The 114,924-nt window shown below is 53.4% G+C and carries 111 protein-coding genes, 2 tRNA genes, 1 other RNA gene and 1 pseudogene (1 of these 115 only partly in view); 60 read left to right on the forward strand and 55 right to left on the reverse strand.

Annotated elements, in window-relative coordinates; translation table 11 throughout:
- From KP80_RS22405 to KP80_RS10670, 7 genes and pseudogenes are all read right to left on the reverse strand, one after another.
- Positions 1-197, reverse strand: a pseudogene (locus KP80_RS22405) (RNA polymerase factor sigma-54); the annotation flags it as partial.
- Between the two features lie 56 nt (positions 198-253).
- Positions 254-979, reverse strand: a complete 726-nt coding sequence (gene lptB / locus KP80_RS10645) for an LPS export ABC transporter ATP-binding protein (protein ID WP_035891167.1) — start codon at positions 977-979, stop codon at positions 254-256.
- 6 nt (positions 980-985) lie between these two features.
- Complete coding sequence (gene lptA, locus KP80_RS10650; protein WP_052283623.1) at positions 986-1,540, reverse strand: lipopolysaccharide ABC transporter substrate-binding protein LptA; 555 nt, start codon at positions 1,538-1,540, stop codon at positions 986-988.
- Complete coding sequence (lptC, locus tag KP80_RS10655) at positions 1,509-2,084, reverse strand: LPS export ABC transporter periplasmic protein LptC (protein WP_052283624.1); 576 nt, start codon at positions 2,082-2,084, stop codon at positions 1,509-1,511. Before lptC ends, lptA begins: the two co-directional genes overlap by 32 nt.
- A complete protein-coding gene (kdsC, locus tag KP80_RS10660; protein ID WP_052283625.1) occupies positions 2,081-2,647 on the reverse strand; it encodes a 3-deoxy-manno-octulosonate-8-phosphatase KdsC in 567 nt (188 codons plus the stop codon). Before kdsC ends, lptC begins: the two co-directional genes overlap by 4 nt.
- A 15-nt stretch (positions 2,648-2,662) precedes the next feature.
- Positions 2,663-3,649, reverse strand: a complete 987-nt coding sequence (kdsD, locus tag KP80_RS10665; RefSeq protein ID WP_052283626.1) for an arabinose-5-phosphate isomerase KdsD — start codon at positions 3,647-3,649, stop codon at positions 2,663-2,665.
- Positions 3,650-3,663: 14 nt separating this feature from the next.
- Complete coding sequence (locus KP80_RS10670) at positions 3,664-4,638, reverse strand: calcium/sodium antiporter (RefSeq protein WP_052283627.1); 975 nt, start codon at positions 4,636-4,638, stop codon at positions 3,664-3,666.
- A gap of 188 nt (positions 4,639-4,826) precedes the next feature.
- Between KP80_RS10670 and mlaF the strand changes: the two genes are divergently transcribed.
- The 7 genes from mlaF (at position 4,827) to murA (ending at position 9,649) form a co-directional block, all read left to right on the forward strand.
- Complete coding sequence (gene mlaF, locus KP80_RS10675; RefSeq protein WP_052283628.1) at positions 4,827-5,639, forward strand: phospholipid ABC transporter ATP-binding protein MlaF; 813 nt, start codon at positions 4,827-4,829, stop codon at positions 5,637-5,639.
- 7 nt (positions 5,640-5,646) lie between these two features.
- On the forward strand, positions 5,647-6,429 hold the full coding sequence (gene mlaE, locus KP80_RS10680; RefSeq protein ID WP_052283629.1) for a lipid asymmetry maintenance ABC transporter permease subunit MlaE: 783 nt from the start codon (positions 5,647-5,649) through the stop codon (positions 6,427-6,429).
- Between the two features lie 4 nt (positions 6,430-6,433).
- The gene (gene mlaD / locus KP80_RS10685; RefSeq protein ID WP_052283630.1) at positions 6,434-6,988 is read left to right on the forward strand and encodes an outer membrane lipid asymmetry maintenance protein MlaD; all 555 of its coding nucleotides are present in this window, start codon (positions 6,434-6,436) and stop codon (positions 6,986-6,988) included.
- 18 nt (positions 6,989-7,006) lie between these two features.
- Positions 7,007-7,642, forward strand: coding sequence for a phospholipid-binding protein MlaC (gene mlaC, locus KP80_RS10690; protein WP_052283631.1), 636 nt, complete (start codon positions 7,007-7,009; stop codon positions 7,640-7,642).
- The gene (mlaB, locus tag KP80_RS10695; RefSeq protein ID WP_052283632.1) at positions 7,642-7,932 is read left to right on the forward strand and encodes a lipid asymmetry maintenance protein MlaB; all 291 of its coding nucleotides are present in this window, start codon (positions 7,642-7,644) and stop codon (positions 7,930-7,932) included. The genes mlaC and mlaB overlap by 1 nt, the downstream gene beginning before the upstream one ends.
- A 137-nt stretch (positions 7,933-8,069) precedes the next feature.
- Positions 8,070-8,324, forward strand: a complete 255-nt coding sequence (ibaG, locus tag KP80_RS10700; RefSeq protein WP_052283633.1) for a BolA family iron metabolism protein IbaG — start codon at positions 8,070-8,072, stop codon at positions 8,322-8,324.
- Between the two features lie 65 nt (positions 8,325-8,389).
- Entirely contained in the window at positions 8,390-9,649 is a 1,260-nt protein-coding gene (gene murA, locus KP80_RS10705; protein ID WP_052283634.1) for a UDP-N-acetylglucosamine 1-carboxyvinyltransferase, read from the forward strand.
- Positions 9,650-9,691: 42 nt separating this feature from the next.
- On the opposite strand, the gene sfsB is transcribed toward murA, so the two are convergent.
- Together sfsB and ispB are read right to left on the reverse strand one after the other, a co-directional pair.
- Positions 9,692-9,964: a DNA-binding transcriptional regulator SfsB gene (sfsB, locus tag KP80_RS10710; RefSeq protein WP_052283635.1), complete on the reverse strand. Its 273-nt coding sequence runs from the start codon at positions 9,962-9,964 to the stop codon at positions 9,692-9,694.
- A gap of 187 nt (positions 9,965-10,151) precedes the next feature.
- Positions 10,152-11,123, reverse strand: a complete 972-nt coding sequence (gene ispB, locus KP80_RS10715) for an octaprenyl diphosphate synthase (protein WP_052283636.1) — start codon at positions 11,121-11,123, stop codon at positions 10,152-10,154.
- A gap of 256 nt (positions 11,124-11,379) precedes the next feature.
- On the opposite strand from ispB, the gene rplU reads away from it, so the two are divergent.
- The 4 genes from rplU (at position 11,380) to cgtA (ending at position 14,225) form a co-directional block, all read left to right on the forward strand.
- Entirely contained in the window at positions 11,380-11,691 is a 312-nt protein-coding gene (gene rplU / locus KP80_RS10720) for a 50S ribosomal protein L21 (protein ID WP_003025032.1), read from the forward strand.
- Positions 11,692-11,710: 19 nt separating this feature from the next.
- Entirely contained in the window at positions 11,711-11,968 is a 258-nt protein-coding gene (gene rpmA, locus KP80_RS10725) for a 50S ribosomal protein L27 (RefSeq protein WP_052283637.1), read from the forward strand.
- Positions 11,969-12,062: 94 nt separating this feature from the next.
- The gene (locus KP80_RS10730; protein ID WP_052283638.1) at positions 12,063-13,028 is read left to right on the forward strand and encodes a DMT family transporter; all 966 of its coding nucleotides are present in this window, start codon (positions 12,063-12,065) and stop codon (positions 13,026-13,028) included.
- Between the two features lie 15 nt (positions 13,029-13,043).
- On the forward strand, positions 13,044-14,225 hold the full coding sequence (gene cgtA / locus KP80_RS10735; RefSeq protein ID WP_052283639.1) for an Obg family GTPase CgtA: 1,182 nt from the start codon (positions 13,044-13,046) through the stop codon (positions 14,223-14,225).
- 128 nt (positions 14,226-14,353) lie between these two features.
- On the opposite strand, the gene dacB is transcribed toward cgtA, so the two are convergent.
- Entirely contained in the window at positions 14,354-15,787 is a 1,434-nt protein-coding gene (gene dacB / locus KP80_RS10740; protein ID WP_052283640.1) for a serine-type D-Ala-D-Ala carboxypeptidase, read from the reverse strand.
- Positions 15,788-16,033: 246 nt separating this feature from the next.
- On the opposite strand from dacB, the gene greA reads away from it, so the two are divergent.
- The gene (greA, locus tag KP80_RS10745; RefSeq protein ID WP_052283641.1) at positions 16,034-16,510 is read left to right on the forward strand and encodes a transcription elongation factor GreA; all 477 of its coding nucleotides are present in this window, start codon (positions 16,034-16,036) and stop codon (positions 16,508-16,510) included.
- 154 nt (positions 16,511-16,664) lie between these two features.
- Here the strand turns inward: greA and yhbY are convergent, their stop codons facing one another.
- The gene (yhbY, locus tag KP80_RS10750; protein ID WP_041686369.1) at positions 16,665-16,958 is read right to left on the reverse strand and encodes a ribosome assembly RNA-binding protein YhbY; all 294 of its coding nucleotides are present in this window, start codon (positions 16,956-16,958) and stop codon (positions 16,665-16,667) included.
- Positions 16,959-17,083: 125 nt separating this feature from the next.
- Between yhbY and rlmE the strand changes: the two genes are divergently transcribed.
- The 6 genes from rlmE to KP80_RS10780 all read left to right on the forward strand — a co-directional run bounded on the left by rlmE (position 17,084) and on the right by KP80_RS10780 (position 22,714).
- Entirely contained in the window at positions 17,084-17,713 is a 630-nt protein-coding gene (rlmE, locus tag KP80_RS10755) for a 23S rRNA (uridine(2552)-2'-O)-methyltransferase RlmE (protein ID WP_052283642.1), read from the forward strand.
- A gap of 98 nt (positions 17,714-17,811) precedes the next feature.
- On the forward strand, positions 17,812-19,746 hold the full coding sequence (gene ftsH, locus KP80_RS10760; protein ID WP_052283643.1) for an ATP-dependent zinc metalloprotease FtsH: 1,935 nt from the start codon (positions 17,812-17,814) through the stop codon (positions 19,744-19,746).
- A gap of 131 nt (positions 19,747-19,877) precedes the next feature.
- Positions 19,878-20,726 (forward strand): dihydropteroate synthase, encoded by an 849-nt coding sequence (gene folP, locus KP80_RS10765; RefSeq protein WP_052283644.1) that lies wholly within the window; start codon positions 19,878-19,880, stop codon positions 20,724-20,726.
- Positions 20,719-22,056: a phosphoglucosamine mutase gene (glmM, locus tag KP80_RS10770; RefSeq protein ID WP_052283645.1), complete on the forward strand. Its 1,338-nt coding sequence runs from the start codon at positions 20,719-20,721 to the stop codon at positions 22,054-22,056. Before folP ends, glmM begins: the two co-directional genes overlap by 8 nt.
- A gap of 225 nt (positions 22,057-22,281) precedes the next feature.
- A complete protein-coding gene (secG, locus tag KP80_RS10775) occupies positions 22,282-22,614 on the forward strand; it encodes a preprotein translocase subunit SecG (RefSeq protein ID WP_052283646.1) in 333 nt (110 codons plus the stop codon).
- 13 nt (positions 22,615-22,627) lie between these two features.
- A tRNA-Leu gene (locus KP80_RS10780) sits at positions 22,628-22,714 on the forward strand.
- A gap of 120 nt (positions 22,715-22,834) precedes the next feature.
- Here the strand turns inward: KP80_RS10780 and KP80_RS10785 are convergent.
- Entirely contained in the window at positions 22,835-23,371 is a 537-nt protein-coding gene (locus KP80_RS10785) for a carboxymuconolactone decarboxylase family protein (RefSeq protein WP_052283647.1), read from the reverse strand.
- 116 nt (positions 23,372-23,487) lie between these two features.
- Here KP80_RS10785 and KP80_RS10790 point away from each other — a divergent pair, with 116 nt between their 5' ends.
- Entirely contained in the window at positions 23,488-24,393 is a 906-nt protein-coding gene (locus KP80_RS10790) for an AraC family transcriptional regulator (protein WP_052283648.1), read from the forward strand.
- A 60-nt stretch (positions 24,394-24,453) separates the two neighbouring features.
- Here KP80_RS10790 and argG read toward each other — a convergent pair whose 3' ends face one another.
- Positions 24,454-25,797: an argininosuccinate synthase gene (gene argG, locus KP80_RS10795; RefSeq protein WP_052283649.1), complete on the reverse strand. Its 1,344-nt coding sequence runs from the start codon at positions 25,795-25,797 to the stop codon at positions 24,454-24,456.
- Positions 25,798-26,132: 335 nt separating this feature from the next.
- Here argG and KP80_RS10800 point away from each other — a divergent pair.
- The 12 genes from KP80_RS10800 (at position 26,133) to mtr (ending at position 40,003) form a co-directional block, all read left to right on the forward strand.
- Positions 26,133-26,209 (forward strand) — tRNA-Met (locus tag KP80_RS10800).
- 208 nt (positions 26,210-26,417) lie between these two features.
- Positions 26,418-26,870, forward strand: a complete 453-nt coding sequence (gene rimP, locus KP80_RS10805; RefSeq protein WP_052283650.1) for a ribosome maturation factor RimP — start codon at positions 26,418-26,420, stop codon at positions 26,868-26,870.
- Between the two features lie 28 nt (positions 26,871-26,898).
- Positions 26,899-28,386: a transcription termination factor NusA gene (nusA, locus tag KP80_RS10810; RefSeq protein WP_052283651.1), complete on the forward strand. Its 1,488-nt coding sequence runs from the start codon at positions 26,899-26,901 to the stop codon at positions 28,384-28,386.
- 24 nt (positions 28,387-28,410) lie between these two features.
- Complete coding sequence (gene infB, locus KP80_RS10815; protein WP_052283652.1) at positions 28,411-31,101, forward strand: translation initiation factor IF-2; 2,691 nt, start codon at positions 28,411-28,413, stop codon at positions 31,099-31,101.
- Between the two features lie 139 nt (positions 31,102-31,240).
- Positions 31,241-31,642: a 30S ribosome-binding factor RbfA gene (rbfA, locus tag KP80_RS10820; RefSeq protein ID WP_052283653.1), complete on the forward strand. Its 402-nt coding sequence runs from the start codon at positions 31,241-31,243 to the stop codon at positions 31,640-31,642.
- Positions 31,642-32,586, forward strand: a complete 945-nt coding sequence (gene truB / locus KP80_RS10825) for a tRNA pseudouridine(55) synthase TruB (protein WP_052283654.1) — start codon at positions 31,642-31,644, stop codon at positions 32,584-32,586. Before rbfA ends, truB begins: the two co-directional genes overlap by 1 nt.
- Before the next feature lie 152 nt (positions 32,587-32,738).
- Entirely contained in the window at positions 32,739-33,008 is a 270-nt protein-coding gene (gene rpsO / locus KP80_RS10830; protein WP_035891092.1) for a 30S ribosomal protein S15, read from the forward strand.
- A 348-nt stretch (positions 33,009-33,356) separates the two neighbouring features.
- Positions 33,357-35,486, forward strand: coding sequence for a polyribonucleotide nucleotidyltransferase (gene pnp, locus KP80_RS10835; RefSeq protein WP_052283655.1), 2,130 nt, complete (start codon positions 33,357-33,359; stop codon positions 35,484-35,486).
- Positions 35,487-35,597: 111 nt separating this feature from the next.
- Positions 35,598-36,482, forward strand: a complete 885-nt coding sequence (gene nlpI, locus KP80_RS10840; RefSeq protein WP_052283656.1) for a lipoprotein NlpI — start codon at positions 35,598-35,600, stop codon at positions 36,480-36,482.
- Between the two features lie 105 nt (positions 36,483-36,587).
- Entirely contained in the window at positions 36,588-36,668 is an 81-nt protein-coding gene (yrbN, locus tag KP80_RS23090; protein WP_085954934.1) for a protein YrbN, read from the forward strand.
- Entirely contained in the window at positions 36,661-38,613 is a 1,953-nt protein-coding gene (locus KP80_RS10845; protein WP_052283657.1) for a DEAD/DEAH family ATP-dependent RNA helicase, read from the forward strand. Before yrbN ends, KP80_RS10845 begins: the two co-directional genes overlap by 8 nt.
- Positions 38,614-38,758: 145 nt before the next feature.
- Positions 38,759-40,003 (forward strand): tryptophan permease, encoded by a 1,245-nt coding sequence (gene mtr, locus KP80_RS10850; RefSeq protein ID WP_052283658.1) that lies wholly within the window; start codon positions 38,759-38,761, stop codon positions 40,001-40,003.
- A gap of 61 nt (positions 40,004-40,064) precedes the next feature.
- Here mtr and KP80_RS10855 read toward each other — a convergent pair whose 3' ends face one another.
- From KP80_RS10855 to ubiU, 3 genes are all read right to left on the reverse strand, one after another.
- Positions 40,065-41,072: a luciferase-like monooxygenase gene (locus KP80_RS10855; protein ID WP_052283659.1), complete on the reverse strand. Its 1,008-nt coding sequence runs from the start codon at positions 41,070-41,072 to the stop codon at positions 40,065-40,067.
- Between the two features lie 198 nt (positions 41,073-41,270).
- A complete protein-coding gene (locus KP80_RS10860) occupies positions 41,271-42,149 on the reverse strand; it encodes a U32 family peptidase (protein WP_052283660.1) in 879 nt (292 codons plus the stop codon).
- An 8-nt stretch (positions 42,150-42,157) separates the two neighbouring features.
- Entirely contained in the window at positions 42,158-43,153 is a 996-nt protein-coding gene (gene ubiU / locus KP80_RS10865; protein WP_052283661.1) for a ubiquinone anaerobic biosynthesis protein UbiU, read from the reverse strand.
- Positions 43,154-43,373: 220 nt separating this feature from the next.
- On the opposite strand from ubiU, the gene ubiT reads away from it, so the two are divergent.
- Together ubiT and KP80_RS10875 are read left to right on the forward strand one after the other, a co-directional pair.
- A complete protein-coding gene (gene ubiT / locus KP80_RS10870) occupies positions 43,374-43,898 on the forward strand; it encodes a ubiquinone anaerobic biosynthesis accessory factor UbiT (protein ID WP_052283662.1) in 525 nt (174 codons plus the stop codon).
- Positions 43,892-44,395, forward strand: coding sequence for a GNAT family N-acetyltransferase (locus KP80_RS10875; protein ID WP_052283663.1), 504 nt, complete (start codon positions 43,892-43,894; stop codon positions 44,393-44,395). The genes ubiT and KP80_RS10875 overlap by 7 nt, the downstream gene beginning before the upstream one ends.
- Here the strand turns inward: KP80_RS10875 and KP80_RS10880 are convergent.
- On the reverse strand, positions 44,382-44,666 hold the full coding sequence (locus tag KP80_RS10880) for a GIY-YIG nuclease family protein (RefSeq protein WP_052283664.1): 285 nt from the start codon (positions 44,664-44,666) through the stop codon (positions 44,382-44,384). The genes KP80_RS10875 and KP80_RS10880 overlap by 14 nt on opposite strands.
- A gap of 54 nt (positions 44,667-44,720) precedes the next feature.
- Between KP80_RS10880 and KP80_RS10885 the strand changes: the two genes are divergently transcribed.
- Positions 44,721-45,146: a YhbP family protein gene (locus KP80_RS10885; RefSeq protein ID WP_052283665.1), complete on the forward strand. Its 426-nt coding sequence runs from the start codon at positions 44,721-44,723 to the stop codon at positions 45,144-45,146.
- Here the strand turns inward: KP80_RS10885 and KP80_RS10890 are convergent.
- From KP80_RS10890 to KP80_RS10900, 3 genes are all read right to left on the reverse strand, one after another.
- Positions 45,143-46,588, reverse strand: a complete 1,446-nt coding sequence (locus KP80_RS10890) for a Cu(+)/Ag(+) sensor histidine kinase (protein ID WP_052283666.1) — start codon at positions 46,586-46,588, stop codon at positions 45,143-45,145. The genes KP80_RS10885 and KP80_RS10890 overlap by 4 nt on opposite strands.
- Complete coding sequence (locus KP80_RS10895; protein WP_052283667.1) at positions 46,578-47,261, reverse strand: copper/silver response regulator transcription factor; 684 nt, start codon at positions 47,259-47,261, stop codon at positions 46,578-46,580. Before KP80_RS10895 ends, KP80_RS10890 begins: the two co-directional genes overlap by 11 nt.
- 103 nt (positions 47,262-47,364) lie before the next feature.
- Positions 47,365-48,651 carry an ABC transporter substrate-binding protein gene (locus KP80_RS10900; RefSeq protein ID WP_052283668.1) on the reverse strand — a complete coding sequence of 429 codons (1,287 nt, stop codon included), beginning with the start codon at positions 48,649-48,651 and terminating at the stop codon, positions 47,365-47,367.
- A 514-nt stretch (positions 48,652-49,165) separates the two neighbouring features.
- On the opposite strand from KP80_RS10900, the gene KP80_RS10905 reads away from it, so the two are divergent.
- The 5 genes from KP80_RS10905 (at position 49,166) to KP80_RS10925 (ending at position 56,132) form a co-directional block, all read left to right on the forward strand.
- Positions 49,166-50,551 (forward strand): Cu(I)/Ag(I) efflux RND transporter outer membrane protein, encoded by a 1,386-nt coding sequence (locus KP80_RS10905; protein ID WP_052283669.1) that lies wholly within the window; start codon positions 49,166-49,168, stop codon positions 50,549-50,551.
- Between the two features lie 24 nt (positions 50,552-50,575).
- A complete protein-coding gene (locus tag KP80_RS10910; RefSeq protein WP_052283670.1) occupies positions 50,576-50,920 on the forward strand; it encodes a copper-binding protein in 345 nt (114 codons plus the stop codon).
- 5 nt (positions 50,921-50,925) lie between these two features.
- The gene (locus KP80_RS10915) at positions 50,926-52,167 is read left to right on the forward strand and encodes an efflux RND transporter periplasmic adaptor subunit (RefSeq protein WP_052283671.1); all 1,242 of its coding nucleotides are present in this window, start codon (positions 50,926-50,928) and stop codon (positions 52,165-52,167) included.
- 10 nt (positions 52,168-52,177) lie between these two features.
- Positions 52,178-55,321: a CusA/CzcA family heavy metal efflux RND transporter gene (locus KP80_RS10920; RefSeq protein WP_052283672.1), complete on the forward strand. Its 3,144-nt coding sequence runs from the start codon at positions 52,178-52,180 to the stop codon at positions 55,319-55,321.
- Between the two features lie 172 nt (positions 55,322-55,493).
- Complete coding sequence (locus tag KP80_RS10925) at positions 55,494-56,132, forward strand: NAD-dependent epimerase/dehydratase family protein (protein WP_052283673.1); 639 nt, start codon at positions 55,494-55,496, stop codon at positions 56,130-56,132.
- Positions 56,133-56,150: 18 nt separating this feature from the next.
- Here the strand turns inward: KP80_RS10925 and dolP are convergent, their stop codons facing one another.
- Genes dolP through KP80_RS10945 form a run of 4 tightly spaced genes read right to left on the reverse strand, consistent with a single transcriptional unit; the run spans position 56,151 to position 59,777 of the window.
- The gene (dolP, locus tag KP80_RS10930; protein ID WP_052283674.1) at positions 56,151-56,726 is read right to left on the reverse strand and encodes a division/outer membrane stress-associated lipid-binding lipoprotein; all 576 of its coding nucleotides are present in this window, start codon (positions 56,724-56,726) and stop codon (positions 56,151-56,153) included.
- 9 nt (positions 56,727-56,735) lie between these two features.
- A complete protein-coding gene (gene diaA, locus KP80_RS10935; protein WP_052283675.1) occupies positions 56,736-57,326 on the reverse strand; it encodes a DnaA initiator-associating protein DiaA in 591 nt (196 codons plus the stop codon).
- A gap of 19 nt (positions 57,327-57,345) precedes the next feature.
- Positions 57,346-57,732, reverse strand: coding sequence for a YraN family protein (locus KP80_RS10940; RefSeq protein WP_052283676.1), 387 nt, complete (start codon positions 57,730-57,732; stop codon positions 57,346-57,348).
- The gene (locus KP80_RS10945; RefSeq protein ID WP_052283677.1) at positions 57,690-59,777 is read right to left on the reverse strand and encodes a penicillin-binding protein activator; all 2,088 of its coding nucleotides are present in this window, start codon (positions 59,775-59,777) and stop codon (positions 57,690-57,692) included. The genes KP80_RS10940 and KP80_RS10945 overlap by 43 nt, the downstream gene beginning before the upstream one ends.
- A 62-nt stretch (positions 59,778-59,839) precedes the next feature.
- On the opposite strand from KP80_RS10945, the gene rsmI reads away from it, so the two are divergent.
- Positions 59,840-60,694, forward strand: a complete 855-nt coding sequence (gene rsmI / locus KP80_RS10950) for a 16S rRNA (cytidine(1402)-2'-O)-methyltransferase (RefSeq protein WP_052283678.1) — start codon at positions 59,840-59,842, stop codon at positions 60,692-60,694.
- A gap of 112 nt (positions 60,695-60,806) precedes the next feature.
- On the opposite strand, the gene KP80_RS10955 is transcribed toward rsmI, so the two are convergent.
- From KP80_RS10955 to kbaZ, 10 genes are all read right to left on the reverse strand, one after another.
- Positions 60,807-61,979 carry a MalY/PatB family protein gene (locus tag KP80_RS10955; RefSeq protein ID WP_052283679.1) on the reverse strand — a complete coding sequence of 391 codons (1,173 nt, stop codon included), beginning with the start codon at positions 61,977-61,979 and terminating at the stop codon, positions 60,807-60,809.
- Positions 61,980-61,992: 13 nt separating this feature from the next.
- A complete protein-coding gene (gene malX / locus KP80_RS10960) occupies positions 61,993-63,564 on the reverse strand; it encodes a maltose/glucose-specific PTS transporter subunit IIBC (protein ID WP_052283680.1) in 1,572 nt (523 codons plus the stop codon).
- 122 nt (positions 63,565-63,686) lie between these two features.
- Positions 63,687-64,559, reverse strand: coding sequence for a tagatose-bisphosphate aldolase subunit KbaY (kbaY, locus tag KP80_RS10965; RefSeq protein WP_052283681.1), 873 nt, complete (start codon positions 64,557-64,559; stop codon positions 63,687-63,689).
- A gap of 12 nt (positions 64,560-64,571) precedes the next feature.
- Positions 64,572-65,726 carry an AgaS family sugar isomerase gene (locus tag KP80_RS10970; RefSeq protein ID WP_052283682.1) on the reverse strand — a complete coding sequence of 385 codons (1,155 nt, stop codon included), beginning with the start codon at positions 65,724-65,726 and terminating at the stop codon, positions 64,572-64,574.
- Positions 65,727-66,025: 299 nt separating this feature from the next.
- Positions 66,026-67,159: an N-acetylglucosamine-6-phosphate deacetylase gene (gene nagA, locus KP80_RS10975; RefSeq protein ID WP_052283683.1), complete on the reverse strand. Its 1,134-nt coding sequence runs from the start codon at positions 67,157-67,159 to the stop codon at positions 66,026-66,028.
- Positions 67,156-67,590 carry a PTS galactosamine/N-acetylgalactosamine transporter subunit IIA gene (gene agaF / locus KP80_RS10980; RefSeq protein ID WP_052283684.1) on the reverse strand — a complete coding sequence of 145 codons (435 nt, stop codon included), beginning with the start codon at positions 67,588-67,590 and terminating at the stop codon, positions 67,156-67,158. The genes nagA and agaF overlap by 4 nt, the downstream gene beginning before the upstream one ends.
- Before the next feature lie 17 nt (positions 67,591-67,607).
- Complete coding sequence (agaE, locus tag KP80_RS10985) at positions 67,608-68,486, reverse strand: PTS N-acetylgalactosamine transporter subunit IID (protein ID WP_052283685.1); 879 nt, start codon at positions 68,484-68,486, stop codon at positions 67,608-67,610.
- Positions 68,476-69,255 (reverse strand): PTS N-acetylgalactosamine transporter subunit IIC, encoded by a 780-nt coding sequence (gene agaW / locus KP80_RS10990; RefSeq protein ID WP_052283686.1) that lies wholly within the window; start codon positions 69,253-69,255, stop codon positions 68,476-68,478. Before agaW ends, agaE begins: the two co-directional genes overlap by 11 nt.
- Positions 69,256-69,265: 10 nt before the next feature.
- Positions 69,266-69,739: a PTS N-acetylgalactosamine transporter subunit IIB gene (gene agaV, locus KP80_RS10995; protein ID WP_052283687.1), complete on the reverse strand. Its 474-nt coding sequence runs from the start codon at positions 69,737-69,739 to the stop codon at positions 69,266-69,268.
- Positions 69,740-69,759: 20 nt separating this feature from the next.
- Entirely contained in the window at positions 69,760-71,055 is a 1,296-nt protein-coding gene (kbaZ, locus tag KP80_RS11000) for a tagatose-bisphosphate aldolase subunit KbaZ (protein WP_052283688.1), read from the reverse strand.
- 249 nt (positions 71,056-71,304) lie between these two features.
- On the opposite strand from kbaZ, the gene KP80_RS11005 reads away from it, so the two are divergent.
- A complete protein-coding gene (locus tag KP80_RS11005) occupies positions 71,305-72,120 on the forward strand; it encodes a DeoR family transcriptional regulator (RefSeq protein WP_052283689.1) in 816 nt (271 codons plus the stop codon).
- 48 nt (positions 72,121-72,168) lie between these two features.
- Here the strand turns inward: KP80_RS11005 and garD are convergent, their stop codons facing one another.
- Positions 72,169-73,740 carry a galactarate dehydratase gene (garD, locus tag KP80_RS11010; protein WP_052283690.1) on the reverse strand — a complete coding sequence of 524 codons (1,572 nt, stop codon included), beginning with the start codon at positions 73,738-73,740 and terminating at the stop codon, positions 72,169-72,171.
- A gap of 414 nt (positions 73,741-74,154) precedes the next feature.
- Here garD and KP80_RS11015 point away from each other — a divergent pair, with 414 nt between their 5' ends.
- The 14 genes from KP80_RS11015 (at position 74,155) to KP80_RS11075 (ending at position 91,692) form a co-directional block, all read left to right on the forward strand.
- Positions 74,155-75,495, forward strand: a complete 1,341-nt coding sequence (locus KP80_RS11015) for an MFS transporter (RefSeq protein ID WP_052283691.1) — start codon at positions 74,155-74,157, stop codon at positions 75,493-75,495.
- A gap of 26 nt (positions 75,496-75,521) precedes the next feature.
- Positions 75,522-76,292 carry a 2-dehydro-3-deoxyglucarate aldolase gene (gene garL, locus KP80_RS11020; protein WP_052283692.1) on the forward strand — a complete coding sequence of 257 codons (771 nt, stop codon included), beginning with the start codon at positions 75,522-75,524 and terminating at the stop codon, positions 76,290-76,292.
- A gap of 29 nt (positions 76,293-76,321) precedes the next feature.
- The gene (gene garR / locus KP80_RS11025; RefSeq protein ID WP_052283693.1) at positions 76,322-77,212 is read left to right on the forward strand and encodes a 2-hydroxy-3-oxopropionate reductase; all 891 of its coding nucleotides are present in this window, start codon (positions 76,322-76,324) and stop codon (positions 77,210-77,212) included.
- A 95-nt stretch (positions 77,213-77,307) separates the two neighbouring features.
- Positions 77,308-78,459 carry a glycerate 2-kinase gene (gene garK / locus KP80_RS11030; protein ID WP_052283694.1) on the forward strand — a complete coding sequence of 384 codons (1,152 nt, stop codon included), beginning with the start codon at positions 77,308-77,310 and terminating at the stop codon, positions 78,457-78,459.
- A gap of 32 nt (positions 78,460-78,491) precedes the next feature.
- An RNA gene (gene rnpB / locus KP80_RS11330) (RNase P RNA component class A) lies at positions 78,492-78,873 on the forward strand.
- 712 nt (positions 78,874-79,585) lie between these two features.
- On the forward strand, positions 79,586-80,509 hold the full coding sequence (gene tdcA / locus KP80_RS11035) for a transcriptional regulator TdcA (protein WP_052283695.1): 924 nt from the start codon (positions 79,586-79,588) through the stop codon (positions 80,507-80,509).
- A 113-nt stretch (positions 80,510-80,622) separates the two neighbouring features.
- Positions 80,623-81,612 carry a bifunctional threonine ammonia-lyase/L-serine ammonia-lyase TdcB gene (gene tdcB, locus KP80_RS11040; protein WP_052283696.1) on the forward strand — a complete coding sequence of 330 codons (990 nt, stop codon included), beginning with the start codon at positions 80,623-80,625 and terminating at the stop codon, positions 81,610-81,612.
- 92 nt (positions 81,613-81,704) lie between these two features.
- Complete coding sequence (gene tdcC, locus KP80_RS11045; RefSeq protein WP_052283697.1) at positions 81,705-83,036, forward strand: threonine/serine transporter TdcC; 1,332 nt, start codon at positions 81,705-81,707, stop codon at positions 83,034-83,036.
- 31 nt (positions 83,037-83,067) lie between these two features.
- Positions 83,068-84,276 carry a propionate kinase gene (tdcD, locus tag KP80_RS11050; protein WP_052283698.1) on the forward strand — a complete coding sequence of 403 codons (1,209 nt, stop codon included), beginning with the start codon at positions 83,068-83,070 and terminating at the stop codon, positions 84,274-84,276.
- A gap of 34 nt (positions 84,277-84,310) precedes the next feature.
- Positions 84,311-86,605: a formate C-acetyltransferase gene (gene pflB, locus KP80_RS11055; protein ID WP_052283699.1), complete on the forward strand. Its 2,295-nt coding sequence runs from the start codon at positions 84,311-84,313 to the stop codon at positions 86,603-86,605.
- Positions 86,606-86,619: 14 nt separating this feature from the next.
- Entirely contained in the window at positions 86,620-87,015 is a 396-nt protein-coding gene (locus tag KP80_RS11060) for an enamine/imine deaminase (RefSeq protein WP_052283700.1), read from the forward strand.
- A 67-nt stretch (positions 87,016-87,082) separates the two neighbouring features.
- Positions 87,083-88,447 carry an L-serine ammonia-lyase gene (locus tag KP80_RS11065; RefSeq protein ID WP_052283701.1) on the forward strand — a complete coding sequence of 455 codons (1,365 nt, stop codon included), beginning with the start codon at positions 87,083-87,085 and terminating at the stop codon, positions 88,445-88,447.
- Between the two features lie 598 nt (positions 88,448-89,045).
- Entirely contained in the window at positions 89,046-90,371 is a 1,326-nt protein-coding gene (locus KP80_RS11070; RefSeq protein WP_052283702.1) for an amino acid permease, read from the forward strand.
- A gap of 16 nt (positions 90,372-90,387) precedes the next feature.
- Positions 90,388-91,692, forward strand: a complete 1,305-nt coding sequence (locus KP80_RS11075) for a serine dehydratase subunit alpha family protein (RefSeq protein ID WP_052283703.1) — start codon at positions 90,388-90,390, stop codon at positions 91,690-91,692.
- A gap of 33 nt (positions 91,693-91,725) precedes the next feature.
- On the opposite strand, the gene KP80_RS23220 is transcribed toward KP80_RS11075, so the two are convergent.
- Positions 91,726-91,890, reverse strand: a complete 165-nt coding sequence (locus KP80_RS23220) for a hypothetical protein (RefSeq protein WP_197276155.1) — start codon at positions 91,888-91,890, stop codon at positions 91,726-91,728.
- A 22-nt stretch (positions 91,891-91,912) separates the two neighbouring features.
- Positions 91,913-92,614 carry a pirin family protein gene (locus KP80_RS11080; protein ID WP_052283704.1) on the reverse strand — a complete coding sequence of 234 codons (702 nt, stop codon included), beginning with the start codon at positions 92,612-92,614 and terminating at the stop codon, positions 91,913-91,915.
- Between the two features lie 104 nt (positions 92,615-92,718).
- Between KP80_RS11080 and KP80_RS11085 the strand changes: the two genes are divergently transcribed.
- Positions 92,719-93,615 carry a LysR family transcriptional regulator gene (locus tag KP80_RS11085; protein ID WP_052283705.1) on the forward strand — a complete coding sequence of 299 codons (897 nt, stop codon included), beginning with the start codon at positions 92,719-92,721 and terminating at the stop codon, positions 93,613-93,615.
- A 99-nt stretch (positions 93,616-93,714) separates the two neighbouring features.
- On the opposite strand, the gene KP80_RS11090 is transcribed toward KP80_RS11085, so the two are convergent.
- The 11 genes from KP80_RS11090 to KP80_RS11140 form a co-directional block, all read right to left on the reverse strand.
- Positions 93,715-94,080, reverse strand: a complete 366-nt coding sequence (locus KP80_RS11090; protein WP_052283706.1) for a DUF805 domain-containing protein — start codon at positions 94,078-94,080, stop codon at positions 93,715-93,717.
- Positions 94,081-94,207: 127 nt separating this feature from the next.
- Positions 94,208-95,194, reverse strand: a complete 987-nt coding sequence (locus KP80_RS11095) for a glutathione S-transferase family protein (protein ID WP_052283707.1) — start codon at positions 95,192-95,194, stop codon at positions 94,208-94,210.
- A 106-nt stretch (positions 95,195-95,300) separates the two neighbouring features.
- Positions 95,301-95,693 (reverse strand): DoxX family protein, encoded by a 393-nt coding sequence (locus KP80_RS11100; protein WP_052283708.1) that lies wholly within the window; start codon positions 95,691-95,693, stop codon positions 95,301-95,303.
- Between the two features lie 346 nt (positions 95,694-96,039).
- Positions 96,040-96,321 carry a YqjK-like family protein gene (locus KP80_RS11105; RefSeq protein ID WP_052283709.1) on the reverse strand — a complete coding sequence of 94 codons (282 nt, stop codon included), beginning with the start codon at positions 96,319-96,321 and terminating at the stop codon, positions 96,040-96,042.
- Positions 96,318-96,716 carry a phage holin family protein gene (locus KP80_RS11110; protein ID WP_052283710.1) on the reverse strand — a complete coding sequence of 133 codons (399 nt, stop codon included), beginning with the start codon at positions 96,714-96,716 and terminating at the stop codon, positions 96,318-96,320. The genes KP80_RS11105 and KP80_RS11110 overlap by 4 nt, the downstream gene beginning before the upstream one ends.
- 2 nt (positions 96,717-96,718) lie before the next feature.
- Positions 96,719-97,024 carry a DUF883 family protein gene (locus KP80_RS11115; RefSeq protein ID WP_052283711.1) on the reverse strand — a complete coding sequence of 102 codons (306 nt, stop codon included), beginning with the start codon at positions 97,022-97,024 and terminating at the stop codon, positions 96,719-96,721.
- 26 nt (positions 97,025-97,050) lie between these two features.
- Positions 97,051-97,419 carry a DUF1090 domain-containing protein gene (locus tag KP80_RS11120; protein ID WP_052283712.1) on the reverse strand — a complete coding sequence of 123 codons (369 nt, stop codon included), beginning with the start codon at positions 97,417-97,419 and terminating at the stop codon, positions 97,051-97,053.
- 154 nt (positions 97,420-97,573) lie between these two features.
- The gene (gene mzrA, locus KP80_RS11125; RefSeq protein WP_052283713.1) at positions 97,574-97,954 is read right to left on the reverse strand and encodes an EnvZ/OmpR regulon moderator MzrA; all 381 of its coding nucleotides are present in this window, start codon (positions 97,952-97,954) and stop codon (positions 97,574-97,576) included.
- A 2-nt stretch (positions 97,955-97,956) separates the two neighbouring features.
- On the reverse strand, positions 97,957-98,619 hold the full coding sequence (gene yqjA / locus KP80_RS11130) for a DedA family general envelope maintenance protein YqjA (protein WP_052283714.1): 663 nt from the start codon (positions 98,617-98,619) through the stop codon (positions 97,957-97,959).
- Positions 98,620-98,934: 315 nt separating this feature from the next.
- A complete protein-coding gene (gene exuR, locus KP80_RS11135; protein WP_052283715.1) occupies positions 98,935-99,711 on the reverse strand; it encodes a transcriptional regulator ExuR in 777 nt (258 codons plus the stop codon).
- A 128-nt stretch (positions 99,712-99,839) separates the two neighbouring features.
- A complete protein-coding gene (locus KP80_RS11140; RefSeq protein ID WP_052283750.1) occupies positions 99,840-101,144 on the reverse strand; it encodes an MFS transporter in 1,305 nt (434 codons plus the stop codon).
- Positions 101,145-101,615: 471 nt separating this feature from the next.
- Between KP80_RS11140 and uxaC the strand changes: the two genes are divergently transcribed.
- From uxaC to KP80_RS11155, 3 genes are all read left to right on the forward strand, one after another.
- On the forward strand, positions 101,616-103,028 hold the full coding sequence (gene uxaC, locus KP80_RS11145) for a glucuronate isomerase (RefSeq protein ID WP_052283716.1): 1,413 nt from the start codon (positions 101,616-101,618) through the stop codon (positions 103,026-103,028).
- A gap of 14 nt (positions 103,029-103,042) precedes the next feature.
- Positions 103,043-104,530: a UxaA family hydrolase gene (locus tag KP80_RS11150; RefSeq protein ID WP_052283717.1), complete on the forward strand. Its 1,488-nt coding sequence runs from the start codon at positions 103,043-103,045 to the stop codon at positions 104,528-104,530.
- Positions 104,531-104,614: 84 nt separating this feature from the next.
- A complete protein-coding gene (locus KP80_RS11155) occupies positions 104,615-105,166 on the forward strand; it encodes a YgjV family protein (RefSeq protein ID WP_052283718.1) in 552 nt (183 codons plus the stop codon).
- A gap of 19 nt (positions 105,167-105,185) precedes the next feature.
- Here KP80_RS11155 and sstT read toward each other — a convergent pair whose 3' ends face one another.
- The 4 genes from sstT to KP80_RS11175 form a co-directional block, all read right to left on the reverse strand.
- Entirely contained in the window at positions 105,186-106,436 is a 1,251-nt protein-coding gene (gene sstT, locus KP80_RS11160) for a serine/threonine transporter SstT (RefSeq protein WP_052283719.1), read from the reverse strand.
- Positions 106,437-106,802: 366 nt separating this feature from the next.
- Positions 106,803-107,771: a TerC family protein gene (locus tag KP80_RS11165; protein ID WP_052283720.1), complete on the reverse strand. Its 969-nt coding sequence runs from the start codon at positions 107,769-107,771 to the stop codon at positions 106,803-106,805.
- Between the two features lie 272 nt (positions 107,772-108,043).
- The gene (locus tag KP80_RS11170) at positions 108,044-109,030 is read right to left on the reverse strand and encodes a Gfo/Idh/MocA family protein (protein ID WP_052283721.1); all 987 of its coding nucleotides are present in this window, start codon (positions 109,028-109,030) and stop codon (positions 108,044-108,046) included.
- A gap of 72 nt (positions 109,031-109,102) precedes the next feature.
- Entirely contained in the window at positions 109,103-109,603 is a 501-nt protein-coding gene (locus KP80_RS11175; protein WP_052283722.1) for a YgjP-like metallopeptidase domain-containing protein, read from the reverse strand.
- An 83-nt stretch (positions 109,604-109,686) separates the two neighbouring features.
- Between KP80_RS11175 and rlmG the strand changes: the two genes are divergently transcribed.
- Entirely contained in the window at positions 109,687-110,823 is a 1,137-nt protein-coding gene (gene rlmG / locus KP80_RS11180) for a 23S rRNA (guanine(1835)-N(2))-methyltransferase RlmG (protein ID WP_052283723.1), read from the forward strand.
- Positions 110,824-110,896: 73 nt separating this feature from the next.
- Here rlmG and KP80_RS11185 read toward each other — a convergent pair whose 3' ends face one another.
- From KP80_RS11185 to KP80_RS11195, 3 genes are all read right to left on the reverse strand, one after another.
- Positions 110,897-112,915: an NADPH-dependent 2,4-dienoyl-CoA reductase gene (locus KP80_RS11185; protein ID WP_052283724.1), complete on the reverse strand. Its 2,019-nt coding sequence runs from the start codon at positions 112,913-112,915 to the stop codon at positions 110,897-110,899.
- A 136-nt stretch (positions 112,916-113,051) separates the two neighbouring features.
- On the reverse strand, positions 113,052-114,134 hold the full coding sequence (locus tag KP80_RS11190; protein WP_052283725.1) for an ABC transporter ATP-binding protein: 1,083 nt from the start codon (positions 114,132-114,134) through the stop codon (positions 113,052-113,054).
- Positions 114,131-114,924, reverse strand: partial view of a phosphomannomutase/phosphoglucomutase gene (locus KP80_RS11195; RefSeq protein ID WP_052283726.1) — the 3' portion only. Its footprint extends 583 nt past the window's final position; 794 of the gene's 1,377 nt are visible here — the last part of the coding sequence; its start codon lies off the right edge, out of view; it ends in the stop codon at positions 114,131-114,133. Before KP80_RS11195 ends, KP80_RS11190 begins: the two co-directional genes overlap by 4 nt.

Below are 114,924 nucleotides of genomic sequence, written 5' to 3' on the forward strand. Positions count from 1 at the left end.
GACAGGTCCAGCGTTTCGGTATCGGCGGTTTCCTGGGTTTCAACTTCCTCATGAAGATCGGTTTGCTCAAGCAGGGGGTTACTTTCCAGCGCCTGCTGGAGTTCCTGCTGGAGTTCTAGCGTCGACAGTTGCAGCAAGCGGATCGCCTGCTGTAATTGCGGCGTCATGGCAAGCTGTTGGCTGAGCCTTAATTGCAAACCTTGCTTCATATTCAGAACGAATCTCTCCCGCTAACGTCGTTATCCATACCCTATCAGAGTCTGAAGTCTTCCCCAAGATACACGCGTTTAACATGTTCGTCTTGTAGGATCTCCTGAGGGGTTCCATGGGCAATCAGATGCCCCTGGCTGACGATATAAGCGCGCTCGCACACGGCAAGCGTTTCACGGACGTTGTGGTCGGTGATAAGCACGCCAAGACCGCTGTCGCGCAGGTGTTCGATAATGCGCTTGATATCGATAACAGAGATAGGGTCAACACCAGCAAAGGGTTCATCCAGAAGGATAAATTTCGGATTTGCTGCCAGCGCGCGAGCGATTTCTACGCGGCGGCGTTCACCACCGGAGAGCGCCTGGCCTAAGCTGTCGCGCAGATGCTCAATGTGAAACTCTTCCATCAGCTCTTTCGCACGGTCTTCACGCTGCTCGTTGCTGAGATCGTCACGGATTTGCAGCACCGCCATCAGGTTGTCATAGACGCTCAGGCGACGGAAAATCGAGGCTTCCTGCGGCAGGTAGCCGATTCCGCGGCGGGCACGGGCATGCAGTGGCAGCAGGCTGATGTCTTCGTCATCAATGATGATGTTGCCGGCATCGCGCGGAACGATGCCGACGACCATGTAGAAGGTCGTGGTTTTACCCGCGCCGTTTGGCCCGAGCAGACCCACAATCTCACCGGAATTCACGGTCAGACTGACATCTTCCACGACGCGACGGCCTTTGTAGGCCTTCGCCAGGTTTTTTGCAGTTAATGTCGCCATAACGAATTAGTTACTCTTCTTCTCGGCCGGGGCCTGGCTTTTGGATTTATCCTGAATCTGCGAAGGAACCAGAACGGTGGTCACGCGCTTGCCTTTGTCGCTAAACGCCTGCATTTTCTGCTCTTTCACCAGATAGGTAATCTTGTCGCCTTTAATATTGCTATCAAGCTGCTCAAGATAAGCGTTGCCGGTCAGCACCACGAAATCGTTTTGCAGTTCATAGTGCATTTTAGACGCATGGCCTTTCACCGGTTTGCCATTGTCTTGCATCTGGTAGAAGGTCGCTGGATTACCGTAACCGTCGATCACTTCTTTGCCTTTCTGATCCGCCGGACGGGTGACCACGACTTTATCGGCATTAATTTTGATTGTGCCTTGTGTCACTACCACGTTACCGGTGAAGGTGACGATGTTGCCCTGCATATCCAGCGACTGCTGATCGGATTCGATATGGATAGGCTTATCGGTATCCCCGGTAAGCGCCAGTGCCGGCAGGCTAGCCGCCAGCAATGAACCCGCGAGCGCCAGCTTAAGGCTGAGTTTGTTTGTTCTGAATTTCATAAGAGGTTCTAACCTTTTCAATCAGCTCGGCGGTTTTGCTGCGTAAATTGCCGCGCATTTTCAGGCCGCTGGAATTAAATGATGTTCCGTATAACGTCACGAGGTCGTCAGAGGCAACGTCCTGAGTAATCAGGTTTACCTGGGCATTATCCGTCGTAATCTTACGCAGTTGTGCATCTTCTGTCAGCGCGTTGATCTCAACGTGCCCATAAAGGTACAGCATGCGGTCACTGGTCAGTTTGGCTTTATCCGCTTTTATCGACCAGGTTGGTACTTTATTGGTGTCAAAGGTGGTCAGCACCGGACGGGTAAACCACGACAGCCCCTGATCGGAGAAATACTCCACGTGCTCGGCGATTAACCGGTAGCTGAGCGCGCCTTCCGGGCTGTACACCACGGTATCGGTATGTTCGCTTTGATAGGTCGGGTCATTGGCATTCGCCACATACTGGCTGGTATCATCTTTGTCGGCAAGATTCAGGCCGATGAGGACCAGTGCCGCCAGCGCGAGCAGAATAATAACCCAACGTCTGGTTTTGCTCATATCGATTGCCCTTTGGCTTCATCCAGCTTGCCCTGTGCTAGCAGCAGCAGGTCGCATACTTCACGGACGGCACCGCGCCCGCCCGCAATCCGCGTGACGTAATCTGTGCGAGGCAACAGCAGCGGGTGCGCATCGGCAACTGCCACGCTTAAGCCAATTTCCGCCATCACCGGCCAGTCAATCAAATCGTCGCCAACGTAGGCAACTTCATTCGGCTGTACGTTCAGCTTCGCCAACAGCTCGCGGTAGGCAATCAGTTTATCCGATTGCCCTTGGTACAGATGGGTGATACCAAGCGTCGCGCAGCGGTCTTCTAACAGTTTAGCTTTTCGCCCGGTAATAATCGCCACATCAATACCAGAGGTGAGGGCGCAGCGAATACCGTAGCCATCGCGCACGTTGAAGGCTTTGAGTTCCTCACCGTTGTTGCCCATGTAGATAAGGCCGTCCGAGAGCACCCCATCAACATCGAGGATCAGCAGGCGAATCTTTTCCGCCTGCGCAATAAATTGTGGGCTCACCGGGCCGTAACAGGTGGCGACGGGGGCAACAGCATGACTCATTCTTTATATCCTTGATTACACTACGCCAGCGCGCAGTAGATCGTGCATATGTATCACACCTAGCAGATGGTCGCCATCGGCAACCAATACGCAGGTGATATGGCGTGACTGCATGAGGTTCAGGGCGTCTACCGCCAGCATCTCTGGGCGAATGCGGATCCCGCCTGGCGTCATGACGTCAGCAATACCGAGAGTACGAACGTCAACACCGTTATCGAAGATGCGTCGCAGGTCACCATCGGTGAAAATCCCTTTAATCTGCATGTTGTCATCGCAGATGGCGGTCATCCCTAGATTTTTGCGGGTAATTTCCAGCAGCGCATCGCGCAGGGAAGCGTCGATGCTGACATGCGGAATTTCATCACCCGAGTGCATGATATCGTTAACGCGCAGCAGCAGTTTGCGACCGAGTGCGCCGCCGGGATGTGACAGCGCGAAATCTTCTGCCGTAAAACCACGTGCTTTCAATAATGCAACGGCGAGCGCATCCCCCATCACCAGCGCCGCCGTGGTGCTGGAGGTCGGCGCCAGCCCTAATGGACAGGCTTCGCGTGGCACTTTTACGCACAGATGAATATCGGCCGCACGTCCCATGCTGCTGTCAGGTTTACTGGTCATGCAAATAAGCGGAACGCGTTGGCGTTTTAGTACCGGGATCAGCGCCAGAATTTCATTGGATTCGCCTGAGTTGGACAGGGCGATAACCACGTCCTGCGGTGTTACCATGCCTAAATCGCCGTGGGCGGCTTCGCCGGGGTGGACGAAGAATGAGGAGGTTCCGGTACTGGCAAAAGTGGCCGCCATCTTACGGCCAATATGCCCGGATTTGCCCATTCCCATCACCACGACTTTGCCGCTGCAGTAGAAAATCTTCTCGCAGGCGTCGATGAAATCCTGATTAATGTATTGATCGAGCTGTTCCAGCCCTTCCCGTTCAATCTCCAGAACTTCTTTTCCTGCTCGCAGGAAATCGAAATTTGGCTGCAAATCTATTTGCGACATAGTGTTATCCCGATTCATTCGATGAAAAGCGGCGTGCCCCAGTAAAGCAGCGCCAGCCATACCACAAACCCGCTGATTAACAGTAAGCCTGCGCCGCGTCCTATCTGACGGCGGCGCCAGCACAGTAGGGCGAAAACAACGCTGACTAATAACATCACGCCATAGTCGCGGCTAAACGCGAGCGGGTTAAACGACCCTGGAGCGATAAGGGCAGGGATCCCCAATACAATGGCGATATTAAAGAAATTGGAGCCGATGATATTGCCAACCGCAATGTCATTTTCGCCTTTACGTACCCCGGCTATCGCGGTGGCCAGTTCCGGCAAGCTAGTGCCCAGTGCGATGATCGTCAGGCCAATCGTCAGCTCGCTCATGGCGAAATAGTTCGCAATCACCGTGGCATTATCGATAACCATTCGGGTGGCCATTGGCATGATGATTAAGGCCACACCGAGCCATAAGCAGGCGACCGGAAGCGAACCGTCGCGCGGCAATTCAGCCAACTGCTCCTGCGTAAATTTATCATTCCCCTGACGTTCGGCCAGTCGGGCTATTTTAATGATAAACAACAGCCATAAAACGGTGAGAATGATTAAAAAAATGCCGTCGAGGCGAGACAGCTCGCCATCATACAACACATACCCTGCCAGTAGGCTCACTACCAACATTAGCGGTATTTCGCGGCGCAGGATATCAGAATGCACGGTAAACGGGTGGAACAGCGCGGTGAGCCCGAGGATAAGAAGGATGTTGACGATATTCGATCCGATGCCGGTACCGATGGCCACATCGACCTGTCCGTGCAGCGAGGCGGCGGCAGAGACAATAATTTCCGGTAGTGAAGTGCCTATACTGACAATAGTCATGCCAATAATCAGCGGCGGGATCCCTAGAGAACGGCAAAGAATTGACGCGGAATACACCAGGCGGTCAGCGCTGTATACCACCAGAAGTAAACCAATAATTAACAGAGCCGTAGCTAAGAGCATCTAAAATCCTTTATTCGGGTATAATCGTCGGTCCGCACCTCTGGACGTAACGAATTCCTAATTTTGACTTTATGCGCAGGAAAAGTAAAACAAATGCCAGATTTCGTTAACCAGAGCGGTTAGGATTCTGTAAGAATGCGGGGGCAAGCAGGAGTTTGCCCTACTTAAGGACCTGGAAAGGTAAGCCTATGAGCCAAAATCTAGCGAATCTGGTCGATATGCGTGACGTCACGTTTTCGCGTGGCAATCGCGTTATTTTTGACAACATATCGCTTTCGGTACCCCGCGGAAAAATCACTGCGATTATGGGGCCGTCGGGGATTGGCAAGACCACGCTGCTGCGCCTGATTGGCGGGCAGATCCCCCCGGATAGCGGAGAGATCCTCTTTGACGGCGAGAATGTGCCGCAAATGTCGCGCTCCCGCCTTTATACCGTGCGTAAGCGTATGAGTATGCTGTTTCAATCGGGCGCGTTGTTCACCGACCTCAACGTGTTTGACAACGTTGCCTACCCGATTCGAGAGCACACCCATCTGCCTGCGCCGCTGCTGAAAAGTACGGTGATGATGAAGCTGGAAGCCGTGGGCCTGCGAGGCGCGGCGAAGCTAATGCCGTCCGAATTGTCCGGCGGGATGGCGCGCCGCGCCGCGCTGGCGAGAGCCATCGCGCTGGAGCCAGACCTCATCATGTTTGATGAACCGTTTGTTGGTCAGGACCCTATCACCATGGGCGTTCTGGTGAAGCTGATTTCGGAACTCAATAGTGCGCTGGGTGTCACCTGTATCGTGGTTTCTCACGATGTGCCGGAAGTGCTGAGTATTGCCGATTTCGCCTACATCATGGCTGACCAGAAAATCATCGCTCACGGTAGTGCATCTTCGTTGCAGGAAAATGCCGATCCTCGGGTGCGGCAGTTCCTCGACGGTATCGCCGATGGCCCGGTGCCATTCCGTTTTCCTGCGGGCGATTATCGCCGCGACCTTATCGGTACAGGGAGCTAAACGACTTATGCTGTTAAATGCACTGGCAGCGCTTGGGCATCGCGGAATTAAGACCATCGCGACGTTCGGGCGGGCTGGGTTAATGTTATTCAATGCCGTTGTCGGCAAGCCGGAGTTTCGCAAGCATGCGCCGCTGCTGGTTCGCCAACTGTACAACGTCGGCGTACTTTCTTTGGTCATCATTATCGTGTCGGGCGTGTTTATCGGCATGGTGCTGGGGCTACAAGGGTATCTGGTACTGACAACCTATAGCGCTGAGACCAGTCTCGGCATGCTGGTGGCCTTGTCACTGCTCCGTGAACTGGGGCCGGTTGTTGCCGCGCTGCTTTTCGCCGGGCGCGCCGGGTCGGCGCTGACGGCCGAAATTGGCCTGATGCGCGCTACCGAGCAGCTCTCCAGTATGGAGATGATGGCGGTGGATCCACTGCGTCGTGTTATCTCTCCTCGCTTCTGGGCTGGCGTCATCTCCCTGCCACTGCTGACGATTATCTTCGTTGCCGTGGGGATCTGGGGCGGTTCGCTGGTGGGTGTAAGCTGGAAAGGGATTGACGCCGGGTTCTTCTGGTCAGCGATGCAAAATGCGGTGGACTGGCGTCTTGATCTGGTGAACTGCCTGATTAAGAGCGTTGTTTTCGCCATTACGGTGACATGGATTGCGTTATTTAACGGTTACGATGCGATCCCCACTTCTGCCGGAATTAGCCGAGCGACCACCCGTACCGTGGTGCATGCGTCGTTGGCGGTTCTTGGGCTGGACTTTGTGCTGACGGCACTGATGTTTGGGAATTGAGTGAATGCAAACGAAAAAGAGTGAAATCTGGGTCGGTATTTTTCTGTTGGTTGCCCTGCTAGCGGCACTGTTTGTGTGCCTGAAGGCTGCAGATGTGTCCTCGATAAAGTCAGAGCCAACCTACCGCGTGTATGCCACCTTCGATAACATCGGTGGTTTGAAAAGCCGCTCACCCGTCCGTATTGGTGGCGTAGTGATTGGGCGCGTGGCGGATATTAGCCTCGATCCGAAAACCTACTTACCGCGCGTGGCTATCGATATTGAAGATACCTACAACCATATTCCGGATACCAGTTCGCTGGCTATTCGGACTTCCGGTTTGCTGGGTGAGCAGTACCTGGCGCTGAACGTTGGCTTTGAAGATCCGGAGCTGGGAACGTCTATCCTTAAAGATGGCAGCATTATCCAGGACACTAAGTCGGCGATGGTGCTCGAAGACCTGATCGGTCAGTTCCTTTACAACAGCAAAGGCAGTGACAATCAGAATTCAGGCGATGCGAAGACGTCAACCGATGGACATACTGATACGGCGGCGCCTGCTACTGGCTCGACGAATTAATCTCAGGAGATACTCGACATGTTTAAACGTTTATTGATGGTTGCCATGCTGGTGATTGCCCCATTAACGGCAGCCACGGCGGCAGACCAAACCAATCCTTACAAACTGATGAACGAAGCGGCGCAGAAAACATTCGATCGCCTGAAGAATGAGCAACCGAAGATTCGTTCTAATCCCAACTATCTGCGTGATGTGGTGGATCAGGAACTGCTGCCGTATGTCCAGGTGAAATACGCCGGTGCGCTGGTGCTGGGCCGCTACTATAAAGATGCCACTCCGGCACAGCGTGAGGCCTACTTCACTGCTTTCCGCGAATATCTGAAACAGGCTTACGGCCAGGCGCTGGCTATGTATCACGGCCAGACCTATCAGGTCGCTCCTGAACAGTCCCTGGGTGATGCCACTATCATTCCTATCCGTGTCACCATTATCGATCCGAACGGCCGTCCACCAGTACGCCTTGATTTCCAGTGGCGTAAAAATACCCAGACCGGTAACTGGCAGGCTTATGACATGATTGCTGAAGGGGTGAGCATGATCACCACTAAGCAAAATGAGTGGAGCGATCTGCTGCGTACCAAGGGCATCGATGGCCTGACCGCACAGCTGAAATCTATCTCCGCGCAGCCAATTACCCTGGAACAGAAAAAATAATGGCTGAACAGTTAAGCTGGAAGCGTGACGGTGAATGCCTGTCGCTGCACGGTGAACTGGATCAGGACTTTCTGGTGCCCCTTTGGGACGCCAGGATGGACGCCACGCAGGGGGTATCGGTCATCGATCTTAGCGGTCTCAGTCGCGTTGATACGGCGGGTCTGGCGCTGCTGGTGCATCTGGTTGACCTGATTCGCTCCCAGGGACGTACGGCGAGCCTCGCAGGCGTCAGCGAAAAAGTGGCTACGTTGAAAGGGCTGTATAATCTGCCGGAAGATATGATCCCTTAAAAATTTCAGTGCGTTATTGCTTCTAATATTCTTAAAGCCCCATCGATCTCAACGATGGGGCTTTTTGCTTGTTTAAGACTGCGTCACTTTCCTCTAAGATGTGGGGCTGTTTTCACTCTCAAATGAAATGCGAACCTATGGAAAATAATGAAATTCAGACCGTGCTGATGAATGCACTCTCCCTTCAGGAAGTTCTCGTTTCTGGTGATGGCAGTCACTTCCAGGTGATTGTTGTGGGTGAGATGTTTGATGGCATGAGCCGGGTTAAGAAGCAGCAGACTGTCTATGCCCCGCTGATGGAGTACATTGCGGACAACCGCATTCATGCCCTGTCGATCAAAGCGTATACCCCACAGGAGTGGGCACGCGATCGCAAACTCAACGGTTTTTGAGCCAGGGGAAAAGTGGCATCACTTTTCCGGTGGCGAACGTGAATACTTAACAGAGATTAGATTTGATGGATAAATTTCGTGTGCAGGGGCCGACCCGCCTTCAGGGTGAGGTGACCATTAGCGGTGCTAAGAATGCTGCCCTGCCGATTCTTTTCGCCGCTTTGCTGGCAGAAGACCCGGTTGAGATTCAGAACGTACCAAAATTGAAAGACGTTGATACTTCCATGAAGCTGCTGACTCAGCTGGGTGCGAAGGTTGAGCGTAACGGTTCGGTATGGATTGATGCAGGTCCGGTAAACGTATTCTGTGCGCCATATGAGCTGGTGAAAACCATGCGTGCCTCCATTTGGGCGCTCGGTCCACTGGTTGCGCGTTTTGGTCAGGGCCAGGTGTCTCTGCCTGGTGGTTGTACAATCGGCGCTCGTCCGGTTGACCTGCACATCTCTGGCCTTGAGCAGTTAGGCGCAGAAATTAAGCTGGAAGAAGGTTACGTCAAAGCCTCCGTTAATGGCCGCCTGAAAGGTGCGCACATTGTGATGGATATGGTGAGCGTTGGCGCCACCGTCACTATCATGTCTGCTGCAACGCTGGCGGAAGGTACCACCATCATTGAAAACGCCGCGCGTGAGCCGGAAATCGTCGATACGGCGAACTTCCTTAACGCAATGGGCGCGAAAGTGACGGGGCAGGGTACCGATCGCATCACCATCGAAGGCGTAAAACGCTTGGGTGGCGGCGTATACCGCGTACTGCCAGACCGTATCGAAACCGGCACCTTCCTGGTGGCGGCGGCGATTTCCGGCGGCAAAATTGTTTGTCGTAACGCCCAGCCGGATACCCTGGACGCTGTGCTGGCGAAGCTGCGTGAAGCCGGCGCTGATGTTGAAGTGGGCGAAGATTGGATTAGCCTCGACATGCACGGTAAACGCCCTAAAGCGGTCAACGTGCGCACTGCACCACACCCGGCGTTCCCAACTGATATGCAGGCGCAGTTCACGCTGCTTAACATGGTTGCTGAAGGTACCGGCGTTATCACCGAAACGGTATTTGAAAACCGCTTCATGCACATTCCTGAGCTCATTCGTATGGGGGCTCGCGCAGAAATCGAAAGCAACACCGCGATTTGTCACGGTGTAGAGCAGCTTTCTGGTGCGCAGGTGATGGCGACTGACCTGCGTGCTTCCGCAAGTCTTGTCCTGGCTGGCTGTATTGCGCAGGGTACCACGATCGTTGACCGTATTTATCACATCGACCGTGGTTATGAGCGCATTGAAGACAAGCTGAGCGCGTTAGGCGCCAATATCGAGCGTATCAAAGGCGAGTAATCGCATCCGCTGATAAACGCCCTCAGGCTTGTCTTGAGGGCGTTATTTCCCCTGTTTTACCTGACGCATCATCTGCGTTCTGTCGATAAACTCATGAGTGACCGGGTCGTGGTAGCGCGATGGCCAAATTATCCACGGTTCAGTGTCCAGTGCCTTTGCAATAATCACTTCACCTTTCGGCCATGGACGTGAAAGCACATTCGCTAACGTCGATGAACTGAGGCCATTTTTACGTGATTCTGCAGCCATTGAAGTCCCTTTTTTGCGCAATCCCGCGATGATATCTGCTGGATGCCAGTCGGTAAACGTATCCATACTTCCTCCATGAGAGCGGTGGTTAAATCGCCATGTTGAACGAAGTCTGTACTGTATCGCGCTTTTCGATGGGATTCTAAAAAGTTCTTATAAGTGGCGTTAAATTCAGAAAAAATTAATTTTTGGCGTGAAATTAAGACGGTTTAAGACGTTATGAGAGCTTTCCCGCGCAAAGCGCGGGAAGAGATTAACGATCGCGTTGAACGGCGATGTGGGCGAGTGCAATGAGCGCGTCACGCCATTGGCTTTCAGGCAGCGGAGCCAGGGCGGCAATCGCTTTATCGGCTTCTTCTTCAGCACGCTGGCGCGTCCACTCCAAAGAGCCACAGGCAGCCATCGCTTCGAGTACGGGCTCAAGCAGATGTCGACCGTTACCTTGTTCAATAGCGCCACGAATCAACAACGCTTGTTCTGGCGTACCGTTACGCATCGCATGCAGCAGGGGTAGCGTTGGTTTGCCTTCGTTGAGATCGTCACCGACATTTTTACCCAGCGTTTCACCATCGGCGCTATAGTCGAGTAAATCGTCAATCAGCTGGAAAGCAGTGCCCAGGAAGCGGCCATAGTCCTGCAGCCCTTTTTCCTGTTCTGGCGTACAATCGGCCAGCAGGCCAGAGCATTGCGCAGCCGCCTCAAACAGACGCGCCGTTTTGCTGTAAATTACGCGCATATAGTTTTCTTCGGTAATATCTGGATCGTTGACGTTCATCAACTGAAGGACTTCACCTTCGGCAATCACGTTGACCGCTTCAGACATCACTTCCAGCACTTTCAGCGAGCCGAGGCTGGTCATCATCTGGAATGCGCGAGTATAGATAAAGTCGCCAACCAGAACGCTTGCCGCATTACCGAACGCCGCGTTGGCGGTCGCTTTGCCACGACGCATGTCGGATTCGTCGACGACATCATCGTGCAGCAGGGTTGCGGTGTGAATAAATTCGATCAGCGCGGCAATATTGACGTGGGCATTTCCCTGATAGCCAACGGCGCGAGCGGCCAGCACAGCGATCATCGGACGAATTCGTTTTCCGCCGCCGCTGACGATGTAATAACCTAGCTGATTGATTAACTGGACGTCCGAGTTGAGCTGCTCAAGAATCGTCGCATTAACACCCGCCATATCCTGCGCGGTTAACTCATTGATTTGTTGTAAATTCATCGCAAAAGCCGGGCTTGATGTCCTGTTTACCACTTATCCATACGGGATAACGAAGGTTTTACGTTAGCGTTGTACCTACGATTGTACTGAAAAAACGCCTCAGATAAACGTTATCGTGCCTGTTGTCTTTTTTTTCTGCATCTATTGATGGTAGCACTTGTCAAAGGCTCACGTTTTGCGTAATATTCGCGCCCTATTGTGAATATTTATAGCGCACTCTGAATCACACAAAGTTGTGCGCGGAAGCGGAGTTTATATGTACGCGGTTTTCCAAAGTGGTGGTAAACAACACCGAGTTAGCGAAGGTCAGACCGTTCGCCTGGAAAAGCTGGACATCGCAACTGGCGAATCTGTTGAATTCGCTGAAGTTCTGATGATCGCAAACGGTGAAGAAGTCAAAATCGGCGTTCCTTTCGTTGATGGCGGCGTAATCAAAGCTGAAGTTGTTGCTCACGGTCGTGGCGAGAAAGTTAAAATCGTTAAGTTTCGTCGTCGTAAACACTATCGTAAGCAGCAAGGCCATCGTCAGTGGTTCACTGATGTGAAAATCACTGGCATCAGCGCTTAAGTTAAGGGGAGCAGATTAAATGGCACATAAAAAGGCTGGTGGCTCGACTCGTAACGGTCGCGACTCAGAAGCTAAACGTCTGGGCGTAAAACGCTTCGGCGGCGAATCCGTTCTGGCTGGTAGCATCATCGTTCGTCAACGTGGTACTCAGTTCCACGCTGGTTCTAACGTAGGCTGCGGCAAAGACCACACTCTGTTTGCTAAGGCAGACGGTAAAGTGAAATTCGAAGTGAAAGGCCCGAAAAACCGTCGTTTCATCAGCATCGTTGCTGAATAAGTTTTTCGCGTCCCGGTAACGGATGAAAGCCCCGCAACGTGTTGCGGGGCTTTTTACATTCGACGCCAGGAAAAATCGGTAAAGGGAATCCGGTATGAAGCAGCAGGCGGGTATTGGCATTCTTTTAGCGCTCACGACGGCAATTTGCTGGGGAGCCTTACCGATTGCCATGAAACAGGTTCTGGAAGTCATGGAACCGCCTACCGTTGTGTTCTATCGCTTTCTAATGGCAAGTTGCGGCCTGGGCCTCATTTTGACATGGAAGCGTAAACTTCCTTCCCTGCGGCTCTTCCGCAATCCGCGCTGGCTGGTGCTGCTGTTGATCGCCACCGGGGGATTGTTCGGTAACTTCGTGCTGTTTAGCTCGTCTTTGCAGTATGTGAGCCCAACGGCGTCGCAGGTGATTGGCCAGCTTTCGCCGGTCGGCATGATGGTTGCCAGCGTCTTTATCCTCAAAGAGAAGATGCGCGGCACGCAGATTATCGGCGCAACAATGCTGATCTGCGGCCTGCTGATGTTTTTCAACACCAGCCTTATCGAAATCTTTACCCGTCTAACCGACTATACCTGGGGTGTTATCTTCGGGGTTGGGGCGGCGATGGTCTGGGTGAGCTACGGCGTCGCGCAAAAGGTGTTATTGCGGCGGATGGCCTCACAGCAGATCCTCTTTTTATTGTACACTTTATGTACGATTGCACTGCTGCCGTTAGCAAAGCCTGAGGTTATCGGGCAATTAAGCGACTGGCAGCTAGCCTGCCTGATCTTTTGTGGTCTGAACACATTGGTTGGTTATGGGGCGTTGGCGGAAGCCATGGCACGCTGGCAGGCGGCACAGGTAAGCGCATTAGTGACGCTTACTCCCTTGTTTACACTGTTATTTTCAGATCTTTTATCAATGGCCTGGCCCGATTTCTTCGCCCGACCGATGTTGAACCTTTTAGGTTACCTCGGTGCGTTTATCGTGGTTGCGGGCGCGATGTATTCCGCCATTGGCCATCGTCTTTGGGGACGGTGGCGTAAGCGTGAAGCGGTTGTTCCGTTACCCCGCGCAGGCGAATGATTTACGGAGAGTAAAATGAAGTTTGTTGATGAAGCAACGATCCTGGTCGTAGCAGGTGATGGCGGTAATGGTTGCGTTAGCTTCCGCCGTGAAAAATATATTCCACGCGGTGGTCCGGATGGTGGTGATGGTGGTGATGGCGGCGATGTATGGATGGAAGCCGACGAGAACCTGAACACCCTGATTGACTACCGATTCGAAAAATCTTTCCGCGCTGAGCGTGGCCAGAACGGTGCAAGCCGCGACTGTACCGGCAAACGTGGTAAAGACGTCACCATCAAGGTGCCGGTCGGTACGCGCGTTATCGATCAGGGCACTGGCGAAACCATGGGCGATATGACCAAACACGGTCAGCGTCTGATGGTGGCTAAGGGGGGCTGGCACGGTCTGGGTAACACCCGCTTTAAATCCTCCGTAAACCGTACTCCGCGTCAGAAGACGATGGGTACACCGGGTGATAAGCGTGACCTTCAGCTTGAGCTGATGCTGTTGGCTGACGTTGGGATGTTAGGGATGCCGAACGCCGGTAAATCCACCTTTATCCGTTCCGTCTCCGCAGCGAAACCAAAAGTGGCGGACTATCCGTTTACGACACTGGTTCCAAGCCTTGGCGTGGTGCGTGTCGATAACGAGAAGAGCTTCGTGGTTGCTGATATCCCGGGCCTGATTGAAGGCGCATCCGAAGGCGCTGGCCTTGGTATTCGCTTCCTGAAGCACCTTGAGCGCTGCCGCGTGCTGCTGCACATCATCGATATTGACCCAATTGACGGTTCCGATCCGGCTGACAATGCCCGTATCATCATCGGTGAGCTGGAAAAATACAGCGAGAAGCTGGCCAGCAAACCACGTTGGCTGGTCTTCAACAAAATCGACCTGATGGATAAAGCCGAAGCGGAAGCCAAGGCACAGGCGATTGCAGACGCAATGGGTTGGGAAGGTAAACACTACCTGATCTCTGCGGCAAGCCAGATTGGCGTTAAAGACCTGTGCTGGGATGTGATGAACTTCATCATTGAAAACCCAATCGTGCAGGCTGAAGAAGCGAAACAGCCAGAGAAAGTTGAATTCATGTGGGATGACTACCACCGTCAGCAGCTTGATGAAGTGGCCGCCGAAGCTGAATCCGATGACGAAGACTGGGATGACGATTGGGATGAAGATGACGAAGAAGGTGTTGAGTTCATCTACAAACGTTAACCTGAGAGCCGGAGGGTGTTTCCACTTTTCCGGCTAACAAAATTCAACGGGCCGCATTTGCGGCCCGTTTTTTATGTCAGTGGCCTGCCGGTTAAGACGCGCTGCGCGATTACCCGGCAAGAATAGACTCAGTTGTTCTGATAGATGTCTTTGTACAACCGGCTCTCAAAGCGAACTAACGGAATGCGTCGGTTACGCTGATCGGCCGGTGAAACCGCATAGCCTGACAGATACTGCACAAAGGCCATTCGCTGCCCGCTGGCGGTGGTAATGAAGCCCGCGAGGTTGTAGACACCCTGCAGCGAACCGGTTTTCGCCGATACTTTGCCATCGACGCCCGCCTGATGAAGACCTGCACGGTATTGCAGAGAACCATCGTGTCCGGCAAGTGGCAGCATGGAGATGAAATCCAGCTCGTTATCATGCTGAGCGATGTATTGCAGCGCCTGCATCATGGTCGCTGGGGCAATCAGGTTATGGCGTGATAAACCTGAGCCATCGGCGATAATCGTGTTGCCTAAGTCTACGCCAGCCTGCTGACGCAGAATCTGCCGTACCGCATCAGAGCCTGCGCGCCAGGTGCCCGGTACGCCGAAGCGTGCATGACCAATCATGCGGAACACGGTGTCAGCAATCATGTTGTCCGATTTTTTCAGCATGATCTTCAGTAAATCATGCAGCTGCGCAGACTGCTTGCTGGCAATCACCGTGCCCGGTTCATTCACCAGCGTCTGGCGGAGCAGGGTGCCGGAATAGGTGATCCCGGCTTGCTTTAGCTCATCTTTGATTATTGCCCCGGCGTAGCTGGCACCATCCTGAATGGCGAATGCCAGCGGCAACGGCTCGGCACGCTGTGGCAGGCAGCCGGTCAGCGTAAAGCGATTGAGATCGCCTGGCACGACGTCTAGCTCACAGTACTGCGCATCCGGAGAGCCTTTTGCCAGCGTACGCACCTGGCTGAACATGGTCACAGGGTAGTAGGACGCAATGCGAATAAAGGCCATATCATTGGCTTTTTGCGCACTGTATAGCGAAATCGAGAAGCAGTTGCGGTCGATGATGGCTGCGGCCGGTGGCGCGCTAAAGCACTGCGTCATATCGTTCCACGGCCAGCCGGGTGCTTTATCATGGCTGGCAAAAATGGACGTATCGATAAGGATGTTTCCCTCGATATTTTGCACACCAGATTTTTTCAGTGTGGCCACCATATTGCGAATATCCTGACGTTTTAGCGTCGGATCGCCGCCAAATCGCGCAATAAGGTCACCTTTCAGTGTGCCATTATCAACACTGCCTTTGGTCTCAAGCGTGGTGGTAAAACGGAAATCCGGGCCGAGCTGTAGCAGCGCAGCTAGTGCGGTAAGCACTTTCTGCGTACTGGCAGGAAGCGCCATTTGCTGCCCGTGATAATCAATGAGCGGCGCGGGTGCGCCCACTTTCTGTACCAAAAGCGCGAGGTTGGCCCCGGCGGGAAGCTGATTGATATATTCATCAACATTCGCAGCCTGAACGCTAAACGCTATACTGGTAGTCAATCCGATGATAAATCTGGAAAATCGCATAATCTCGCGCTAACAACCTGGAAACAAGCCGTCATACTACGGCGCAACGCCCTGTAAAGTAAACGATGACCCGTAGTGAACTTCAGGGTAAAATGCGTATCAAATTAAAAATTACTGCTGACCTGGGGCTTTGCACCCGGGTCGGTTTTCTTTTGCTTCTGGCCTGGCGTTAATAGCGATACAGGCGGGCTTAACAGCCGGGGCGGTGTGAGTCGCTCCCTACAGGAATGTTTAAGAGGTATAACGATGCAAGCTATTCCGATGACCCTTCGTGGCGCAGAAAAACTGCGTGAAGAACTGGATTTCCTCAAATCCGTACGTCGCCCGGAAATCATCGCGTCCATCGCTGAAGCGCGCGAGCACGGGGACCTGAAAGAAAACGCCGAGTACCATGCTGCCCGTGAGCAGCAGGGCTTCTGCGAAGGCCGTATCAAGGATATCGAAGCCAAGCTGTCTAACGCGCAGGTTATCGATATCACCAAGATGCCTAACAACGGCCGTGTGATCTTTGGTGCCACCGTGAAGGTGCTGAACCTGGATAACGACGAAGAACAAACCTACCGTATTGTGGGTGACGACGAAGCAGACTTTAAACAGAACCTGATTTCGGTGAACTCCCCAATTGCTCGCGGCCTTATCGGTAAAGAGCAGGATGACGTTGTTGTTATCCGTACACCGGGCGGTGAAGTTGAGTTTGAAATCCTCAATGTGGATTATCTGTAAGTTTTGTTCGACACTCAAAATGTTGACTGAGTGTAAAGATAAGAAAAAGGCCGCATAGCGGCCTTTTATCAAGCTTGAGAGCGTGGCATGTTGCTAGCCCTCGTGAAGAAAATCCCTCATTTAACACAATGTTGTGTCAGAAATTAGGATATTCTTAACGTGGCAACGAGATTTTGCGTTCTTTACTAGGGCGATAAAGCACGAGCATTTTACCGATGACCTGTACGTTACAGGCGCCGGTTTCGCGCACGATAGCGTCCACGATCAAGGTTTTGGTTTCGCGATCTTCCGAGGCGACTTTCACCTTGATAAGTTCATGGTGCTCTAACGCTTGTTCAATCTCGGCCAGTACCCCTTCGGTCAAACCATTATTGCCAAGCATAACTACAGGCTTGAGCGGATGTGCGAGACCTTTCAGGTGCTGTTTTTGTTTAGTACTCAGATTCATCGTATATTTTTGCTTACGTTGGGATTGAAAACGGGTCATTCTACCGCCATCTCCCTTATATCGCCAAATGATGCGTAGAAATTTACGCCATAGGCTACGATGAACTGTCCCGATGGGAATGTTAAATGACAGGTAAAAAGCGTTCTGCCAGCTCAAGCCGCTGGCTACAGGAACACTTTAGCGATAAATATGTTCAAGAGGCACAGAAAAAGGGGTTACGTTCCCGTGCCTGGTTTAAACTTGATGAAATACAGCAAAGTGACAAACTTTTTAAACCGGGGATGACGGTCGTTGACCTCGGTGCTGCGCCAGGAGGCTGGTCACAGTATGTGGTCACGCAGATTGGTGGCAAAGGCCGCATCATTGCTTGCGATCTTTTACCTATGGATCCAATTGTTGGTGTGGACTTCCTTCAGGGCGATTTTCGTGATGAACTCGTGGTGAAGGCATTACTGGAACGTGTTGGTGACAGTAAAGTACAAGTTGTCATGTCAGATATGGCACCAAACATGAGCGGAACGCCGGCGGTTGACATCCCCCGGGCCATGTATCTGGTGGAACTGGCGCTTGAAATGGCTCGTGATGTGTTAGCGCCGGGCGGAAATTTTGTAGTGAAAGTGTTCCAGGGCGAAGGTTTCGATGAGTATCTAAGGGAAATTCGCTCCCTGTTTACGAAGGTTAAAGTTCGTAAGCCGGACTCTTCTCGTGCGCGTTCACGTGAAGTGTACATTGTAGCGACCGGGCGAAAACCATAACCGGCAATTTCAGATGAAAGTTTGAAAGAAACCGGATATAGCGTATCCTGACGCTGTTTTTAACACAGTTGTAATAAGAGGTTAATCCCTTGAGTGACATGGCGAAAAACCTAATACTCTGGCTGGTCATTGCCGTCGTGCTGATGTCAGTATTCCAGAGCTTTGGGCCCAGCGAATCGAACAGCCACAAGGTGGATTATTCTACCTTCCTGCAAGAGGTCAATAACGATCAGGTTCGCGAAGCGCGTATCAACGGACGTGAGATCAACGTTACCAAGAAAGATAGTAACCGTTACACGACCTATATTCCGGTTAACGATCCGAAGCTGCTTGATAACCTGCTGACGAAAAACGTCAAAGTGGTTGGCGAACCGCCTGAAGAGCCAAGCCTGCTGGCTTCTATCTTCATTTCCTGGTTCCCAATGCTGCTGCTGATCGGTGTCTGGATCTTCTTCATGCGTCAGATGCAGGGCGGCGGTGGCAAAGGCGCCATGTCGTTCGGTAAGAGCAAGGCGCGTATGCTGACGGAAGACCAGATTAAAACCACCTTTGCTGATGTCGCAGGTTGTGACGAAGCAAAAGAAGAGGTGGCTGAACTGGTTGAATACCTGCGTGAACCGAGCCGTTTCCAGAAGCTGGGCGGTAAAATTCCGAAAGGCGTTCTGATGGTCGGCCCTCCTGGTACCGGTAAAACCCTGCTGGCAAAAGCAATCGCAGGCGAAGCGAAGGTTCCGTTCTTCACCATTTCCGGTTCTGACTTCGTGGAAATGTTCGTTGGTGTCGGGGCATCTCGTGTGCGTGACATGTTCGAACAAGCCAAGAAAGCGGCACCGTGCATCATCTTCATCGATGAGATCGACGCCGTAGGCCGCCAGCGTGGTGCGGGTCTGGGTGGTGGTCACGATGAACGTGAACAGACACTGAACCAGATGCTGGTTGAGATGGATGGCTTCGAAGGTAACGAAGGTATCATCGTTATCGCAGCGACTAACCGTCCAGACGTACTTGACCCTGCGCTGCTGCGTCCAGGTCGTTTTGACCGTCAGGTAGTCGTTGGTCTGCCAGATGTTCGCGGTCGTGAACAGATTCTGAAAGTGCATATGCGTCGCGTACCGCTGTCTCCAGACATCGATGCGGCAATTATTGCTCGCGGTACTCCAGGCTTCTCCGGTGCCGATCTGGCGAACCTGGTGAACGAAGCTGCACTGTTTGCTGCTCGCGGTAACAAACGTGTGGTATCGATGGTTGAATTCGAGAAAGCGAAAGACAAAATCATGATGGGTGCGGAACGTCGCTCCATGGTGATGACGGAAGCGCAGAAAGAATCTACCGCGTATCACGAAGCGGGCCACGCGATTATCGGTCGCCTGGTGCCGGAACACGATCCGGTGCATAAAGTGACCATCATTCCGCGCGGTCGTGCACTGGGTGTGACCTTCTTCCTGCCTGAAGGTGATGCGATTAGCGCTAGCCGTCAGAAACTGGAAAGCCAGATCTCAACCCTGTACGGCGGTCGTCTGGCGGAAGAAATTATTTATGGCGTAGAACATGTTTCTACCGGTGCGTCGAATGACATTAAAGTCGCGACAAACCTGGCGCGTAACATGGTGACCCAATGGGGCTTCTCCGACAAACTCGGTCCGCTGCTGTATGCGGAAGAAGAGGGTGAAGTATTCCTGGGCCGTTCTGTTGCCAAAGCGAAGCATATGTCCGATGAAACGGCTCGTATCATCGACCAGGAAGTGAAAGCGCTGATTGAACGTAACTACAATCGTGCGCGCCAGCTTCTGAACGACAACATGGATATCCTGCATTCGATGAAAGATGCGCTCATGAAATATGAGACTATCGATGCACCGCAGATCGACGATCTGATGGCTCGCCGCGATGTGCGTCCGCCAGCCGGTTGGGAAGAACCTGGTTCTTCATCCAACAGCTCCGGCAGCAACGGTACACCGACTGCGCCACGTCCGGTTGATGAACCACGTGCGCCGGACTCTGGCACCATGTCAGAGCAGTTGGGCGACAAGTAAGTTCTCCCTCGTGGATGACTGTGCTTCACCTAAAACCCTGGGGCTTGCCCCGGGGTTTTTTATACGTGTCATACAGCCGCTTGCATGACTTCGCGTATTTATTCTGCAATCAATAACTCAAAGGACTCACTATGAAACTCACCGCCCAGGGCTCTATCCTGGATCTCTCCCATCCACACGTTATGGGGATCCTCAACGTTACGCCGGACTCGTTCTCCGACGGCGGAACGCATAACACGCTGGTTGAGGCGGTGAAGCATGCCAATTTGATGATTAATGCCGGTGCTACGATCATTGATGTCGGCGGTGAGTCTACCCGGCCTGGCGCGCTGGATGTTAGCGTTGACGAAGAGCTGGAGCGAGTCATTCCCGTGGTTGAAGCGATTGCCCAGCGTTTTGAAGTATGGATTTCCGTTGATACCTCAAAACCGGAGGTGATCCGCGAATCTGCGCGCGTTGGTGCGCATATTATCAATGATATCCGTTCTCTGAGCGAACCCGGCGCGTTGGAAGCCGCTGCAGAAACCGGTTTACCGGTCTCTTTGATGCACATGCAAGGTGACCCGAAAACAATGCAGGACGCACCGAAGTATCAAGATGTCTTCGCTGAAGTTAACCAGTATTTTGTCGAGCAAATCGCCCGCTGCGAACGGGCGGGAATCTCAAAAGATAAATTGTTGCTCGACCCAGGGTTCGGTTTCGGTAAAAATCTCTCTCATAACTATGCATTACTGGCACGCTTATCAGAATTCCATCATTTTGGACTACCGCTGTTTGTCGGGATGTCGCGTAAGTCGATGATTGGTCAACTGCTGAATGTAGGTCCGTCGGAACGTTTGAGCGGTAGCCTGGCGTGTGCGGTGATTGCTGCCATGCAGGGCGCGCATATTGTTCGCGTCCACGACGTAAAAGAAACTGTAGAAGCGATGCGTGTGGTTGAGGCCACCCTGTCTGCGAAGGGAAATAAACGTTATGAGTAATCGCAAATATTTTGGTACCGATGGGATCCGTGGTCGCGTAGGCGATGCGCCAATTACCCCTGATTTTGTGTTAAAGCTGGGCTGGGCGGCTGGTAAAGTGTTAGCGAGCCATGGCTCGCGTAAGATCATCATTGGTAAAGATACTCGCATCTCTGGCTATATGTTGGAATCAGCCCTGGAGGCAGGACTAGCTGCAGCAGGGTTATCGGCGTCATTTACTGGCCCAATGCCAACGCCTGCTGTTGCCTATCTGACGCGGACTTTCCGTGCGGAAGCCGGCATCGTCATCTCCGCATCGCATAACCCGTTCTATGATAACGGCATCAAATTTTTCTCCATCGATGGCACTAAGCTGCCGGATGAAGTGGAAGAAGCGATTGAAGCCGAGATGGAAAAAGAGATCACCTGCGTTGACTCCGCTGAGCTGGGTAAAGCCAGCCGTATTGTTGACGCCGCGGGCCGTTATATCGAGTTTTGCAAAGGCACCTTCCCGAACGAGCTTAATCTTAACGAACTGAAAATAGTGGTCGACTGCGCGAATGGTGCCACCTACCACATCGCACCGAACGTGCTGCGCGAGCTGGGTGCCAACGTTATCGCGATTGGCTGTGAGCCTAATGGCGTTAACATCAACGAAGAAGTCGGCGCCACCGACGTTCGCGCACTGCAGGCTCGTGTCCTGGCTGAAAAAGCAGATCTCGGGATCGCACTGGATGGCGACGGTGACCGCGTGATCATGGTTGACCACGAAGGTAATAAAGTCGATGGCGACCAGATTATGTATATCATCGCACGCGAAGCACTGCGCCAGGGGCAACTGCGCGGTGGTGCAGTAGGTACACTGATGAGTAACATGGGCCTGGAAGTCGCGCTGAAACAGTTGGGCATTCCATTTACCCGTGCAAAAGTGGGCGACCGCTACGTTCTGGAAAAAATGCAGGAGAAAGGCTGGCGCATCGGTGCGGAGAACTCCGGCCACGTGATCCTGCTCGATAAAACCACGACCGGGGACGGTATTGTTGCTGGCCTGCAGGTTGTCGCGGCGATGGTGCGTAACCATATGAGTCTGCATGATCTGTGCAGTGGAATGAAAATGTTCCCACAGGTATTGGTCAATATTCGCTATACCGACGGAAAAACCAATCCACTGGAAAATGAGTCGGTGAAAGCAGCCACGGCGGAAGTCGAAGCAGCCCTGGGGAATCGTGGTCGCGTGCTGTTGCGTAAATCGGGTACTGAACCGCTGATCCGCGTGATGGTGGAAGGGGAAGACGAAGCGCAGGTTAACGCTTTCGCGCATCGTATTGCCGACGCGGTAAAAGTAGTTTAAGCGAACGCTAAGTGATTAAAAAGGCGGCGCTTGCCGCCTTTTTATTAATAACTTTATGCACTTTTGCTGTTTTTTTCCGCAGTTGATACAATGTGTGGAAATTGCCCTTGCGAAGGTCATTCGCTTTGGTTAGTATTCACACCCGCTTCAGTGGGAAATATAAACATCCCGCTTTATTGGTAGAAGCACTTGGTACGCGGTGACCCCGCAAGGAACAGGTTGATTATGTACGAAGCTCTTTTAGTTGTTTTCCTTATTGTAGCGATTGGCCTTGTGGTCCTCGTTATGCTGCAGCAAGGTAAAGGCGCTGATATGGGAGCCTCCTTTGGAGCAGGCGCTTCCGGCACGCTGTTTGGTTCTAGTGGTTCTGGTAACTTCATGACCCGCATGACCGCCGTGTTTGCGACACTGTTCTTCATTATCAGTCTGGTTCTGGGCAACATCAACAGTAACAAGACCAATAAAGGAAGCGAGTGGGATAATCTGACTGCACCGGCTAACACCCAGCAGACTCAGCCAGCTGCACCGGCACAGCCGACCAGCGATATCCCGCACTAATAGAAGTATCTGTGCTGAGGTGGTGGAATTGGTAGACACGCTACCTTGAGGTGGTAGTGCCCTAACGGGCTTGTGGGTTCGAGTCCCATCCTCAGTACCAATATTCCAAAAAAAGACGCTGAAAAGCGTCTTTTTTTTCGTCTGTATTTTTGTGCCGCTATCCGATGACGTGTGCAGAATAGCCTGATAACACAGTACGTATCAGGCCTATAAAGCCCTATCAGTCAGCCTTCGGGAAATCAATCACCGTATCATTTACCCGGTTTACCATGTTGGTGAAGAGAATGGCGCTAATAGCGCTAATAATCTCAATTACCTGGCGATCGTCGAATCCGGCATTTTTCAGCGCTGCGACCTCTGCCTGTGGCAGCGTACCAGTCGTGGTCACCACGGTTTGAGCAAATTTCGCTAACGCATCAAGATGTGCATCCTCGGTGTACTCGGCTCGGCGCAATTGACGAATCTGCTCGCGGTTAAAGCCCGCGTTTTTTGCCATCATGCTGTGAGCGGCGAGGCAGTAGTCACAACCGGTAGCCTCGCTGACTGACAAGTTAATAGTTTCCAGCTCTTTCGCATTTAGGCTGCCTTTCTGCAGCATTGCATTGTGCGCTAGCGCTTGCTGAAGCGCCGCCGGTGAGTGTCCACCGATAGTCAGATAGGCGTTCGGTACTTTCCCTACTGCCTTTTTAATTCCGGCGAAAATTTCAGCGGCTTTACCGGTGGCGTCTTGTTCACGAATTTCGGCTAAACGGCTCATGGTGTGCTCCTGTGATATGAGGGGATGTTGTGTCAACGCAGACATCTTAGTTCCCAGACCCATGATAGACTGCCGGTCTGCGTCTCATCTTTTTGTCTTATCGTCTCAGGAGGCATATGGATAGTCTGAGCCACCTATTAACGCTGCTGGCCCCCCGTTGTGAAGTGAATTTGCACTGCCGTTTTGGCGGTCGCTGGCAGGTGGGCCATGATCAAATGCGCACCGGAATCGTGCCGTGGCATTTTGTACTGCGCGGTGAAGGCCGTCTCACCGTTGGCAATCAAACCCGTGATATGCGCGCGGGGGACGTGATCCTGCTGCCCCATGGCTCTCCGCATTTAATGGAAAGCTTAGTCGAATGGGGGCAGGTGCTGCCCGTTGCCCATCGTTTTAACGGGACGTTGACCGAAATGCGTACCGAAGCGCAGGCGGATACGCTGGAGATGCTGTGCGGTGAATTTTATTTTGGACCGCATGTAAGCTGGTTGTTTGCGGAAGAGGCCGAGTTGGTTCATCTGCATACTGATGAGCGCGCAGAGTGCCCGGAGCTGGAGATTTTACTTAACGTCCTGGTGCGCGAAAGTATTGCCGATCGTCCCGGTGGTGCGGCGATTGTTCGTAGCCTCGGCGACACACTGCTGGTACTGCTGCTGCGCACGTTGCTGGGAATGAAGGAGCCGCCTGCTGGCCTAATGCGGCTGATGAGTGATGAACGGCTGATGCCAGCCGTACTGGCAGTGATGTCGACACCGGAACAGTCCTGGACGATGGAAAGTATGGCGGCACGCGCCTTTTTATCACGCGCAACTTTCGCCCGTCACTTTGCTCGCGTTTATCACCTTACACCGCAGGCCTGGCTTTCTCAGCTGCGTATGGCGATGGCCGCACGGTTGCTACAGCAAGACCGACAGGCTCGATTGGATACGATTGCCGAGCGCTGTGGATTTCAGTCGCAGGCGTCATTTTCAAAAACTTTTAAAAAGCACTATGGCAAAACGCCGGGTGAATGGCGGCGGAAGTAGCGTCATTATCCGGGCGTAAAAAAAGGCCGCGAGCGCGGCCTTTTTAGAGAATTTTCAGGCTTACTTAGCTTTGCTTTCCAGGTTTTCTACCTGCGGAACACCGCTTGTGGAAGAGGCGGAGAGCAGGCCTGTTTTAGCATAACCAAACAGCTTCTCACGGGTATCGGTGATATCCAGGTTACGCATAGTCAACTGGCCGATACGATCTTCAGCAGTGAACATTGAGTCACCTTTTTCCATCGTCAGACGCTCTGCCTGATAAGTCAGGTTTTCGGAAACCGTGTTCATGATCGAGTAGTCGTTGCCACGACGCAGTTCCAGCGTCACTTCTCCGGTGATCTGGCTGGCAACCCAACGCTGCAGGCTATCGCGCAGCATCAGCGCCTGGGAGTCAAACCAACGGCCCTGATACAGCAGGCGACCCAACTGACGACCATGTGCGTGGTATTGCTCGATGGTATCTTCGTTGTGGATACCGGTCAGCAGGCGTTCGTAAGCGATGTGCAACAGCGCCATCCCCGGGGCTTCGTAGATGCCACGGCTTTTCGCTTCGATAATACGGTTTTCAATCTGATCGCTCATACCCAGACCGTGACGGCCGCCGATGCGGTTGGCTTCCAACATCATCTCGACATCGTCGCTGAAAGTCTTACCGTTCAGCGCAACAGGGTGACCCTGTTCAAAACGAATGGTCACTTCTTCTGCAGGGATTTTGACGTTCTCATCCCAGAATTTGACGCCCATGATCGGGTTAACGATTTTGAGGCTGGAGTTCAGGAATTCGAGGTCTTTCGCTTCGTGCGTCGCGCCCAGCATGTTGGAGTCGGTTGAATACGCTTTTTCAACGGACATCTTGTAGTCAAAGCCACAGGTAATCATGAACTCGGACATTTCATGGCGTCCGCCCAGCTCATCGATAAAATCGGTATCCAGCCACGGTTTGTAAATCTGCAGCTCGGCGTTGGTCAGCAGACCATAGCGATAGAAACGTTCAATATCGTTTCCTTTATAGGTACTGCCGTCACCCCAGATGTTGACACCATCTTCTTTCATGGCGGCAACCAGCATGGTGCCGGTCACAGCACGGCCCAGCGGAGTGGTGTTGAAGTAGGTCAGACCACCGGTGGTGTTGTGGAATGCGCCACACTGAATGGCGGCGATACCTTCAGCAACCAGCTGCTTACGGCAGTCGATCAGGCGAGCGTTCTCTGCGCCATATTCCATAGCACGACGAGGGATAGCATCATAATCATCTTCGTCAGGCTGACCCAGGTTTGCAGTATATGCATAAGGGACAGCGCCTTTTTTTCGCATCCACAGCAGCGCTGCGCTGGTGTCCAGACCGCCAGAGAAGGCGATACCAATACGTTGACCTGCTGGAAGATGCTTGAGAATCGTCGTCATAAAGTAAAACCCTGCTTAAGTGACTGAAGGTGGAATAGCCTTCCGCTGTCAGTGAATTTTTATGCAAAATAAATGAGTTTTAATTTAATCATCTTTTGCTCGGGACTGGAAGTGCTTCATGCATTTTTATTCAAAAAAACCGTGGTGGAAGCGAGAGTCGCTAGGGGTACCTTATCGCGACTGCGGGCGCATTTCTTCTGCATAGAATGTGAGGTTGACAAGCTGTGATCGACATCACTATACTATAGGTCGATTTTACGTCCCGTCCTCGGTACCAAATCCCAGCATTATTTGCATTTTTTACTCAAAACGCGTAAAATTTGCCACGTTTCAGGCGCGGGGTGGAGCAGCCTGGTAGCTCGTCGGGCTCATAACCCGAAGGTCGTCGGTTCAAATCCGGCCCCCGCAACCACTTTCCCTTAGAGTTCTTTTTCAAATATACTGTGAAGACTTAGGCCTTCGTAGCTGGATTTGAAAAAAATTCTATTCGGAAGGTTCTCCAGGCCGCAGTTGCGGCTATAGGGTTCAGTTATCTAAAGCCCCGATTTATCGGGGTTTTTTGTTATCTGACTACAGAATAACTGGGCTTTAGGCCCTTTTTTTATGTCTTGGGGGTGGGTTTGTCCACATTAGAGCAAAAATTAACAGAGATGATTACAGCGCCGGTTGAAGCCCTGGGCTATGAACTGGTCGGCATCGAATTTATTCGTGGTCGCACATCGACACTGCGCATCTATATTGATAGTGAAGATGGCATCAATGTTGACGATTGTGCTGATGTGAGCCACCAGGTCAGTGCGGTGATGGACGTTGAAGATCCGATCACCGTGGCCTACAACCTGGAAGTTTCTTCTCCGGGCCTCGATCGTCCTATGTTCACCGCGGAACACTACACGCGTTTCATGGGTGAAGAGGTAACGCTGGTTCTGCGTATGGCGGTACAAAACCGTCGTAAATGGCAGGGCATTATCAAAGCGGTGGACGGTGAAATGATCACTGTCACAGTCGAAGGTAAAGATGAAGTGTTCGCGCTGAGTAATATCCAGAAGGCGAACCTGGTTCCCCACTTTTAACAGTCTGGATTGAGGTGAAAAGCCCGCGATGAACAAAGAAATTTTGGCCGTTGTTGAAGCCGTCTCCAACGAAAAATCACTGCCACGCGAGAAAATTTTTGAAGCGCTGGAAAGTGCGCTGGCTACAGCAACCAAGAAAAAATACGAACAAGAAATCGACGTTCGCGTAGAAATCGACCGTCGTAGCGGTGATTTTGACACGTTCCGCCGTTGGGTTATCGTCGAAGAAGTCACCCAGCCAACCAAAGAAATCACTCTGGAAGCCGCACGTTTTGAAGACGAAAGTCTGAACGTGGGTGAGTACGTTGAAGACCAGATCGAATCTGTGACTTTTGACCGTATCACCACCCAGACTGCGAAACAGGTTATCGTGCAGAAAGTACGTGAAGCCGAACGTGCAATGGTTGTTGATCAGTTCCGTGAACACGAAGGTGAGATCGTCACCGGCGTGGTTAAGAAAGTAAACCGCGACAACATCTCTTTGGATCTCGGCAACAACGCTGAAGCTGTTATCCAGCGTGAAGATATGCTGCCGCGTGAAAACTTCCGCCCAGGCGACCGTATCCGTGGTGTGCTGTATTCCGTACGCCCTGAAGCGCGCGGTGCACAGCTGTTCGTCACTCGTTCTAAACCAGAAATGCTGGTTGAACTGTTCCGCATTGAAGTGCCGGAAATTGGCGAAGAAGTTATCGAAATCAAAGCTGCCGCTCGCGATCCAGGTTCTCGTGCGAAAATTGCCGTTAAAACTAACGACAAACGTATCGACCCGGTTGGCGCTTGCGTCGGTATGCGTGGCGCACGTGTTCAGGCGGTTTCTACCGAACTGGGCGGCGAGCGTATTGATATCGTCCTGTGGGATGATAACCCGGCGCAGTTCGTCATCAATGCGATGGCACCGGCTGATGTTGCATCCATCGTGGTTGACGAAGACAAGCACACCATGGATATCGCCGTGGAAGCCGGTAACCTGGCACAGGCGATTGGTCGTAACGGCCAGAACGTCCGTCTGGCGTCACAGCTGAGCGGCTGGGAACTCAACGTCATGACCGTTGATGACCTGCAGGCGAAGCATCAGGCTGAAGCGCATGCAGCCATTGATACCTTCACCAAATATCTCGATATTGATGAAGATTTCGCAACGGTACTGGTTGAAGAAGGCTTTGCAACGCTTGAAGAGTTGGCTTATGTGCCAATGAAAGAGCTGCTGGCTATCGACGGCCTGGATGAAGCCACCGTTGAAGCACTGCGCGAGCGTGCTAAAAACGCACTGACCACTCTGGCACTGGCCCAGGAAGAGAGCCTCGGTGATAATAAACCGGCTGACGATCTGCTGAATCTGGAAGGATTGGATCGTGAGATGGCCTTCAAACTGGCTGCCCGTGGTGTTTGTACGCTGGAAGATCTCGCCGAACAGGGCATTGATGATCTGGCTGATATCGAAGGGTTATCCGACGAAAAAGCCGGTGAGCTGATTATGGCTGCCCGTAATATTTGCTGGTTCGGTGACGAAGCGTAATAAACTGTAGCAGGAAGGAACAGTATGACAGATGTAACCGTAAAATCGCTGGCTGCAGAGATACAGACCTCCGTGGATCGCCTGGTACAGCAATTTGCTGATGCTGGTATCCCGAAGTCTGCCGATGACTCTGTGTCCGCACAAGAGAAGCAAACCTTACTGGCGCATTTGAACCGTGAAAACGGTTCTGCCCCGGATAAGTTGACTTTGCAGCGCAAAACGCGCAGTACTCTCAACATTCCTGGTACCGGTGGAAAAAGTAAATCGGTACAAATCGAAGTCCGCAAGACACGCACCTTTGTGAAACGCGATCCGCAAGAGGCTGAACGCCTTGCCGCGGAAGAGCAGGCGCAGCGTGAAGCGGAAGAGCAAGCCCGTCGTGAGGCAGAAGAAACGGCCAAACGCGAGGCGCAACATAAAGCTGAACGCGAGGCCGCAGAACAAGCTAAACGTGAAGCCGCTGATAAAGCGAAACGTGAAGCTGCGGAAAAAGACAAAGTGAGCAATCAACAGACCGACGATATGACAAAAACCGCCCAGGCCGATAAAGCCCGCCGTGAAAATGAAGCAGCTGAGCTGAAGCGTAAAGCGGAAGAAGAAGCACGCCGCAAGCTTGAAGAAGAAGCGCGCCGCGTAGCGGAAGAAGCTCGCCGTATGGCAGAAGAAAACGAGAAGAATGGTGTGAATAACGCTGAACCGACTGAAGATACCAGCGATTATCACGTCACCACCTCCCAGCATGCTCGTCAGGCTGAAGACGAAAACGACCGTGAAGTTGAAGGCGGCCGTGGCCGTACTCGTAGCGCAAAAGCGGCTCGTCCAGCGAAAAAAGGCAACAAGCACGCTGAATCTAAAGCCGATCGTGAAGAAGCGCGTGCAGCGGTTCGTGGCGGTAAAGGCGGCAAACAGCGTAAAGGTTCTTCCCTGCAGCAGGGCTTCCAGAAGCCAGCTCAGGCAGTTAACCGTGACGTTGTGATCGGCGAAACCATCACCGTTGGCGATCTGGCTAACAAGATGGCGGTCAAAGGTTCTCAGGTCATCAAAGCGATGATGAAACTGGGCGCAATGGCGACCATCAACCAGGTCATCGACCAGGAAACCGCACAGCTGGTTGCCGAAGAGATGGGCCACAAAGTTATCCTGCGTCGTGAAAACGAGCTGGAAGAAGCGGTAATGAGCGACCGTGATACTGGCGCACAGGCTGAGCCACGTGCACCGGTTGTGACCATCATGGGTCACGTTGACCACGGTAAAACCTCTCTGCTGGACTACATTCGTTCAACGAAAGTGGCCTCTGGTGAAGCGGGCGGCATTACTCAGCACATCGGTGCATATCACGTTGAAACTGAAAACGGGATGATCACCTTCCTGGATACCCCAGGCCACGCCGCATTTACCTCTATGCGTGCTCGTGGTGCGCAGGCAACGGATATCGTTGTTCTGGTTGTTGCAGCAGATGACGGCGTGATGCCGCAGACCATCGAAGCTATCCAGCACGCGAAAGCGGCTCAGGTTCCGCTGGTTGTTGCTGTGAACAAAATCGATAAGCCAGAAGCCGATATGGACCGCGTGAAGAACGAACTGTCTCAGTACGGCGTTATGCCGGAAGAGTGGGGCGGCGAATCTCAGTTCATCCCAGTATCTGCGAAAGCCGGTACCGGTATTGATGACCTGCTGAACGCTATCCTGCTGCAGGCAGAAGTTCTGGAGCTGAAAGCTATCCGTAACGGTATGGCGAGCGGTGCAGTTATCGAATCCTTCCTGGACAAAGGTCGTGGCCCAGTAGCTACCGTTCTGGTTCGTGAAGGTACTCTGCACAAGGGCGATATTGTTCTGTGTGGTTTCGAATACGGCCGTGTTCGTGCAATGCGTAACGAACTGGGTCAGGAAGTTCTGGAAGCGGGTCCATCTATCCCGGTTGAAATCCTGGGTCTGTCCGGTGTGCCGGCTGCCGGTGATGAAGTGACCGTGGTTCGTGACGAGAAGAAAGCACGTGAAGTTGCGCTGTATCGTCAGGGCAAATTCCGTGAAGTTAAACTGGCTCGTCAGCAGAAATCTAAACTCGAGAACATGTTTGCGAACATGACCGAGGGCGAAGTTCACGAAGTGAATATCGTTCTGAAGGCCGACGTTCAGGGTTCTGTGGAAGCGATCTCCGACTCCTTGCTGAAACTGTCTACTGACGAAGTTAAAGTGAAGATCATCGGTTCTGGCGTAGGTGGTATCACCGAAACCGACGCAACTCTGGCTGCAGCATCCAATGCAATCCTGGTTGGCTTCAACGTTCGTGCGGATGCTTCTGCGCGTAAAGTGATTGAATCCGAAAGCCTGGATCTGCGTTACTACTCCGTCATCTATAACCTGATCGACGAAGTGAAAGCAGCGATGAGCGGCATGCTGTCTCCGGAACTGAAACAGCAGATCATTGGTCTGGCTGAAGTGCGTGACGTGTTCAAATCACCGAAATTCGGTGCGATCGCGGGCTGTATGGTTACCGAAGGTACCATCAAGCGTCACAACCCAATCCGCGTTCTGCGCGACAACGTGGTTATCTATGAAGGCGAGCTGGAATCCCTGCGCCGCTTCAAAGATGACGTTAACGAAGTCCGTAACGGTATGGAATGTGGTATCGGCGTTAAGAACTACAACGACGTTCGCGTTGGCGATATGATCGAAGTGTTCGAGATCATCGAAATCCAACGTACCATCGCATAATCTTCGTTGTCTTTAGGGCTGCTGATGTGTAGCCCAAAGTCCTGAGAAGATGATGTTGCGTAGGCCGGGTAAGCGAAGCGCCACCCGGCAATTATTTCAAAAGGGGCTGATAGCCCCTTTTTTGTCTGGAGAATTTATTATGGCGAAAGAATTTGGTCGCCCGCAGCGCGTGGCTCAGGAGATGCAAAAAGAGATTGCTCTCATCCTGCAGCGTGAAATTAAAGACCCGCGTCTGGGTATGATGACCACCGTTTCCGGTGTTGAGATGTCCCGTGACCTGGCTTATGCCAAAGTGTTTGTGACTTTCCTGAACGACAAAGATGAAGCGGCCGTCAAAGCCGGCATCAAAGCGCTGCAGGAAGCGTCTGGCTTCATCCGTTCGCTGCTGGGTAAAGCCATGCGCCTGCGTATCGTGCCGGAACTGACCTTCTTCTACGATAACTCGCTGGTTGAAGGGATGCGCATGTCTAACCTGGTGAGCAACGTGGTGAAGCATGACGATGAACGTCGTGTGAACCCGGACGACAGCAAGGAGGACTGATGAGTCGTCCTCGTCGTCGCGGCCGTGATATCCACGGCGTATTGTTGCTGGATAAGCCTCAGGGTGCCTCCAGCAATGATGTCCTGCAAAAGGTAAAGCGTATTTATAATGCCAATCGCGCGGGTCACACCGGTGCGTTGGATCCGCTGGCCACCGGCATGCTGCCGATCTGCCTCGGCGAAGCTACTAAGTTTTCCCAATATCTGCTGGATTCTGACAAACGCTATCGGGTGATTGCGCGCTTAGGCCAGCGTACCGATACTTCGGATGCAGACGGGCAGATCGTGGAAGAGCGTCCGGTCAGCTTTAGCGATGCCCAGCTTGCCGATGCGCTTGAGAGTTTCCGTGGTGACACCCAACAGGTGCCATCCATGTACTCCGCGCTGAAGTATCAAGGCAAAAAGCTGTATGAGTATGCCCGCCAGGGGATTGATGTTCCGCGTGAAGCACGGCCGATTACCGTTTACGAATTGTTGTTTATTCGTCATGAAGGTAATGAACTGGAGCTGGAAATTCATTGTTCGAAAGGCACCTATATTCGTACCATCATCGACGATTTGGGTGAAAAGCTCGGCTGTGGCGCGCACGTGATTTTCCTGCGCCGTCTGGCTGTCAGCAAATATCCGGTCGATCGCATGGTGACGCTGGAGCAGCTGCAAGCACTGGTTGAACAGGCGCAGCAGCAGGGTGTACCGGCAGCAGAATTGCTCGATCCGTTATTAATGCCGATGGACAGTCCAGCTTCGGATTATCCCATCGTTAATCTTCCCCTGACATCGTCGGTTTACTTTAAAAACGGTAACCCGGTACGGACGAGCGGTGCGCCGCTGGACGGGCTGGTGCGCGTAACCGAGGGTGATGAAGGGAAATTTCTCGGTATGGGTGAAATCGATGATGAAGGCCGCGTGGCTCCACGCCGTCTGGTCGTTGAATACGCCGAGTAAGCCTGACTCTGTGGCTTGCGATAACAGAGCGCTGCGGGTAGAATATCGCGGCTTAACGTCCGCGTAATTGTTTAACAATTGGCGAGCGTTATATCAGGGGCTGCTGAATTAGAGATCGGCACCCTTTCTTTCTTTTAAATTTGGAGTTCAAAATGTCTCTAAGCGTTGAAGCTAAAGCACAAATCGTTTCTGAGTTCGGTCGTGGCGCAAACGACAGCGGTTCTACCGAAGTACAGGTTGCACTGCTGACTGCACAGATCAACCACCTGCAGGGTCACTTTGCAGAGCACAAAAAAGATCACCACAGCCGTCGTGGTCTGCTGCGCATGGTTTCTCAGCGTCGTAAACTGCTCGACTACCTGAAACGTAAAGATGTTGCACGCTACACCGCGCTGATCGAGCGTCTGGGTCTGCGTCGCTAATTCTAGCGAGTTTCAGAAAGAGGGGCCTTTATGGCCCCTTTTTTCCACCAGATGACAGCAATTTATGAGAAAGAAGTGCCCGTAAATCACTGCCTGATGTTTCGGTAAAATCATCTCGTTTAGACAAAATTGAGCTGGAATTACCAACACAGCAGTATTTTGAAAGATAACGGGTATAATGTATTGTTGTTGTGCATATTCTTCATTGCAGAGGTTCGCGCGGCTAATGAGAGGCTTTACCCAGACCGGGTTAGGGTTGTCATTAGTCGCGAGGATGCAAAGAAGATCGGTTTCATTGGCTGGCGCACCATGGGGTGTTCCGCCGCATAATTAAGAAAGGATAGAATTTTGCTTAATCCGATCGTTCGTAAGTTCCAGTACGGCCAACACACCGTAACCCTGGAAACTGGCATGATGGCGCGTCAGGCGACCGCAGCCGTTATGGTTAGCATGGATGACACCGCGGTCTTCGTAACCGTTGTCGGCCAGAAAAAAGCGAAACCAGGCCAGGACTTCTTCCCGCTGACCGTTAACTATCAGGAGCGTACTTACGCTGCTGGCCGTATCCCAGGCAGCTTCTTCCGTCGTGAAGGCCGTCCAAGCGAAGGTGAAACCCTGATTGCGCGTCTGATTGACCGCCCGGTTCGCCCGCTGTTCCCAGAAGGCTTCGTGAACGAAGTTCAGGTTATCGCGACCGTTGTTTCCGTTAACCCACAGATTAACCCAGATATCGTGGCCATGATCGGTGCATCCGCTGCGCTGTCCCTGTCCGGGATTCCTTTCAACGGCCCAATCGGTGCTGCGCGCGTAGGTTATATCAATGACCAATACGTGCTGAACCCGACTCAGGACGAACTGAAAGAAAGCAAACTGAACCTGGTCGTTGCCGGTACCGAAGGTGCTGTACTGATGGTTGAATCCGAAGCAGAACTGCTGAGCGAAGACCAGATGCTGGGTGCTGTTGTATTTGGTCACGACCAGCAGCAGGTTGTTATCAAAGAAATTAACGAACTGGTGAAAGAAGCCGGTAAACCACGTTGGGACTGGCAGCCAGAAGCCGTCAACGAAGCGCTGAACGCGCGCGTTGCTGCACTGGCTGAAGCGCGCCTGAGCGACGCTTACCGCATCACCGACAAACAAGAGCGTTATGCTCAGGTTGACGTGATCAAGTCAGAAACCATCGCCACGCTGGTTGCAGAAGATGAATCCCTTGACGCGAACGAACTGGGTGAAATCCTGCACGCTATCGAGAAAAACGTTGTTCGTAGCCGCGTACTGGCAGGCGAGCCGCGTATCGATGGCCGCGAAAAAGACATGATCCGTGGTCTGGACGTGCGTACTGGCGTACTGCCACGTACCCACGGTTCCGCACTGTTCACCCGTGGCGAAACTCAGGCGCTGGTTACCGCGACCCTGGGTACCACCCGTGATGCGCAGAACCTTGATGAACTGATGGGTGAGCGTACTGACAACTTCCTGTTCCACTACAACTTCCCTCCATACTGCGTCGGCGAAACCGGCATGGTTGGTTCTCCGAAGCGTCGTGAGATCGGTCATGGTCGTCTGGCCAAACGCGGTGTGCTGGCAGTTATGCCAGATCTGGAAAAATTCCCGTACACCGTTCGTGTGGTTTCTGAAATCACCGAATCCAACGGTTCTTCTTCCATGGCTTCCGTGTGTGGTGCTTCTCTGGCTCTGATGGACGCAGGCGTGCCAATCAAAGCGGCCGTTGCGGGTATCGCGATGGGTCTGGTGAAAGAAGGCGACAACTATGTTGTTCTGTCTGACATCCTGGGCGACGAAGATCACCTGGGTGATATGGACTTCAAAGTAGCGGGTTCCCGCGACGGTATCTCTGCGCTGCAGATGGATATCAAAATTGAAGGTATCACCAAAGAGATCATGCAGGTTGCGCTGAACCAGGCTAAAGGTGCACGTCTGCACATCCTGGGCGTGATGGAACAGGCGATTAACGCGCCACGTGGCGACATCTCTCAGTTCGCTCCGCGTATCCACACCATTAAGATCAGCCCAGACAAGATCAAAGACGTGATCGGTAAAGGCGGTTCTGTTATCCGTGCGCTGACCGAAGAGACCGGGACCACCATCGAAATCGAAGATGACGGTACCGTGAAAATCGCAGCAACCGACGGTGAAAAAGCGAAATACGCGATTCGCCGTATCGAAGAGATCACCGCAGAAATCGAAGTTGGCCGTATCTACAACGGTAAAGTAACCCGTATCGTTGACTTTGGTGCATTTGTTGCCATCGGTGGCGGTAAAGAAGGTCTGGTTCACATCTCTCAGATCGCTGACAAGCGCGTTGAGAAAGTGACTGACTATCTGCAGATGAATCAGGAAGTACCGGTTAAAGTCCTGGAAGTTGACCGTCAGGGCCGTGTACGTCTGAGCATCAAAGAAGCAACCGAACAGTCCTCTGCCGCACCGGAAGCTCCGGTAGCAGAACAAGGCGAGTAAGGTTTGCCTTTTGCCCTCCGCGTTTGCGGAGGGCACATTTAGCTGGCAGGATGCCTTGTTTGCAGGCGGGGGACAGGACGTTCATCCAATTGTTGTCTTCGGGAGTGGGAAATGAAGCCTTTTTTGCGCTGGTGTTTCGTTGCGACAGCACTCACGCTGGCAGGATGCAGCAACTCTGCCTGGCGTAAGAGTGAAGTCCTCGCGGTGCCATTGCAACCGACTTTACAGCAGGAAGTAATCCTGGCACGCATGGAACAAATACTTGCCAGTCGGGCTTTAACCGATGACGAACGCGCACAGCTTTTATATGAGCGCGGAGTGTTGTATGATAGTCTTGGTTTGAGAGCATTAGCGCGTAACGATTTTTCGCAAGCGCTGGCTATCCGACCTGATATGCCTGAAGTATTCAATTACTTAGGCATTTATTTAACGCAGGCAGGCAATTTTGATGCTGCCTATGAAGCGTTTGATTCTGTACTTGAGCTTGATCCAACTTACAATTATGCGCACTTGAACCGCGGCATCGCGCTTTATTACGGTGGCCGTGCGAAGTTAGCGCAAGATGATCTGCTGGCGTTTTATCAAGACGATCCCAATGATCCTTTCCGCAGTCTGTGGCTATATCTCGCTGAGCAGAAGCTCGATGAGAAGCAGGCTAAAGTCGCGTTGAAACAACGCTTCGACAAGTCGGACAAAGAGCAATGGGGATGGAACATTGTCGAGTTCTACCTGGGCAACATTGACGAAAAAACGTTAATGGAACGCCTGAAGGCGGACGCAACGGATAACACCTCGCTCGCTGAGCATCTCAGTGAAACCAACTTCTATTTAGGTAAGTACTACCTAAGTCTGGGGGACAAGGACAGCGCTGCGGCACTGTTCAAACTGGCGGTTGCCAACAACGTACACAACTACGTTGAGCACCGATACGCATTGTTGGAATTAGCGCTCTTGGGCCAGGAGCAAGATGACCTGGCAGAATCGGACCAGCAATAGCTGACGTACACATCAGCCCGTAATCACATTTGATTGCCATCACCTTCGCGGGTGAGGGCGTTGTTGTTCGTTAATACATCTACTTTGAGCCGGTTCACACTTTTAATGAAAATTACCGAAAATTTTCACGATGAGTTATGTAGACTGGCCGCCATTAATTTTGAGGCACACGTACTACATGGCTGAATTCGAAACCACTTTTGCAGATCTGGGGCTGAAGGCTCCTATCCTTGAAGCCCTTAACGATCTGGGTTACGAAAAACCATCTCCGATCCAGGCTGAGTGTATCCCACACCTGCTGGGCGGCCGCGATGTTCTGGGTATGGCCCAGACCGGTAGCGGTAAAACCGCAGCGTTCTCTTTACCGCTGCTGAACAACCTTGATCCTGAGCTGAAAGCACCGCAGATTCTGGTGCTGGCCCCGACCCGCGAACTGGCGGTTCAGGTGGCTGAAGCAATGACTGATTTCTCTAAACACATGCGCGGCGTGAACGTGGTAGCCCTTTACGGCGGCCAGCGTTATGACGTGCAGTTACGCGCCCTGCGTCAAGGGCCGCAGATTGTTGTCGGTACTCCAGGTCGTCTGCTGGACCACCTGAAACGCGGCACCCTGGACCTCTCCAAACTGAGCGGCCTGGTGCTGGACGAAGCTGATGAAATGCTGCGTATGGGCTTCATCGAAGACGTTGAAACCATCATGGCTCAGATCCCAGAAGGTCATCAGACCGCTCTGTTCTCTGCAACCATGCCGGAAGCTATCCGTCGTATTACCCGTCGCTTCATGAAAGAGCCACAGGAAGTACGCATTCAGTCAAGCGTGACGACTCGCCCGGACATCAGCCAGAGCTTCTGGTCTGTCTACGGCATGCGTAAAAACGAAGCGCTGGTCCGTTTCCTGGAAGCAGAAGATTTTGATGCGGCGATTATCTTCGTTCGTACCAAAAACGCGACTCTGGAAGTGGCTGAAGCCCTGGAACGTAGCGGCTACAACAGCGCAGCGCTGAACGGTGACATGAACCAGTCCCTGCGTGAGCAGACTCTGGAACGTCTGAAAGACGGTCGCCTGGACATCCTGATTGCTACCGACGTTGCGGCTCGTGGCCTGGACGTTGAGCGTATCAGCCTGGTTGTTAACTACGATATCCCGATGGACTCCGAGTCTTACGTTCACCGTATTGGCCGTACCGGTCGTGCGGGTCGTGCTGGCCGCGCGCTGCTGTTCGTTGAGAACCGCGAGCGTCGTCTGCTGCGCAACATCGAACGCACCATGAAGCTGTCCATTCCAGAAGTCGAACTGCCAAATGCTGATCTGCTGGGCAAACGCCGCCTGGAAAAATTCGCCGCGAAAGTACAGCAGCAGCTGGAAAGCAGCGATCTGGATCTGTACCGTGGTCTGCTGGCGAAAATCCAGCCGACGGCTGAAGGCGAAGAGTTGGACGTTGAAACTCTGGCTGCGGCTCTGCTGAAAATGGCACAGGGCGAACGTTCTCTGATCGTTCCACCAGATGCGCCAATGCGTCCTAAACGTGAATTCCGTGAGCGTGACGATCGTTTTGAACGTCGTGACCGTAACGACCGTGGTCCACGCGATCGTAACGACCGTGGCGGTGAAGATCGTCCTAAGCGTGAACGTCGTGACGTCGGCGATATGGAACTGTACCGCATTGAAGTTGGCCGTGATGACGGTGTTGAAGTTCGTCATATCGTTGGCGCTATCGCTAACGAAGGTGATATCAGCAGCCGTTACATCGGTAACATCAAGCTGTTCGGCACCCACTCGACTATCGAACTACCAAAAGGCATGCCGGGTGAAGTACTGCAGCACTTTACGCGTACTCGCATCCTGAACAAGCCAATGAACATGCAGCTGATGGGCGATGCCCAGCCTCGTCCTGACCGTGGTGGTCGTGGTGGCGAACGTCGTGAAGGCGGTCGTGGCTTCGGCGGCGAACGTCGTAACGAAGGCCGTGGCTTTGGTGGTGAGCGTCGCGAAGGCGGCCGTGGTGATGGTCGTCGTTTCAGCGGCGAGCGTCGTGACGGTGGTAACCGTGCGCCGCGCCGTGATGATGCTGGTGCAGCACCGCGTCGTGATGACTCTGCCGGTCGTCGTCGTTTCGGCGGTGACGCATAAGCCTCACAGCTTATTAGCGTAAAGTAAACGATACAGCCCCGATCTTAACGATTGGGGCTTTTTTTATTCCCTTTGTACTCGTGTACTGGTACAGTGCAACACATTAAAATGCAGTAGCAAAATAATACACTGGAGAAAAGGCTGTATGGCGACACTAACCACCACCCAAACGTCACCTTCGCTGCTTGGCGGCGTGGTGATCATCGGCGGCACAATCATTGGTGCGGGGATGTTCTCCCTGCCGGTCGTGATGTCCGGTGCGTGGTTCTTCTGGTCGATGGCTGCGCTGGTCTTTACCTGGTTCTGTATGCTGCATTCTGGGCTGATGATCCTGGAAGCGAACCTCAACTACCGTATTGGTTCTAGCTTCGACACCATCACCAAAGATCTGCTGGGCAAGGGCTGGAACGTCATTAATGGCATCTCGATTGCGTTTGTGCTGTATATCCTGACCTACGCCTACATCTCGGCCAGCGGCTCGATTCTGCACCATACCTTTGCGGAAATGTCGCTGAACGTTCCGGCACGCGCCGCGGGCTTTAGCTTTGCGCTGCTGGTGGCGTTTGTGGTGTGGTTAAGTACTAAAGCGGTAAGCCGTATGACGGCTATCGTTCTGGGTGCGAAGGTGATTACCTTCTTCCTGACTTTCGGTAGCCTGATGGGGCACGTCACGCCGACAACGTTGTTTAACGTTGCCGAGAGTAATGCCTCCTACACCCCGTACCTGTTGATGACGTTGCCATTCTGTCTGGCCTCTTTCGGCTATCACGGCAACGTGCCGAGCCTGATGAAATACTACGGCAAAGATCCGCGCACCATTGTGAAATGTCTGGTTTACGGCACGCTGCTGGCGCTGGTTCTCTACACCGTATGGTTGCTGGGGACGATGGGGAATATTCCACGTCCGGAGTTTATCGGCATTGCACAGAAGGGCGGGAACATTGATGTACTGGTGCAGGCGCTGAGCGGTGTGCTCAATAGTCGCGGTCTGGATCTGCTGCTGGTGGTGTTCTCTAACTTTGCGGTCGCGAGTTCGTTTCTTGGCGTGACGCTGGGCCTGTTCGATTACCTGGCGGACCTGTTTGGTTTTGATGACTCCGCGTTGGGCCGCTTCAAAACCGCGCTGCTGACCTTCCTGCCGCCGATTGTCGGTGGCCTGCTGTGGCCGAATGGGTTCTTGTATGCGATTGGTTACGCGGGTCTTGCGGCAACCATCTGGGCGGCAATTGTACCGGCGTTACTGGCGCGTAAATCCCGTAAACGCTTTGGTAGCCCGAAATTCCGTGTTTGGGGCGGTAAGCCGATGATTGCGTTAGTACTGGTGTTCGGCGTGGGTAACGCGCTGGTACATATTCTGTCGAGCTTTAACCTGCTGCCGGTTTATCAATAAGCAACCGTACTACGGCAAACAGGCCGGATAAGATGAAACCGTTATCCGGCCTGCAAAAGCGCTAACCCAACAGCGCTTTTTTTACATCCATCGCTAAATCAAACGAATGCAAACGCGCCTGATGGTCAAAGATTTGCCCGTTGACCATAATCTCGTCTGCCTGAGTTTCACGCAGTACTGATTCCAGACCGTGACGCACTTTCTCTTTATCGCCGACTAATGACATGCCTAACGCCTGATCGACGCCGTATTTCTCCGACGGGGACCAGAATTTGCTCATATCTTCAATGGGTGGCGGTAGCTGGCCGGTTTCACCGCGGCGCAGTTTAGTGAACGCCTGCTGCATGGAAGTGAAGAGGAATTCTGCATCACGGTTACTGTCCGCGGCGATAATATTGATGCACACCATGGCGTAAGGTTTTTCCAGGCGCGCCGACGGCTTGAAGTGGGTGCGGTAAAGGTGCAGCGCCTGGAACAACATATCCGGTGCGAAATGCGAGGCGAAGGCGAATGGCAGCCCAAGCTGTGCCGCCAGCTGCGCACCGTAAAGGCTTGAACCCAGCAGCCAGACGGGGATCTTCTCGCCATAGCCCGGCACTGGACGAACTTGCGGATTTGGATCGCGGGCGTCGAACCAGTCCACCAGTTCCGCGACATCGCGCGGGAAGTTATCGATATCGCCACCCATATGACGGCGCAGCGCGCGCATTGTCGGCTGATCGCTGCCCGGCGCGCGGCCAAGACCAAGATCGATACGGCCAGGGTAGAGCGTATTTAACGTACCGAACTGTTCGGCAATCACCAGCGGCGAGTGGTTAGGCAGCATCACGCCGCCGGACCCCAGATGCAGGGTGGTGGTGTTGGCCGCCAGATAGCCAATCAGTACCGATGTAGCGGCACTGGCGATACCGGTCATATTGTGGTGTTCGGCCAGCCAATAGCGATGATAGCCACGCTTTTCAGCGAGCCTGGCGAGATCGAGTGAATGGGAGAAAGCTTCCCGCGCGGAGGACCCCTGCGGGATCGGCGCCAGGTCGAGCACCGAGTATGAAACGTTTTTGTCAGTCATAAAGGCTCACTTTGCTACAGCGTATACTCGTCGTCTTTCAGGCTAGCCCACTATTCGCGGTGAAAAGCCTGAATGAGTCCGTGCATAGTCATCAGATTGAAGGTCTTCTTCCAGCCGGGCGAGCCCGGCCAGAAAAGCTGCAACTTTAATAATGCATTAAAAATTGATGACTGTTGTTAACAAAGTGAGCGGTTTTTATCAGGCCTGCAGTTCCAGCCCGGCCAGACGCTTCCAGTAACCATTACAGTCGCTGTTGGCGGTCAGTGGTAGCGGCGCATTACCGTTTTCGTTAGCGCGGAAGGCGTCGAGCATGGCGAAGGTTTCGTTGCCCATCGGTGACAAGCGCACCATATCGACCAGACCGTGCATCGAGGTAAGCTCATTACCGAGGTTATACACGTAGCCGCTCATGGTCTGAATGCCATTAAGCACAAATACCTGCTGATTTTCCTGCGACAGCATGCTGCGCCCGGTAGGGTACTTGATGCAGCAGGTCTCACATTCATCTTTAGGTTTGTCTTCGGAACGCGCGGTAAAGCAGCGGGCGGAATAGGCCAGCGGCAGATGGCCGTAGCTCAGTACTTCCACTTCAAATTTATCGCGGATACCCAGTTCTTCACACTGGTTGAGCAGGTTGACCAGCCAGTCGCGTGACAGCTCAACCGGCATACACCAGCGCATCATGCCCTGCTTTTGCAGCAGGCGCAGCGTGACGGCGTTGTAACAGTTCAACGCGTGACCCGCCACGAACGGCAGCTTGCGGTCGGCGCACAGGTTCACGACGCCGAGGTCGCTGGCTTCCACCAAAAAATCACCGTTTTCGACATAGCGCTTGAGCTCGCCCAGTTCAGACGATGCCTGAACCAGCGCGAGGGTAGAGAGAACGACCTGTTTACCGCTGCCAGCGAGGGATTTAGCCATATCCAGCCAGTCGCCGACTTTGGTCGCGCGACGTTTACTGCACACCGCTTCGCCCAGATAGATGGTATCTGCGCTGCTGGTGGCGGCCTGCTGGTAAAAGTCTTCCAGCGTCTCTTTTGACCAGTAGTAAAGCACTGGCCCTAATGAATATTTCATTGCTGTTCCTACTGCCATTTACGGTGATACGCACCAAGGGTGGTCTGGGTACCTTCGGACATGGAGCCAAGCGTCTCCATCCATGAAGCCTGTGGGACGAAGTTCTGCGGATCGGCCATGCAGCGGTCAATCGCTTGACGCCAGACTTTGGCCACTTGGCTCACGTACGCCGGGCTACGCTGACGGCCTTCGATTTTCACCGACGCAATATTGGCGGCCAGCAGTTCCGGCAGCAGTTCCAGGGTATTGAGGCTGGTTGGCTCTTCCAGCGCGTGATAGCGCTCGCCGTCGACCAGGTAACGACCTTTGCACAGCGTTGGATAGCCGGCGTTTTCACCGTCCTGATAGCGATCGATCAGCACTTCGTTAAGACGCGACTCCAGCCCCTGTGGCGTTTGCTGCCAGCGTACATAGCGTGCAGGTGAACAGGCACCCACGGTATTTGGCGACTCACCGGTCAGGTAAGAGGAAAGGTAGCAGCGTCCTTCAGCCATAATGCACAGGCTGCCAAAAGCGAAGACTTCCAGCGGCACTGGCGTGACGCGCGCGAGCTGTTTTACCTGGTGAATAGACAGTACGCGCGGCAGCACCACGCGGGCAACGTCGAAGTTGCGGTGGTAGAAATTAATCGCTTCTTCGTTGGTGGCCGATGCCTGAACGGAGACATGGCGCTCAATATGCGGATAGCGCTCTGCGGCATACTCAAGCATAGCGAGGTCGGCGAGGATCAGGGCGTCGGCGCCCAGCTGTGCCGCCATATCCACCGCACGCTGCCAGCGCACGTAGCCATCAGGATGCGCAAAGGTATTGATGGCGATATGCAGTTTGCGGTTATGCTGGTGAACGAAGTTTACCGCTTCCTGCAGCTTCTTCTCGGTGAAGTTCAGACCGGCGAAATGGCGGGCGTTAGTATCATCTTTCAGCCCGATATAGACCGCATCGGCACCGTTTTCGATAGCCGCCTTAAGCGCCGGAAGGTTTCCGGCAGGGCAGAGCAACTCCATAATTCTTCCTGAGTTTGCGGCCCGGCTGGGGCGCATTATTGTTAATGATTAGGGATTTTAGTTAACCTATCGCTAATCATTTTTGATTTGAGGCAGACAAAAGCGTATTGATGACGCCAATAATCCCTCTGCCTCACGACATAATTGTTGATTTACGCCGCTATGTCGTTTATCTGATATGGCAAAATAACGGAACTATTGCATTCAGGGAGTAAAGCTTGTGTTGGATAAACTGCGTTCACGTCTGGTCCATGTAGCGCCAACTTTGATGAGCGTCCCGGTGAAATTTACGCCGTTCGCCCTTAAACGCCAGGTTCTGCAGCAGGTGTTAAGCTGGCAGTTCCGCCAGGCGCTCAATGACGGCGAACTGGATTTTCTCGACGGCCGCTGGTTGAGCATTGAGGTGCGTGACATTGGCCTCAAATGGTTCACTTCGGTACAGAATGAACGCTTAATTGTGAGCGACGCCGCTGAGGCGGATGTGAGCTTCAGCGCGGATGCCAGCGACTTACTGATGATCGCTGCGCGGAAACAGGATCCGGATACGCTCTTCTTCCAGCGTCGGCTGGTGATTGAAGGCGATACGGAGCTGGGTCTCTATGTCAAAAACCTGATGGATGCCATTGAGCTTGAGCAGATGCCAAAAGCGCTGCGCGTGATGCTGATGCAGCTGGCCGATTTTGTCGAAGCTGGCCTAAAATCACCATCAGAAACTAAACATACATCGGTAGGTGAGCCATGCTGATTCGAGTAGAAATTGGAATTGATGCCCCGGGAATCGACGCGCTGCTGCGTCGTGCATTCAACGGTGATGGCGAAGCCAGTCTGGTACGCGATCTGCGCGAAGACGGCCTGATTACGCTGGGGCTGGTGGCCACGGATGATGAAGGTCATGTCGTCGGCTACGTGGCCTTTAGCCCGGTGAGCGTTGAAGGTGAAGAGCTGCAGTGGGTGGGTTTGGCGCCGGTAGCGGTTGATGAAGAGTATCGCGGTCAGGGGCTGGCACGCCAGATGATCTACGAAGGGCTGGACTCGCTGAATGAGTTTGGCTATGCGGCGGTCGTCACCTTAGGTGACCCTGCGCTGTATGGTCGTTTCGGCTTTGAACGCGCCGCGCAGTATGATTTACGCTGCCGCTGGCCGGGCACTGAAGAGGCGTTTATGGTCCACCCTCTGGCAGATGATGCGCTGAAAGGCGTACATGGCCTGGTGGAGTATTCGGACCATTTCAACCGATTCTAAGGCTGTCCAGTAACGTTTCAAAAGAACCGTCACCTGCGACGAGGCGCTCTTTTTGGCGCTTCGTCAGCTGCTTGATGCGGTACTCGAGGCGCAGTGCCAGCGAGTGTTCGCCGACCTCACCGAAAAATGCCAGCTTCAGCTCGCCTTTGCCGCGCAGCGCCTTCGCCCCTTTACCGCTTTGATGCTGGTGGAATCGCCGTTCAACATCGGTGGTGATACCGGTGTACAATTTGTCGTCCTCGGTCCGGACAAGATAAAGAAACCAACGCACGTGTGCCAACCTGTCTGTAGAGATGGACGCACCATAGCATATCGGAGAGAACAGATGGAAACGCTCGCTGCCATTAGCCGTTGGCTGGCAAAACAACACGTGGTTAGCTGGTGTGTGGCCAATGAGGGCGAGCTGTGGTGCGCCAACGCGTTCTACGTCTACGACCCACAGCGCGTCGCTTTCTATTTGCTCAGCGAAGAGAACACGCGGCACGGACAGATGACCGGTAAACAGGCACCGGTTGCCGGTACCGTCAACGGCCAGCCGAAAACGGTGGCTCTGATTCGCGGAGTGCAGTTCAAAGGCGAAATTCGGTTGTTGGAAGGGGATGAGGCCGCCGAAAAACGGGCGCTATACGTGCGCCGTTTTCAGGTTGCTCGCGTCCTGTCGGCCCCGGTTTGGGAGCTACGTCTGGATGAGCTGAAGTTCACCGACAACACGCTCGGTTTTGGCAAAAAGCTGCACTGGCTGCGCGACTAGCTGCCCATCTTCGGCAACGTGATCGTAAAACGGGTGGCGACGGTATCCGACGTCACTCCGATTTTCCCCCCGTGTGCCCGCACGATCGATTTGACGATCGCCAACCCAATTCCGCTGTTCTCGCCTTTACGCTGCCGCGAAGGATCGACTCGGTAAAAGCGATCGAACAGACGCGGCAAATGCTCGGCCGCAATGGGAGTTCCCGGATTCTCCACGCGATAAATAATGCTGTCATCCTGCGAACTGACCAGCACGGTTACCGACATGCCGCGCGGCGTATAACGAATGGCATTCGACAGCAGATTATTGATCACGCGGCGGATCATCAGCGGATCGCCTTCAATCAGCGATGGCTGCCCGACAAAACGTAGCGTAACCTCGCGCTCTTCGGCCCAGGCTTCAAAGAACTCAAACACCTTGATGGTTTCGGTTTGCAGATCCAACGGAATGCGTTCCGGAATCAGCAGATTTTCATCGGCCTGCGCCAGAAACAGCATATCGCTCACCATCTTCGCCATCCGGTTGTACTCTTCGAGACTCGAATAGAGCACATCCTCTAGCTCTTTGATCGTGCGGGGTTGGCTTAAGGCGATTTCGGTTTGCGTCACCAGATTGGTGATCGGCGTGCGGATTTCGTGGGCGATATCGGCAGAGAAATTGGCTTGGCGACGAAAAACGTCCTCGATCCGGCCGAGCATCTGGTTGAACGATATCACCAACTGTTCCAGCTCAATGGGGACGCGCTCGGGCTCCAGCCGCATATCGAGGTTATCCGAGGTGATATTTTTGATCTTCTTACTCACATTACGCAGCGGCTGGTGGCCTTTACGCACGGCGATCAGCACGATCCCGATAATCAACAGACTAATGACGGCGGCGATCATCATCAGATTGCGTTTGAGCTCATCGAGATAGTGCAGATGAAAGTCGATCGACAGTGCGATCAGCAGCGTGTAGGTGCGTTCATTATCATGGAACGTTGAGGCAATGACTCGGTAAGTGGTCGTCGGTCTGGCGCTGGCTTCATGTCCTGGCATCGGCGGCATGCTGCTGCCTTCCCAGCGGAACATGCGCTGAGTTTTCAGCTCCTGCGTAAACTGGGGAGAAGCAAATATAGGTGATAAGTCAGGGCCATTGGGGGAACGGAAAAGCTGTGGGTTGTCAGGCGTGCGCAGCAGCACGGCAATATTACGATAGCTGGCCAGTGCGCTGGCGATGTTGCTGATTTTCTCCGCCTCAGGCGTATCCGGTGCGGTCAGCAACGTGCTGAGCGTGGTATTAACCTGCTTGAGGTCACTCACGTCCTGTTCGGCGAAATGTTTCTCGACCGAATGCAGCATGATGCCGGTAAAGGCGGCAAAGGCGATGATGGTGGCGAGGCTAATGAAAAAGGTTAGGCGTGTCGCTAGTGAAAACGGGCGGCGGCGCAGATTACCCTTCATCGCGCACCTCGAGCACATAGCCAACGCCGCGTACGGTCTGAATTAGCTTGGGCGAAAAATCGTTATCAATCTTGGCACGCAGTCGCTTAACGGCAACGTCGATGGCGTTGGTATCGCTATCGAAATTCATATCCCACACCTGCGAGGCGATGAGCGATCGCGGCAGCACTTCCCCCTGATGGCGCAGGAAAAACTCCAGCAGCGTGAATTCTTTACTGGTTAACGTGATGCGGGTATCTCCGCGTGTGACTTTGCGGGAAACCAGATCGAGAGTGAGATCGGAGACCTGAAACTGGCTTTCAACAATCACGGCAGCCCCCCGGCGCAGCAGCGTTCTGACACGTGCCAGCAGCTCGGCAAAAGCGAACGGTTTCACCAGATAGTCGTCAGCACCGAGTTCGAGCCCTTTTACCCGGTGCTCGATGGTGCCCAGCGCGGTCAGCAGCAGGATCGGCATACCCTTATTGGCGGCACGCAGCATGCGGACGATATCCCAGCCGTTCACATCCGGCAGCATAATATCCAGCACGATAAGATCGTAATCCGCGGTCATCGCCAGGTGATAGCCGTTGAGGCCGTTGTCGGTGCGATCCACCACGAAGCCCGCTTCCGTTAGCCCCTTACTCAGGTATTCACCCGTTTTGATCTCATCTTCGACAACCAGTATTTTCACGCGCCCTCCATCGCCGCTGTGTGATGGGGCCATTCTAATGGAGCGTGGGGCGATAGCAAGACAGGGAAAGAGCCTGCGGCTGGCGCAGGCTTATGGTTGAATCTTACTCCGCCCAGGCATTCTGCCGCTTGAGCTCCTCATTGACCTTGTCATTGATCTCTTTGAGTACGGCTGGAATATCACCCTCGCAGCTGGCGTAAATTTTGTTAAAGCCGTCGGCGGTGATCTGACGTACTGGGATCCAGTTTGGGATCTGTGGCATGTAACGCCCCTCTTTGGCATAGGTCTCGGCAAACACCTCCCAACGCGGATCGTCGTGGTAATCCTTGATGTTCAGCGTTTTGTTTACCGGCAGACGGACGATCGGCATTGAGGTGCTATCCACTGCCATACCGATCTTCTGCCCCTCTGGTGAGATCAGAAACTCGAGGAATTTTTTTGCCGCCACTTTACGCGAGCTGGTTTTCATCAGGAACGCGGTGGTGCCTTCGGCCATGGAGATAGCACCGCCAGGGCCAGCCGGTGGTGGTACGACGGTGTAGGTCTGCTTGCCCGGATCTTTATCAAACAAGGCGATGTGGTATGGCCCGGAAGAGTACATCCCGGTCTGTCCGGAGCGGAACGACGTGTTGGCATCGGCGGTGGTGTGGTTAATGGCACCCGGCTGGGCTAGACCTTCGCACACCATGCCGCGCATAAAGGCCATTGCTTTGGCGACTTCTTTGCTGTCCAGCGCGCCTTTAAATTTCCCCGGCTGGGTGGCAACTAAGTAGTTACCGCCAGCCTGCCAGAGATAGGATGAGGAGAACGAACTGGCGTAGCCACGGGTAGTGGCCAGCGGCATGGTAAAACCATAGGTATCTTTTTTGCCGTTGCCGTCAGGGTCGTCGTGAGTGAACGCCTGAGCGACTTTTTTCAGCTCATCCCAGGTGGTAGGTGCTTTCAGGTTTAGCTTGTTGAGCCAGTCCTGGCGGATAAACAGCGCGTAGGTATGGGCCGAAGTGGGCACACCGTAGTACTTGCCATCCGGTAGCTGGGTGGATTTCCACGCTGCCTCATACACGTCACTGCCGCCTTTCAGTTCGCTTGGTTTAATCTCATCGACAATGCCCAATTGCACCATCTGACCGACGATAATCGCGTCATTAAACACCACGTCGGGCAGCGCGCCACCGGTGGCCGCGCGCGCCAGGCGCTGGTCAAAGTCGGTGACTGCATTAAAGTACTTTATCGATATCCCGGTTTCCTTCTGGAACTGGTCGGCGAGCTTTTGATAGATCACTTTTGAATCATTGCTGGCGCGTATCCAGACGTCGAGTTGTTCACTGAAGGCATGGGGTGAAAGGGCGAATAACAGGGCCAGACCTAGCGCTTTTGTTTTCAATTTCATTTTTGACTCCGGTTGACGGGCGAGACTTTCTATCCCTGAACAGAGGTAATCATGGGTGAAAAGATGAAACAGAATGATGATAGGAGGGGGGGTAAGTTGAAACAATGTTTTAATATTGGCGCGGCGTGGATATTGTGTCGTTGTGTGGCGAGTTTCACAGTAAAAATAGACTGTAATTAAAAGATTGTTTTTATTTATTTGAAATTTATGGTTTTTATGTTTTTTGTTTTATTCTTTTATCTACACGAAAGGCCGTAAAAGTGTGAGCCGGTTTTTATTTTCATCATAGAGTGTGATGGCGGCGAATATTTGGCATTAAATAATTGTCTTTTTATCGATGAAATAAAGCCGGGTCTTTCATTAGCGCTATTTTTTGCCGACGCGATCACACCCGAATTTTCCTCTGCGTCTTAAATGACAACTTTGTCATTATCCTGTCACCGAGCAAACAGAGTCACTCCCGTAAGGTATGCACATTACCAGCCCCTTCTGATTCGGCTGAACAGGACGTGACATGCTTACTCTCAAACCCCTGACGCTGATGATGGCGTTTATTCTGGCCGGATGCACTTCGCTGGCGCCGGACTATCGGCCGCCCGAAAAGGTGGTGCCGGAACAGTTTTCCCTCTCACAGGGCGTGCTGGTGCCCACCGGTAGCCAATGGCAAGAGACCGGTTGGCAAACCTTTTTCGCCGACCCGCAGGCCAAGCGTTTGATTGACGTGGCGCTACAGAACAACCGCGATCTGCGCATGGCAGTACTGAATGTGGAAGCCGCTCGTGCGCAATATAACGTGACCGACGCCGGGCGTTATCCGCAGCTTAATGGTACCTCTGGCGCAAGCTATGAAGGCGATCTTCAGGGGCAAAAAGCCACCACTAAACGCTACGATGTGGGGTTGAATCTCAGCTATGAGCTCGACTTTTTCGGCAAGCTGAAAAACATGAGTGAAGCCGACCGGCAGAGTTTTTTCGCCAGCCAGGCAGCGCAGCGTGCGGCGCAGATTGTGGTAGTGACTAACGTTTCGCAGGCCTACTTCAATCAACGCCGCCTGACGGCTCAACTGGCGATTGCCAAAGAGACGCTGAAAAACTACCAGCAGTCTTACGCCTTTGTGGAACAACAGCTGGTGACAGGTAGCACCAACGTGCTGGCGCTGGAACAGGCGCGCGGGGTGATTGAAAGCACTCGTGCCGATATCGCTCAGCGTGAAGGTGAACTGGCGCAGGCCAATCACGCACTCCAGCAGCTACTTGGCGTCTACAACACCACGCTTGCGAACTCCCCGCAGTCGGCAGCGGCAGTGAACCCTCTACCACTGCCAGCCAATCTGCCGTCTACCATTCTGCTTCAGCGTCCGGACATCATGGAGGCCGAGCATCAGCTCCGCGCCGCGGATGCCAATATCGGCGTGGCGCGCGCGGCATTCTTCCCATCGATTACCTTGACCAGCGGCGTCTCCAGCAGCAGTTCAACGCTTTCCAGCCTGTTTAACGCGGCCAGCGGTATGTGGAACTTTGTGCCGAAGATTGACCTGCCCATCTTCAACGCCGGGCGTAACGAGGCCAACCTCGCGCTGGCGAACGTGAAGCAGCGCCAGGCGGTGGTGAACTACGAACAAAAAATACAGTCGGCGTTTAAAGCTGTGGCTGACACGCTCTCGCTGCGCGACAGCATTCAGGGGCAGTTGGTGGCCCAGCAGCGCTATTTGGCGTCGCTGCAAATTACCCTGCAGCGCGCCCGCGCGCTGTATGCCAGCGGGGCGGTGAGCTATATCGAAGTGCTGGATGCCGAACGCTCATTGTTTGCCACCCGGCAAGCGATCCTCGATTTGATCTATTCCCAGCAGGTTAACGAAATCAATCTATTCAGCGCCATTGGCGGCGGCTGGAAAGCCTAACTTTTTATTCAGGAGTCTTAAGCGATGCGTAAATTAACTATTCTGGTTGGTGGCGTTTTTATGATGTTGGCGCTGAACGTGCAGGCTGCGGAAATGCAGCATAACGGCCATGGCCAAATGATGGATATGAGCGCGAAAGCGCAGGTGATTGAGGGCACTGGCGTGGTGAAACTTATCGATATGGATGCGAAGAAAATCACCATCGATCATCAGGCCATCCCCGCTATCGGCTGGCCCGCGATGACCATGCGCTTTACCTTTAGCGAACCGACCGAGGCGATTAAACAGCTCAAGGAGGGCGAACAGGTTAACTTCAGTTTTGTCCAGCAGGGCAATCTCTCCCTTCTTCAGGACATCAAGGCGCTGTAATCACCATGACGACAGCCAAATTAAAATATACGGCGGCGATCGTCGGTAGCCTGATAATTGGCGGGCTGTCGACAGCCGCCGTGAGCCACTTTATCACGCCCAGCGCGCAGGCAGAATCCGCGCCCGCCGAACGCAAAGTGCTGTACTGGTACGATCCAATGAAGCCTGATGTGCGCTTTGAAAAGCCCGGTAAATCGCCGTTTATGGATATGGACCTGGTTGCCAAATACGCCGACGAAGGCGGCGATACGCAGTCGAGCGGCGTGCGTATTGATCCAACCCAAGTGCACAATCTGGGGCTGCGTACCGCAAAGGTGAACAAAGGACGGCTCGACTATGCCCAAACCCTACCGGCCAACGTCAGCTATAACGAATATCAGTTTGTGATTGTGCAGGCACGTGCCGAAGGGTTTATCGATAAGGTTTATCCACTGACGGTGGGCGATAAGGTGCGTAAGGGGGCGCCGCTGGTGGCGGCGACCATTCCTTCATGGGTTGAGGCGCAAAGTGAATATCTGCTGCTGGCCAATTCCGGCGGTACGGCTACTCAACTGGAAGGTGTGCTCGAACGTCTACGTCTGGCGGGAATGCCGGAAGCGGATATCCAACGGATGCGCACCACGCGCCGCGTGCAGACCCAGTTTACCCTCACTGCGCCGATTGACGGCGTACTCACCGCCTTCAGTCTGAAAAGCGGAATGAATATCGCCAAAGATAATGTGGTAGCACAAATTCAGGGGATGGATCCGGTGTGGATCAGCGCTGCGGTGCCGGAGTCGATTGCCTGGCTGCTCAAAGATTCGTCTCAGTTTACGGTCTCTATTCCGGCTTACCCCGGCCAATCTTTCACGATCCTGAAAACCTCGATTTTACCGATCGTCGATCCGACGACCCGCACGCTGCAGGTCCGTCTGCAGGTCAGTAACCCCGATGAGTTGCTAAAGCCGGGGATGAACGCCTACCTGAAGCTCAGCGCGCAGAGCGACGAAATGTTGCTGATCCCGTCACAAGCGGTGATCGATACCGGGGATGAACAGCGGGTAATTACGGTCGACAGCCACGGTGAATTTGTGCCGAAGAAAATACAGGTGTTGCATGAGTCTGGCGATAAGACGGGCATTGCTGCCGGCCTTTCCGCAGGCGAATCCATCGTAGTTAACGGCCTGTTCCTGATTGATTCGGAAGCCAATATCAGCGGTGCACTCGACAGAATGCGACATACCGCTGACGCCCATGCCGGGCATTAAGGAGACGGCGATGATTGAATGGATTATTCGACGCTCGGTTGCGAATCGATTTCTGGTGATGATGGGCGTGCTGTTTTTGAGCCTGTGGGGCGGTTGGACCATTGTGAACACACCGGTCGATGCGCTGCCGGATCTTTCTGATGTGCAGGTGATCGTCAAAACCAGTTATCCGGGGCAGGCACCGCAGATTGTGGAAAATCAGGTTACTTATCCGCTGACCACCACCATGCTGTCGGTACCGGGCGCCAAAACGGTGCGCGGCTTCTCGCAGTTTGGCGACTCCTATGTCTACGTCATTTTTGAAGATGGCACCGATCTCTATTGGGCGCGCTCACGCGTGCTGGAATATTTAAATCAGGTGCAGGGCAAACTGCCTCAGGGCGTCAGCTCGGAAATTGGCCCGGATGCCACTGGTGTAGGCTGGATTTTTGAATATGCGCTGGTGGATAAAAGCGGCAAACACGATCTTGCAGAGCTGCGTTCATTGCAGGATTGGTTCCTGAAATATGAGCTTAAAACCATCCCTAACGTGGCGGAAGTGGCCTCCGTGGGCGGGGTGGTGAAGCAGTATCAGGTGCAAGTTGATCCGCTGAAGCTTGCCCAGTACGACATCAGCTTAAGTGAGGTTAAACAGGCACTCACCTCTTCGAACCAGGAAGCTGGGGGTTCGTCCGTGGAGATGGCGGAAGCGGAATACATGGTCCGCGCCACCGGTTACCTCAAGAGTCTCGATGATTTTAACCACATTGTCCTGAAGGCCGGAGAGAACGGCGTGCCGGTCTATCTGAAGGACGTGGCACGGGTGCAGATTGGCCCAGAAATGCGTCGTGGGATCGCCGAATTTAATGGTGAGGGCGAAGTGGCCGGCGGCGTAGTCTTGCTGCGTTCCAGCAAAAATGCCCGTGAAGTGATTACAGCAGTGAAGGATAAACTGGCATCGCTGCAAAAAAGCCTGCCGCCGGGCGTTGAAGTGGTCACCACCTATGACCGTAGCCAGCTTATCGATCGGGCTATTGATAATCTGCGCTCGAAGCTGATTGAAGAGTTTATCGTCGTGGCCGTGGTCTGCGCGCTGTTCCTCTGGCACCTGCGTTCGGCGCTGGTGGCGATCGTCTCACTGCCGCTGGGGTTGTGTATTGCCTTTATCGTCATGCACTTCCAGGGATTGAATGCCAATATTATGTCCCTGGGTGGGATCGCTATCGCCGTAGGGGCGATGGTAGATGCGGCGATCGTGATGATCGAGAACGCCCACAAGCGGCTGGAACACTGGCAGGAGGCGCATCCCGGACAGACGATGGACAACAGTACCCGCTGGCGAGAGATAACCGATGCTGCGGTGGAAGTAGGGCCGGCGCTGTTTATCAGCCTGCTGATCATCACCCTGTCCTTTATCCCGATCTTCACCCTTGAAGGCCAGGAAGGGCGTTTGTTCGGTCCGCTTGCCTTTACTAAAACCTACGCCATGGCTGGGGCGGCGGCGCTGGCGATCGTGGTGATCCCAATTCTGATGGGCTTTTGGATCAAGGGAAAAATTCCGGCGGAAGCGAGTAATCCGCTGAACCGTTTTCTGATTGCGATTTACCACCCGTTGCTGCTGAAAGTGCTGCGCTGGCCAAAGCTGACGCTGCTGGTGGCGCTGCTGTCGATGTTTACCGTTCTGTGGCCACTGAGCAAAGTGGGCGGTGAATTTTTACCGAAAATCAACGAAGGTGATTTGCTGTATATGCCATCGACGCTGCCGGGAATTTCGCCGGGGCAGGCGGCGGTATTGCTGCAACAAACCGATAAGCTGATTAAAACGGTGCCGGAAGTCGCTTCAGTATTTGGCAAATCCGGCAAGGCGGAGACGGCAACCGACTCTGCGCCGCTGGAGATGATTGAAACGACTATCCAGCTTAAACCGCAGGATCAGTGGCGACCGGGGATGACCCTCGACAAAATTATCGATGAACTTGATGCCACCGTACGCCTGCCGGGGTTGGCAAATCTGTGGGTGCCACCGATACGTAACCGTATCGATATGCTCTCTACAGGGATTAAAAGTCCGATTGGTATCAAGGTCTCGGGGACTTCACTTGCCGATATTGATGACGCCGCGCAGCACATTGAAACGGTGGCGAAAACGGTGCCCGGCGTTGTCTCAGCGCTGGCAGAGCGTCTGGAGGGCGGGCGCTATATCGACGTGGATATCGACCGTCAAAAAGCGGCACGCTATGGGATGACCGTCGGTGATGTGCAGCTGTTCGTCTCGTCGGCCATTGGAGGCGCAACGATTGGGGAAACCGTGGAGGGCGTGGCGCGATACCCGATTAATATCCGCTATCCGCAGGGGTTCCGTGATGGCCCAATGGCGCTGCGCCAGCTGCCGATCCTGACGCCAGGCAAACAGCAAATTACGCTGGGGGACGTGGCGAAGGTGGCGGTAGTTTCCGGCCCGACGATGCTAAAAACCGAAAATGCCCGCCCGGCGAGCTGGATTTATATCGATGCGCGTGACCGCGACATGGTCTCGGTGGTGCATGACCTGCAAGCGGCAATCAGCCGTAGCGTCACCCTAAAGCCCGGTACCAGCGTGGCGTTCTCCGGCCAGTTTGAACTGCTGGAACACGCGAACAAAAAGCTCAAGCTGATGGTGCCGATGACGGTGATGATTATCTTCATTCTGCTGTATCTGGCGTTCCGCCGGGTGGAAGAAGCGCTGCTGATTCTGATGAGCCTGCCGTTTGCGCTGGTCGGAGGCATTTGGTTCCTCTATTGGCAAGGGTTCCATATGTCTGTGGCAACCGGTACTGGGTTTATTGCGCTGGCTGGGGTCGCGGCCGAGTTTGGGGTGGTGATGCTGATGTATCTGCGCCACGCTGTCGAGGCCGATCCAAAGTTGCAAAACCCGCAAACCTTTAGCGAGGAGCGGTTGGATGATGCGCTGTATCACGGTGCGGTACTGCGCGTCCGTCCCAAAGCGATGACCGTCGCCGTGATAATTGCCGGTCTGTTGCCCATACTATGGGGGACCGGTGCGGGTTCTGAAGTGATGAGCCGGATTGCCGCGCCAATGATTGGCGGCATGATCACCGCACCGCTGCTATCGTTGTTTATTATTCCTGCCGCTTATAAGTTGATTGGGTTATATCGGCACAGACGTAATGGATAAATCCAGCAGACTCCTGACCGAGTCAGCGCTGTAGGCCTGGTAAGCATCAAGCCGTCAGGTATGATGCGGCATCTTGTCGGATAGCCGCGTAGATGCGTTATCCGGCCTACACGCTGAAACCGCCCGGTGATTCCATCGGGCGTAGCAACGTCGGGGAATTACGGAGACCCTTATGCAACATGTACTGATTACTGGCGCCACCGGTTTGGTTGGTGGGCACTTACTCAACATGCTGCGCCGCGAGTCGCAGGTTGAATCCATCATCGCCCCCACGCGTCGTCCGTTAGAGCACGCCTTCGGCATCGGCAATCCGCATAATACCGACCTGCGCCAGGCGCTGACGGAAGTGAACACCCCTGTTGATACCGTCTTTTGCTGTTTGGGCACCACGCAGAGCGAAGCGGGCTCGAAGTCAGCGTTCACTCACGTCGATTACGACCTGGTGGTGGAAACCGGATTAACCGGTCTACGTCTCGGCGCGCAGCAGATGCTGGTGGTCAGCGCGATGGGGGCAAATACTCAATCTCCCTTCTTTTACAATCGTGTCAAAGGACAAGCGGAGGCGGCGCTGATTGCGCAAGGCTGGACGACGTTGACGCTGGCACGCCCTTCAATGCTGCTGGGCGATCGCCGTTTGCCGCGGCTTAATGAGCAGCTATTGGCGCCGTTGTTTAGCTTGTTGCCGGGAAACTGGAAGTCGATTCAGGCGGAAGATGTGGCGAAAGCGATGTTGAATATGGCGAAGCATCCCGCAACCGCACCGGTGACGATACTGTCATCGCGACAGCTTAGAGAAATGGCCCGGCAGTGAATCTGCCGGGCAGCAGGGTTACTGAATGTAGGTAAACGCGGTGGTGACGCGCTTCACACCGCTTACGCGGCTAGCAATGTCGGCTGCGGCTTTACCTTCTCGGTCGGTCACCAGACCCATCAGGAACACTTCACCGTTTTCCGTGGTCGCTTTCACGTTTGAGGATTTCACCTGGTCGGTCGTCAGCAACTGAGAACGAACTTTGGTGGTAATCCAGGTATCGGAGGACGAGGTGCCAAGGCTGATTGGCTGGCCCTGACGGACTTCGTTAAAGACCTCAGTCGCGCCATCAACGCCGACGGCAATCTGTTTCGCACGAGTGGCAAGGCTCAGATCCGGTGCCTGGCCGGTCAGCAGGACTTTGCCCTGATACGCGGTCACGTTAATGCGGGCTTCTTTCTTAATTTGTGCATCTTTCGACAGGGCATTGTTCACGCGAACTTCCAGCGTGCTGTCATCCACCTGAGTTCCCACGGTACGCGGATCGGTAGCGGCTTTGGTGCCTACTGCGGCCGTGCCAACAACGGCGGCTGCAATACATCCTTGAAGCAGCAATGCGGAAATAAGGACTGCGAGGGTCGAAATTGCCTTCATTTATTCTCCTTAGTCGTCCTGGTGTGGGAAAAGGGTGTTATCAATCAGATCGCATAAGCAGTTAACCGTGAGCATGTGCATCTCCTGGATACGCGCGCTGCGGTGCGAAGGGATGCGAATTTCGACATCCTGTTGCCCGAGCAGGCCCGCCAGTTCACCTCCGTCATAGCCGGTAAGGGCAACGATGGTCATATCACGAGTAACGGCAGCTTCGACCGCTTTGACGATATCGCGACTGTTGCCACGCGTGGAGATCGCCAGCAGCACATCACCGGCATGACCGAGCGCGCGAACCTGCTTGGCGTAGATCTCTTCGTGTAGGCGATCGTTCGCTATCGCGGTTAAGACCACATTATCACTGTTTAGTGCAATCGCTGGTAAACCAGGGCGTTCGGTTTCATAGCGGTTAATCATGCAGGCAGCAAAATGCTGTGCGTTGGCCGCAGAAGAACCGTTGCCACAACAGAGAATTTTGTTGCCGTTAAGCAGTGACTGTACCAGGGTCATCGCTGCTCGGGAGATAGCGTCCGGGAGCGCTTCCGCCGCCGCGATTTGGGTTTGAATGCTTTCAGTGAAGCACACTTTAATTCTTTCGAGCACGATATCCCTTTACATTCTGTTAGCTAAAAGCGTTCTGGAGCCATTCGATCTCATTGCCCGTGAAGGCTAACACATCGAAACGGCAATCCACAGTATCAAAACTCCCATTGTGCCGGGCAAGCCACAAGCGGGCAGTCTGTAATAATTTATGTTGTTTGCTGCGGGTCACACTGGCCGCTGCGCCGCCGTATGCCGCGGACTTGCGGTAGCGGACTTCAACAAACACCGTCACCGCAGCGTCCCGCATTATCAGGTCGATCTCGCCGCTGCGTTCATGGACGTTAGCGGCGATAAATTTCAGCCCCTGCTCTTCCAGCCAGCGACGCGCGCGGAGTTCAACCGCGTTGCCGACTTGTTTGGTGGTTAGCTGGCGGGGACGACCTGTCCATGTTGGTATCTGAGCCATGATAACTTCCTGTTAATCACGCAGTCCGGGTTGGCGCTAAGATCGCCGGTGTTGCCGTTCAGCTCAAAGCCCGGCATACCGCGCATTTGTGCGAAATGGTTCGCCAGTGCCCAGGCATCAACGCCCATGGCGTACAGACGCGCCAACGAGTAGTCATTGTTAACCGCGCTCAGCGCCTGCTGCATCAGTGCAGGGTTACTGCCTGCCAGCATTGGAATTTCGCTGTACTGTAGGCCTTCCATCTCCAGACGGAAGTCCGGGCCCGAGGTGCCCTGTGCGCTACGAGAGCTGGCATACAGCAGAGAACCGCTCTGGCTACCGTTACGCATTGCAATCATTGGTTTGATAAAGGCAATTTCTTCCGGCGTTGCCAAAATGTAGGCGGCATCGACCTTACCGCTGCCGGTGATCTGCGCATCGGTTGGTGCCGGTGGGATAGTCAGGCCACCGATGGTCACGCCCTGCGGCTGCGACTGGGTGGAGGTAACCGGTGTGCCAGACAGCGCAATGCCGGAGCCGCCGTTGACGCCACCGCGCAGTTCAGACAGTGAACCAAATTTCTGCTGCAACACCGTGCCGCCACCCAGCTTCTGCCATTCATCGGCAAAAGCCTGAGTCACGCGATCGCCAAGGGTATTACGCGGAACCAGCAGTAGCGGGGATTGTTTCCCCTGCTCGTGGATATGACGTGCGGCATCGCGGGCTTCGTCTTCAGGAGAAAGCGCGAAATAGCAGATGTTGGCGTGGTTGCTCACGTTTTCCGGCTGGTTGAGCGCCAGTACGTTCAGCGAGGTGTTGCTTTTCAGCAGCTCATCAACGTTGTTTTTCAGCAGCGGGCCCACGACCAGGCTGACGCCATCCTGCTGCGCCTGCGCCAGGATCTGGTTCAGCGGCTGCGTGGAGGTGTCATAAATTTTCAGCTCGGCGGATGGATTTGCTGCCACGTTGGCCACAGCCTGCGGCTGTGCGGCAGGTGTTGGTGCGGTCTCGGCTGGCGCAGCAGTTGTGTCAGGTTGCGCAGAGGTCGCTGCCTGAACCGGCGCGGCGGCCGCTGGCGCCTGAACCGGTGCCTGAGTTTGTGGAGAGGTCAAGTCGGTGACCTCGGCCTGTGATGGGCTGATGACGTCCGTAGAAGCGGCCTGCGCCACCTGCTCCGGTACCGCGCTGCCGCTCACTGGGCTAATGCCGTTCTTCGCGGCTTCAAAGCCTTTTTGAATGGTACGGCCAAAGACCGATGCCTGGCCGCTTAAAGGCAGCAGCAGGGCGATTTTATTCACCGAGGCCGGTTTAAAGCTCTGTACGTTGGCCAGCTGCGATGGCAATACTTTTGCCCCTGGGTTTTGCGGGTAACGGGTCTGCCAATCTTTGATCCCCGCTTTCATCATGTCCGGATCGTTGCGGTTATCAAACCACACGCGCTGCAGATCCAGCCAGCCTTGCAGCACGTTCTCGTCGGCGTTGATGACCAGCGCGTTCGCCTGCGCCTGAGTCATGGAGGAGAGTACCTGCCAGGTGGCATCGCTGTTTTGCTGTTTTTCCGGCTGTGTCGCCAGCAGAGGAGCTTGGGCGATCAACGCCCGCAGCAGCGTCAGCGAAGGTTTGCCCTGCTCGGCGGTGATGGTGTCTTGCCAGAAACGCGCCTGCAATGCACTGTCAAAATCATCGGCTTTCAGCTTCAGCAGCAGCGCCTGTGCACCAGCAAAATCTTTCTGCGCCAGTTTCACTTCCACGGCCAGCAGCGACTGCTCCTGACGCTGAGCTGCGTTAAGTTCCTGCGGCAGCTGGTTGTACAATTCCAGCGACTGTTGGCTCTTACCTTCTTTCAGCAGTGCACGAATGGCGAGTAATTGCCAGTTGGTCTTGCTATCATTCGAGCTTTGCTGCATCTGTTGCAGATAAAAGCCGGAGTCAGCCTGCGTCGCACCCTGAAGTTGGGCGGCACTCTGATCGGGAGCCTGGGTTCCACAGCCTGCAAAAATCAGCGCGGCCAGGATAACAGGCAGACAGCGCGCGGCTTTCATACGAGAAAATGTTGAGGGTACCATTCTGTATCCAGTGATATTTTTTACGCAATGCTCAATATTAAATCGGCAATACGGACTAAACAATGAAACAACACGAATCGGCGGATAATTCTCAAGGCCAACTCTTTATTGTACCTACTCCTATCGGAAATTTGGCTGATATTACCCAACGAGCGCTCGAAGTATTGCAAGCTGTTGATTTAATTGCGGCTGAAGACACGCGTCATACCGGTTTATTGCTGCAACACTTCGCCATTAACGCTCGGATGTTTGCTCTACACGATCACAATGAGCAACAAAAAGCGCAAATGCTGGTGGATAAGCTCAAAGAGGGGCTCAACATCGCGCTGGTCTCCGACGCAGGCACGCCGCTGATTAACGATCCGGGCTACCATTTGGTGCGAACCTGTCGCGAAGCGGGTATTCGCGTGGTACCGCTGCCGGGGCCTTGCGCGGCGATTGCTGCGCTCAGCGCCGCGGGGTTACCGTCTGACCGTTTCTGCTACGAAGGCTTTTTACCGGCTAAATCGAAAGGCCGTCGTGATGCGATGAAGGCCATCGAAACTGAGCCGCGTACTCTGATCTTCTACGAATCAACTCACCGTCTTCTGGATAGTCTCGAGGATATGGTCGCCGTGTGGGGCGAAGCCCGCTATGTGGTGCTGGCTCGCGAGCTGACCAAAACCTGGGAAACCATCCACGGCGCACCGGTCGGTGAGCTGCTGGCGTGGGTGAAAGAGGATGAAAACCGCCGTAAAGGTGAAATGGTGCTGATTGTCGAAGGCCACAAAGCGCAGGATGACGAACTGCCAGCCGACGCGCTGCGCACCCTGGCCTTGCTGCAAACGGAGCTACCGCTGAAAAAAGCGGCGGCGCTGGCGGCGGAAATCCACGGCGTGAAGAAGAACGCATTGTATAAGTATGCGCTGGAGAAGTAGGGCGAGTAAGCAATAGGCCGATCTTGCGCGTTTCGGTTGCCCGATAACGCGGTTTGAATCGCAAAGAAAAAGGCAGATAGCGAAAGTTATCTGCCTTTGTTTTCTCTGGGCATTAGTAATGCTTACGCATTCTCTCTATTGCCTGTTCCAGCCAATACCGCTGCGTACCAAAGTTGATGCGAATAAAACGCTCGCCATCCTGAACATAATGACTGCCATCCTCAATAATCACCCCTGCATGGCGAGCAAAATGGTTCACCACTTCCGTCGCTGTACGTCCGCCACCGCTGACATCTATCCACGCCAGATAAGACGACTCCGGCGTCATCATCTTCCACTCCGGGAAATGAGTCTGGATGGCGTCGGCAAGGTAGTGGGCGTTACTGCGTAAATACCCGTTGAGCGCATCCAGCCATGGCAGGCCGTGCTGATAAGCTAGGGTGATTCCCCACACGCCGAAGATATTGGGGGAGGTAATGGAATTTTTTTCCAGCTGTTGGCGGAAACGCTGACGAAGCTGGGCATCCGGGATGATGGCGTAGGAGGTTTTGAGCCCACCCAGGTTAAAAGCCTTATTGGGTGAGGTCAGCAGAATCAGGTTGTCCTGGGCTGCCCCACCCGAAGACAGGCAACTGGTGAATTCACCGGCAAGAATGTGTTCGGCATGGACCTCATCGACCACCAGAATGACCCCGTAGCGCTGGCAAAGCTCGGAAGCCTGGTGAATTTCACTCAGCGTCCAGATGCGTCCGGATGGGTTATGCGGTGAGCATAAGAGCCAAAGCTTAGGCTGCTGGCGCTTGAGCTGCTCTTCAATAAGCGCAAAGTCGAGATGATAGCGGTTGTTTTCAATTTTTAGCGGATTCGCCAGTACCTGAACACCCTGGCGCTGTGTTGCCATGGCAAATGGGTCATAAACCGGCGTATTCATCATCACGCTATCGCCCGGCTGGCAAAATGCCTGCACCAGGTAATGCAGCGTGGAGACGGTGCCGTAGGTGAGCGTTATCCAGTCGCGCTCGACGTTGACATGGTGGCGGTCGCGCTGGAAGCCGATTACGGCATCATAAAATTCATCAAAGCTATAGGTGTAGCCAAAGGTTCCGTGTTCAACGATCCGCTGGAAGCCGTCAATAACGGCGGGTGGCGATGTGAAATCCATGTCGGCAATCCACAGCGGGATGAAGTCCTCTGGTACCTCGCCGAAGCGAGAGCAGACAAATGCATGGTCCCATTTACGGCACTTATCACTTTTACGCTCGATGATTTTATCGAAATCGAACATGTCCAACTCCTGGTTAAATTAAGGCTTCAATGCCGGTTTTCACACCCTGAACCTGCGGGCCGATAATGACCTGAACACTATGTGCATCAAGGACGACCACGGAAAGTGCACCGGCCTGTTTTAGCGTCTGTTGATCAACTTTCGACATATCTTTGACCACGAGGCGCAGTCGGGTAATGCAGTTATCCAGGGAGTTAATATTTTCCTTACCGCCGAGAGCGCTCAAAATAAGCCCATGATCGTATTTGGATTTACCACGTGCTTTGGTATTTGCAGCGACTGCCTGTGATGCACCATCGGAGGAATCTTCACGGCCCGGTGTTTTAATGTCGTGTTTTAATATATACCAGCGGAATACCAGGAAGTAGACGGCAAACCACACGACGCCAACCGGGAAGAGTAAATACCATTTTGTCGAGGTGCCTTGCATTACCCCGAAAATTAACAGATCGAGAATCCCACCGTCAGTATTACCAATGGTAACTCCCAGTAGTGCCATCACCATTAATGCTAAACCTGACATGATAATATGGAATACATACAGTGCTGGAGCAATGAAAAGGAATAAGAATTCAATCGGTTCGGAAATACCAGTAATAACGGAAACTAACACCCCAGAAAGTAATAACCCTTTAATGATGGGTCTATTTTCAGGTTTCGCCGTCCGATAAATAGCAAACGCCACCGCGGGCAAACCAAAAATAAAGGTTGGCATAAACCCTTGTGACAAGAAGGCCGTCACATGTGGGCTGAAAGGCAGGCCGGCTTTTAGTTCGGCGTAGAAAATATTCAGAGCACCGGCAATTTCATGCCCGTTAACGATTTCCGTGCCACCTGCCGGGGTGAAACGCACCATCGCGAGCAGGATATGATGGAGGCCGAAAGGCTTGAGCAGCAGTACGCCAACGCCGTAAAGGAAGGGGCCAAATACGCTGGTGCTCTGGATGATATGGCCAATACCGGCAATACCCATTGCAACGTAGGTCCACAGAAGCGGAATGGCCAGGCCGACGATCGACAGCGTCAGAGAGGTAATAATTGGGACAAAGCGGATGCCGCTGAAGAAGGCGAAGGCATCATGCAGTACGGTGTCCTGGAAGCGTTCGTGCAGGAAGTAGGTGATCACACCGGCAATGATGCCGCCTAATACCCCCATTTCCAGAGTCTGGATGCCCAGCACCACGGATTGGCCGACCTGCTTCATGGTGGCGGCATCAGCCAGCTGGTGGGTTGCCATCAGGTAGTAGTTGATGCTCATGTTCATCAACATATAGCCGACAAACCCTGAATAAGCGCCAACGGCTTTGTTTCTTTTGGCCATTCCAAACGGAATAGCAATCGCAAACATAACGGGTAAATAGGTAAATGCAAAACCCCCGACGGTGGCAATAAAACCAAATGTTAACTGTGTTAACTCACCGCCTAAAAAAGGAAAGCTTTTAATGGTGGAAGGGCTCGTAATTGAACTACCAATACCTAACAATAACCCCATAAACGCTAACAGCGATACGGGAAACATAAATGTTTTACCTAAACTTTGAAAAAACTCCCATACTCGTGACTTTATAGAATTTTCCTGTGTCATGTAGAGTACTCCATTATTTCTATCAGTATAATATGAAGGCCATGAGAAAATACTCATGACCTTTACAAAATGAGAGGTGAGTTGTTATTAATATTTTTTATTATTTAATTCAACGCAGCATATTAACTACGCTGCGCTGGGAGCAGTCTATTCGCTGATCCGCAAACGTTAATTTTGCTGCGCACGACCTCTTTCATCGCATTCATCCCGACGCGCATGTAATAGCGCGGGTCGTTACCCTCCGGATTCTCTGCAAACCACTCTTTTACCGCGGCGGCAAAAGCGATTTTCAGTTCCGTCGCAACGTTAACCTTGCACACCCCGAGCTCGATGGTGCGGCGAACGTATTCGTCAGGGACGTCGCTTGCGCCGTGCAGCACCAGCGGGATATCGACCACTTCACGAATTTCGGCCAGGCGCTGGAAATCGATTTTGGGCTTTTTGGTATACAGGCCGTGCGCGGTGCCGATAGCCACGGCGAGGCTATCTACGCCGGTACGTTCCACAAAGCGTTTGGCTTCCATCGGATCGGTCAGGAATGCGCTTTCGGCATCAACGCTCATGTCGTCTTCCACGCCGCCTAAGCGCCCTAATTCAGCTTCGACGCTGCAATCGTGAGCGTGGCAAAAATCGACGACTGATTTCACCAGCTTCACGTTCTCTTCAAACGGTGAGTGGCTGCCGTCAATCATCGCGCTGCGTACGCCGGCATTTACTTTGTGGCGGATGTCATCAAGCGACTCATGGTGATCGAGATGCAGCGCCAGCGGCATGTCGTAGCTGGTGGAGTAAGCGCGGCACAATGCGTAGATCTCTTCCAGCGCGATATGCTTAAAGGTGCCTGGCGTACCGGCGAGGATCACCGGAGATTGCATTTCGCTGCACACTTCGAGGATCGCCTGGATGGTTTCGGCATTGTGGATATTAAAAGCGGGCACCGCGTAGCCTTTTGCCTGGGCGTCCTGCAGAAGATATTTGGTGGAAATAATGCTCATGATGGCTCCCTCTTATGCCTGCCACGGGTGAATAACGACGCCTTGCACCACACGGTTGACCGTGCCGTTAGCGGATGGCGTATCGGGTGTGTTACCGACGTGGATGGACTGCGTCAGCGCGAAGACCTGGGCGTAGGTCAGGAAGCAGAAAGCCAGCTCCATATCATTAAAGTGACGTGCCGGCGGCAGCAGGATATGTGGGCCAGATTCAACGATGGCATCTGTGTCTGCGGCAATGGCCACGACACGTTTTGCTTGTTGATCGCGGCGCAGTTCGGCCAACAGATCGAGATCGTACTGACGGGTGTAAGGGTGGCTAGAAATAAACACCACGATCAGCGTTTCGCTATCGACCAATGATTTAGGGCCATGACGGAAACCGGTTGGCGAGTCGTAAAATGCGGCGAGCTTGCCAGCGGTCAGCTCAAGGACCTTCAGGGACGATTCACGTGCAACGCCTTGCAATCCGCCGCTGCCGAGATAAACGATTCTTTTCCAGTTTCCCTGACCAAAGACGCCCTCGCTGAAGTCACCTAGTGAGCTCAGAATGGCCTGGCAGCGGTTAGCGACGTCGCGGAACGTGTGGCTGTTGAATGCGGCTGGCGCGAATACCGAAAGGCAGCTCGCCATCATGGTGGTGATGCTGCTGGTCATCGCAAAGCCGCGATCGTGTGTCTCTGCGGGCATCAGTAGCGCAAAGGCGTTGTCGCAGTTGACCGCATTCTTATACAGACTGCCTGCTTCATTGCAGGTGATGGAAAGGTGGTAGCACTCGGGGACAAATTGGTTCGCCAGCTCAACGGCGGCGACGCTCTCAGGGCTATTGCCAGAACGGGCAAATGAGATCAGCAACAGCGGGTGTGCCGGATTCAAATAGTCCATCGGATTGGTTACCAGATCGGTCGTTGGCACTGCGCTGATGTTTTTCCCGGTGTGGCTGGCGAGCCATGGGGAGATAATGTCGCCGATAAAGGCCGAAGTGCCGGCTCCGGTCAGAACGATTCGAAGATCTTCTTTAGCCAGCAATGGCGCGAGAAAACCATCAATGTCAGATCGTATCTTTTCGATATTGGTCAGTGAGCGAATCCAGCAGTTGGGCTGCTGGCGGATCTCTTCTTCTGTCCATGTGCCGGTTGCAGAGAGAGCGGGGGTATAGGTTTCTGGCATAACTCAGTCCTTAGTCTTGTGAATTCCACCTCAGACGCAGGCAAATTGTCATTGTCTTTCGTTTCGTTTCACTTTTTCGTATATCAGTTGATTAAAATCTATAGAAAAGAAAACGAAAGTTCAATGTGAAAAAATGAAATAAAACGAAAATTGTGATCGAAGAACAAAGGATGCTTTTATGCTGTTGATTTTTAATGAGTAGATATAATGAGCATTTATTTGTTTCCCGAATCAAAAGAAAGAAAAAGAAAGGCCTTGCGATCGACGACCGAAGGCCAAAGGGGCACACCATAGGGGGATTAAAGGGAGAGCGGTTGGCCCTGAACCCAGTTTTCTTGGATATGTAAGCCGCTGTTTAGGGCGATTACGTTGGCGCGTTTACCTACTTTTAGCGACCCTAACTGTCCGTCGAGACCTAGTAAACACGCAGGATGCAGCGATGCCATGTGAATCGCCTCTTCCGATGAAATGCCTGCAAGCTCAACCATATTACGCACCGCGGCGTCCACGGATAGCGTGCTGCCTGCCAGGCCACCGGAAGCGGTACGCACAATTCCACCGCGCATTTCAACCTGGTCGCCGCATAGGGTGTACTGCCCGTCCGGCATGCCTGCGGCCTGCATGGCATCAGTTATCAGCACCACCCGATCTTTTGCGCAGCTACAGCAAAGTTTCATTGCCGCCGGATGCACGTGATGCCCGTCGGCAATCAGTTCAAGCCACGCGCGCGGGTCGGTTAACCCGGCACCGACCATTCCTGGTTCACGGTGGTGTAGACCGGTCATGCCGTTAAAGCAGTGCACTAAACCATCGGCTCCGGCATCGAATGCGGCACAGGTTTGCTCCCAGGTAGCCGCACTGTGCCCCAGCATCACCCGGACGTTTTGCTGCTTGAGGTGGCGAATGGCTACTAATGCCCCTGGTTTTTCTGGCGCCAGGGCGACCACGCGTAAAGTGCCTTGAGAGACCGCAATCAGCTCATCAAGTTCGCTTACCTCCAGCTCGCGAAAGAGCGACGGGGGATGCGCGCCTTTATTCTGCGGCGTGAAATAGGGGCCTTCCAGATAGCTTCCCAGCACCTGAGCACCAGGGCCACCGGCGTGGTATCGCTTTGCGATACGCGCTAACGCCCGGTGAATCAGGGTTAAAGGGGCGGTGACAGTAGTGGGTAGCCAGCCGCCAACTCCTTCACGCGCTTTGTGTATTGCCAGCTTATCGAGCGTATCCGGCGCTTCGTCCATCACATCAACACCCGCGCCACCGTGGACGTGGGTGTCGATGTAGGCTGGGCAAAGCAGCTCGGCATCACGCTGGGTGACGCCAGCTGGGATCGGTTCAATCGCTGTAATCATGCCATCGGCAATGTGCAATTGATGATCGTCTTGCCAGCCCTGCTCGGTGAGCAGACGTCTGGCACGCAGGACTTGTGTCATATGCCTTCCTCTACTGGCGCCTCGTCACGACAGCGCCCGAGCTCGTCAACCAGGCTGGTGAGGCCACGATGCCCACATTCCAGCGCCTGTAGACGAAATGCTTCGCTGCTGAGCCCGTCACGTTCCATGACCATTTCCAGTAACAGCTGCAGATTGGTGCCGGTTATGACTTCACGCCCCGGCTGTTGCATCGACAGCGTAGACGCTACACGGAACGGCGTGCCGCCGAGCAGGTCGGTCAGGAAAATAATGCCTTCCGCGTCGTTCAGCTCAGCCACCGCCGCTTCAAGCTGTGCGGTAAGCCGCGCGGTGCTGGAGGTTTCAGGAAAATCGATAGCGAAAAACTGCGACTGTTCGCCGAGGATTTGCTTCATCGCTTTTTCCATGCCGCTGGCAAATCCGCCGTGCCCCGTCAAAATAATACCTAACATTTCAGACCTCATTTGCTTTACAGGAAGTGGCAGAACTTGCCGACAACACCCAGCACCACGGTGATACCGATAAGGCGCAGCGGGCTCCAGCCGCGACGCACCAGCCAGTACATCGTCAGGGTATAGACCAGCGGTAAAAAGGCGGGCATGAGCTTGTCGATAACATCGGCCTGCAGCTTAACAACCGCATCACCCGCTTTGATTTCAAGCGTGGTATTCAGGCGAACATAGGTCGCCACGAGCGCACCGATGACGGTCATCCCGACAATAGAGGCGGCGTGGCCGACTTTCTTGGTGTTTGCTTTGATGAGCGGGATCGCTGCAACGCCCATCCGATAAGCATAGTGTGCTAGGCCAAAGCGCAGGCCAAGGTGGACGACGTTAAACATCACGAGAAAGATAACGGCACCGAGAATGGATCCCTGCAATGCCAGGCTGGCACCAATACCGCCACAAATCGGCAGCAGAGTGAGCCAGAACATGGCATCGCCAATCCCGCCAAGCGGTGCACCGACGGCAATTTTGGTGCTTTGAATGCTGTTAACGTCCTGCTTTGAGCGCTCCATGGCCAGAATGATGCCGATAACAAACGTCACCAGGAATGGATGGGTATTGAAGAAACCCATATGGCCTTTCATCGCGCGGGCCAGATCGCGTTTGTTCGTGTGAATCTTTTTCAGCGCAGGCAGCAGACCGTAAAGCCAGCCGGAAGCTTGCATACGCTCGTAGTTAAACGAAGCCTGTAAGAGCATGGAGCGCCAGGCGACACGATTAATATCTTTACGGGTAAGATCTGCCCCAATCTTCTGATCTTCATAAATATTTTCATTCACACCGGACAACAGTGTCTCTTCGCTTTCGGACACGTTTGGCAGCACCTGTGGATTAGATTCCATCTTCGAATTCCTCTTTTTTAGCCGCTGGAGCGGCAGCTTCAGGAGATTTACGCAGCAGGTCTATCATGGCCATTGCCAGCGCGGCGGCAGCGATAGCCAGCACCGGAAGCTTGAGCCAGGCTGCGGCAACAAACCCGATAATGAAGTAAGGGATGTAGACGTTTTTCATCATGATTTTCAGCAGCACGGCGAAACCGATGGCTGGCATGATGCCGCCTGCGACGCCGAGGCCGTCAATCAGACGCTCTGGTAATACATCAATGGCGGATTTTGCATGCTCCGCGCCGAAGTAAATCGGCAGGAAAGCGCAGAGGAAATAGAAAATGCCTAATGCCAATAGCGCCAGGTAGTTAACGCGCTCAATGCCATGGGTATCGGCATTGGCCGCCATGCGGTCACAGCGGGACATGACGCCGGACATCACGGAGAACAGGAAGGTAATGCCCATTTGTACTGCAACGGCAAAGGGGACGGCCACGCCGACGGCAACTTCTGGCTTCACGCCGGTGGTAATGGCAAAGGTGGTGCCGACAATCGTGCCGATAATCACGTTAGGCGGCTGTGCACCGGCCAGCGGTGCCAGGCCCATCCAAACGAGTTCCAGCGTACCGCCGGTCAGGATACCGGTATGCAGATCGCCCAGTATCAGACCGACCAGCGGCCCAAGCACCACCGGGCGGTGCATATGCGTTAAGCCGTTGAACATATCCAGACCCGCAATAAAGGCGAGTAGGCCTAACGCAGCTGCTTGCAACAGACTAATTTCCATTGTGAATCCCTCAGAGGAGTTTAAAGAGGTCTACGGCAGCTTCCGTGGGTACGCCCTGTACAAAGCATTCCACACCGGCATCTTTCAGGCCGTTAAACGCGGCAATATCCTGGGCATCGACAGAAACCGTTTTGGCAATTTGCTGCTTGCCATTGGCGTAGTGCATGTTTCCTACGTTAATACGGGTGACAGGAACGCCACCTTCTACCAGCTTGAGAAAATCGGTCGGGGATTTGCAGACCAGCAATATTTTCTGCCGGTCAGCAGCGCGATGAATATTGTCGATGACTTTTTGCAGCGTCCAGAAACGCACGGCAATCCCTTCCGCCAGCACCATCTCCATCAAATTCTGCTGTACGGTGTCTTCGGCAACTTCATCGTTAGCGACCAGCACCAGGTTGGCGCCTGCAAATCCGACCCACTGCACGCCGACCTGTCCGTGAATTAATCTTTCATCGATACGGCTAAGAACGATATTTGGCATAGTGTTGTTCCTCTTTGTTGTTATCCGTTTTGGGATGTCGTGGCCAGGCAAGCAGTGTGGTACTGCTGCAATACGTCCTGAATATGGCTAATGATCAGTTCACGCGGCGTCGCGCAAAGCGATCCTTCACGTACTTTGGTGTACTGCAAAGGTAGATACTGGCTGATGAGTGGAAGGGGGATCGTGTCGTCCGCCAGATTGCGTACCAGGCGCTCGAAGGCCTCATCAATCTGGCTATCCGGCCAGTAGTAACGAACGCGGTCGGAGTAGCTATAGCCACGGGCAAAGCGGCGAGCGTTGCCATCGCCATGGTAGTGGCTCTGCCAGTATTCCGGGCGATCGAGCATGACGTTTTCCAGCACCTGACGTAGCCCGGAACTGGCTTTGGCGGGCAGCAGTTCTTCTTCAATAGCGGCAAGCGAGAACAGGGCCTCCCGCAGAGCAAAGGTCAGCGCCGGGCCCACTTTCAGGATGGCGAAATGATCTTTCACCAGCTGGCGCAGCGACTGTGGCGTTTGGTAATCCGTGGAGTGCGCTTCAAAGACCAGCGTGTCATACGCCTCAACCATTTTGCTCAGGGCAACGGCTTTCTGCGGTTGGTAATCAATAATGTGGCTGTTATCAAACTCAACGCCAGGCTGCACAACCAGGGCAATGATTCGTGGCCAAATCGCGTTCAGACCCTGTTTCTCGAAAGCATGATGGTGGGCTTCGAGCGTCGCGCGGGCGGCATCGGGCGTGGTGACGGCCAGCTCGGTTAACGTTTCGTGGGCTCCGCCGGGTACGGGCACTTCTGTGCCAATGACGTAGACCAGATCGGCAACACCAAAGTGGGCAATGCAGGTCTCTTCAGCAATCTTTGCAAGACGTGCGGCGCGTTCAGCGACGATCTCGTCCGTCAGTGGTACCGGATCGCCCTCACAGGACATGCTGCAATCAAGGTGGATCTTTTTAAAGCCTGCAGCCACATAGCTTTTAATGAGATCGTCGGCGTTGAGCATTGCCTGTTCTGCTGGCAAGTTTTGCCAGCGGTTAGGGCCCAGATGATCGCCGCCTAAGATCAGCTGATCCTGGGAGAACTGTAGCGAATCAGCGAGCTGGCAAACAAAGTCACGAAAATCGGCGGGAGTCATCCCGGTATAGCCACCGAATTGATCAACCTGATTGGATGTTGCCTCGATGAGTAGAGGTGTCTGATGCGCATGGGCAAAGCGAAGCGCTGATTCGAGTACCAATGGATGTGCGGAACAAACGGCATATATCCCATTTGCTTTACCTTGTTTATGCAGCTCTACCGTATCAGTCAGATGTTTCACTTTCCTCTCCAGAACAGATTGTCGTGATAGATATCTTTCGGTTTGTTTCGTTTAATACTGCATTATGGTGTTGTAAAAATAAAACGAAAGATAATAGTTTTCCGATCTATTTCACAAAAGAAACATAATGAAAGATTTGGAGCGCTGATGATAGGTGGCTAAGGGGCCAGTGGCACTTGCATTCTGTTAAAGGAAAGGCGTTAATAGGGTAATCGAAATGAAACGAAAGATTACGTTAAGGGATTCACTATGGGCGGCACTGATTTATCGGCTGAAAAACGTATTACGGGTACCAGTGAGAGGCGTGAGCTCATTATTCAGCGTTTACGTCAGCAAGGAAGCGTGCAGGTAAATGATCTTTCGAATGATTTTGGCGTATCGACGGTGACTATCCGTAACGATTTGGCCTTCCTGGAGAAGCAGGGAATTGCGGTTCGAGCCTATGGCGGCGCACTCATCTGCGACAGTAATGTGCCGGGAACTGAGCCTTCCGTTGAGGATAAAAGCTCACTCAATACTGCGATCAAACGGCGTATCGCGGCCGAGGCGGCTCAGCTCATCAAAGCTGGAAATCGCATTATTCTTGACTCAGGTACGACCACGTTTGAAATCGCCCGCATGCTGCGCCAGCACACGGACGTGATTGTCATGACCAACGGCATGAACGTGGCCAATGCGCTGCTGGAAGCTGACGGTGTGGAGCTGCTGATGACCGGCGGCCATCTCCGTCGCCAATCGCAATCTTTTTACGGCGATCAGGCCGAGCAGTCTTTGCAGAATTATCATTTCGACATGCTGTTCCTGGGTGTGGATGCCATCGATCTGGAACGTGGGATTAGCACCCATAATGAAGATGAAGCGCGCCTGAATCGACGGATGTGCGAAGTGGCCGAAAAAATCGTGGTGGTCACCGATTCCAGTAAATTTAACCGCTCCAGCCTACATAAGATTATTGATATGCAGCGCGTCGATATGATTATCGTCGATGAAGGGATCCCAGTAGAAAGCCTCGAAGGGCTGCGGAAAAGCGGTATCGACGTGATTCTGGTTTCGCTGGCGGATTAAAAAAAGGGGGAGCATAAATGCTCCCCCTTTTTTATCTGCCGACTGCTATCAGGTCACTGGTGCTGGGTTAAACACCGCCAGCTGGTTGTGCAGGCCCCACTGGTCCGAGAAGGTTTTCTTACGCCCGCTGGCAACGTCAAGAATGAAATGGAACAGCTTCAGGCCGACGTCTTCAATTGTCTCTTCGCCTGTGGCAATCGTCCCCGCGTTGATATCCATTAAGTCATACCAGCGGTTGGCAAGCTCGGTGCGGGTAGCCATCTTGATGACCGGTACCGCCATCAGGCCGTACGGTGTCCCGCGGCCGGTGGTAAACACCTGCACGGTAATTCCGGATGCGACCTGTTGAGTGCCGCAAACAAAGTCGCTGGCAGGCGTTGCGGCATAAATCAGGCCGCGCTTGGTGGGGCGCTGACCCGGTGATAACACTTCCACGATGGCGCTCTTACCGGATTTAGCAATGGAGCCCAGCGCTTTTTCGACGACGTTCGCCAATCCGCCTTTTTTGTTGCCCGGAGACGGGTTGGCGCTGCGATCCGTTTGCCCCATGTCGAGATAGTTATCGTACCAGGCCATCTCTTCCAGCAGGCGCTTACCGACTTCTTCATTGATAGCGCGCGGCGTTAAAAGATGAATGGCATCGCGTACTTCGGTCACTTCCGAGAACATCACGGTCGCGCCGCAGCGGACCAGCAGGTCGGAGGCGTAGCCCACCGCCGGGTTGGCGGTGACGCCGGAGAACGCATCGCTACCGCCACATTGCATTCCGACGACCAGCTCAGAGGCCGGACAGGTTTCACGCTGGCGTTTATTGAGTTTTTCCAAATGACGTTCAGCGACCTGCAGAATGTCATCGACCATGGATCTGAAGCCGACATGCTGCTCATCCTGCAATCGCACAACGCTGGCGCTGTCGACCGGAATGCTCTGCACATCTTCAGTCCCTTCCAGCAGGCGTTCCGGCTGCAGTTTTTCACAGCCCAGGCCAACGACCATGACTTCGCCGCCGAAGTTCGGGTTCAGGGCGATGTTGTGGATAGTGCGGATAGGTACGATCGCTGCCGGTGCGTTAATCGCTACACCACAGCCATACAGGTGGTTGAGGCCAACCACGCCATCGACGTTGGGGTATTTGGGCAGTAAATCGCGCTCAATGATTTTGACCACGTAATCCACCACGCCCGCGACACAGTGCACGCTGGTGGAAATGCCCAGCAGATTTTTAGTACCGACGCTGCCGTCGGCATTGCGGTAGCCTTCGAAGGTATAACCTTCAAGCGCCGGCAGCGGTTCAGGCACTTTGGTTGCCAGCGGCAGCGTGTTCAACGGCGGCGCTTTTGGTAAAGAGACCGTGGATTCGTCTATCCAGCTGCCTTTGGCGATATCACGAACGGCATAGCCGATAACTTCACCGTAGCGAATGATTTCACCATTATGCGGAATATCAACCAATGCCACTTTGTGGCCCTGGGGAATATGTTCAATTAATTCCAGACCATCAGGAAAACGCGTTCCTGCTTTTAATCCGTTATCGTTGACAATGATCGCAACATTATCTGTTGCATGTACCTTTATATAAAAGGCAGTTGGCGATTCTTGTCTGATTTCAATGTTTGCCATTGTCCAGCATTCTCCAGCAACGGGGTAAAAAGAATAAGGTATATGAGTGTTTCGCTTCTGGTTATAGGAAATAAAAACACCTGAATAATGGAATAAAGAATGTCAGGAGTTCAGATATAAGAACGTGATGTAGATCACCTATCGCCGTGATGCCCCGCGTGGCAAGGGGAGCAATGGTTGAAATTGTGCATTAGCGCCCAGTGTTATGTGCATATGATCAATTTAATGAATTATAAAAGCGTTTAAATTGGTTCTTTGCACAATGTACCGGTGTGGCTTCCTGATTATACTGAATCTCGATTTCATGGTGTCTGATTTGTTTTTTGAGACTACCCGTTATCAATAAATAGTCAGCGAAATACACCTTAATAAAAAATAATATAATTAAGGTGTCCTGTACCCGAGGATAATAAAATGATACACGATGCTGCTGATGTTGCTGAATCAAAAAAGGGTATGCCTACCCGATATTTAATTTTATTAATTATTTTTATTGTTACGGCCGTTAACTACGCAGACCGCGCAACGCTCTCCATTGCCGGTACTTCCGTTGCTGAGGAGCTAGGTCTTAGCGCGGTTTCAATGGGGTATATCTTCTCTGCATTTGGTTGGGCTTACTTGCTCATGCAGATCCCCGGTGGTTGGTTACTGGATAAATTTGGCTCGAAGAAAGTGTATACCTACAGCTTATTCTTCTGGTCGCTGTTTACTTTCCTGCAGGGTTTTGTGGGCTTCTTCCCGCTGGCGTGGGCTGGGGTTTCCATGTTCATCATGCGCTTTATGCTGGGCTTTTCTGAAGCGCCATCCTTCCCGGCTAACGCCCGTATTGTGGCCGCCTGGTTCCCAACCAAAGAGCGCGGTACTGCCTCCGCAATCTTTAACTCCGCACAGTATTTCTCTTTAGCGCTGTTCTCACCGCTGTTGGGCTGGCTGACCTTTGCCTGGGGCTGGGAACATGTCTTTACCGTCATGGGCGTGATTGGTTTCGTGCTGACCGGGATGTGGGTGAAGTTCGTCCATAACCCAACCGACCACCCGCGAATGACCAAAGAAGAACTGAAGTTTATCGCGGATAACGGCGCCGTGGTCGATATGGACCACAAAAAGCCGGGCAGTGATGCGGCGAAAGGCCCGAAGCTGGATTACATCAAGCAGCTGCTAAGTAGCCGTATGATGTTAGGGATCTTCTTTGGTCAGTACTTCTTAAACACCATCACCTGGTTCTTCCTGACCTGGTTCCCGATTTACCTGGTGCAGGATAAAGGGATGTCGATTCTGAAGGTGGGGATGGTGGCGTCGATTCCTGCGCTGTGCGGTTTTGGCGGCGGCGTGCTGGGCGGCCTGTTCTCCGACTACTTAATTCGCCGCGGCTGTACGCTGACCTTTGCGCGAAAACTGCCTATCGTTCTGGGCATGCTGCTGGCATCGACGATTATTCTGTGTAACTACACCGATAACACCGCGCTAGTCGTGGCGTTGATGGCACTCGCATTCTTCGGTAAAGGCTTTGGCGCACTAGGCTGGCCGGTTATCTCCGATGTGGCGCCGAAAGAAATTGTAGGGCTGTGCGGCGGGCTGTTTAACGTCTTTGGCAACGTGGCCTCCATCGTGACGCCGCTGGTGATTGGCTATATCGTCAGCGAACTGCACTCCTTTAATGGCGCACTGATTTTTGTAGGCTGTTCCGCACTGATGATGATGGTGTGCTACCTGTTCGTGGTAGGAGACATCAAACGTCTGGAACTGCGGAAATAAGTCACGACTAACTTAAGGTAATGACAATGGATAACGCGATTTTCCCTAACAAATTCAAAGCAGCACTGGCTGCACATCAGGTTCAGATTGGCTGCTGGTCAGCGCTGTCCAGCCCAATCAGTACCGAAGTGTTAGGCCTGGCCGGTTTCGACTGGCTGGTTCTGGATGGTGAGCACGCGCCGAACGATGTGACGACGTTAATCCCGCAGTTGATGGCTCTGAAAGGCAGCGCCAGCGCGCCGGTCGTGCGTATCCCGACTAACGAGCCGGTGATAATCAAACGCATGCTGGATATCGGCTTCTATAACTTCCTGATCCCGTTTGTTGAAACTCAGGAGCAGGCAGAACAGGCGGTCGCTTCCACGCGTTATCCACCAGAAGGCATTCGCGGTGTCTCCGTTTCCCATCGCGGCAACATGTTTGGCACCGTGCCGGATTATTTCGCGCAGTCCAACAAGAACATCACCATTCTTGTGCAGATTGAAAGCCAACTGGGCGTTGATAGCGTTGATGCCATTGCGGCAACAGACGGTGTTGACGGCATCTTTGTTGGGCCAAGCGATCTGGCTGCGGCCTTAGGCCACTTGGGTAATGCCTCGCACCCGGAAGTGCAGCAGGCGATAAAACACATCTTTGCCCGCGCCAAAGCGCACGGCAAACCAAGCGGCATTCTGGCACCGGTTGAAGCCGATGCACGCCGCTACCTGGAATGGGGTGCCACTTTTGTGGCCGTTGGCAGCGATCTGGGCGTGTTCCGTGCCGGAACGCAGAAACTGGCCGACGCTTTTAAAAAGTAACCACCACGCATACACGCAAAATTGAGGAAATGACGATGAAAGTTGGTTTTATTGGCCTGGGTATCATGGGTAAACCGATGAGTAAAAACCTGCTGAAAGCGGGCTACTCGCTGGTGGTTTCTGACCGTAATCCTGAAACCGTTGCCGAAGTGATGGCCGCAGGTGCGGAAGCGGCGAGCACGCCAAAAGCGATTGCCGAGCAGTGCGATGTGATTATCACCATGCTGCCAAACTCGCCGCACGTGAAAGACGTGGCGTTGGGTGAAAACGGCATTATTGAGGGAGCTAAACCGGGAACTGTACTGATTGATATGAGTTCCATTGCCCCTCTCGCCAGCCGTGAAATCAGCGACGCGCTGAAAGCGAAGGGCGTAGAGATGCTGGATGCACCGGTCAGCGGCGGTGAGCCGAAGGCTATCGACGGCACGTTGTCGGTGATGGTTGGCGGCGATAAAGCGATTTTCGACAAGTACTATGACCTGATGAAAGCCATGGCTGGCTCCGTGGTACATACCGGTGAGATTGGCGCGGGCAACGTGACCAAGCTGGCAAACCAGGTGATTGTGGCGTTGAACATCGCGGCGATGTCCGAAGCGTTGACGTTAGCTACCAAAGCGGGCGTTAATCCGGATCTGGTCTATCAGGCGATTCGCGGCGGCCTGGCGGGAAGCACTGTGCTGGATGCGAAAGCACCGATGGTGATGGACCGTAACTTCAAGCCAGGCTTCCGTATCGATCTGCACATTAAAGATCTGGCCAACGCGCTGGATACTTCCCACGGCGTGGGTGCGCAGCTGCCGTTGACGGCGGCGGTGATGGAGATGATGCAGGCACTACGCGCCGACGGTTTGGGAACCGCCGACCACAGCGCAATTGCGTGCTACTACGAGAAACTGGCAAAAGTGGAAGTGACTCGCTAATGACGTCGTGCCCGGTGGCGCTTTGCTGACCGGGCCTACTTTGTAGGCCGGATAAGCCATACGCCATCCGCCGTCGTGCGCTAATAGGCTCAGATATGAAAATCGTAATCGCCCCAGACTCTTATAAAGAAAGCCTTTCTGCTACCGAGGTAGCGCAGGCAATAGAAAAAGGATTTCGGGAAATCTTTCCGGAAGCGCAGTTTGTATCCGTACCGGTCGCAGACGGGGGAGAAGGAACGGTTGAGGCGATGATCGCGGCCACTCACGGCCGGGCCGTAACGTCAACCGTCACCGGACCGCTTGGCGATGCCGTTGACGCGCAGTGGGGGCTTTCGGGCGATGGCCATACGGCATTTATCGAGATGGCCGCCGCCAGCGGGTTAGCGCTGGTGCCTCCTGAGTTACGTAACCCATTAATTACCACCTCTTACGGCACCGGGGAGCTTATCTTGCAGGCGCTGGAGAGGGGGGTGAAGAATATTATTATCGGTATCGGCGGCAGTGCCACCAACGACGGCGGCGCTGGGATGGTGCAGGCGCTTGGCGCGAAGCTCTGCGATGCTAACGGTGCTGATATTGGTTTTGGCGGCGGTAGCCTGATGAGCCTGAACCATATTGATGTGACTCATCTTGATGCGCGTCTGCAGGCCTGCAGCATACGCGTGGCTTGTGATGTCACTAACCCGTTGACCGGAAAATTGGGGGCCTCCTACATCTTTGGCCCGCAAAAGGGGGCCACCGAGGCGATGATCACCGAACTGGACCATAATCTTGCGCATTTCGCCGAGGTGATGAAGAAATCGCTGCGGGTGGATGTGAAAGAGGTGCCGGGCTCCGGAGCTGCGGGGGGGATGGGGGCGGCGCTGATGGCGTTCCTTGGTGCGGATTTGCGCAGTGGAATTGAAATTGTCACGCAGGCGCTCAATCTGGAAGAGCATATTCATGACTGCACGCTGGTGGTGACCGGTGAAGGGCGACTTGATAGCCAAAGCATTCATGGCAAAGTGCCGGTGGGCGTGGCCAGTGTGGCGAAAAAATACCACAAGCCGGTGATTGGCATTGCTGGAAGCCTGACGCGCGATGTTGGGATTGTGCATCAATACGGCATTGATTCGGTGTTTAGCGTGCTTAACCGTATTGGCTCGCTGGAAGAAGCATTCCGCGATGCCGCCGATAATATTTACCTCACTTCGCGTAATGTCGCCGCGACCCTCCAGATGGGGATGCAGGCGCAAACTCAAGGGTGACATCGGCGTGCAAACCCTCTATACTGCGCGCCGAAGCTGACCAGACAGTCGCCGCTTCGTCGTCGTCCTCTTCGGGGGAGACGGGCGGAGGGGAGGAAAGTCCGGGCTCCATAGGGCAAGGTGCCAGGTAACGCCTGGGGGGTGTAACAGCCCACGACCAGTGCAACAGAGAGCAAACCGCCGATGGCCCACGCAAGTGGGATCAGGTAAGGGTGAAAGGGTGCGGTAAGAGCGCACCGCGCGGCTGGTAACAGTCCGTGGCACGGTAAACTCCACCCGGAGCAAGGCCAAATAGGGGTTCATAAGGTACGGCCCGTACTGAACCCGGGTAGGCTGCTTGAGCCAGTGAGCGATTGCTGGCCTAGATGAATGACTGTCCAACGACAGAACCCGGCTTATCGGTCAGTTTCACCTCTTAAAAAACCCCGCCTCGGCGGGGTTTTTGCTTTTTTAGGCTCAGAAAAATCATCTGATAAAGCGTGCAGATTTTCCTGATTTCGGATCCTGAGGTTGTTACAAAAAACGTGCATTTTGCTGAAATGCGACATGATGCACAAAACACTAATTCAAACGTTTCGATTGGATTTTTGTGCTGCCAACGTCGCTTTTACCCTTTTGTAACCCGTAAAAAATGACGAAAAAGCAGGTGTATTCGCGCCTGGTGATGTCATTTTTATGTTTTTAGTATGTTAATTTTAATGATCTAAACATATTAACGTGTATGTATATTTTGAATGCCGTTGTGTGATGGTGTGCGAAGAATCGAAGTAATAACGGTGCTTTTTATCAGTTATTTTTATTTTATCAAATAATATTAATGGTTTTATTTCGCACAAAAAATGCCCTGAAAATGATTGAAAGATGATCTAATTATTAAATTTTATCTCGCTGTAAAACTGCGTTATTTATCGCCATAAAATAAATTCATACACCTCTTTTTTATTGATGAAAGTCAGTCTAATATCATATTAAATATTTTCAACTTATTGATATATAAATGTTTTGTTTGATTTTGCAGGTTGTGGTAATCATGGTTTAAAGTAAATTGTGAGTAGTAGCACACATCTCTCTTGCCTATATTTAATAGAATCCACCTCGCCAAGTGGAAATAAGAGGAGAAAGAAAAATGGATAATGTTCTTCTGCCTAAAACGCAACACCTCGTGGTGTTTCAGGAAGTCATTAGAAGTGGCTCTTTCGGCTCAGCGGCAAAACAGCTTGGTTTAACCCAGCCGGCAGTCAGTAAGATCATCAACGATATTGAATCTAACTTCGGTATCGAGCTGATGGTGCGTAAAAATACCGGTGTGACGCTGACCAGCGCGGGTCAGGTGCTGCTCGGCTACTCCGAGTCTATCACCCGCAAAATGAAAAATATGGTCAATGAAATGAACAGCCTGAGCTGCAGCAGCGTGGTTGATGTTTCATTCGGCTACCCGTCGCTGATTGGGTTTACCTTTCTGCCTGAGATGATTAAAACCTTTAAACAGGTCTTTCCAGCAGCGCAGGTCACTATGTTTGAAGCCCAGCTGTCGTCGTTTTTACCGGCGCTGCGCGATGGGCGCCTGGATTTTGCTATTGGTACATTAAGCGATGAGATGCAGCTGCAGGATCTGCACGTGGAGCCGCTTTTCGAGTCTGAGTTTGTTGTCGTTGCCTCCAAATTACGAACGTGTACGTCAACGGTCGCGCTGGAGTCTCTCTCCGGTGAGCAGTGGGTCTTCCCACAAACCGACATGGGCTACTACAAAGAACTCCTCTCCACTCTCCACCTCCATCACATCAGCACTGAAAATATCGTCAAAACAGATTCCGTGGTGACCATCTACAACCTGGTCTTAAATGCCGGTTTCCTGACGGTCATACCGAAAGATATGATTGCGCCCTTTGGATCTGACCAGTTTATTATTTTGCCGGTCGAAGACGTATTACCCGTAGCGCGCTATGCAGCAATTTGGTCAAAGAATTATCGTATAAAAAAACCGGCCTCAGTATTAGTGGAGTTGGCCAAGAAATATTCTTCGCCAGCCGAGAAAAATGAAATGAATTAAATGTCTGCTGATGTATTAAAGCGAATAAATTAAAAAGAACTCCAGAGTTATTTTATAGCTCTGCTACCCTGATATTGTCTAACGTCAGAAGCTTATTCTGATAAGAGGATACGATGCATATTACCTACGATCTTCCTGTTACCCTTGATGACATTCAAACAGCGAAAAAAAGACTCGCTGGCAAAATTTATAAAACCGGAATGCCGCGCTCTAACTATCTGAGTGAACGCTGCAAAGGCGAAATATTCCTGAAATTCGAAAACATGCAGCGCACCGGCTCATTTAAAATTCGCGGTGCGTTTAACAAGCTGAGCGCGTTGACCGAAGCAGAGCGCCGCAAAGGAGTGGTGGCCTGTTCGGCGGGGAACCACGCACAGGGCGTTTCGCTCTCCTGTGCAATGCTCGGTATTGACGGCAAAGTGGTGATGCCAAAAGGGGCGCCAAAATCGAAAGTGGCGGCCACTCAGGACTACTCCGCTGAGGTGATTCTGCACGGCGATAACTTTAACGATACCATCGCGAAGGTGAGTGAAATCGTTGAAATGGAAGGGCGTATCTTTATTCCTCCTTATGATGATGCGCTAGTGATTGCCGGTCAGGGCACTATCGGGCTGGAGATTCTGGAAGATCTGTATGATGTGGATAACGTTATTGTACCCATCGGCGGCGGTGGCCTGATTGCCGGGATTGCGACGGCGATTAAATCCATTAATCCGACGATAAAAATCATCGGCGTACAGTCGCAGAACGTTCACGGTATGGCTGCCTCCTATTATGCTGGCGAGATAACCAATCACCGCACCTGCACCACGCTTGCCGATGGCTGTGACGTCGCGCGTCCAGGCAACCTGACTTTCGAAATCGTTCGCGAACTGGTGGATGATATTGTGCTGGTGACCGAAGAGGAAATTCGCAACAGCATGATTGCGTTAATCCAGCGCAATAAAGTCGTGACCGAGGGTGCTGGCGCATTAGCATCTGCGGCATTATTAAGTGGCAAGCTCGACCACTATATTCAGGGCCGCAAAACGGTCAGTATTATTTCTGGCGGCAATATCGACCTGTCGCGTGTTTCAGAAATTACTGGATTTGTCGGCGCTTAATTAATTCTTTTCCTGGTTTATTTCAGGCAGCTTCTTGATGCCCGGCTGCCTGTTATCCAAAAATGACGAAAACATTAATTCAAGGACATATTATGAGTACGACAGAAAGTATTAATGTTAGCCAAACCAAAGAATCCTCCTGGCGTAAATCGGATACCACATGGACGTTAGGTTTATTCGGTACCGCAATCGGTGCAGGGGTATTATTCTTCCCCATTCGCGCAGGCTATGGCGGTCTGATTCCCATTCTGCTGATGCTGCTGTTAGCTTATCCCATCGCGTTTTATTGCCACCGCGCGCTGGCGCGCCTGTGCCTTTCTGGTTCTAACCCGTCGGGAAACATTACCGAAACGGTGGAAGAGCACTTTGGTAAGACCGGTGGGGTAGTGATCACCTTCCTGTACTTCTTCGCTATCTGTCCGCTGCTGTGGATTTACGGCGTCACCATCACCAATACCTTTATGACCTTCTGGGAAAACCAGCTTCAAATGCCGGCACTCAACCGCGGCGTGGTGGCTCTGCTGCTCCTGCTGCTGATGGCATTCGTCATTTGGTTTGGTAAAGACCTGATGGTGAAGGTGATGAGTTACCTGGTGTTCCCATTCATCGCCAGTCTGGTGCTGATTTCCCTGTCGCTGATCCCTTACTGGAACTCCGCGGTTATCGATCAGGTCAGCCTGAGCGAGATCTCACTGACCGGTCATGACGGCATCCTGGTGACCGTATGGCTGGGTATTTCCATCATGGTGTTCTCCTTCAACTTCTCACCCATTGTCTCCTCGTTTGTGGTGTCGAAGCGTGAAGAGTACGAAGCTGATTTTGGCCGTGAATATACTGAACGTAAGTGTTCCAAAATTATCTCCCGTGCCAGCATGTTGATGGTAGCGGTGGTGATGTTCTTCGCCTTCAGCTGCCTGTTTACCCTCTCTCCACAAAACATGGCGGAAGCGAAAGCGCAAAACATTCCGGTGCTTTCTTACCTGGCAAACCACTTCTCCTCCATGGCCGGCCAGAAATCGACCTTCGCCACAACGCTGGAATACGGTGCTTCCATTATTGCACTGGTGGCCATCTTCAAATCCTTCTTCGGCCACTACCTCGGCACACTGGAAGGGCTCAATGGTCTGGTACTGAAGTTCGGTTACAAAGGCGATAAAACCAAGGTTTCTGACCGTAAGCTCAGCACCATCAGCATGATCTTCATCATGGGCTCCACCTGGGTTGTGGCTTACGCCAACCCGAACATCCTGGACCTGATTGAAGCCATGGGTGCGCCGATTATCGCTTCCCTGCTGTGCCTGTTGCCGATGTACGCCATCCGTAAAGCGCCATCGCTGGCGAAATACCGCGGCAAGCTGGACAACGTGTTTGTTACGGCAATCGGTCTGCTGACCATTCTGAACATCGTCTACAAGCTCTTTTAATTAACAAGCTCAGGATGAGCGGAGTCGTAATATGAATGAGTTCCCGGTTGTATTAGTGATTAATAGCGGTTCATCGTCTATTAAATTCTCAGTGCTGGATGTCGAGACCTGTGATGTTTTACTGGCGGGTATCGCGGAAGGCATTAATACAGAGCGGGCGGGATTATCGGTCAACGGCGGTGAGTCCTCACCGCTGTCTCACCCGACCTATGAAGCCGCGCTAAAGGCGATTTCCTTCGAGCTGGAAACGCGCGATTTAATCGACAGCGTGGCCTTAATTGGCCACCGTATTGCCCACGGCGGCAATATCTTCACTCAGTCCGTACTGATTACCGATGAGGTTGTCGACGGTATTCGCCAGGTTTCGCCGCTGGCGCCGTTACACAACTACGCCAACCTCAGCGGAATTGAGTCGGCGCAGCATCTGTTTCCCGGCGTACAGCAGGTGGCGGTATTTGACACCAGCTTCCACCAAACCCTGCCACCGGAAGCCTATCTCTATGGATTACCGTGGAAATACACCGAGGAGCTTGGCGTTCGTCGCTACGGCTTCCACGGCACGTCGCACCGCTATGTTGCCCAGCAGGCCTATGACCTGCTGAAGCTACAGGAGGAGGATTCCGGGCTGGTGATTGCGCACCTTGGCAACGGCGCATCAATTTGCGCTGTGCATAACGGCAAAAGCGTGGATACCTCAATGGGCATGACGCCGCTGGAAGGCTTGATGATGGGCACCCGCAGCGGTGATGTCGACTTTGGCGCGATGGCGTGGATTGCCGACCAGACCCACCAGACGATGAGTGACCTGGAACGCATCGTCAACAAGGAGTCTGGTCTGTTGGGGATTTCCGGGCTGTCGTCAGATCTTCGCACCCTGGAGAAAGCCTGGCACGACGGCCATGAGCGCGCGCAGCTGGCGATTAAAACCTTTGTGCACCGCATTGCTCGACACATCGCAGGCCACGCGGCTTCGCTGACCCGGCTTGACGCCATTATTTTCACCGGCGGTATTGGTGAAAACTCGCAGCTGATTCGCCGCCTGGTGATGGCGCATTTACGTGTGCTTGGGGTCATTGCCAACGATGACATGAACAGTCGGCCAAACAGCGACGGGGAGCGGATCATTTCTGACGAACGTTCCAGCGTGGTCTGCGCCGTGATTCCCACCAATGAAGAAAAAATGATTGCGCTGGACGCTATCCGTTTAGGGCACCTCAGTACGGTAGCGGAATACGCCTGAGTTAATCGCTTTTATTATTGAGAGAAGAGTTTTCATGAAGGTAAATATCGATCTTAACGATATGCATTTTGCCGATGCATGGCGCGGTTTTAACGGTAGCGAATGGAAAGAAGAAATTAACGTTCGCGAGTTTATCCAGCACAACTACACGCCGTATGAAGGGGATGAATCTTTCCTCGCGGCGGCAACGCCAGCAACCACCGCGCTGTGGGAAAAAGTGATGGCGGGCATTCGTATCGAAAACGCCACCCATGCCCCGGTTGATTTTGATACCAATATCGCGACGACGATTACCGCGCACGATGCTGGGTATATCGATCAGAGTCTGGAGAAGATAGTCGGCCTGCAAACCGATAAACCGCTCAAGCGTGCGCTGCATCCGTTTGGCGGGATCAACATGATCAAAAGCTCGTTTGAAGCCTACGGTCGTGAAATGGATGCCGATTTTGAGTACCAGTTTACTTCGCTGCGTAAAACCCATAACCAGGGCGTCTTCGATGCATATTCCCCGGATATGCTGCGTTGTCGTAAATCAGGCGTATTGACTGGTCTGCCGGACGGCTACGGACGCGGGCGCATTATCGGCGATTATCGCCGCGTGGCGCTCTACGGCATCCGCTACCTGGTGCGTGAGCGCGAGCTGCAGTTTGCCGACCTGCAAACCAAAATGGAGTGGGGCCAGGATCTGGAAGCCACGCTGCGTCTGCGTGAAGAGCTGGCGGAGCACCGCCGCGCGCTGCTGCAAATGCAGGAGATGGCGGCGAAGTACGGCTGTGATATTTCCCGCCCAGCGCTCAATGCGCAAGAAGCGGTGCAGTGGCTCTATTTCGCCTATCTGGCGGCGGTGAAATCGCAGAACGGCGGCGCGATGTCGCTCGGCCGCACCGCCACGTTCCTCGATATCTACATTGAACGTGACATGCAGGAAGGGCGTCTTACCGAGGAACAGGCGCAGGAGCTTATCGACCACTTCATTATGAAGATCCGCATGGTGCGCTTCCTGCGCACGCCGGAGTTCGACACGCTGTTCTCCGGTGACCCAATCTGGGCAACGGAAGTGATCGGCGGGATGGGGCTGGACGGGCGCACGCTGGTGAGTAAAAACGCCTTCCGCTATCTGCATACGCTGCACACCATGGGCCCGGCACCGGAGCCAAACCTGACTATTCTGTGGTCGGAAGCACTGCCGCCAGCCTTCAAGCAGTATGCCGCGCAGGTCTCTATCGTTACTTCATCATTACAGTATGAAAATGACGACCTGATGCGCGCTGACTTTAACAGCGATGATTACGCGATTGCCTGTTGCGTCAGCCCAATGGTGATTGGTAAGCAGATGCAGTTCTTCGGTGCACGCGCCAACCTCGCCAAAACGTTGCTGTACGCGATTAACGGCGGGGTGGATGAAAAGCTGAAGATCCAGGTGGGGCCGAAAACTGCACCGCTGATGGATGATGTGCTCGACTACAACACGGTGATGGAGAGCCTCGATCACTTCATGGACTGGCTGGCGGTGCAGTACATCAGCGCGCTGAACGTCATCCACTACATGCACGACAAATACAGCTATGAAGCCTCGCTGATGGCGCTGCATGACCGCGATGTGTATCGCACCATGGCCTGCGGTATCGCCGGGCTGTCGGTGGCGGCGGATTCTCTGTCTGCTATCAAACATGCCCGCGTGAAGCCGATTCGTGATGAAAATGGCCTGGCTATCGATTTCGAGATTGAAGGCGATTACCCGCAGTACGGTAACAACGACGAGCGTGTGGATAGCATCGCCTGCGACTTGGTTGAGCGCTTTATGAAGAAAATCAGAGTGCTGCCAACTTACCGTCATGCGGTACCGACCCAGTCGATTCTCACCATCACCTCTAACGTGGTGTACGGCCAGAAAACGGGGAACACGCCGGACGGCCGCCGCGCAGGCACGCCGTTTGCGCCGGGCGCGAACCCGATGCACGGGCGCGATCGCAAAGGGGCGGTTGCTTCACTCACTTCAGTGGCGAAGCTGCCGTTTACTTACGCGAAGGACGGGATTTCGTACACCTTCTCCATTGTTCCGGCGGCGCTGGGCAAAGAGGATAGGGTACGCAAAACCAACCTCGTCGGGCTACTGGATGGGTATTTCCACCATGAAGCCTCGGTGGAAGGTGGGCAGCATCTTAACGTCAACGTGATGAACCGCGACATGCTGCTGGACGCGATTGCCCACCCGGAAAATTACCCGAATCTCACCATTCGCGTTTCTGGCTACGCGGTGCGTTTTAACGCACTGACGCGTGAGCAGCAGCAGGACGTGATTTCCCGAACCTTTACTCAAGCGATTTAATCGGTGGAGTGTGTATGAAAAAGTTGATTGAAACCTCCCGTGCGCCGGGCGCCATTGGCCCTTATGTACAGGGAATTGATTTAGGCAAAATGATCTTCACCTCCGGGCAGATCCCGGTCGATCCACGTAATGGTGAGATCCCTGCCGACGTCGCGGATCAGGCTCGGCTGAGTCTTGAGAACGTGAAAGCGATCATTGTCGAAGCGGGGCTGGACGTGGGCAGCATCGTCAAAATGACGGTCTTTATCACCGATCTCAACGATTTTGCGACCATCAACCAGGTTTACCAGCAATTTTTCGACGAGCATCAGGCGACCTATCCAACGCGCAGCTGCGTGCAGGTCGCACGTTTGCCGAAAGATGTGAAGCTGGAAATTGAAGCCATCGCCGTGCGTGGGGACAGCCTGTAACCCGCATGTAGCCTCACCGGGCTGCCATCCGGCAGCCCGTCTCTGAAGCCGTATCGAGGTCACGGATATGATTAGTACATTCGATATGTTCAAAATTGGCGTCGGGCCATCCAGCTCCCACACCGTGGGGCCAATGAACGCCGGGAAAACGTTTATTGACGAGCTGGCGGCCGGAGGCTTTTTACCGCAGACCACTCGCCTGACGGTCGATCTTTACGGTTCGCTTTCCCTCACCGGGAAAGGGCATGCCACCGATGTCGCGGTGGTCATGGGGTTGGCGGGTAATCGCCCGGAAAGCGTCGACATCGATGCCATGCAGCCATTTATGCGCGCCGTCGAACGCAGTGGCCTGCTCAGCCTGGCACAGGGCGAAGCCGAAGTGTCGTTTTCGCTGAGCGATGACGTCATTTTTCATGATCATGCCCTGCCGCGCCATGAAAACGGTATGCGTTTTACCGCACGCAGTGGCGATACCATTTTACTTTGTAGAACCTATTACTCCATCGGCGGCGGTTTTATTGTCGAAGAGTCGAAGTTTGGCCAGGAGTTTGATGTTGAACAACCGGTCCCTTACCCCTTCCATTCCGCTAGTGAACTGATGCAGCAGTGCAAAGATCACGGGCTGTCTATTTCAGGCCTGATGATGCAAAACGAGCTGGCGCTAAGAAGTCAGAGCGATATTGATACCGGGCTCATGCGTATCTGGCACGTGATGCGCACCGGAATTGAGCGCGGGATGAATACCGAAGGCGTGCTGCCGGGGCCACTCAGCGTGCCGCGCCGCGCGGTTGCGCTACGTAGACAACTGGTGTCCAGCGACAGCACGTCAAGCGATCCGATGAATGTGATCGACTGGATCAACATGTTTGCGCTGGCGGTCAGCGAAGAGAATGCGGCGGGGGGGCGAGTTGTCACTGCGCCCACCAACGGCGCGTGCGGCATCGTGCCAGCGGTGCTGGCTTATTACGATAAGTTCAGGCGTACGGCCAATGGCAACTCGATTGCCCGCTATCTACTCGCGGCAGGCGCGATTGGCGGGCTGTATAAGCGTAACGCTTCCATTTCAGGCGCAGAAGTCGGCTGTCAGGGTGAGGTCGGTGTGGCGGCATCCATGGCAGCGGCGGGGTTAGCTGAACTGCTCGGCGGTAGCCCGCAGCAGGTCTGTATGGCGGCCGAGATCGCTATGGAGCACAATCTGGGGCTGACCTGCGATCCGGTGGGCGGACAGGTACAGATCCCCTGTATCGAACGTAACGCGATCAATGCAGTAAAAGCGGTGAATGCGGCGCGTATGGCCATTCAGCGTACCAGCGAAGCGCGCGTGTCGCTCGATAAGATCATCGAGACCATGTATGAGACCGGAAAGGATATGAACGAGAAATACCGCGAAACGTCGCGCGGTGGGTTGGCGATAAAAGTGCTGTGTGATTAGCACCTGGTGCCGTCAGCCGTGACGTGATAAATCGGTGAAATCCCCAACGCAACGCCCTTGGCCTGATGGCCCGGGGCGTTTTTTTTGGCGGTCTTGTGTCATGACAAACAGGGATGTTAAGCAGCGAATTATCTTGTTTACTTACATTTTCCCTACAAACATCAGAATTATTGACTAAATCACCCTGACTCTGTGATAGACATCATTTTTTGCCGCTGCTGGCGGTTACATCCTGGTAACTCATCTGTTTGCGCTATTTCACAGAATTTCGGCGTTAAGCGAAGGCGCAGATAAAGTGTCATTGATTAAATTCGTTATAAATCAATCAATTATGTTTATTCGTCCAATGCTGAAATACAGAAATCCTTTGTAATTTGATATGTGGAGAAATAAAAGCGCTTATATATCGCTAAAAGGGGGATAAATTTCTCTCTATAGCCGTTTCCATGCCAGCAGTGACAAGTTTTTTCTCCTTAACCCGCGCTATCATCTATCCACTATAAAAAATGTGGTTAATCACGCTGCATTGCTAAAAATATGTGGAATATCAATCTGTATTAAAACAATAAACCCTACAAACCAAGAGTGAGACTTTGTTATGGAAACAATCTCAATTACCCCGGCGCCAACCTCGAGCGCAGCAGCACGAGCGGGCATGTCGGAAAGCGAATGGCAGGCGGCAATTAAATTCGACAGTACCGATGTGGGCTGGGTCATTATGAGTATCGGGATGGCTATCGGCGCGGGGATTGTATTTTTGCCCGTCCAGGTGGGATTAATGGGCCTGTGGGTGTTCCTGCTCTCTTCTATCGTCGGTTATCCGGCGATGTATCTGTTCCAGCGGCTATTTATTAACACCCTGGCAGAATCCCCGGAGTGTAAAGATTACCCGAGCGTAATCAGCGGCTATCTGGGCAAAAACTGGGGCATTTTGCTGGGTGCGCTCTATTTCATCATGCTGGTGATTTGGATGTTTGTTTACTCCACCGCCATCACCAATGACAGCGCCTCGTATCTGCATACGTTCGGCGTCACCGACGGCCTGCTCTCCGAAAACCCATTTTATGGTCTGGTGCTGATCTGCGTGCTGGTGGCTATCTCTTCGCGGGGGGAAAAGCTGCTGTTTAAAGTCTCCAGCTTTATGGTGCTGACCAAGCTGCTGGTGGTCGCGGCGCTGGGCGCATCGATGGTGGGGATGTGGCATCTGTATAACGCCGGTACGCTGCCGCCGATGGGGCTGCTGATTAAAAATGCCATCATCACGCTGCCGTTTACGCTGACTTCCATCCTGTTTATTCAGACTCTGAGCCCGATGGTTATCTCCTATCGTTCGAAGGAGAAATCTCGTGAAGTCGCACGCCATAAAGCGCTGCGTGCCATGAATATCGCTTTCGGTATTCTGTTTGTGGTGGTCTTCTTCTATGCCGTCTCCTTCACCCTGGCGATGGGCCACGATGAAGCGGTCAAAGCTTATGAACAAAACATCTCGGCGCTGGCAATTGCGGCGCAGTTCATCAACGGCAGCGCTGGAGCATGGGTCACCGTGGTTAGCGTCATCCTCAACATTTTTGCCGTGATGACCGCGTTCTTCGGCGTTTACCTTGGCTTCCGTGAAGCGACTCAGGGCATTGTGATTAACCTGCTGCGTCGCAAAATGCCGGAAGAGAAAATCAATCAGAAGCTGGTGCAGCGCGGGATCATGCTGTTCGCCATTCTGCTGGCCTGGAGCGCAATTGTCCTCAACGCACCGGTGCTGAGCTTCACCTCTATCTGTAGTCCTATCTTCGGGATGGTCGGCTGTCTTATCCCGGCCTGGCTGGTTTACAAAGTGCCGGCGCTGCACAAATACAAAGGTGTCTCGCTGGTGATCATCATCATCACGGGTCTGCTGCTCTGTGTGTCTCCGTTCCTGGCATTCTCTTGATTAATTGGTGGTAAAAATGGCTGAAGTGAAAATGAACCCGCTATGGGACGTGCTGATTCAGGCGGTAAAACAGAACGTCAAACCCGCAATGGGTTGTACCGAGCCGGTGTCACTGGCGTTAGCCAGCGCCATTGCGGCCTCGCATCTGGCCGGTCGAGTCATCCGTGTTGACGCCAAAGTTTCACCCAATCTGATGAAAAACGGTATGGGTGTTACCGTACCCGGCACGGGAATGGTGGGGCTACCGATTGCCGCCGCTGTGGGGGCACTAGGCGGTGATTCGCAGGCCGGGCTGGAAGTGCTGAAAAGCGCGTCGGTGGATGCCATTGCCGCAGGCAAGCTGCTGCTCGCCAGTGGTAAGGTCTCGGTGGCTATCCAGGAACCGTGCGATGAAGTGCTGTATGCCAGCGCCACGGTTTACACGACGGATGAGTCGGCGACGGTCACCATCGCCGGTGGCCATACACGGGTTATCCGTATTGTGAAGAACGGCGTTGTTCTGCTGGATGCTGGTGGTTGTGCGGGGACGGGAGAGGAGACGGCGGTATCGCTGGAAAACGTGACCTTGGCGCAGGTGGTGGAATTTGCCGAACAGGTGCCGTTTGAACGCATCAGTTTTATTCTTGATGCGGCGCTGCTCAACGATGCGCTGTCTCATGAGGGGCTGCGCGCGCCATATGGTCTGCACATCGGCGCGACGTTACAGCGCCAGCGTGAGCGCGGGCTGCTGGCGAAAGATCTGTTGAGCGACATTATGATCCGCACTTCAGCGGCCTCCGATGCACGCATGGGCGGCGCCTGTCTACCGGCGATGAGTAACTCCGGTTCTGGTAATCAGGGCATTGCTGCCACCATGCCGGTGGTGGTGGTGGCCGAGCATCTGGGATGTTCACAGGAGAAAATGGCGCGTGGGCTGATTCTGTCGCATATGACGGCTATCTATATTCACCATCAGCTGCCGATGCTTTCCGCGCTGTGCGCCGCCACGACCGCCTCGATGGGGGCTGCCGCTGGGATTTGCTGGCTGATTGACGGCAGCTATCGCTGCATCGCAATGGCGATTAGCAGCATGATTGGCGACGTGAGCGGCATGATTTGCGATGGCGCATCCAATAGCTGCGCAATGAAGGTCTCTACCAGCGTATCGTCGGCGTGGAAAGCGGTGCTGATGGCGCTGGATGAAACTGCTGTTACCGGAAACGAGGGCATTGTAGCCAACGATGTAGAACAGTCGATTAGCAATCTCTGCGCGCTGGCCTGCCACTCTATGCAGCAAACCGACAAGCAGGTGATTGAAATTATGGCGAGTAAAATCGCTTAGCTGAGCGCCCCGGTGGCTGGCCGGGGCCGTTCTTTATACAGCGCTAGCTTCTTCATCCAGACGGCTTTGCGCCTGTACCACAATGGCTTCGAGCTCACTGAGCATCTCTTCAAAACCAAACGCGGCCGGTGCTTCAACCGATGGTGCCGCAGTAACGGCATCAACTGTCTGCTGTTGTTTCTTGTTTTTCTTACTCATTTTGTACTGCTCCCTGCTGGTGCTATACCGGTAAATCTATCAGTAAAGCGCGCAGAGGGGTATCAGCCACCAGTGTGATATTGCTCTCATCGCGAATAAATGCTCCATCACCGCAGGTTAAGGCCTGTTTTTGCGCATCATGGGCGTCTGCGTGCACCGTGCCGTGAATCGACTGCAGGTAGGCGCGTGGGCCATGCAGCTGCAGGCTCACCTGTTCGCCTTTGTCCAACTCGATATGGTGCAGCCATACCTGCTGGCGCAGCTGCAGACTGCCTTCACTGCCGTCCGGAGACGCTAACAGTTGGTGCTCGGAACTGTGCAATTTCATCTTCTGCACACGTGAGTTTTCACGTTCCGGGCAGGCGTCCAGCCAGATTTGGATCCGGGTTAACGATTTGTCTTTGCTGAGGTTATGCTCGCTATAGCTGACGCCAGGCTGAGTGGCAATCAACAGGGCTTCACCGGCCTTGGCCTTCACGTGATGACCTTCGTTATCACGATACTCGGCTTCACCTTCCAGAATCAGGTTAAGGATATCTACTTTCGGGTAGGTCCGCGGCTGGAAGGCGGCGCCGGGCGCGAGCACTTCCTGATTCAGCACGCGCAGAGAGGCGTAACCCAGCAGTTTCGGATCAAAATAATGCCCAAAAGAGAAGGTATAGCGGGCCTGCAGCCAACCGAAGTCAGCTTGTCCGCACTGTTTTGCTGTTCTTGTGGTAATCATCTTCTTGACCCTCCTTTACACTAAAACAATGGTAAAGGTATGGACGCTGCATTGTTAGCCAGATATTCTGCCCGGTATGTTCAAATTTCCTGAATGAGAACGCCATGGCTAAAGAGAGAGCACTGACGCTGGAAGCACTACGAGTAATGGACGCCATCGATAGGCGCGGCAGCTTTGCCGCGGCAGCCGATGAGCTGGGCCGTGTGCCTTCGGCATTGAGCTACACCATGCAAAAGCTGGAGGAAGAGCTGGACGTGGTGTTATTTGACCGCTCAGGTCATCGAACAAAATTCACCAACGTCGGGCGCATGCTGCTGGAACGTGGTCGCGTGCTGCTGGAAGCGGCGGATAAGCTGACAACCGATGCCGAAGCGCTGGCGCGCGGTTGGGAAACCCATCTCACCATCGTCGCAGAGGCGCTGATCCCAACGCCAACGCTATTCCCGTTGGTGGAGAAGCTGGCGACCAAATCCAATACCCAGTTGTCGATTATTACCGAAGTGCTGGCGGGGGCCTGGGAGCGTCTGGAGCAGGGACGTGCGGACATCGTCATTGCGCCGGACATGCATTTCCGTTCATCAACGGAGATCAACTCGCGCAAACTGTACTCGGTGATGAACGTCTATGTTGCTGCACCGGATCATCCGATTCATCAGGAAGCCGAACCGCTTTCAGAAGTGACCCGCGTGAAGTATCGCGGCGTGGCGATTGCCGATACCGCACGCGAACGTCCGGTCCTGACGGTACAGCTATTGGATAAACAGCCGCGATTGACGGTGACGTCGATGGAAGAAAAACGTCAGGCGCTGTTGGCCGGGTTGGGTGTGGCGACGATGCCGTATCCGCTGGTGGAAGAGGATATTGCGCAGGGGCGTCTGCGGGTGGTAAGCCCGGAGTATACCAGCGAGATTGATATCATCATGGCGTGGCGACGCGACAGTATGGGTGAAGCTAAATCCTGGTGTCTGCGTGAAATCCAGAAATTATTGACCGCCAGATAGGGCCCTTGAAGGATTCCCGGCTGGGTAACGTGCCGCCGGGAATGTCCCGGAGTCGGTGCTGGGCACCTCGTCCGGGCTATCTTGTGACGGTGAATACCATCAAGCCAGGCGTTTAGGATCGGGACCAAAGCGGTTATTACCCGGCGTCCCGTTCTGACAGTTGAAGATAATAATCACTATCCAGCCCACGATCGGAATAAGCAGCAGCAGCAACCACCATGCCGAACGGTCGGTGTCGTGCAAACGACGGAACTGTACCGCCCACCACGGCAGAAAGATCAGAATACCGTAAATCGTGGTGAGGATCCCCTCGCCACCGGCACGCTGCCAGCCAAGCATTTTATCCACCACGCTTAACACGGCCGTCAAAATGACGTTCACCAGAATGAACATCCAATACTCTTTACGACGGGCGCGACCGCCAAACCCAATATAGTTACGTATAACGTTGAGATACCAATCCATTTTCATGCCTCTATTAATCATTAATCACTTGTTTTTAAAGCGATCAATCTAAGGATAGTCGTGAATGAAAAGGGGGTAAATATTGGTGGGGAAAAATTAGGGCATCGATAAACGATGCCCTGTGCGCTTAACGGAAGCGTTCGTCACGACCGTGCGGTTCATCTAAATCCTGCCATGGCCCAATGGAGATAATGCCCGTCGGGTTGATGGTTTTGTGGCTGCGGAAATAGTGGGTGCGGATATGGTCAAAGTTGACGGTCTCCGCAATGCCCGGCATTTGGTAGATATCGCGCAGGAAGCCGTGCAGATTGAGGTAGTCACTGATGCGGTGTTTGTCGCACTTGAAGTGGGTGACATAAACCGGATCAAAACGGATAAGCGTGGTCCACAGGCGGATATCGGCTTCGGTCAGCTGATTGCCCGTCAGGTAGCGATGCTGTCCAAGGATTTTTTCCAGACGATCCAGCGAGCTAAAGACTTTTTCGACCGCTTCATCATAGGCTGCCTGGCTGGTGGCAAAGCCAGCCTTATAGACACCATTATTAACAGTGTCATAAATCCAGCCATTCAGCTCATCGATTTGCTCGCGCAGCGCTGGCGGATAGTAGTCACCGGCTTTTGCACCCAGCGCATCAAAGGCGGTGTTGAACATGCGAATGATTTCTGCCGATTCGTTGCTGACGATAGTTTGATTCTTTTTATCCCACAGCACCGGAACCGTTACGCGACCAGAGTAGTTTTGATCGGCGTGTTGATAGAGTTGATAGAGAAACTGGTGCTGATAGAGTGCATCGCCCGTGGCTGCGGGGAAATCAGCATCGAAGGTCCAACCATTTTCCAGCATCAGCGGGTTGACGACGGAAACGGAAATAAACGGTTCCAGTCCTTTCAGCGCTCTAAGAATGAGCGTGCGGTGTGCCCACGGACAGGCGAGGGAAACATACAGGTGATAACGATCTTTTTCAGCGGCAAAGCCTGCATTGCCGCTTGGGCCGGCTTCGCCATCGGCGGTCAGCCAGTTGCGAAAGGCGGAGACTGAACGCTGGAAACGTCCACCGGTGGATTTGGTGTCATACCAGACGTCTTGCCAGACGCCGTCGATTAACTGTCCCATGATGTTCTCCTTTTTAGACTCTACGCGCTCACGTTAGGTCGCCAGAGTTTAGATAGCAAAAGCGAGGAGATGTCTCCTCGCTTTTTATTCATTCAGTATAGTGCGCTTACCATTTTTTATTCAGTACACGGTCGATACTGAATGCGCCTGGACCGGTGATACCCAGCAGCAGGTAGCCGCCAGCGATGGTCAGGTTTTTCATGAACATCAGAGAGTTCATACCTTCAGCAAAGTTGCTGTGGAAGATGAACGCGGTCAGCAGGGTGAAGCCTGCGGTGAACAGCGCAGTGGTACGGGTCAGGAAACCGAACAGAATGGCCAGACCGCCGCCGAACTCAAGCAGGATGGTCAGTGGCAGCAGGAACCCTGGGACGCCCATGGCTTCCATATACTGCTGTGTACCCGCATACCCGGTGATTTTGCCCCAGCCAGCTGTGATAAACAGAATTGGCATCAGAATACGAGCAACCAGGAAACCAACATCTTCTAATTTTTTCATCTTTCTCTCCAGAGAACCTTGCGGGTAGTTAAACCATATTATTGAGCGTTTACACGTCGATAGCGTGTATCTGCTGTCGATGGAGAGAAATATAACCGCGGCGTTCGGCAATTGTTAGCAAGGAAAACTGTTGAACTTCTTCAAAGAATCTGAGCAACGATGTATGGCAGCATGATTTTTGCCGTCTCTTCACGTCGTGTTGGCTAAGGTCTTTATTCAGCAGCGTGGTGCGGCGGTTTTACTCTGTAACACGGAGGGGGGGCGGGTGATAGCAGGAATGACCGGTGATATCTGAGCCGGGTATTTCGTTCATACCGTTACTCAGATAACCGGTGTATTCAGAGGGTTAACGCAGTAGATTTTTAGCCATGCGCCAGGTGCTCCAGATACCCAGGCCGCGACGGGCCCAGCGTACCAAAAAGCGAGGATGGCGCAGCGATACCACGGCCATCGCGCTGCTGGCAACAATGGCCCAGGAGCGCAGGCTCACGAGCTTGCCCCAGCCTCGGTCGTAGACATCGGTGGCCTCCAGCCAGTCGCGGCGGCTAGCGATGAGATCCAGCCGTTGCTGCTGAATTTCTCGCAGCAGAACGGCCTTGCGTTCCTCTCGCGACGGTCGAGGGGTCATGGCTTATCGTCCTCAAGCAAAGCGCGATCGTTTGCCAGCTCGTGACGCGTATGGCGCAGCAGCGTTGAACGGCGCGCCTTACGTATTGTCCAGACACCGCCGATAAGCGCCAGCACAAGCAGCGTGCCGGTGGTTGCCATCATGACGTGTAAACGATACTGAGGGTCGACCGCCCAGATGACTAACACCAACAGGCTCATCAGGCCGAAAGCGGTAAACAGCAGGGTAAGCCCTGCCATTAACAGCAGCTGGATGAGGTTCGCTTTCTCCTCTTCCAGCTCGACGACCGCTAATCGCAGCCGCGTTTCCACCATCTGCACCGCGAGGGTGACAATGCGCTGACCAATGCCAAGGATATTTTTTCCCGGGCCTTGTGCGTGGTGAGAATCGTTCATGCTTAACGGCGGGTCAGCAGAACGCCCAGTACCAGGCCTACTGCTGCACCGATTCCGACGCCGGTCCACGGATTTTCACGGACATAGCCATCGGCTTTCGCAGCCGCTTCACGAGTCTGTTTTGCCAGGGCGTCGCTGGTTTCGCCAAGACGGTCACGGCTTTCTTTCAGCGCACTTTCCGCTTTGCTGCGCAGCTTGCTTAACTCTTCCTTGGATTTATCGGTGGAAGTATTCAGGACTTCTTCCAGGGTATCGGACAGGGCTTTAAGCTCTGCACGTAACTGTTCTGATGTCGAATCTTTAGCCATCGTATCTCTCCTGTAAGGGTTTTGACTCAATACGCGCGGGATTCCAGCGCGTTAAGTTCTTGCTGGGCTTCTTTGAGCTTGTGCTCACGTTTAGCCACTTTATCCGCATTACCGGTCTGTTTAGCTTCCTTCAGATCCTGCTCGCGCTCGCGAATCTCATCTTTCTGTTCAGCAATCTTTTCCTGATGATCGGCGCGAAGTTTGCTGTCAGTGCAGTGAGCTTTCACTTCGCTCAGCGCCTTTTTCAAACCGTCGATGCGGTGCTGATTGTTATGCTGTTCGGCATAACCAATCTCGCGCTGGATGTCCTGCTCTTTTTCCTGACACAGTGATGATGCTGCAGCGCTCGCGCTAAGCGAAGCGAGAGTGAGCGCGAGTATGATGCGGTATTTCATGTATGGACCTTCCATTGTGCGAAGTACATCTATTATGTACTTTTCCCAGTACGTGAGTCATGACGTTGCCACACTCACGGTACTAAGCATAGTAAGTAAAATGCGAAATCACCAAAGATAGTGAAATAATTCAGAATCCTGGAAGTCGCTGTTGTTAGCCAAATCGATGGGAGGTGTCGCGGAGAAGGGACAGCCAGCTCGCCGGATCGGTCTCTTCATCCTGCAGAGCGACAACGTACACATGCGGCAGCGTACTATCGAGTACGCGTTTTGCCGCAGCGCTTTGTTCGCTGGACTCAAAGGTAATCAGCAGCGCATCATCTTGTGGCGTGATGCTTTTAAAACGGATTCCGTTCGCGTCCAGGTGATGCGAGATGGAAAAGCCATCGGGCATGTTGGCCTGGTTCATCGGGCGGATCGCTAGCGTGGACTCTTCGCGCTGGAGCGCGGCCCACAGCCAGACCATGATGCACAACATCAGCATCACGCTCAGGCTGAGAGCAAATCGGCGGAGCAGAATGTGGTTAGACCCCATAATTACCCTCGATTACCGTATTTTTTCTTCCACACCACGGCCAGTGAGCCAATCAGACCCACGACCAGCAGTACGACTGGTAGCAGCATCAGACATGACATGAGCGCATCTTCATACTTCTGGAAGACAGGCGTTTTGCCCAGCAGGAAACCTAGCGTGGTCAGAATCAGCACCCACAGCAGACCGCTCATCCAATTGAAGAACTGGAAGCGTGCATTGCTCAGCCCCGAGAGGCCCGCGATAGTTGGCAGCAGCGTACGCACGAAGGCAATAAAGCGGCCAATCAGCAGGGCAGAAAGACCGTGCTTGTGGAATAGATGGTGCGCACGCTGGTGATAGTGTGCAGGAAGATGGGATAGCCAGTTTTGAACGATTCGGGTGTTGCCGAGCCATTTTCCCTGGATATAGCTCAGCCAGCAACCAAGGCTAGCGGCGACCGTCAGAAGAATAAGCGTCTGCGGGAAGCCCATTGCCCCTTTGGCAATCAGCACGCCGACCAGCACGAGTAGGCTATCTCCTGGCAAGAAGGCCGCTGGCAGCAAACCATTCTCAAGGAACAGAATCATAAATAAGACGAAATAGAGCATACCAATCATGGATGGATTAGCGAGGGTTTCGAAATCCTGGTTCCATAAGGCATTTAAAAGTTGGGTTAGTAGTTCCATTCACGATTCCTGGTACATCGATTAACGTAATGCCTGAACGCGCTGCGATATCTTCTCTGTTTTTATTTTAATAGCATCGCGGTAAATACGCGCTGAACAGTCCTTGTTTTGGGCGAAATAAAGTGCAAAACGACAAATTGCATTCAATTGTAACAAATGGTCTGGTTTCTCGTCACAGAAATTGCAAGTTGTTGCTGATTGATTTTGCGGCTTAGTGCGGGGAGAGGCTAGGGGATTTACAAAGGCTTACCCACACTGAAAGTCGGGCAAGCCTTATAGAGATTTCAACGGTTTTGCGAACAGCGCTAACGCCGCTTATTTACCGCCGATTGACACCGTATCAAGGTGAACGACCGGGTTTTCCGCGAACAGATAGCGATCGGCGTTAAATTCGAAATCATCGCTGGTTTCATTGAACAGCATCAGCTTGGTGTTTTCCAGGTGCTGCCACATGGCGATTTTGGCCGCATGCGGATCTTTGCGAATCAGTGCTTTTAAGATTTGGTCGTGGTCATCACACCAGTTATCGACCGTACGTGCGTCGATATGGTCATGCAGTTTCTTCCAGTACGGGTTATGCACGCGCTGAGTCCACATTTTTTCGACAATCGCCGCAAGCGCAGTATTCTGTGTCGCTAGCGCAACCTGTACGTGGAACTGGAGATCCCACTCGGAGTCACGGAAACATTTCTCTTTACGCGCTTTTTCCTGGATCTCCATCAGCTTCATGATGTCCTGCTTGGTGACCTGGGTCGCAGCAAATTCGGCAATGTTGCTTTCAATCAGCTGGCGAGCCTGCAGCAGTTCAAACGGACCGTAGTTGGCAAACTCCAGATTTTCATCCGGTGCCTGATGGTATTTGGCCTGATTGGAAATGACGTGGATACCTGAGCCTTTACGAACTTCAACGTAACCTTCCACTTCCAGCATAATAATGGCTTCGCGGACCACCGTACGGCTAACGCTCTTTTCATCGGCAATGAAGCGCTCCGCAGGCAGTTTATCGCCCACAAGGTAAACACCTTGCTCAATGCGCTCTTTTAACTCAGCGGCAAGTTGCTGATACAAACGGCGTGCGTCGGTGATTTCCATATGCTCTCCAGGCAGGGTACGGCAGATTAAATTTGTTATACCACTTTTACGAGCAGCTAACCACAATTTGAAATGAAAAAGCCGCCTGAATCAAGGCGGCTTTAGAGAAAGCAGACATCGGTAACAGATTAGTTTTGTGTGGCCTGCTGTGTCGGACGGTGGGTATCGGATTCACCATCATCCGCCTGCTTGTTCTGCAGGACGGTCCAGATAACCAGAGCCCCTAACAGGTCGAAGATGGCGAGTACGGCGAACAATGGGCTGAAGCCAATAGTATCCGCCAGCGCACCGACCACCAGAGCAAACATGGTGCTTGCCATCCACGCTGCCATCCCGGTCAGACCGTTGGCGGTAGCCACTTCGTTACGACCGAATACGTCAGAAGACAGTGTAATCAGCGCACCGGACAGAGACTGGTGCGCGAAGCCACCGAGGCACAATAACGCGATTGCAATGTACGGGCTGGTGAACAGACCAATCATCCCTGGGCCAATCATCAGCAGTGCACCCATGGTGACAACCATTTTACGGGACACAATCAGGTTTACGCCAAACCAGCGCTGGAACAGCGGCGGCAGGTAACCACCCAGTACGCAGCCTACGTCAGCGAACAGCATTGGCATCCAGGCAAACATAGCGATTTCTTTCAGATCAAAGCCATACACTTTGAACATGAACAGTGGGATCCAGGCGTTGAAGGTACCCCAGGCTGGTTCTGCCAGGAAACGTGGCAGTGCAATACCCCAGAAACGACGGGTCTGAATAATCTGCCATGGCGACATTTTCTTACCGTTGTTGGTCTGGTGCTGTGCTTCCTGACCGCCAATGATGTAATCGCGTTCTTCGTCAGTTAATTTTTTCTGATCGCGTGGGTGTTTGTAGAAGATGAGCCAGGACATTGCCCAGATGAAGCTCAGGACGCCAGAGATGATGAACGCCATCTGCCAGCTGTGCATCACGATAGCCCACACAACCAGAGGTGGAGCAATCATGCCGCCGATAGAGGAACCGACGTTGAAGTAGCCCACGGCGATAGAACGTTCTTTCGCTGGGAACCATTCGGAGCTGGCTTTCAGACCCGCAGGGATCATCGCTGCTTCAGCAGCACCGACCGCACCACGAGCAATCGCCAGACCACCCCAGCTGCCAGCCAGTGCGGTTGCGCCGCAGAATACGGCCCAGGCAATGGCGAAGAAGGCGTAGCCAATTTTGGTACCCAGAATGTCCAGCACGTAGCCCGCAACAGGCTGCATGACGGTGTAAGCTGCGGAGTAAGCAGCGATGATGTACGAATATTGCTGTGTGGAAATGTGCAGTTCAGCCATCAGAGTTGGCGCTGCTGCTGCCACGGTATTACGCGTCAGGTATCCCAGCACGGTGCCCACGGTCACCAGTGCAATCATGTACCAACGTAATCCTTTAATTTTACGCATGTAAACCTCATCGTTTGTTATCTCTGCGGATTCCGCAGCCATCATCCTGTGCCAGGAGATGATGTTTTTTCGAAGGGCTTACCGAGGACGTGAATCCCGGTACGGCCCGAACTTGCCATTAGTACGTGTGCTGAATTCGGTATCCGTACCGCTCAATCAGGTGTCTATAGCGACCACCGCTAATGCATCGTGTCGATGAATGTGTTCGACGGAGGGCAAGATAACTTGTCATACAACTTTAAAAGGTGAATACCGTCACAAAAGAGGTATTTTCCATAGCGTTTAAGGGGTATATAAGCTAGGCCAGATACGGCGCGGCTTGCAGCGTTGTTTTGCTATTTTTTTTGTCATTTTTTGTCAGGATTTATTGATCTAACTCACGAAAAAATCTTCGGCTCAACGAAATTGGTGTGATAACTTTGTCTGCATTACAGATAAACATCTGACCCACTCGTTGAGAGGAAGACGATAATGACTCCGTTTATGACTGAAGATTTCCTGTTAGATACCGAATTTGCCCGCCGTCTGTACCAGGACTACGCAAAAGACCAGCCGATTTTCGACTATCACTGCCATTTACCGCCTCAGCAGGTTGCCGAAGACTATCGTTTTAAAAACCTGTATGACATCTGGCTGAAAGGCGACCACTACAAGTGGCGTGCGATGCGCACCAATGGCGTTGCAGAACGTCTGTGCACCGGCGATGCGTCTGACCGTGAGAAGTTTGACGCGTGGGCAGCGACCGTACCGCATACGATCGGTAACCCGTTATACCACTGGACTCATCTGGAACTGCGCCGCCCATTCGGCATCACCGGCAAACTGCTGTCACCGACAACCGCGGGTGAGATCTGGGACGAGTGCAACGAGCTGCTGGCGCAGGACAAGTTCTCCGCGCGCGGCATCATGAAGCAGATGAACGTCAAAATGGTCGGCACTACCGATGACCCGATAGATTCTCTGGAGCACCATGCAGCTGTCGCTAAAGATGGCTCTTTCGACGTGAAAGTGCTGCCGAGCTGGCGTCCGGATAAAGCCTTCAACATTGAACAGGCGACCTTCAACGATTACATGGCGAAACTGGGCGAAGTGTCTGACACTGAAATTCGTCGTTTCACCGATCTGCAGACTGCACTGACTAAACGTCTGGATCACTTTGCTGCCCACGGCTGTAAAGTCTCCGACCACGCGCTGGATGTGGTGCTGTTCGCCGAGTCTAACGAAGCGGAACTCGACAGCATCCTGGCCCGTCGTCTGGCTGGCGAAACCCTGAGCGAACACGAAGTGGCGCAGTTCAAAACTGCGGTACTGGTCTTCCTCGGCGCGGAATATGCGCGTCGCGAATGGGTACAGCAGTATCACATTGGCGCATTGCGTAACAACAACCTGCGTCAGTTCAAACTGCTGGGCGCTGACGTTGGCTTTGACTCCATCAACGACCGTCCAATGGCCGAAGAGCTGTCTAAACTGCTGAGCAAGCAGAATGAACAGAACCTGCTGCCAAAAACCATTCTTTACTGTCTGAATCCGCGCGATAACGAAGTGCTGGGCACCATGATCGGTAACTTCCAGGGCGAAGGTATGCCAGGCAAGATGCAGTTCGGTTCCGGCTGGTGGTTCAACGATCAGAAAGACGGCATGGAACGTCAGATGACGCAGCTGGCACAGCTGGGCCTACTCAGCCGCTTTGTTGGCATGCTGACCGATAGCCGTAGCTTCTTGTCTTACACTCGCCATGAATACTTCCGCCGCATTCTGTGCCAGATGATTGGCCGTTGGGTTGCCGCGGGCGAAGCGCCTGCCGACATCCAGCTGCTGGGTGAGATGGTGAGAAATATTTGCTTTAACAATGCGCGTGACTACTTCGCCATTGAATTGAACTAAGGTCTGGGGTTGGTATGCAATACATCAAGATCCATGCGCTGGATAACGTCGCGGTAGCGCTCGCTGACTTGGCTGAAGGAACCGAAGTGACCGTTGATGGCCAGGCGATAACCCTGCGTCAGGCGGTAACGCGTGGCCATAAATTCGCTTTACGCGATATTGCGAAAGGCGAAAACGTCATCAAATATGGTTTGCCAATTGGGCATACGCTGGTTGATGTGGCGGCGGGTGAGCACATTCATGCGCACAACACTCGCACCAATCTTAGCGATTTGGACACGTATAGCTACCAACCGGATTTCCAGGCTGAAGTTGCACAGCCAGCCGATCGTGAGGTACAGATCTATCGCCGTCCGAACGGTGAGGTTGGGGTGCGTAACGAACTGTGGATCCTGCCGACCGTGGGCTGCGTTAACGCGATGGCTCGCCAGATGCAGACGCGCTTTCTCAAAGAGAGCAACGAGGCTGAAGGTATCGACGGCGTTCATCTCTTCAGTCACACCTACGGCTGCTCGCAGCTGGGTGATGACCACATTAACACCCGTACCATGCTGCAAAATATGGTGCGTCACCCGAATGCGGGGGCGGTGCTGGTGGTCGGTCTTGGCTGTGAGAACAACCAGATTGATGCTTTCCGCGAAACCTTAGGAGAGTTCGATCCCGAACGCGTTCACTTCATGGTCTGCCAACACCAGGAAGACGAAGTGGAAGCCGGGATCGAACACCTCCGCCAGCTTTACGATGTCATGCGTCATGACACACGCGAGCCGGGCAAACTGAGCGAGCTGAAGTTTGGTCTGGAGTGCGGTGGGTCTGATGGCCTGTCCGGTATCACCGCCAATCCGATGCTGGGTCGCTTCTCTGACTACGTGATTGCCAACGGCGGCACTACCGTGCTGACTGAAGTACCGGAAATGTTTGGTGCCGAACAGTTGCTGATGGATCACTGCCGCGACGAAGAGACCTTCGGCAAGTTGGTGACCATGGTCAATGACTTTAAGCAGTACTTCATTGCGCATAATCAGCCGATTTACGAGAACCCATCCCCGGGCAACAAAGCTGGCGGTATCACCACGCTGGAAGACAAATCGCTGGGTTGCACGCAGAAAGCGGGCTCAAGCCAGGTAGTTGACGTGCTGCGTTATGGCGAGCGTCTGAAAACCCACGGGCTAAACCTGCTGAGCGCGCCGGGCAACGATGCCGTCGCGACCAGCGCACTGGCGGGTGCGGGCTGCCATATGGTGCTGTTCAGCACCGGTCGCGGTACACCATACGGTGGTTTTGTGCCAACGGTGAAAATTGCTACCAACAGCGAACTGGCGGCGAAGAAAAAACACTGGATCGACTTTGATGCCGGCCAGCTGATTCACGGCAAAGCAATGCCGCAGCTGTTGAATGAGTTTGTCGATACCATTGTTGATTTTGCTAATGGCAAGCAGACCTGCAACGAACGCAATGATTTCCGCGAGCTGGCGCTGTTTAAGAGCGGCGTCACGTTGTAGTAGCACGATTATCTGATACGATAAAACGGCGTTTCAAATTCTGAAGCGCCGTTTTTTTATGGCTTCGTTTTTCAGGGACTCTTCATGACTGCGTATTGGCTTGCCCAGGGCGTAGGTATCATCGCTTTTCTGATCGGTATCACTACCTTTATCAACCGCGACGAGCGTCGTTTCAAATTTCAACTGGCTATCTACAGCGGCGTAATTGGGCTGCATTTTTTCTTGATGGGGGCGATTCCCGCCGGGGCGAGCGCCGAGCTTAACGTGATTCGCACGGTGATTTCGGTCTATACCCGACGCCTGTGGGTGATGTTCTTGTTTATCGCGCTGACGCTGATTATCGGTATCGGTAAACTTCAGCACGCGATGGAAATTCTGCCGGTTATCGGCACGGTGGCCAGTACCTGGGCGCTGTTCCGCTGCAAAGGGCTCACGGTGCGCTGTGTGATGTGGTGCTCCACCGCTTGCTGGGTCATTCATAATTTCTGGCTCGGGTCGATTGGCGGCACGCTGATTGAGGGCAGCTTCCTGGTGATGAACGGCCTGAACATTATTCGCTTCTGGCGCATGCAGCGGAAGGGGATTGACCCGTTTAAGGTCGAGAAGAAAGTACAGAGTGAAAACCCCTCCGCCTGATGGCGAAGGGGCTCAAGAGCTAGCTACGCAGGGCGTCCTTTGCCAGACGTGCATCTTCCGCCTGGCAGACAGCGGCAGTGAACATCACGTCGGTGGAGGAGTTGATGGCGGTTTCGCAGGAGTCCTGCAGTACGCCAATAATAAAGCCGACGGCAACCACCTGCATGGCAATCTCATTGGGAATACCAAACATGTTACAGGCCAGCGGGATCAGCAGTAATGAACCGCCCGCCACGCCGGATGCACCGCAGGCGCACAGCGATGCCACGACGCTCAGCAGCAGCGCCGTGGGCAGATCGACAGCGATACCCAGCGTATGTACGGCCGCCAGCGTCAGCACGGTGATGGTAATCGCCGCCCCCGCCATATTGACCGTTGCCCCCAGAGGAATGGATACCGAGTAGGTATCACGGTCCAGATTCAGCTTCTCACACAGCGACATGTTCACCGGAATGTTGGCCGCCGAGCTGCGGGTGAAGAAGGCGGTTACGCCGCTTTCACGCAGGCACAGGAAAACCAGCGGATACGGGTTGCGGCGGATTTGCAAAAATACCAGCAGCGGGTTTATGACCAGCGCGACCACCGCCATACAACCAATCAGCACCAGCAGGATCTGCGCATAGCCCCACAGCGCTGAGAAACCGGTGGTGGCAAGCGTGGAAGAGACCAGACCGAAGATACCGATAGGTGCGAAACGGATAACCACTTTCACGATAAAGGTCACCGCATTCGACAGATCGTTGACCAGATTTTTGGTGGTGTCGTTGCTGTGGCGTAGAGCAAAGCCCAGGCCTACCGCCCACACCAGAATACCGATGTAGTTGGCGTTAATCAGCGCGTGAATAGGGTTAGCGACGATGCTCATCAGCAGGCCATGCATGACCTCAACGATACCGGTTGGTGGCGTGATATCCGTGGCTCCGGTCGTCAACTGCAGCGTCGATGGGAAGAGAAAGCTCACTACCACAGCGGTTAACGCCGCTGCAAAGGTACCAAACAGATAGAGCCATAAAATAGGGCGGATGTTGGTTTTCTGTCCCTGCTGGTGGTTAGCGATTGACGCCATCACCAGCGTTAATACGAGGACAGGGGCGACGGCTTTCAGCGCGCCGACGAACAGCGTACCGAGCAGGCCGGTGGCTTCCGCGGCAGGTTTGGAAACCAGTGCCAGCGCAATACCAAGGATAAGCCCAACCAGGATCTGTTTGACCAGACTACCCCGGGTTAGAAAACGCATAAAGCCGGATGATGCGGGTTGTTGTGTCATCATTGCATTCCTTAAGATGATGAGTTGTGTCTTTCCAGCGACGTATTATTTGTTACGTTTATGTCTGGATGTAAAAAAATGTTTGCTCGATCGAGTATAAGGAAAGTCTTCGCTTGGGGAAGTACAAAATGCTGGAATTTACGCCACGCGTCATATTTCTTAACTAATTATTTACATTTTTGCGGCGCAAATATGAACTGGAGGCCAACACTGTCCACTTAAGCAAAGCGATTAGGGGAAACGCCGGGATTTGGTTCCCGGAGGGATGCCAAACTCGATGGTCGCCCCGCGTATCTCACTCTTAAACTCACGGTGCTCAACTTGAGGCGGAATTTGGACGAGCCACGCGCGGCTCGTCCAGAAAGGGAATTACATTATCTGCTTTTTCGCATCGTTGCGGTGATTCACCCACGCGTTAATCAGCAACGTGAGCAACAGAATGCCGCCCACCACGCCCAATGAAACGGAAATTGGGATGTGGTAGAAATCAACGATCAGCATCTTGATACCGATAAATACCAGGATCACCGATAGCCCGTACTTCAGCATGGAGAAGCGCTCTGCGACGCCTGCCAGCAGGAAGTACATCGCACGCAGACCGAGGATGGCGAACAGGTTAGAGGTCAGCACGATAAACGGATCGGTGGTCACCGCGAAGATCGCCGGAATGCTATCGACCGCGAAGATCACATCGCTTAGCTCAACCAGAATCAGCACCAGCAGCAATGGGGTAGCAAACAGCACGCCGTTTTTGCGGGTGAAGAAATGTTCATTCTCGATTTTGTCAGTCATTCGCAGATGGCTGCGCAGCCAGCGTACCAGCGGTTTGTCGCCGATGCCGCCTTCATCTTCTTTCGCCAGCGCCATTTTGACACCGGTGAACAGCAGGAACGCGCCGAAAATATACAGCAGCCATTCGAACTGGGAGATAAGCCAGCTACCGGCGAAGATCATGATGGTACGCAGAACGATAGCACCTAGCACGCCGTAGACCAGTACTCGACGCTGTAGTGCAGCAGGCACGGAGAAGTAGCTAAACAGCATCAGCCAAACGAAGACGTTGTCGACCGCCAGCGATTTTTCAATCAAGTAGCCGGTGAGGAATGCCAGCGCCTGTGGGTCAGCCACCGCACGTCCCTGGGTCTGTACCAGATACCACCAGAAGGCTGCGTTAAACAGTAAAGAGAGGGTGACCCAGACCAGCGACCAGCTGGCAGCCTGTTTCATCGACATCGTATGAGCGCCGCGACGGCCCTGTAATAACAGGTCGATGGCGAGCATGATAACCACCACAACCGCGAATCCGCCCCACAGCAACGGTGTGCCGACTGTATTCATAACTATTTTCCTTACGCATAAAAAAACGGCTAACGTCAGAAGACGATAGCCGTTGCTTTTTATGCATAGACCTCGCCTTCCGGCAAGGTCTCACTTACAACAAGAAAGGAATACGCGTTCGTATTCCTTTTTCGTTGCCCGGCGACCGGATACGGTTTTACACGTATCGTAATGACGATCCACCGACAAGGAAGTTACTCCCCTTTGCAGGTAACAAAATATGTCAGGTCACTGATTTCGTCAATGACCCGCCATCTCTCATTTACGTTGTTTTACGAAGCCTGCGCATCCGCTGGGAAAACGACGCCGGTCTGGCGACGAATTTCGGTCTGTACTTTAGCGGTAATGCGGCTGACTTCGAGTCCAGGGTGTTCCACTTCGTTGTTTTCGACCAGGCGCGCAAACTCTTCAGCTTCATACAGCATAGTATTGATATGCTGAGGCTGGCTGAGATCCTGTGCTTTGCTGCCGCGAGGCACGAAGGAAAGCTTCTGGCACTCGGAGATTTTCTCGATAATCAGCGCCCCGGCTTCCCCCTGAATCTCGCTTGGCAGGTTAGAATCGCTGACTTTGGAGTGCTGCAGCGTGACGCTGAAATCACCGTAATCCATCACCACCACGCCGTGCGCATCAACGCCGCTGTCCAGCAGACTGGCGGAGGCCTGAATGTGCTTCGGCTCGCCCCACAGCGCGACCGCAGAGGCCAGGCAGTAAAAACCGATATCCATAATCGAGCCGTTGGAGAAGGCAGGGTTAAATGTATTGGGGTTTTCGCCGTTGAGATAGCGCTGATAGCGGGAGGAATACTGGCAGTAGTTGATAAACGCTTTACGGATCTGACCGAGCTTTGGCAGCGCCTGTTGCAGTAGCTGGAAATTGGGTAAGCTGGCCGTTTTAAACGCTTCGAACAGCACCACCTGGTTTTCACGGGCGAGAGCAATAGCCCGCTCCGCTTCGCGCAGGTTAGAGGCCAGCGGCTTCTCGCAAATGACGTGTTTTTTATGGCGTAAGAACAGCTCGGTTTGCGGGAAGTGCAATGAGTTTGGACTGGCAATATACACTGCATCAATATCATCGCTTTGCGCCATGGCTTCAAGCGAAGTGAACAGATGCTCGACGGGATAATCGTTGGCGAAGCTTTGCGCCTGTTCAAGGCTGCGGGAATAAACGGCGGTTAACTTGTACTTGCCGGTCTCATGAGCGGCATCGACAAACTGGCGGGTGATCCAGTTTGTCCCAATCACAGCGAAACGTATCATAAACGCCTTCAGGCTCCATAAAGGGATTCTTTCGTCAATGTATCACGCCTTTATGACAATGCCAGTGCCCGACTACGCAGTTTCCTTTAATGACAGGTGCGTCAGCCACAAACGGGTATCAAACTCCAACTGGTGGTACTGCGGTTCCATATAACAGCACAGCTGATAGAACGCTTTATCGTGTTCTTTTTCTTTTAAGTGTGCGAGTTCGTGAACCACAATCATTTTGAGAAAGGCTTCCGGGGCGTTGCGAAATACGGTGGCAACGCGGATTTCAGCTTTAGCTTTGAGCTTACCGCCCTGCACGCGTGATACCGCCGTGTGCAGCCCGAGTGCGTTTTTCAACACGTGGATCTTGTTGTCATACATGACTTTATTGATCGGCGGTGCGTTACGCAGAAACTGGCTTTTCAGATCCTGGGTGTACTGCCAGAGCGCTTTATCGGTAGCAAAATCGTGCGTGCCGGGATAGCGTTTCTCCAGCACCGTGCCCAGACGCCGTTCGGTGATTAACGTGCGCACCTGAGTCAGTAAATGCTCCGGGTATCCCTGGAGGTAAGTTAGTTGGTTCATCTTCACCCACGCAAATCATAAAAAGTGTATACTCACGCACCCTTTTCAGGGATACGCCGTAATTTTACCATTCAGGAGGGCCGATGAGCCACATAGACAACGGTTTCCGTTCGCTAACACTAAAACGTTTCCCGGAAACGGATGACGTTAACCCGCTGCTGGCGTGGGAAGCGGCGGATGAGTATCTGCTGCAGCAGCTGGACGATACTGAGATTAGCGGCCCGGTGTTAATCCTGAATGATACCTTCGGTGCGCTGGGCTGTGCGCTAGCGGATCATACGCCTTACAGCATTGGTGATTCATACTTAAGTGAGTTGGCAACGCGTGAAAACCTGCGCCACAACGACATCGCCGAATCCAGCGTTAAATTCCTCGACAGCACCGCCGAGTACCCGCAGGCGCCGGGCGTGGTGCTGATTAAGATCCCAAAAACCATGGCGTTGCTGGAACAGCAGCTGCGTGCGCTGCGCGATGTTTTGACACCCCAAACGCGTATTATCGCCGGCGCGAAAGCCCGCGATATTCATACCTCGACGCTTGAGCTGTTTGAAAAAGTGCTCGGCCCAACCACCACCACGCTGGCATGGAAAAAAGCGCGTCTGATCAACTGTACTTTCAGTAAACCAGAATTAGCCGATACTTCCTTGACCCTGAGCTGGAAGCTGGAAGGCACCGAGTGGACCATCCACAACCACGCTAACGTCTTCTCCCGCACCGGGCTGGATATCGGCGCGCGCTTCTTTATGCAGCATCTGCCGGATAACCTGGAAGGTGAGATTGTTGATCTCGGCTGTGGCAACGGTGTTATTGGGATGACGCTGCTGGAGAAAAATCCGCAGGCGAGCGTGGTGTTTGTCGATGAGTCGCCGATGGCCGTTGCCTCCAGCCGTCTCAACGTGGAAACTAACCTGCCAGACGCACTGGATCGCTGCGAGTTTATGATCAACAACGCCCTTTCTGGCGTTGAACCGTTCCGCTTTAACGCGGTACTGTGCAATCCACCGTTCCACCAGAAACACGCGCTGACTGATAACATTGCGTGGGAGATGTTCCACCATGCGCGTCGCTGTCTGAAAATCAACGGCGAGCTGTACATCGTGGCCAACCGTCACCTCGATTACTTCCACAAGCTGAAGAAGATTTTCGGCAACTGCGAAACCATCGCCACCAACAATAAATTCGTGGTGCTGAAAGCGGTGAAACTCGGCCGTCGCCGTTAATCGCTGGCGCTAGCGTGTAATAGAAACGTTTTATCCGGCCTGATGAAGACCAGGCCGGATAAAAGCGAGAGGGCTATATTTCCAGCGCCAATCGGGTGCCTTGCGCGATAGCGCGTCGGGCATCCAGTTCTCCTGCGACATCGCTCCCGCCGATAAGATGCACCGTTTTACCCGCAGCCTGCAGCGGTTCCGCCAGCGCCCGGTTGGGCTCCTGACCGGCGCAGATAATCACGTTATCGACCGTCAGTGTTTGCGCTTCGCCATTGATTTCCACATGTAATCCCGCATCGTCAATTCTTTGGTAACTCACCGCAGGGATCATTTTCACCCCGCGCGAAAGCAGGGTAGTGCGATGGATCCAGCCGGTGGTTTTGCCTAGCCCTTCACCTGGTTTACTGGCTTTACGCTGTAGCATGACGATCTGCCGTGGGCTACGTGCCAGATGCGGGCCTTCCGGACGCAGACCGCCTGCCTGCTGTAGGCTGGTGTCGATCCCCCATTCGACGCAAAATTCGGCAATATTCTGGCTGGTTGGATTACCGGGCTGGCTAAGATACATGGCAGTATCAAAACCGATGCCGCCGCAGCCGATAATCGCGACGCGCTGGCCTACCGGGGCTTTATCGCGCAGCACATCCAGATAGGTCAGGACTTTCGGATGATCGATACCGTCGATCGGCGGCGTGCGCGGCGTGATCCCGGTGGCGAGAATGGTCTCATCAAAGTGCAGAAGATCGTCGGCGCTAACCCGCTGATTCAGCTTCAGCGTCACGCCGGTGATGTCGATCATTCGGCGGTAATAGCGCAGCGTTTCATAAAATTCTTCTTTGCCAGGGATCTGCTTGGCGATATTGAACTGCCCGCCGATCTCGGCGTTGCCGTCAAACAGCGTGACCAGATGACCGCGTGAGGCGGCATTGATGGCAAAAGCCAGACCCGCCGGGCCGGCGCCAACCACCGCCAGATTCTTGCGATGTGCCGCCGGTACAATAGGCATTTTGGTTTCATGGCAGGCGCGAGGGTTCACCAGGCAAGATGTCACTTTGCCGACGAAGATCTGATCCAGGCAGGCCTGGTTACAGCCGATACAGGTGTTGATCTCGTCGGCGCGTCCGGATTGTGCCTTTGACAGCAGCTCGGCATCGGCGAGGAAGGGGCGTGCCATGGAGACCATGTCGGCGTCGCCGCGTGACAAAATGTCATCGGCCACCTGCGGATCGTTGATACGGTTAGTGGTGACCAGCGGGATCGTCACATGACCTTTCAGCTTGCGTGTTACCCAGCTGAATGCACCACGCGGTACCGGTGTGGCGATAGTGGGGATCCGCGCTTCGTGCCAGCCGATCCCGGTATTGATGATCGTGGCACCGGCGGCCTCAATGGCTTTTGCCAATAGGACGGTTTCATCAAAAGTACCGCCGTTGTCGACCAGATCGAGCATCGACAGGCGGTAGACGATAATAAAGTTTTTCCCCACCCGCTGACGTACTGCGCGCACTACCTCCACGGCAAAACGCATACGGTTGGCATATTCTCCGCCCCACTCATCGTCACGCTGATTGGTGCGCGCGGCTAGAAATTCGTTAATCAAATACCCTTCCGACCCCATCACTTCTACGCCATCGTAGCCCGCTTCCCGCGCCAGCTGGGCGCAGTGGGCGAAGTCTTCAATCAATGTGAGGATCTCGTCATGAGTCAATGCATGTGGTGTGAAGCGGTTTATCGGCGCCTGTAGGGCGGAAGGCGCAACCAGCTTTGGCTGGTAGCTGTAGCGACCGGTGTGCAGGATTTGCAGGGCAATTTTGCCGCCTTCCTGATGCACCGCGTCGGTAATCACGCGGTGATGCGGTACCTGGCTTGCGTCGTTCAGCATCGCACCGCCCGCCATCCCGACACCGGTGGCATCCGGTGCGATTCCGCCGCTGACGATAAGCGCCACGCCGTGACGCGCTCGCTCGGCGTAGAAAGCCGCCAGACGCTCCGCGCCGTCGGGATACTCCTCAAGCCCGGTGTGCATAGACCCCATCAGCACACGGTTTTTAAGCTGGGTAAAACCCAGATCGAGCGGGGCGAACAGCGACGGATAGCTCATAAGAATGTCCAGTATGTGAAATTATTGTTATGTGGTCGGATGAGTTACTAATTTAGCCGTCGGCGGGAAAAAGGGAAAAGGGGAATGCGATGATTGTGATGGGATTCAAAGAACGCCCCCGTGTCGGGGGCGTCTCTTAAAGAGCTGGTGTGGCGAATACCACTCGCTTACCCAGCGCATCGAACAGATGGAGATGCGATTCTTGCACGCTCAGAGTCAGCGGCTGCTGAGGTGGGAAACTCAGCTGCTGGAATGACTTCAGGCAAACAGAGTGGCCATCAATGTCCAGCCACACCAGCGTTGAATCTCCCTGGAGTTCACATAGGCGTGTGCGACCGGTAAGGCTAAAATCACCCGGCTGCTGATATTGCATATGCTCCGGGCGGATGGCGACAAACATCTTGTCACCATCCCGAACACCGATAGGCTGGCGAGAGAGGGGGAAGGCGATGTCATCAGTGATATACAGCGTGCCCTGGCGCCAAACGGCAGGCAGGATATTGATTTTAGGCGTGCCGATAAACTCAGCGACAAATAGGTTTGCCGGGGTGTTATAAAGCTCAAGCGGCGTGCCGACCTGTTCAATTTTTCCTTTGTAGAGCACGACGATACGGTCAGCCAGCGTCATGGCTTCGACTTGATCGTGGGTCACATAAATCATAGTGTTTTTCAGTGTGTTATGAAGCTGCTGGATCTCCTGGCGCATCTCCACCCGCAGTGCGGCGTCGAGGTTGGAAAGCGGTTCATCAAATAAGAACAGTTCGGGCTCCTGAACAATCGAACGCCCAATCGCCACGCGCTGTCGCTGGCCGCCGGAAAGATTTTGCGGCAGCCGGTTGAGCATCTCATCCAGCTTTAGCATATTGGCTGCATGATTGATACGCCGGGTGATTTCGTCGGCGGGCGTTTTGATATTGCGTAGCCCAAAGGAGAGGTTCTCGCGTACCGTCATATGGGGATAGAGAGCGTAGGACTGAAAAACCATGGATAGGCTGCGTTTACCCGCTGCCAGATGGGTGACGTCCTTCTCTCCCATTATCATTTTGCCGCTATCGGGCATTTCAAGCCCGGCAATCATCCGCAGCAGCGTCGACTTACCGCAGCCGGAAGGGCCTACCAGTACGATAAATTCCCCGGAGGCAATCTCCAGTGATAGGTTTTCAATGATGGTGGATTTATCGTATTTCTTATGAATATTGCTGAGATAAAGGGCTGTCACAGAGTCTCCTTTGCGGCAATAAATGCCAGTACTTCTTCGGTTTTTTCGGCCAGCAGGCGGGTATCGCCACGGGTTTCCACGTTCAAACGCAGCAGCGGTTCGGTATTTGATCCTCGAAGGTTAAAGCGCCAATGAGCAAAGGCCAGGCTCACTCCATCGCAATCGTCATACTGCGGGGCCTGGGATTGATAATGCTCGATGATGCTTTTCAAGAGTGCGGCAGGATGGCTAACCACTCGGTTGATCTCGCCTGATACCGGAAAACGCGCCTGTGCATCGCGAATAAACGCCGACAAGGGTTGATGACGACAGCCAATAATTTGCAGCATCAATATCAGCGGGATCATCCCGCTATCGCAGTAGCCAAAATCACGGAAGTAGTGATGTCCGCTCATTTCGCCGCCGTAAATAGCATCTTCCTGACGCATGCGGGCTTTGATAAAAGCGTGCCCCGTTTTGCTGATAATCGGCACGCCACCACATTGATTGATAATGTCGAGACTGTTCCAGATTAAACGCGGGTCGATGATCACGTGACTCGCTGGCGCTTGCTGTAAGAAGTGCCGGGCAAAGAGTCCTACCAGGTAATAGCTCTCAATAAATTCACCGTGCTCATCGAAGAAAAAACAGCGATCGAAATCGCCATCCCAGGCGATGCCAAAATCAGCGTGATGGGCAATGACCGCCTGCTGTGTGACGGTTCGGTTTTCGGCCAGCATGGGATTGGGCACACCTGCGGGAAAGTGGCCGTCGGGTTGATGATGAAGGCGGATAAACTCAACGGGCACAC

Source organism: Kluyvera genomosp. 1 (assembly GCF_001266615.1).
GTDB classification, from domain to species: Bacteria; Pseudomonadota; Gammaproteobacteria; order Enterobacterales; family Enterobacteriaceae; genus Kluyvera; species Kluyvera cryocrescens_A.

Bases quoted from the DNA above. Each gene is read 5' to 3' on its own strand.
- lptB (WP_035891167.1), bottom strand. From the start codon at position 979: ATGGCGACATTAACTGCAAAAAACCTGGCGAAGGCCTACAAAGGCCGT.
- lptA (WP_052283623.1), bottom strand. From the start codon at position 1,540: ATGAAATTCAGAACAAACAAACTCAGCCTTAAGCTGGCGCTCGCGGGT.
- lptC (WP_052283624.1), bottom strand. From the start codon at position 2,084: ATGAGCAAAACCAGACGTTGGGTTATTATTCTGCTCGCGCTGGCGGCA.
- kdsC (WP_052283625.1), bottom strand. From the start codon at position 2,647: ATGAGTCATGCTGTTGCCCCCGTCGCCACCTGTTACGGCCCGGTGAGC.
- kdsD (WP_052283626.1), bottom strand. From the start codon at position 3,649: ATGTCGCAAATAGATTTGCAGCCAAATTTCGATTTCCTGCGAGCAGGA.
- KP80_RS10670 (WP_052283627.1), bottom strand. From the start codon at position 4,638: ATGCTCTTAGCTACGGCTCTGTTAATTATTGGTTTACTTCTGGTGGTA.
- mlaF (WP_052283628.1), top strand. From the start codon at position 4,827: ATGAGCCAAAATCTAGCGAATCTGGTCGATATGCGTGACGTCACGTTT.
- mlaE (WP_052283629.1), top strand. From the start codon at position 5,647: ATGCTGTTAAATGCACTGGCAGCGCTTGGGCATCGCGGAATTAAGACC.
- mlaD (WP_052283630.1), top strand. From the start codon at position 6,434: ATGCAAACGAAAAAGAGTGAAATCTGGGTCGGTATTTTTCTGTTGGTT.
- mlaC (WP_052283631.1), top strand. From the start codon at position 7,007: ATGTTTAAACGTTTATTGATGGTTGCCATGCTGGTGATTGCCCCATTA.
- mlaB (WP_052283632.1), top strand. From the start codon at position 7,642: ATGGCTGAACAGTTAAGCTGGAAGCGTGACGGTGAATGCCTGTCGCTG.
- ibaG (WP_052283633.1), top strand. From the start codon at position 8,070: ATGGAAAATAATGAAATTCAGACCGTGCTGATGAATGCACTCTCCCTT.
- murA (WP_052283634.1), top strand. From the start codon at position 8,390: ATGGATAAATTTCGTGTGCAGGGGCCGACCCGCCTTCAGGGTGAGGTG.
- sfsB (WP_052283635.1), bottom strand. From the start codon at position 9,964: ATGGATACGTTTACCGACTGGCATCCAGCAGATATCATCGCGGGATTG.
- ispB (WP_052283636.1), bottom strand. From the start codon at position 11,123: ATGAATTTACAACAAATCAATGAGTTAACCGCGCAGGATATGGCGGGT.
- rplU (WP_003025032.1), top strand. From the start codon at position 11,380: ATGTACGCGGTTTTCCAAAGTGGTGGTAAACAACACCGAGTTAGCGAA.
- rpmA (WP_052283637.1), top strand. From the start codon at position 11,711: ATGGCACATAAAAAGGCTGGTGGCTCGACTCGTAACGGTCGCGACTCA.
- KP80_RS10730 (WP_052283638.1), top strand. From the start codon at position 12,063: ATGAAGCAGCAGGCGGGTATTGGCATTCTTTTAGCGCTCACGACGGCA.
- cgtA (WP_052283639.1), top strand. From the start codon at position 13,044: ATGAAGTTTGTTGATGAAGCAACGATCCTGGTCGTAGCAGGTGATGGC.
- dacB (WP_052283640.1), bottom strand. From the start codon at position 15,787: ATGCGATTTTCCAGATTTATCATCGGATTGACTACCAGTATAGCGTTT.
- greA (WP_052283641.1), top strand. From the start codon at position 16,034: ATGCAAGCTATTCCGATGACCCTTCGTGGCGCAGAAAAACTGCGTGAA.
- yhbY (WP_041686369.1), bottom strand. From the start codon at position 16,958: ATGAATCTGAGTACTAAACAAAAACAGCACCTGAAAGGTCTCGCACAT.
- rlmE (WP_052283642.1), top strand. From the start codon at position 17,084: ATGACAGGTAAAAAGCGTTCTGCCAGCTCAAGCCGCTGGCTACAGGAA.
- ftsH (WP_052283643.1), top strand. From the start codon at position 17,812: ATGGCGAAAAACCTAATACTCTGGCTGGTCATTGCCGTCGTGCTGATG.
- folP (WP_052283644.1), top strand. From the start codon at position 19,878: ATGAAACTCACCGCCCAGGGCTCTATCCTGGATCTCTCCCATCCACAC.
- glmM (WP_052283645.1), top strand. From the start codon at position 20,719: ATGAGTAATCGCAAATATTTTGGTACCGATGGGATCCGTGGTCGCGTA.
- secG (WP_052283646.1), top strand. From the start codon at position 22,282: ATGTACGAAGCTCTTTTAGTTGTTTTCCTTATTGTAGCGATTGGCCTT.
- KP80_RS10785 (WP_052283647.1), bottom strand. From the start codon at position 23,371: ATGAGCCGTTTAGCCGAAATTCGTGAACAAGACGCCACCGGTAAAGCC.
- KP80_RS10790 (WP_052283648.1), top strand. From the start codon at position 23,488: ATGGATAGTCTGAGCCACCTATTAACGCTGCTGGCCCCCCGTTGTGAA.
- argG (WP_052283649.1), bottom strand. From the start codon at position 25,797: ATGACGACGATTCTCAAGCATCTTCCAGCAGGTCAACGTATTGGTATC.
- nusA (WP_052283651.1), top strand. From the start codon at position 26,899: ATGAACAAAGAAATTTTGGCCGTTGTTGAAGCCGTCTCCAACGAAAAA.
- infB (WP_052283652.1), top strand. From the start codon at position 28,411: ATGACAGATGTAACCGTAAAATCGCTGGCTGCAGAGATACAGACCTCC.
- rbfA (WP_052283653.1), top strand. From the start codon at position 31,241: ATGGCGAAAGAATTTGGTCGCCCGCAGCGCGTGGCTCAGGAGATGCAA.
- truB (WP_052283654.1), top strand. From the start codon at position 31,642: ATGAGTCGTCCTCGTCGTCGCGGCCGTGATATCCACGGCGTATTGTTG.
- rpsO (WP_035891092.1), top strand. From the start codon at position 32,739: ATGTCTCTAAGCGTTGAAGCTAAAGCACAAATCGTTTCTGAGTTCGGT.
- nlpI (WP_052283656.1), top strand. From the start codon at position 35,598: ATGAAGCCTTTTTTGCGCTGGTGTTTCGTTGCGACAGCACTCACGCTG.
- yrbN (WP_085954934.1), top strand. From the start codon at position 36,588: ATGAAAATTACCGAAAATTTTCACGATGAGTTATGTAGACTGGCCGCC.
- KP80_RS10845 (WP_052283657.1), top strand. From the start codon at position 36,661: ATGGCTGAATTCGAAACCACTTTTGCAGATCTGGGGCTGAAGGCTCCT.
- mtr (WP_052283658.1), top strand. From the start codon at position 38,759: ATGGCGACACTAACCACCACCCAAACGTCACCTTCGCTGCTTGGCGGC.
- KP80_RS10855 (WP_052283659.1), bottom strand. From the start codon at position 41,072: ATGACTGACAAAAACGTTTCATACTCGGTGCTCGACCTGGCGCCGATC.
- KP80_RS10860 (WP_052283660.1), bottom strand. From the start codon at position 42,149: ATGAAATATTCATTAGGGCCAGTGCTTTACTACTGGTCAAAAGAGACG.
- ubiU (WP_052283661.1), bottom strand. From the start codon at position 43,153: ATGGAGTTGCTCTGCCCTGCCGGAAACCTTCCGGCGCTTAAGGCGGCT.
- KP80_RS10875 (WP_052283663.1), top strand. From the start codon at position 43,892: ATGCTGATTCGAGTAGAAATTGGAATTGATGCCCCGGGAATCGACGCG.
- KP80_RS10885 (WP_052283665.1), top strand. From the start codon at position 44,721: ATGGAAACGCTCGCTGCCATTAGCCGTTGGCTGGCAAAACAACACGTG.
- KP80_RS10890 (WP_052283666.1), bottom strand. From the start codon at position 46,588: ATGAAGGGTAATCTGCGCCGCCGCCCGTTTTCACTAGCGACACGCCTA.
- KP80_RS10900 (WP_052283668.1), bottom strand. From the start codon at position 48,651: ATGAAATTGAAAACAAAAGCGCTAGGTCTGGCCCTGTTATTCGCCCTT.
- KP80_RS10905 (WP_052283669.1), top strand. From the start codon at position 49,166: ATGCTTACTCTCAAACCCCTGACGCTGATGATGGCGTTTATTCTGGCC.
- KP80_RS10910 (WP_052283670.1), top strand. From the start codon at position 50,576: ATGCGTAAATTAACTATTCTGGTTGGTGGCGTTTTTATGATGTTGGCG.
- KP80_RS10915 (WP_052283671.1), top strand. From the start codon at position 50,926: ATGACGACAGCCAAATTAAAATATACGGCGGCGATCGTCGGTAGCCTG.
- KP80_RS10920 (WP_052283672.1), top strand. From the start codon at position 52,178: ATGATTGAATGGATTATTCGACGCTCGGTTGCGAATCGATTTCTGGTG.
- KP80_RS10925 (WP_052283673.1), top strand. From the start codon at position 55,494: ATGCAACATGTACTGATTACTGGCGCCACCGGTTTGGTTGGTGGGCAC.
- dolP (WP_052283674.1), bottom strand. From the start codon at position 56,726: ATGAAGGCAATTTCGACCCTCGCAGTCCTTATTTCCGCATTGCTGCTT.
- KP80_RS10940 (WP_052283676.1), bottom strand. From the start codon at position 57,732: ATGGCTCAGATACCAACATGGACAGGTCGTCCCCGCCAGCTAACCACC.
- KP80_RS10945 (WP_052283677.1), bottom strand. From the start codon at position 59,777: ATGGTACCCTCAACATTTTCTCGTATGAAAGCCGCGCGCTGTCTGCCT.
- rsmI (WP_052283678.1), top strand. From the start codon at position 59,840: ATGAAACAACACGAATCGGCGGATAATTCTCAAGGCCAACTCTTTATT.
- KP80_RS10955 (WP_052283679.1), bottom strand. From the start codon at position 61,979: ATGTTCGATTTCGATAAAATCATCGAGCGTAAAAGTGATAAGTGCCGT.
- malX (WP_052283680.1), bottom strand. From the start codon at position 63,564: ATGACACAGGAAAATTCTATAAAGTCACGAGTATGGGAGTTTTTTCAA.
- kbaY (WP_052283681.1), bottom strand. From the start codon at position 64,559: ATGAGCATTATTTCCACCAAATATCTTCTGCAGGACGCCCAGGCAAAA.
- KP80_RS10970 (WP_052283682.1), bottom strand. From the start codon at position 65,726: ATGCCAGAAACCTATACCCCCGCTCTCTCTGCAACCGGCACATGGACA.
- nagA (WP_052283683.1), bottom strand. From the start codon at position 67,159: ATGACACAAGTCCTGCGTGCCAGACGTCTGCTCACCGAGCAGGGCTGG.
- agaF (WP_052283684.1), bottom strand. From the start codon at position 67,590: ATGTTAGGTATTATTTTGACGGGGCACGGCGGATTTGCCAGCGGCATG.
- agaE (WP_052283685.1), bottom strand. From the start codon at position 68,486: ATGGAATCTAATCCACAGGTGCTGCCAAACGTGTCCGAAAGCGAAGAG.
- agaW (WP_052283686.1), bottom strand. From the start codon at position 69,255: ATGGAAATTAGTCTGTTGCAAGCAGCTGCGTTAGGCCTACTCGCCTTT.
- agaV (WP_052283687.1), bottom strand. From the start codon at position 69,739: ATGCCAAATATCGTTCTTAGCCGTATCGATGAAAGATTAATTCACGGA.
- KP80_RS11005 (WP_052283689.1), top strand. From the start codon at position 71,305: ATGGGCGGCACTGATTTATCGGCTGAAAAACGTATTACGGGTACCAGT.
- garD (WP_052283690.1), bottom strand. From the start codon at position 73,740: ATGGCAAACATTGAAATCAGACAAGAATCGCCAACTGCCTTTTATATA.
- KP80_RS11015 (WP_052283691.1), top strand. From the start codon at position 74,155: ATGATACACGATGCTGCTGATGTTGCTGAATCAAAAAAGGGTATGCCT.
- garL (WP_052283692.1), top strand. From the start codon at position 75,522: ATGGATAACGCGATTTTCCCTAACAAATTCAAAGCAGCACTGGCTGCA.
- garR (WP_052283693.1), top strand. From the start codon at position 76,322: ATGACGATGAAAGTTGGTTTTATTGGCCTGGGTATCATGGGTAAACCG.
- garK (WP_052283694.1), top strand. From the start codon at position 77,308: ATGAAAATCGTAATCGCCCCAGACTCTTATAAAGAAAGCCTTTCTGCT.
- tdcA (WP_052283695.1), top strand. From the start codon at position 79,586: ATGGATAATGTTCTTCTGCCTAAAACGCAACACCTCGTGGTGTTTCAG.
- tdcB (WP_052283696.1), top strand. From the start codon at position 80,623: ATGCATATTACCTACGATCTTCCTGTTACCCTTGATGACATTCAAACA.
- tdcC (WP_052283697.1), top strand. From the start codon at position 81,705: ATGAGTACGACAGAAAGTATTAATGTTAGCCAAACCAAAGAATCCTCC.
- tdcD (WP_052283698.1), top strand. From the start codon at position 83,068: ATGAATGAGTTCCCGGTTGTATTAGTGATTAATAGCGGTTCATCGTCT.
- pflB (WP_052283699.1), top strand. From the start codon at position 84,311: ATGAAGGTAAATATCGATCTTAACGATATGCATTTTGCCGATGCATGG.
- KP80_RS11060 (WP_052283700.1), top strand. From the start codon at position 86,620: ATGAAAAAGTTGATTGAAACCTCCCGTGCGCCGGGCGCCATTGGCCCT.
- KP80_RS11065 (WP_052283701.1), top strand. From the start codon at position 87,083: ATGATTAGTACATTCGATATGTTCAAAATTGGCGTCGGGCCATCCAGC.
- KP80_RS11070 (WP_052283702.1), top strand. From the start codon at position 89,046: ATGGAAACAATCTCAATTACCCCGGCGCCAACCTCGAGCGCAGCAGCA.
- KP80_RS11075 (WP_052283703.1), top strand. From the start codon at position 90,388: ATGGCTGAAGTGAAAATGAACCCGCTATGGGACGTGCTGATTCAGGCG.
- KP80_RS23220 (WP_197276155.1), bottom strand. From the start codon at position 91,890: ATGAGTAAGAAAAACAAGAAACAACAGCAGACAGTTGATGCCGTTACT.
- KP80_RS11080 (WP_052283704.1), bottom strand. From the start codon at position 92,614: ATGATTACCACAAGAACAGCAAAACAGTGCGGACAAGCTGACTTCGGT.
- KP80_RS11085 (WP_052283705.1), top strand. From the start codon at position 92,719: ATGGCTAAAGAGAGAGCACTGACGCTGGAAGCACTACGAGTAATGGAC.
- KP80_RS11090 (WP_052283706.1), bottom strand. From the start codon at position 94,080: ATGGATTGGTATCTCAACGTTATACGTAACTATATTGGGTTTGGCGGT.
- KP80_RS11095 (WP_052283707.1), bottom strand. From the start codon at position 95,194: ATGGGACAGTTAATCGACGGCGTCTGGCAAGACGTCTGGTATGACACC.
- KP80_RS11100 (WP_052283708.1), bottom strand. From the start codon at position 95,693: ATGAAAAAATTAGAAGATGTTGGTTTCCTGGTTGCTCGTATTCTGATG.
- KP80_RS11105 (WP_052283709.1), bottom strand. From the start codon at position 96,321: ATGACCCCTCGACCGTCGCGAGAGGAACGCAAGGCCGTTCTGCTGCGA.
- KP80_RS11110 (WP_052283710.1), bottom strand. From the start codon at position 96,716: ATGAACGATTCTCACCACGCACAAGGCCCGGGAAAAAATATCCTTGGC.
- KP80_RS11115 (WP_052283711.1), bottom strand. From the start codon at position 97,024: ATGGCTAAAGATTCGACATCAGAACAGTTACGTGCAGAGCTTAAAGCC.
- KP80_RS11120 (WP_052283712.1), bottom strand. From the start codon at position 97,419: ATGAAATACCGCATCATACTCGCGCTCACTCTCGCTTCGCTTAGCGCG.
- mzrA (WP_052283713.1), bottom strand. From the start codon at position 97,954: ATGGGGTCTAACCACATTCTGCTCCGCCGATTTGCTCTCAGCCTGAGC.
- yqjA (WP_052283714.1), bottom strand. From the start codon at position 98,619: ATGGAACTACTAACCCAACTTTTAAATGCCTTATGGAACCAGGATTTC.
- exuR (WP_052283715.1), bottom strand. From the start codon at position 99,711: ATGGAAATCACCGACGCACGCCGTTTGTATCAGCAACTTGCCGCTGAG.
- KP80_RS11140 (WP_052283750.1), bottom strand. From the start codon at position 101,144: ATGCGTAAAATTAAAGGATTACGTTGGTACATGATTGCACTGGTGACC.
- uxaC (WP_052283716.1), top strand. From the start codon at position 101,616: ATGACTCCGTTTATGACTGAAGATTTCCTGTTAGATACCGAATTTGCC.
- KP80_RS11150 (WP_052283717.1), top strand. From the start codon at position 103,043: ATGCAATACATCAAGATCCATGCGCTGGATAACGTCGCGGTAGCGCTC.
- KP80_RS11155 (WP_052283718.1), top strand. From the start codon at position 104,615: ATGACTGCGTATTGGCTTGCCCAGGGCGTAGGTATCATCGCTTTTCTG.
- sstT (WP_052283719.1), bottom strand. From the start codon at position 106,436: ATGATGACACAACAACCCGCATCATCCGGCTTTATGCGTTTTCTAACC.
- KP80_RS11165 (WP_052283720.1), bottom strand. From the start codon at position 107,771: ATGAATACAGTCGGCACACCGTTGCTGTGGGGCGGATTCGCGGTTGTG.
- KP80_RS11170 (WP_052283721.1), bottom strand. From the start codon at position 109,030: ATGATACGTTTCGCTGTGATTGGGACAAACTGGATCACCCGCCAGTTT.
- KP80_RS11175 (WP_052283722.1), bottom strand. From the start codon at position 109,603: ATGAACCAACTAACTTACCTCCAGGGATACCCGGAGCATTTACTGACT.
- rlmG (WP_052283723.1), top strand. From the start codon at position 109,687: ATGAGCCACATAGACAACGGTTTCCGTTCGCTAACACTAAAACGTTTC.
- KP80_RS11185 (WP_052283724.1), bottom strand. From the start codon at position 112,915: ATGAGCTATCCGTCGCTGTTCGCCCCGCTCGATCTGGGTTTTACCCAG.